The 115343-nt window shown below is 42.6% G+C and carries 97 protein-coding genes (2 of these 97 cut by a window edge); 66 read left to right on the plus strand and 31 right to left on the minus strand.

What is annotated here, in order from left to right; genetic code table 11:
- The 7 genes from guaB to Q4492_RS03320 form a co-directional block, all read left to right on the plus strand.
- A protein-coding gene (guaB, locus tag Q4492_RS03290) for an IMP dehydrogenase (protein ID WP_303415834.1) crosses the window boundary here: on the plus strand, positions 1 to 1426 show its 3' portion. The gene continues 44 nt to the left of window position 1, outside the view; the window shows 1426 of its 1470 coding nt (coding positions 45–1470); the start codon falls outside the window, past its left edge; its stop codon occupies positions 1424 to 1426.
- A gap of 94 nt (positions 1427 to 1520) precedes the next feature.
- Entirely contained in the window at positions 1521 to 3101 is a 1581-nt protein-coding gene (gene guaA, locus Q4492_RS03295) for a glutamine-hydrolyzing GMP synthase (RefSeq protein WP_303415836.1), read from the plus strand.
- Positions 3102 to 3203: 102 nt separating this feature from the next.
- Positions 3204 to 3890: a response regulator transcription factor gene (locus Q4492_RS03300; RefSeq protein WP_303415837.1), complete on the plus strand. Its 687-nt coding sequence runs from the start codon at positions 3204 to 3206 to the stop codon at positions 3888 to 3890.
- A 9-nt stretch (positions 3891 to 3899) separates the two neighbouring features.
- A complete protein-coding gene (locus Q4492_RS03305) occupies positions 3900 to 5303 on the plus strand; it encodes an ATP-binding protein (protein WP_303415838.1) in 1404 nt (467 codons plus the stop codon).
- Positions 5304 to 5390: 87 nt separating this feature from the next.
- Positions 5391 to 6611 (plus strand): efflux RND transporter periplasmic adaptor subunit, encoded by a 1221-nt coding sequence (locus Q4492_RS03310; protein WP_303415839.1) that lies wholly within the window; start codon positions 5391 to 5393, stop codon positions 6609 to 6611.
- Positions 6612 to 6614: 3 nt separating this feature from the next.
- Positions 6615 to 8576, plus strand: coding sequence for a MacB family efflux pump subunit (locus Q4492_RS03315; RefSeq protein ID WP_303415840.1), 1962 nt, complete (start codon positions 6615 to 6617; stop codon positions 8574 to 8576).
- A gap of 9 nt (positions 8577 to 8585) precedes the next feature.
- On the plus strand, positions 8586 to 10004 hold the full coding sequence (locus Q4492_RS03320) for an efflux transporter outer membrane subunit (protein ID WP_303415841.1): 1419 nt from the start codon (positions 8586 to 8588) through the stop codon (positions 10002 to 10004).
- Between the two features lie 211 nt (positions 10005 to 10215).
- Here Q4492_RS03320 and Q4492_RS03325 read toward each other — a convergent pair whose 3' ends face one another.
- Complete coding sequence (locus Q4492_RS03325; protein ID WP_303415842.1) at positions 10216 to 11460, minus strand: FAD-dependent oxidoreductase; 1245 nt, start codon at positions 11458 to 11460, stop codon at positions 10216 to 10218.
- A 57-nt stretch (positions 11461 to 11517) separates the two neighbouring features.
- Positions 11518 to 11964, minus strand: coding sequence for a MarR family winged helix-turn-helix transcriptional regulator (locus Q4492_RS03330; protein WP_303415843.1), 447 nt, complete (start codon positions 11962 to 11964; stop codon positions 11518 to 11520).
- 161 nt (positions 11965 to 12125) lie between these two features.
- Between Q4492_RS03330 and Q4492_RS03335 the strand changes: the two genes are divergently transcribed.
- The 7 genes from Q4492_RS03335 to Q4492_RS03365 all read left to right on the plus strand — a co-directional run bounded on the left by Q4492_RS03335 (position 12126) and on the right by Q4492_RS03365 (position 20636).
- Complete coding sequence (locus Q4492_RS03335) at positions 12126 to 12596, plus strand: hypothetical protein (RefSeq protein ID WP_303415844.1); 471 nt, start codon at positions 12126 to 12128, stop codon at positions 12594 to 12596.
- 101 nt (positions 12597 to 12697) lie between these two features.
- On the plus strand, positions 12698 to 13285 hold the full coding sequence (locus Q4492_RS03340; RefSeq protein ID WP_303415845.1) for a hypothetical protein: 588 nt from the start codon (positions 12698 to 12700) through the stop codon (positions 13283 to 13285).
- Positions 13286 to 13504: 219 nt separating this feature from the next.
- Positions 13505 to 13819, plus strand: a complete 315-nt coding sequence (locus Q4492_RS03345; RefSeq protein WP_303415846.1) for a hypothetical protein — start codon at positions 13505 to 13507, stop codon at positions 13817 to 13819.
- Between the two features lie 367 nt (positions 13820 to 14186).
- Positions 14187 to 15170 carry a TAXI family TRAP transporter solute-binding subunit gene (locus Q4492_RS03350; protein ID WP_303416065.1) on the plus strand — a complete coding sequence of 328 codons (984 nt, stop codon included), beginning with the start codon at positions 14187 to 14189 and terminating at the stop codon, positions 15168 to 15170.
- A 159-nt stretch (positions 15171 to 15329) separates the two neighbouring features.
- Positions 15330 to 17957 carry a TRAP transporter permease gene (locus Q4492_RS03355; protein WP_303415847.1) on the plus strand — a complete coding sequence of 876 codons (2628 nt, stop codon included), beginning with the start codon at positions 15330 to 15332 and terminating at the stop codon, positions 17955 to 17957.
- A gap of 71 nt (positions 17958 to 18028) precedes the next feature.
- On the plus strand, positions 18029 to 18457 hold the full coding sequence (locus tag Q4492_RS03360; protein ID WP_303415848.1) for a universal stress protein: 429 nt from the start codon (positions 18029 to 18031) through the stop codon (positions 18455 to 18457).
- 304 nt (positions 18458 to 18761) lie between these two features.
- Positions 18762 to 20636 (plus strand): diguanylate cyclase, encoded by a 1875-nt coding sequence (locus Q4492_RS03365; protein ID WP_303415849.1) that lies wholly within the window; start codon positions 18762 to 18764, stop codon positions 20634 to 20636.
- A 75-nt stretch (positions 20637 to 20711) separates the two neighbouring features.
- On the opposite strand, the gene Q4492_RS03370 is transcribed toward Q4492_RS03365, so the two are convergent.
- Complete coding sequence (locus tag Q4492_RS03370; protein ID WP_303415850.1) at positions 20712 to 21587, minus strand: MBL fold metallo-hydrolase; 876 nt, start codon at positions 21585 to 21587, stop codon at positions 20712 to 20714.
- 79 nt (positions 21588 to 21666) lie between these two features.
- Positions 21667 to 22119: a MauE/DoxX family redox-associated membrane protein gene (locus tag Q4492_RS03375; protein WP_303415851.1), complete on the minus strand. Its 453-nt coding sequence runs from the start codon at positions 22117 to 22119 to the stop codon at positions 21667 to 21669.
- A 305-nt stretch (positions 22120 to 22424) separates the two neighbouring features.
- Between Q4492_RS03375 and tadA the strand changes: the two genes are divergently transcribed.
- Entirely contained in the window at positions 22425 to 22925 is a 501-nt protein-coding gene (gene tadA / locus Q4492_RS03380) for a tRNA adenosine(34) deaminase TadA (RefSeq protein ID WP_303415852.1), read from the plus strand.
- Positions 22926 to 22927: 2 nt separating this feature from the next.
- Here tadA and mltF read toward each other — a convergent pair whose 3' ends face one another.
- Positions 22928 to 24406 (minus strand): membrane-bound lytic murein transglycosylase MltF, encoded by a 1479-nt coding sequence (gene mltF / locus Q4492_RS03385; RefSeq protein ID WP_303415853.1) that lies wholly within the window; start codon positions 24404 to 24406, stop codon positions 22928 to 22930.
- A gap of 108 nt (positions 24407 to 24514) precedes the next feature.
- Here mltF and purL point away from each other — a divergent pair, with 108 nt between their 5' ends.
- Complete coding sequence (purL, locus tag Q4492_RS03390; RefSeq protein ID WP_303415854.1) at positions 24515 to 28417, plus strand: phosphoribosylformylglycinamidine synthase; 3903 nt, start codon at positions 24515 to 24517, stop codon at positions 28415 to 28417.
- 78 nt (positions 28418 to 28495) lie between these two features.
- Here the strand turns inward: purL and Q4492_RS03395 are convergent, their stop codons facing one another.
- The 4 genes from Q4492_RS03395 to Q4492_RS03410 all read right to left on the minus strand — a co-directional run bounded on the left by Q4492_RS03395 (position 28496) and on the right by Q4492_RS03410 (position 30725).
- A complete protein-coding gene (locus Q4492_RS03395) occupies positions 28496 to 28930 on the minus strand; it encodes a DsrE family protein (protein ID WP_303415855.1) in 435 nt (144 codons plus the stop codon).
- An 85-nt stretch (positions 28931 to 29015) separates the two neighbouring features.
- Complete coding sequence (locus Q4492_RS03400) at positions 29016 to 29615, minus strand: OmpA family protein (protein ID WP_303415856.1); 600 nt, start codon at positions 29613 to 29615, stop codon at positions 29016 to 29018.
- 245 nt (positions 29616 to 29860) lie between these two features.
- Entirely contained in the window at positions 29861 to 30160 is a 300-nt protein-coding gene (locus Q4492_RS03405; protein WP_303415857.1) for a YciI family protein, read from the minus strand.
- Positions 30161 to 30170: 10 nt separating this feature from the next.
- The gene (locus Q4492_RS03410; RefSeq protein ID WP_303415858.1) at positions 30171 to 30725 is read right to left on the minus strand and encodes a septation protein A; all 555 of its coding nucleotides are present in this window, start codon (positions 30723 to 30725) and stop codon (positions 30171 to 30173) included.
- A gap of 71 nt (positions 30726 to 30796) precedes the next feature.
- Between Q4492_RS03410 and Q4492_RS03415 the strand changes: the two genes are divergently transcribed.
- From Q4492_RS03415 to rluB, 4 genes are all read left to right on the plus strand, one after another.
- Positions 30797 to 31633: a PHP domain-containing protein gene (locus tag Q4492_RS03415; protein ID WP_303415859.1), complete on the plus strand. Its 837-nt coding sequence runs from the start codon at positions 30797 to 30799 to the stop codon at positions 31631 to 31633.
- Positions 31634 to 31715: 82 nt separating this feature from the next.
- On the plus strand, positions 31716 to 32336 hold the full coding sequence (locus Q4492_RS03420) for an L-threonylcarbamoyladenylate synthase (RefSeq protein ID WP_303415860.1): 621 nt from the start codon (positions 31716 to 31718) through the stop codon (positions 32334 to 32336).
- An 83-nt stretch (positions 32337 to 32419) separates the two neighbouring features.
- The gene (locus Q4492_RS03425) at positions 32420 to 32812 is read left to right on the plus strand and encodes an H-NS family nucleoid-associated regulatory protein (protein ID WP_067867760.1); all 393 of its coding nucleotides are present in this window, start codon (positions 32420 to 32422) and stop codon (positions 32810 to 32812) included.
- A 163-nt stretch (positions 32813 to 32975) separates the two neighbouring features.
- Positions 32976 to 33806: a 23S rRNA pseudouridine(2605) synthase RluB gene (gene rluB, locus Q4492_RS03430; protein ID WP_303415861.1), complete on the plus strand. Its 831-nt coding sequence runs from the start codon at positions 32976 to 32978 to the stop codon at positions 33804 to 33806.
- 68 nt (positions 33807 to 33874) lie between these two features.
- On the opposite strand, the gene Q4492_RS03435 is transcribed toward rluB, so the two are convergent.
- The 3 genes from Q4492_RS03435 to ubiG are packed head-to-tail and all read right to left on the minus strand — an operon-like array spanning position 33875 to position 36056.
- Positions 33875 to 34615: a YciK family oxidoreductase gene (locus Q4492_RS03435; protein WP_303415862.1), complete on the minus strand. Its 741-nt coding sequence runs from the start codon at positions 34613 to 34615 to the stop codon at positions 33875 to 33877.
- A 16-nt stretch (positions 34616 to 34631) separates the two neighbouring features.
- Entirely contained in the window at positions 34632 to 35315 is a 684-nt protein-coding gene (locus tag Q4492_RS03440) for an HAD-IA family hydrolase (RefSeq protein WP_303415863.1), read from the minus strand.
- A 15-nt stretch (positions 35316 to 35330) separates the two neighbouring features.
- Positions 35331 to 36056, minus strand: a complete 726-nt coding sequence (gene ubiG, locus Q4492_RS03445) for a bifunctional 2-polyprenyl-6-hydroxyphenol methylase/3-demethylubiquinol 3-O-methyltransferase UbiG (protein WP_303415864.1) — start codon at positions 36054 to 36056, stop codon at positions 35331 to 35333.
- Positions 36057 to 36261: 205 nt separating this feature from the next.
- On the opposite strand from ubiG, the gene gyrA reads away from it, so the two are divergent.
- From gyrA to Q4492_RS03505, 12 genes are all read left to right on the plus strand, one after another.
- The gene (gene gyrA, locus Q4492_RS03450; RefSeq protein ID WP_303415865.1) at positions 36262 to 38889 is read left to right on the plus strand and encodes a DNA gyrase subunit A; all 2628 of its coding nucleotides are present in this window, start codon (positions 36262 to 36264) and stop codon (positions 38887 to 38889) included.
- Between the two features lie 103 nt (positions 38890 to 38992).
- Positions 38993 to 40075, plus strand: coding sequence for a 3-phosphoserine/phosphohydroxythreonine transaminase (gene serC, locus Q4492_RS03455; protein WP_303415867.1), 1083 nt, complete (start codon positions 38993 to 38995; stop codon positions 40073 to 40075).
- A 26-nt stretch (positions 40076 to 40101) separates the two neighbouring features.
- A complete protein-coding gene (gene pheA, locus Q4492_RS03460) occupies positions 40102 to 41193 on the plus strand; it encodes a prephenate dehydratase (protein WP_303415868.1) in 1092 nt (363 codons plus the stop codon).
- A 44-nt stretch (positions 41194 to 41237) separates the two neighbouring features.
- On the plus strand, positions 41238 to 42341 hold the full coding sequence (gene hisC, locus Q4492_RS03465; protein ID WP_303415869.1) for a histidinol-phosphate transaminase: 1104 nt from the start codon (positions 41238 to 41240) through the stop codon (positions 42339 to 42341).
- Positions 42338 to 44554 (plus strand): bifunctional prephenate dehydrogenase/3-phosphoshikimate 1-carboxyvinyltransferase, encoded by a 2217-nt coding sequence (locus tag Q4492_RS03470; RefSeq protein WP_303415870.1) that lies wholly within the window; start codon positions 42338 to 42340, stop codon positions 44552 to 44554. Before hisC ends, Q4492_RS03470 begins: the two co-directional genes overlap by 4 nt.
- A complete protein-coding gene (gene cmk / locus Q4492_RS03475; RefSeq protein ID WP_303415871.1) occupies positions 44554 to 45240 on the plus strand; it encodes a (d)CMP kinase in 687 nt (228 codons plus the stop codon). Before Q4492_RS03470 ends, cmk begins: the two co-directional genes overlap by 1 nt.
- A 7-nt stretch (positions 45241 to 45247) precedes the next feature.
- The gene (gene rpsA, locus Q4492_RS03480; RefSeq protein ID WP_303415872.1) at positions 45248 to 46960 is read left to right on the plus strand and encodes a 30S ribosomal protein S1; all 1713 of its coding nucleotides are present in this window, start codon (positions 45248 to 45250) and stop codon (positions 46958 to 46960) included.
- A gap of 41 nt (positions 46961 to 47001) precedes the next feature.
- Entirely contained in the window at positions 47002 to 47292 is a 291-nt protein-coding gene (locus tag Q4492_RS03485; protein ID WP_067867838.1) for an integration host factor subunit beta, read from the plus strand.
- 19 nt (positions 47293 to 47311) lie between these two features.
- A complete protein-coding gene (locus Q4492_RS03490; RefSeq protein ID WP_067867792.1) occupies positions 47312 to 47617 on the plus strand; it encodes a LapA family protein in 306 nt (101 codons plus the stop codon).
- Positions 47607 to 48809, plus strand: coding sequence for a lipopolysaccharide assembly protein LapB (gene lapB / locus Q4492_RS03495; protein ID WP_303415873.1), 1203 nt, complete (start codon positions 47607 to 47609; stop codon positions 48807 to 48809). The genes Q4492_RS03490 and lapB overlap by 11 nt, the downstream gene beginning before the upstream one ends.
- Before the next feature lie 18 nt (positions 48810 to 48827).
- Positions 48828 to 49538, plus strand: a complete 711-nt coding sequence (gene pyrF, locus Q4492_RS03500; protein ID WP_303415874.1) for an orotidine-5'-phosphate decarboxylase — start codon at positions 48828 to 48830, stop codon at positions 49536 to 49538.
- Between the two features lie 73 nt (positions 49539 to 49611).
- Entirely contained in the window at positions 49612 to 49926 is a 315-nt protein-coding gene (locus tag Q4492_RS03505) for a helix-hairpin-helix domain-containing protein (protein ID WP_303415875.1), read from the plus strand.
- Between the two features lie 67 nt (positions 49927 to 49993).
- On the opposite strand, the gene Q4492_RS03510 is transcribed toward Q4492_RS03505, so the two are convergent.
- The 7 genes from Q4492_RS03510 to Q4492_RS03540 form a co-directional block, all read right to left on the minus strand.
- The gene (locus tag Q4492_RS03510) at positions 49994 to 50899 is read right to left on the minus strand and encodes an ROK family protein (protein ID WP_303415876.1); all 906 of its coding nucleotides are present in this window, start codon (positions 50897 to 50899) and stop codon (positions 49994 to 49996) included.
- A gap of 38 nt (positions 50900 to 50937) precedes the next feature.
- Positions 50938 to 51828, minus strand: coding sequence for an AEC family transporter (locus Q4492_RS03515; protein ID WP_303415877.1), 891 nt, complete (start codon positions 51826 to 51828; stop codon positions 50938 to 50940).
- A 54-nt stretch (positions 51829 to 51882) separates the two neighbouring features.
- Positions 51883 to 52371 (minus strand): universal stress protein, encoded by a 489-nt coding sequence (locus Q4492_RS03520; protein WP_303415878.1) that lies wholly within the window; start codon positions 52369 to 52371, stop codon positions 51883 to 51885.
- Between the two features lie 26 nt (positions 52372 to 52397).
- On the minus strand, positions 52398 to 55271 hold the full coding sequence (locus Q4492_RS03525; RefSeq protein ID WP_303415879.1) for an FAD-binding and (Fe-S)-binding domain-containing protein: 2874 nt from the start codon (positions 55269 to 55271) through the stop codon (positions 52398 to 52400).
- Positions 55272 to 55364: 93 nt separating this feature from the next.
- Entirely contained in the window at positions 55365 to 56747 is a 1383-nt protein-coding gene (locus Q4492_RS03530) for a TRAP transporter large permease subunit (protein ID WP_303415880.1), read from the minus strand.
- Positions 56747 to 57274 carry a TRAP transporter small permease subunit gene (locus Q4492_RS03535; RefSeq protein WP_303415881.1) on the minus strand — a complete coding sequence of 176 codons (528 nt, stop codon included), beginning with the start codon at positions 57272 to 57274 and terminating at the stop codon, positions 56747 to 56749. The genes Q4492_RS03530 and Q4492_RS03535 overlap by 1 nt, the downstream gene beginning before the upstream one ends.
- A 204-nt stretch (positions 57275 to 57478) precedes the next feature.
- On the minus strand, positions 57479 to 58549 hold the full coding sequence (locus Q4492_RS03540) for a TRAP transporter substrate-binding protein (protein WP_067867813.1): 1071 nt from the start codon (positions 58547 to 58549) through the stop codon (positions 57479 to 57481).
- Positions 58550 to 58907: 358 nt separating this feature from the next.
- Between Q4492_RS03540 and pdhR the strand changes: the two genes are divergently transcribed.
- From pdhR to Q4492_RS03565, 5 genes are all read left to right on the plus strand, one after another.
- Entirely contained in the window at positions 58908 to 59675 is a 768-nt protein-coding gene (pdhR, locus tag Q4492_RS03545; protein WP_303415882.1) for a pyruvate dehydrogenase complex transcriptional repressor PdhR, read from the plus strand.
- A gap of 251 nt (positions 59676 to 59926) precedes the next feature.
- Positions 59927 to 62584 (plus strand): pyruvate dehydrogenase (acetyl-transferring), homodimeric type, encoded by a 2658-nt coding sequence (gene aceE, locus Q4492_RS03550; protein WP_303415883.1) that lies wholly within the window; start codon positions 59927 to 59929, stop codon positions 62582 to 62584.
- A 43-nt stretch (positions 62585 to 62627) separates the two neighbouring features.
- A complete protein-coding gene (gene aceF / locus Q4492_RS03555) occupies positions 62628 to 64580 on the plus strand; it encodes a dihydrolipoyllysine-residue acetyltransferase (RefSeq protein WP_303415884.1) in 1953 nt (650 codons plus the stop codon).
- A gap of 396 nt (positions 64581 to 64976) precedes the next feature.
- Positions 64977 to 65408, plus strand: a complete 432-nt coding sequence (locus tag Q4492_RS03560) for a transposase (protein WP_303415885.1) — start codon at positions 64977 to 64979, stop codon at positions 65406 to 65408.
- Between the two features lie 357 nt (positions 65409 to 65765).
- Positions 65766 to 67106, plus strand: coding sequence for a UDP-glucose/GDP-mannose dehydrogenase family protein (locus tag Q4492_RS03565; protein WP_303415887.1), 1341 nt, complete (start codon positions 65766 to 65768; stop codon positions 67104 to 67106).
- A gap of 108 nt (positions 67107 to 67214) precedes the next feature.
- Here Q4492_RS03565 and Q4492_RS03570 read toward each other — a convergent pair whose 3' ends face one another.
- The 3 genes from Q4492_RS03570 to Q4492_RS03580 all read right to left on the minus strand — a co-directional run bounded on the left by Q4492_RS03570 (position 67215) and on the right by Q4492_RS03580 (position 69701).
- Positions 67215 to 67628, minus strand: a complete 414-nt coding sequence (locus Q4492_RS03570; protein ID WP_303415888.1) for a 3-phosphoshikimate 1-carboxyvinyltransferase — start codon at positions 67626 to 67628, stop codon at positions 67215 to 67217.
- A 128-nt stretch (positions 67629 to 67756) separates the two neighbouring features.
- A complete protein-coding gene (locus Q4492_RS03575; protein ID WP_303415889.1) occupies positions 67757 to 69076 on the minus strand; it encodes an O-antigen ligase in 1320 nt (439 codons plus the stop codon).
- A 133-nt stretch (positions 69077 to 69209) separates the two neighbouring features.
- The gene (locus Q4492_RS03580; RefSeq protein WP_303415891.1) at positions 69210 to 69701 is read right to left on the minus strand and encodes a hypothetical protein; all 492 of its coding nucleotides are present in this window, start codon (positions 69699 to 69701) and stop codon (positions 69210 to 69212) included.
- Positions 69702 to 70001: 300 nt separating this feature from the next.
- On the opposite strand from Q4492_RS03580, the gene Q4492_RS03585 reads away from it, so the two are divergent.
- The 14 genes from Q4492_RS03585 (at position 70002) to Q4492_RS03650 (ending at position 85904) form a co-directional block, all read left to right on the plus strand.
- Positions 70002 to 71444 carry an undecaprenyl-phosphate glucose phosphotransferase gene (locus Q4492_RS03585; RefSeq protein ID WP_303415892.1) on the plus strand — a complete coding sequence of 481 codons (1443 nt, stop codon included), beginning with the start codon at positions 70002 to 70004 and terminating at the stop codon, positions 71442 to 71444.
- Between the two features lies 1 nt (position 71445).
- On the plus strand, positions 71446 to 72405 hold the full coding sequence (locus Q4492_RS03590) for an NAD(P)-dependent oxidoreductase (protein WP_303415893.1): 960 nt from the start codon (positions 71446 to 71448) through the stop codon (positions 72403 to 72405).
- 14 nt (positions 72406 to 72419) lie between these two features.
- Positions 72420 to 74309 carry an acyltransferase family protein gene (locus Q4492_RS03595; protein ID WP_303415894.1) on the plus strand — a complete coding sequence of 630 codons (1890 nt, stop codon included), beginning with the start codon at positions 72420 to 72422 and terminating at the stop codon, positions 74307 to 74309.
- A gap of 9 nt (positions 74310 to 74318) precedes the next feature.
- Complete coding sequence (locus Q4492_RS03600) at positions 74319 to 75575, plus strand: O-antigen ligase (RefSeq protein ID WP_303415895.1); 1257 nt, start codon at positions 74319 to 74321, stop codon at positions 75573 to 75575.
- Positions 75576 to 75581: 6 nt separating this feature from the next.
- Positions 75582 to 76757: a glycosyl transferase family 1 gene (locus Q4492_RS03605; RefSeq protein WP_303415896.1), complete on the plus strand. Its 1176-nt coding sequence runs from the start codon at positions 75582 to 75584 to the stop codon at positions 76755 to 76757.
- Between the two features lie 11 nt (positions 76758 to 76768).
- Positions 76769 to 78256 (plus strand): oligosaccharide flippase family protein, encoded by a 1488-nt coding sequence (locus tag Q4492_RS03610; RefSeq protein WP_303415897.1) that lies wholly within the window; start codon positions 76769 to 76771, stop codon positions 78254 to 78256.
- Between the two features lie 31 nt (positions 78257 to 78287).
- Entirely contained in the window at positions 78288 to 79223 is a 936-nt protein-coding gene (locus Q4492_RS03615; RefSeq protein ID WP_303415898.1) for a sulfotransferase, read from the plus strand.
- A gap of 30 nt (positions 79224 to 79253) precedes the next feature.
- Positions 79254 to 80255, plus strand: coding sequence for a glycosyltransferase family 2 protein (locus tag Q4492_RS03620; RefSeq protein ID WP_303415899.1), 1002 nt, complete (start codon positions 79254 to 79256; stop codon positions 80253 to 80255).
- Positions 80255 to 81205: a glycosyltransferase family 2 protein gene (locus Q4492_RS03625; protein ID WP_303415900.1), complete on the plus strand. Its 951-nt coding sequence runs from the start codon at positions 80255 to 80257 to the stop codon at positions 81203 to 81205. The genes Q4492_RS03620 and Q4492_RS03625 overlap by 1 nt, the downstream gene beginning before the upstream one ends.
- Positions 81198 to 82250, plus strand: a complete 1053-nt coding sequence (locus tag Q4492_RS03630; protein WP_303415901.1) for a glycosyltransferase family A protein — start codon at positions 81198 to 81200, stop codon at positions 82248 to 82250. Before Q4492_RS03625 ends, Q4492_RS03630 begins: the two co-directional genes overlap by 8 nt.
- 2 nt (positions 82251 to 82252) lie before the next feature.
- Positions 82253 to 82990 carry a hypothetical protein gene (locus tag Q4492_RS03635; RefSeq protein WP_303415902.1) on the plus strand — a complete coding sequence of 246 codons (738 nt, stop codon included), beginning with the start codon at positions 82253 to 82255 and terminating at the stop codon, positions 82988 to 82990.
- Positions 82975 to 83793: a glycoside hydrolase family 16 protein gene (locus tag Q4492_RS03640; protein WP_303415903.1), complete on the plus strand. Its 819-nt coding sequence runs from the start codon at positions 82975 to 82977 to the stop codon at positions 83791 to 83793. The genes Q4492_RS03635 and Q4492_RS03640 overlap by 16 nt, the downstream gene beginning before the upstream one ends.
- Before the next feature lie 11 nt (positions 83794 to 83804).
- The gene (locus tag Q4492_RS03645) at positions 83805 to 84767 is read left to right on the plus strand and encodes a DUF6625 family protein (RefSeq protein WP_303415904.1); all 963 of its coding nucleotides are present in this window, start codon (positions 83805 to 83807) and stop codon (positions 84765 to 84767) included.
- Positions 84768 to 84869: 102 nt separating this feature from the next.
- Positions 84870 to 85904, plus strand: coding sequence for an acyltransferase (locus tag Q4492_RS03650; RefSeq protein ID WP_303415905.1), 1035 nt, complete (start codon positions 84870 to 84872; stop codon positions 85902 to 85904).
- Here the strand turns inward: Q4492_RS03650 and Q4492_RS03655 are convergent.
- The 5 genes from Q4492_RS03655 to Q4492_RS03675 form a co-directional block, all read right to left on the minus strand.
- Positions 85888 to 87171 (minus strand): HlyD family type I secretion periplasmic adaptor subunit, encoded by a 1284-nt coding sequence (locus Q4492_RS03655; protein WP_303415906.1) that lies wholly within the window; start codon positions 87169 to 87171, stop codon positions 85888 to 85890. The genes Q4492_RS03650 and Q4492_RS03655 overlap by 17 nt on opposite strands.
- Positions 87168 to 88871, minus strand: coding sequence for an ATP-binding cassette domain-containing protein (locus Q4492_RS03660; RefSeq protein ID WP_303415907.1), 1704 nt, complete (start codon positions 88869 to 88871; stop codon positions 87168 to 87170). The genes Q4492_RS03655 and Q4492_RS03660 overlap by 4 nt, the downstream gene beginning before the upstream one ends.
- Before the next feature lie 116 nt (positions 88872 to 88987).
- The gene (locus Q4492_RS03665) at positions 88988 to 89821 is read right to left on the minus strand and encodes a calcium-binding protein (protein ID WP_303415908.1); all 834 of its coding nucleotides are present in this window, start codon (positions 89819 to 89821) and stop codon (positions 88988 to 88990) included.
- 752 nt (positions 89822 to 90573) lie between these two features.
- Positions 90574 to 91371: a 3'(2'),5'-bisphosphate nucleotidase CysQ gene (gene cysQ, locus Q4492_RS03670; protein ID WP_303415909.1), complete on the minus strand. Its 798-nt coding sequence runs from the start codon at positions 91369 to 91371 to the stop codon at positions 90574 to 90576.
- A gap of 12 nt (positions 91372 to 91383) precedes the next feature.
- A complete protein-coding gene (locus Q4492_RS03675) occupies positions 91384 to 93150 on the minus strand; it encodes an SLC13 family permease (protein ID WP_303415910.1) in 1767 nt (588 codons plus the stop codon).
- 837 nt (positions 93151 to 93987) lie between these two features.
- On the opposite strand from Q4492_RS03675, the gene cysD reads away from it, so the two are divergent.
- The 6 genes from cysD to Q4492_RS03705 all read left to right on the plus strand — a co-directional run bounded on the left by cysD (position 93988) and on the right by Q4492_RS03705 (position 102166).
- Positions 93988 to 95001, plus strand: a complete 1014-nt coding sequence (gene cysD, locus Q4492_RS03680) for a sulfate adenylyltransferase subunit CysD (RefSeq protein WP_303416066.1) — start codon at positions 93988 to 93990, stop codon at positions 94999 to 95001.
- The gene (gene cysN, locus Q4492_RS03685) at positions 95001 to 96905 is read left to right on the plus strand and encodes a sulfate adenylyltransferase subunit CysN (protein ID WP_303415911.1); all 1905 of its coding nucleotides are present in this window, start codon (positions 95001 to 95003) and stop codon (positions 96903 to 96905) included. Before cysD ends, cysN begins: the two co-directional genes overlap by 1 nt.
- A gap of 148 nt (positions 96906 to 97053) precedes the next feature.
- Entirely contained in the window at positions 97054 to 98073 is a 1020-nt protein-coding gene (gene galE / locus Q4492_RS03690; protein WP_303415912.1) for a UDP-glucose 4-epimerase GalE, read from the plus strand.
- Between the two features lie 195 nt (positions 98074 to 98268).
- A complete protein-coding gene (locus Q4492_RS03695; protein ID WP_303415913.1) occupies positions 98269 to 99669 on the plus strand; it encodes a mannose-1-phosphate guanylyltransferase/mannose-6-phosphate isomerase in 1401 nt (466 codons plus the stop codon).
- A gap of 106 nt (positions 99670 to 99775) precedes the next feature.
- On the plus strand, positions 99776 to 101134 hold the full coding sequence (locus tag Q4492_RS03700) for an MBL fold metallo-hydrolase (protein WP_303415914.1): 1359 nt from the start codon (positions 99776 to 99778) through the stop codon (positions 101132 to 101134).
- Positions 101135 to 101545: 411 nt separating this feature from the next.
- On the plus strand, positions 101546 to 102166 hold the full coding sequence (locus Q4492_RS03705; protein WP_303415915.1) for an SH3 domain-containing protein: 621 nt from the start codon (positions 101546 to 101548) through the stop codon (positions 102164 to 102166).
- A 51-nt stretch (positions 102167 to 102217) separates the two neighbouring features.
- Here the strand turns inward: Q4492_RS03705 and Q4492_RS03710 are convergent, their stop codons facing one another.
- From Q4492_RS03710 to galU, 4 genes are all read right to left on the minus strand, one after another.
- Positions 102218 to 102592: a hypothetical protein gene (locus Q4492_RS03710; RefSeq protein ID WP_303415916.1), complete on the minus strand. Its 375-nt coding sequence runs from the start codon at positions 102590 to 102592 to the stop codon at positions 102218 to 102220.
- 95 nt (positions 102593 to 102687) lie between these two features.
- On the minus strand, positions 102688 to 103956 hold the full coding sequence (locus Q4492_RS03715) for a nucleotide sugar dehydrogenase (RefSeq protein ID WP_303415917.1): 1269 nt from the start codon (positions 103954 to 103956) through the stop codon (positions 102688 to 102690).
- 1 nt (position 103957) lies between these two features.
- Positions 103958 to 105592 carry a glucose-6-phosphate isomerase gene (gene pgi, locus Q4492_RS03720; protein WP_303415918.1) on the minus strand — a complete coding sequence of 545 codons (1635 nt, stop codon included), beginning with the start codon at positions 105590 to 105592 and terminating at the stop codon, positions 103958 to 103960.
- Positions 105593 to 105766: 174 nt separating this feature from the next.
- Entirely contained in the window at positions 105767 to 106657 is an 891-nt protein-coding gene (gene galU, locus Q4492_RS03725; protein WP_303415919.1) for a UTP--glucose-1-phosphate uridylyltransferase GalU, read from the minus strand.
- Between the two features lie 209 nt (positions 106658 to 106866).
- Here galU and Q4492_RS03730 point away from each other — a divergent pair, with 209 nt between their 5' ends.
- From Q4492_RS03730 to zapE, 9 genes are all read left to right on the plus strand, one after another.
- Entirely contained in the window at positions 106867 to 108063 is a 1197-nt protein-coding gene (locus tag Q4492_RS03730) for an outer membrane beta-barrel protein (RefSeq protein WP_303415920.1), read from the plus strand.
- Positions 108064 to 108137: 74 nt separating this feature from the next.
- Complete coding sequence (locus Q4492_RS03735; protein ID WP_303415921.1) at positions 108138 to 108695, plus strand: polysaccharide biosynthesis/export family protein; 558 nt, start codon at positions 108138 to 108140, stop codon at positions 108693 to 108695.
- Between the two features lie 27 nt (positions 108696 to 108722).
- The gene (locus Q4492_RS03740; protein WP_303415922.1) at positions 108723 to 110942 is read left to right on the plus strand and encodes a polysaccharide biosynthesis tyrosine autokinase; all 2220 of its coding nucleotides are present in this window, start codon (positions 108723 to 108725) and stop codon (positions 110940 to 110942) included.
- Entirely contained in the window at positions 110939 to 111658 is a 720-nt protein-coding gene (locus Q4492_RS03745; RefSeq protein ID WP_303415923.1) for a tyrosine-protein phosphatase, read from the plus strand. The genes Q4492_RS03740 and Q4492_RS03745 overlap by 4 nt, the downstream gene beginning before the upstream one ends.
- Entirely contained in the window at positions 111658 to 112386 is a 729-nt protein-coding gene (locus tag Q4492_RS03750; RefSeq protein WP_303415924.1) for a hypothetical protein, read from the plus strand. Before Q4492_RS03745 ends, Q4492_RS03750 begins: the two co-directional genes overlap by 1 nt.
- A gap of 57 nt (positions 112387 to 112443) precedes the next feature.
- Positions 112444 to 113019 (plus strand): TMEM165/GDT1 family protein, encoded by a 576-nt coding sequence (locus Q4492_RS03755; protein ID WP_303415925.1) that lies wholly within the window; start codon positions 112444 to 112446, stop codon positions 113017 to 113019.
- A gap of 11 nt (positions 113020 to 113030) precedes the next feature.
- A complete protein-coding gene (locus Q4492_RS03760; RefSeq protein ID WP_303415926.1) occupies positions 113031 to 113384 on the plus strand; it encodes a CidA/LrgA family protein in 354 nt (117 codons plus the stop codon).
- Positions 113384 to 114091: an LrgB family protein gene (locus tag Q4492_RS03765; protein WP_303415927.1), complete on the plus strand. Its 708-nt coding sequence runs from the start codon at positions 113384 to 113386 to the stop codon at positions 114089 to 114091. Before Q4492_RS03760 ends, Q4492_RS03765 begins: the two co-directional genes overlap by 1 nt.
- A gap of 147 nt (positions 114092 to 114238) precedes the next feature.
- Positions 114239 to 115343 carry the 5' portion of a cell division protein ZapE gene (gene zapE, locus Q4492_RS03770; protein ID WP_303415929.1) on the plus strand. The gene runs 11 nt beyond the window's last position, so only the first 1105 of its 1116 coding nucleotides appear in the window; it begins with the start codon at positions 114239 to 114241; its stop codon lies off the right edge, out of view.

Here is a 115343-nt window from a genome sequence, read left to right on the forward strand (position 1 = left end):
GCTGGTTCCGGGCTACTCTGAAGTACTGCCTAAGGATGTTTCACTGAAAACTCGCCTCACAAAGGAAATTACACTTAATATTCCTTTGGTATCTGCGGCAATGGACACAGTGACTGAATCAGGTCTTGCTATCGCTATGGCGCAGGAAGGTGGTATCGGAATCATCCATAAGAACCTGACGATTGAGCAACAGGCTGCAGAAGTGCTGCGTGTTAAAAAGTACGAGGCAGGGGTTGTAAGTGACCCTGTTACTTGTCGTTCTGATATGACGGTAGGTGATCTACGTCAGTTATCTGCATCTGTAGGCTTCTCGGGTTTTCCTGTTGTTGATGACGGTAATCTAGTCGGTATCGTAACTGATCGTGATTTCCGTTTTGAGCATAAACTTGATGCTTTAGTTGCGACGATCATGACACCTAAAGATCGTTTAGTAACGGTTGAAGAGGGTGTTGATCCAGATAACGTAAGAAATCTGCTTCGGAAACACCGTATTGAAAAAATATTGGTTGTAGATAAAAGCTTTAAACTTTGCGGCATGATGACCGTCAAAGATATGAATAAAGCTCAGTCACATCCTAATGCTGCTAAAGATGCTAAAGGCCGCTTAATAGTGGGCGCTGCGGTCGGTACAGGTCCAGAAACGCCTGATCGTGTAGCTGCGTTAGTCGCTGCAGGTGTTGATGTGATTATTGTCGATACAGCTCATGGCCACTCTAAAGGTGTTATCGACCGTGTAGCTTGGGTGAAGAAAACATTCCCTCAGGTTCAGGTTATTGGCGGTAATATTGCCACTGCAGCAGCAGCGATCGCGCTTGCTGATGCGGGTGCGGATGGTGTTAAAGTGGGTATAGGCCCAGGCTCTATCTGTACGACACGTATAGTGGCGGGTGTTGGTGTTCCGCAAATTAGTGCGGTTGCTAATGTTGCTGAAGCTATGGCTGAGCGCGGTGTACCTGTTGTAGCAGATGGCGGTGTACGTTTCTCTGGCGATCTTGCTAAAGCTATTGTTGCTGGTGCATCAGCTATTATGGTTGGATCTATGCTTGCGGGTACGGATGAGGCGCCAGGTGAAGTAGAGTTGTTTCAAGGGCGTGCGTTTAAATCATACCGTGGTATGGGATCGCTAGGTGCTATGGGTCAGTCTACAGGTTCATCTGATCGTTATTTCCAAGATGCATCTAAAGGTGTTGAGAAGCTCGTTCCTGAAGGTATTGAAGGTCGAGTGCCTTGTAAAGGACCAATGGGTGGTGTTGTACACCAGCTAGTCGGTGGTTTACGAGCATCTATGGGTTATACCGGTAGTGCAAATATCGAGACAATGCGTACAGAACCACAGTTTGTGCGTATTACAAACGCAGGTATGAACGAAAGTCATGTTCATGATGTAAGCATTACCAAAGAAGCACCTAACTACCGCGTTAGTTAATTTAATAAACTCTAGAAAATGGGCGGAGTTCATGACTTTGCCCATTTTTTTTTTGCAGACATATAAACTCTGTAAAGCATTGAGATCAAATGTTATGACCAAAGATATTCACGCTCAACGGATTTTGATTCTAGATTTTGGATCGCAGTACACACAGTTAATTGCACGACGTGTTCGTGAAATTGGCGTTTATTGTGAGATTCGTGCATGGGACATGACTGAAGAAGAGATTCGAGAGTTCGCACCAAAAGGTGTGATCTTAGCGGGTGGACCTGAATCAGTTACTGAAGGTGATTCGCCTCGTGCGCCGGACATTATTTTTGATCTTGATGTGCCTGTCTTAGGTATCTGCTACGGTATGCAGACCATGGCTGAGCAGCTAGGTGGTAAAGTTTCCGCTTCAGATAAACGTGAGTTTGGTTATGCGCAAGTTCGTTTAGAGGACAGCCCTAGCCGCTTACTAGAAGGTATTGAAGATCATTTAGCCAACAATGGTTCGTTGTTGCTGGATGTATGGATGAGTCACGGTGATAAAGTGACGGAACTTCCAGAAGGCTTCTCTATTATAGCGGCGACAGAATCTGCACCTATTGCGGCTATGTGTAACCCTACTAAAAACTTCTATGGTGTGCAGTTCCACCCTGAAGTAACCCATACAAAACAAGGCGGTCGTATTCTTGAACGCTTTGTTGTCGATATCTGTGGTACTGAGGCGCTTTGGACATCAGCGAATATCATTGCTGACCAGATTGAAAAAGTACGCGCTCAAGTTGGCAGCAACAAAGTGCTACTTGGTTTGTCGGGCGGTGTTGATTCCTCTGTTGTTGCTGCTTTGTTGCATAAAGCGATCGGCGATCAGCTTACTTGTGTCTTTGTTGATAACGGCCTATTGCGTAAGCAAGAAGGCGATCAAGTTATGGACATGTTTGCCAAGAATATGGGTGTTAAGGTCATCCGTGTTGATGCGGAAGATCTGTTCCTTGGCCGCTTGAAAGGCGAAAATGATCCAGAAGCTAAACGTAAAATTATCGGTAATACCTTTATCGAAGTCTTTGATGAAGAAGCTACCAAGCTGACTGAGGTTAACTTCCTTGCGCAGGGTACTATCTACCCTGATGTGATCGAATCCGCTGCAGCAAAAACCGGTAAAGCGCATGTAATTAAATCTCATCATAACGTTGGCGGCCTGCCAGACGATATGAAAATGGATCTTGTTGAGCCACTACGTGAGCTGTTTAAGGATGAGGTTCGCAAGCTTGGCCTAGAGTTAGGTTTACCTTACGATATGGTTTACCGTCATCCTTTCCCAGGTCCTGGTTTAGGTGTTCGTATCCTTGGTGAAGTGAAGAAAGAGTATGCTGATATTCTACGTGAAGCAGACGCGATCTTCCTTGAAGAGTTACATAAAGCCGATTGGTATCATAAAACTAGCCAAGCGTTTGCTGTGTTCCTACCCGTCAAATCGGTTGGCGTAGTTGGTGATGGTCGCCGCTATGAATATGTTATCGCGCTGCGCGCCGTTGAAACTGTAGATTTTATGACTGCACGTTGGGCGCACCTGCCTTATGAGCTGCTGGAAACTGTATCGGGTCGTATCATCAATGAAATCGCGCACGTGTCTCGTGTAACTTATGATGTAAGCTCTAAACCGCCTGCTACGATTGAGTGGGAGTAAGCGGTACTTTTGATGAATTGGGGTGTGAAAATAAAAATACTTCAATTCATCATATAATCTGTAGCATGATAGGTATCTTCATGGGATTTCAGATTAAACTTAATGAATATATTGCTTGTTGAAGATGAACAGAAAATTGCAGATTTTGTCTGCGAAGGCTTACGTGCTAAAAGCTTTAATGTAACCCATTGCGCTGATGGTCATTTAGGGTATGAGGTTGCGAGTGAAAACGTTTTCGACGTTATCATTCTTGATATTATGCTTCCTGGCCGTGATGGGTTAGATATTCTGCGCTCTCTTCGTCAAACGGGTATAAATACTCCTGTTATCCTTCTCACTGCCCGTAATGAGCTAGGTGATCGCGTTCATGGCTTAGAGCTGGGAGCCGATGATTATTTAGCCAAACCTTTCTATGTAGAAGAGCTAAATGCCCGTATCCAAGCGGTGTTAAGGCGGCATGGCGGCGGCACACCACAACACCTACTTGAAGTTGGTTCGTTGCAGCTAGATTGCATCAATCGAACAATTAATTATCAAGATCACTCCGTTGAGCTTACCAGCCGAGAATTTAGTCTACTTGAGTACCTGATGCGTTCCCCTAATCAAGTCTTAACACGGGGGCAGTTGTTGGAGCATGTATGGGGTTATGATTTTGATACTTGTACCAACGTTGTTGATGTTTGCATTAAACGGATCCGTCGTAAGATTGCTTCATTGCAGGGGGCGGGAGAAATGGTGAGTGCCATTGAATCAGTACGAGGTACTGGGTACCGCTTGAATCCTCGCTGAGGTTGTAATATGCATTTCCGTACTCGTATTTTCGTTATCTCTATCTTGACTGTAAGCGCAGTGCTGGCGATTGTGATCACCCTAAGTTGGTCACGCATTATGCAGGTGGAGCTTGATCATCTTGATGATCGTTTGTGTATGGAAGCAAGGCGTACGATTCCCCGTTTTGATGAAAATGGTTCTCTTCGTAATCTTGCAGTTCCTCGGGGAGCGCAACTAACTATGGGCCCGCTTTTGGCGGATCTTGCTGATAAACTACGGATTGATTCGTCCCAGCATTTGATGCTTTTGATTGAATCTAGTGAACATGACTTGTTAATAAAAGCAGCGGAAATTAATTTAAAAACCTTAATCGGTACGATGGATTGGGTGGACGCGGGCCCGCTCGTGGGGCGCTGTCAGGTGGCCTCTTTTGAGTATGAAGAGCAGCAGTGGCGAGCCGCTCTCTTTTCGGTTGAAGGTAGAAGAAGTTTTATCGCGGTCGAGGTTGCTGCCACCAGTAACGACCTGAAAAGTACTCTGCGTGAGACCCTGATCGCTGTTGTCCCTATTTCGTTGTTACTTAGTATTCTTGGTTCATGGCTCATCGCAAGCCACACTATTAGGCCGATAAATCACTTGCATCGGGCTATGGATTTAGTAACTCAAAAAGATCTCAGTCACCGACTCTCTGGGCATAAAGAAGACAAAGAGTTCCAAATGTTGATCGAAGCATATAACACTATGTTGGATCGGCTTGAAGACAGTTTTCAGCAGATTTCCCGTTTTACCGCCGATGCGGCTCATGAGCTGAAAACACCGCTTACTGTGTTAAGAGGGAAGTTGGAACAGGCGGTGCTCTCTGAAGATTCATCGCAGCTAGATCTAAACGCTATTCTGGACGAAGTGGGGCAGTTGTCGACGATTACTCGAAAACTGTTGTTACTTTCACAGGCGGATGCGGGTTCTATGGCTTTGCATCTCGAACCCGTCAATATTACTGAATTATTAGATGAATTGATTGCCGATATGGAGCTACTCTCGGAAGAGCAGATTCTGGATTGCTCGATTGAGCGAGCGCTTGTAACGCGTGGTGATCTTGTCTTGCTAAGGCAGTTGCTGAATAACTTACTGGCTAACGTAATACGCTACAGCCTTCTTGAAAAAGGGGTGAGAATTCAAGCGCGCAAAGACGAAACCGGCATAGAGATATTGATCAGTAATTATTGCCGCCCTATCTCTAGTGAAGTTAGGAGCCAACTGTTTGATCGCTTTTATCGTGGAGAGCCTGAGCATACCCAAGGCATATCTGGTAGTGGTCTCGGGTTGAGTTTGTCACGGGAGATTGCTCGTGCCCATGGGGGAAATCTTACCCTTGAACCTAGTTCGCAAGATGTTGTTTTGATGAGGCTATTGATTCCAATCCTTAAATGACAACATTGTCACTCATGCTCATAACTTAATTGATAGACTTAAGCTGACTTATTGAATAGTTACCTTAACTGCTCTGGATATTGGGCCATGAATTCAAAAATCATATCTCCTTTAGTAATTATACTGCTCATTGCTGGCCTCGCCGTAGGTGTTGGCTATAAATATTTTATGACGCAGCAGGTGAAACCTACATTTATTACAGATGCCGTTAAACGGGGCAATATAGAGAGTGTCGTACTGACCAATGGTGTTCTCTATCCATCGAAATTGGTTAGTGTTGGTGCTCAGGTATCAGGTCTAATTGAGAAAATGGATGTAGAGGTGGGTGACTACATTCACAAAGGTGATTTAATAGCCCAAATCGATAACCTTACCCAGAAAAATGCTCTGAAAGAAGCGGAAGCGTCACTGAAAAGTATTAATGCTCAGTATGCGGCAAAACTGGCGCAGATCAAAACGGCTAAAGCTGAATTTACCCGTAAGAAAAACATGTTGCGAGATGGGGCTACTTCGCAAGCTGAATACGATGTAGCTGAATCCACACTGGCTGTTTATCGAGCAGAGCTAGATCAACTTAGCGCAGAGAAAGAGAAGGCAATTATCAGTGTTGATGATGCCAAGTTGGATCTTGGCTATACCACCATATCTTCACCTATGGATGGCACTGTTATTTACGTGTCTGTTGAAGAGGGGCAAACGGTTAATACCAATCAGAGTACACCTAGTATTATTGAGTTGGCTCAGCTGGATGTTATGACTGTTAAGGCTCAAGTGTCTGAAGCGGACATTATTAATGTGCGAGCGGAGCAGGAGGTGTATTTCACCATTTTGGGTTCAACTGGGAAAAGGTATCCCGGTGTTCTACGCTCGATTGAGCCCGGTCCAACGTTGCTGACGGGTGACGATAGCACTCTGATTATTGGTGATGATGAAGCGATCTACTACAACGCTTTATTTGATGTAAAAAACCCAGATAATTTGCTGCGTTTCGGTATGACAGCACAAGTCTCTATTGTGCTGGAAAGTGCAGAAGATTCGTTGCTTGTTCCCTCTCAAGTCTTGATGAAAAAGCCCGGCCCTGATCCTGCCTATCAGGTTCTGGTGAAACAGGGTGAGCAAGTTGAGCCTCGCGATGTGAAAGTAGGCATCAATAATAAAATTTACGCTCAGATTTTGTCCGGACTAGAGGAGGGTGATGAGATTGTTATCGGTCAGTCTTCCGGCAACGGTGAAGCGGGTTCAGGCATGCCTAAGGGTGGTCGGTTTGGACAAAGTGGTCCGGGTTTAGGTTCGGGGATGAGGTTATAACCTATGGCTGAAGCACTGTTAAAGGTTGTTGATGTAGGCCGTAGCTTTTCTGCCGGTGAGCAAGAGCTCACTGTGCTGAACAATGTTAATTTGGAAATTCATCGTGGCGAGATGATCGCCATTATTGGTGCGTCTGGGTCAGGAAAATCGACACTGATGAATATCTTAGGTTGTCTGGATAAGCCAACTAAAGGTAGTTACTTCATCAATGGCCAGGATACCTCCAAAATGGAGGATGATGAGTTAGCCGCATTACGGCGTGAATATTTTGGCTTTATTTTTCAGCGTTATCATCTACTAAGTGATCTCTCAGCATTGGGAAATGTGGAAGTTCCTGCTCTCTATGCGAATGAAGGCCCACATACACGTGCGGAGAAAGCGACAAAGCTGCTTACGCGATTGGGTTTAGAAGATCGCTTAGATCATAAGCCGAATCAGCTTAGTGGTGGTCAACAGCAGCGTGTTAGTGTCGCCAGAGCTCTAGTGAATGGCGGGGATGTGATTTTGGCGGATGAGCCCACTGGTGCGTTAGATAGTAGTAGTGGCGAAGAGATGATGAAGCTGCTGCGAGAGCTACATCTTGATGGTCATACTATTATTCTTGTTACTCACGATCCGAGTATTGCTGAATTTGCTGATCGTGTTATTGAAATTAAAGATGGGGAGATTATCAGTGATCATCTAAACCCCAGCGCGTCGGAAGAACGTCCGTTGACTCCTGAACGCAGCGATGTTGAAGATAAAAAACAGCAAGCAACGTCTAGACTTAATTTTTCTCGCTATCTTGAAGCGTTTAAAATGGCAACGATTGCCATGTCCCATAATCGTCTGCGTACCTTTTTGACGATGTTAGGCATTATTATCGGGATTGCCTCTGTGGTCTCGGTGGTTGCGTTGGGCGCCGGATCGCAGCAGTCGATTATGGACCAGATCGCTTCAATGGGGACTAATACGATAGAAATTAAACCGGGTACTGGGCGAGGAGATCGCCGCTCAGGACGAGTGCGTACACTAACCGCCGGTGATGCTAATGCCCTTAAAACATTGTCCTTTATTGACAGTGTTACCCCAACAGTTAGAGCTAATGTTGCGATTCGCTATTCCAGTGAGACGGTAACCGGTTCGGTTCAGGGGGTTGGTACGGAGTATTTCCGTGTGCGGGGGTATACTTTAGCGCAGGGGCAATATTTTGATGAAGCGAGTGTTGAGGCGTTGGAACAGGTCGCGATTATCGATGAAAATACTGAACAGGAGCTTTTCTCAGATGGTAATGCTGTCGGTAGCGTCATTTTTCTCGGTCGTCTGCCTGTTCGGGTGATCGGTGTTACTGATCCTATAGAAAGTGTGGCTGATAACAGTGATGAACTCAATGTTTGGCTGCCTTATACCACGGTTTCTGGGCGGATATTTAGGCAAAATTATGTCAGTGATATTACCGTTAGGGTTGATGAAAATGTCTCCAGTGAGGTGGCGGAACAGGGCATTATTAGCCTGTTAACTATGCGGCACGGTGTGGTGGACTTTTTCACTATCAATACAGATACGATACGTAAAAGTATAGAAAAAACCTCTGAAACTATGACGCTTCTGATTTCTGCCATAGCGTTTATCTCCCTGCTGGTCGGCGGAATTGGTGTGATGAACATCATGCTGGTGTCGGTTACGGAGCGAACTGGCGAGATCGGTATACGTGTAGCGGTGGGTGCTAGACAGGCGGATATCATGCGCCAGTTTCTGATTGAAGCGGTGTTGGTTTGTTTTTGTGGTGGTATTTTGGGGATCGCGCTCGCCTACCTTGTGGGTGTTGTTATCACTTATACCGGCAGTGATTACCAGATGATCTATTCGACTGCATCTATAGTTGCTGCGTTTGTTTGCTCGACCTTAATTGGCATTATCTTTGGCTATTTTCCTGCCCGTAATGCTGCACGACTCAACCCTATTGAAGCGCTTTCCAGAGATTAGGGGAATAAGATGAAGATTATGATAAAGGCTTCTATTGCGGTGCTCTGTGCTATTTCGTTGTTTGGTTGCAGTTCGATGCGCAGTGAATATCAACAGCCGGAGTTAGATATACCTCAAGGCTGGTCTCAGACATCGTTGCCGAGTGCAGTACAAAACTCGAGTGACAATGCAGTGGCGCTTGCTCAACCTGAGCAGTGGTGGACCCTATTTAATGATCCCGCACTCAACCGTCTTATAGATAAAGTCTTGGTATCAAACAGTGATATAGAAAAAGCGACTTTGACTTTAAGAAAAGCTTTATTGGAAGCCGGTGTTAGTGAAAACAACAAAGTTCCTAAGCTGGGTTTCTCACAGAGTTCCTCTTACGAATATGACTTTGATTCCGGTTCATCGGACTCTAGCTATAGCACAGGTTTATCTTTGAGTTATGAGCTGGACCTTTGGAACCGTGTTGCGGCCTTAGCTGACGCGAGTGAACTGGCTGCCAGAGCAAGCTATGAAGACAGAGAAAATATAGCCCAAGATCTAGTTGTAACAACAGCTACGCTCTATTGGAAAGTGGCCTATCTTCACCAGAGACTTGCACTGATAAAAGATAACATAATGGACAGTGAGCGCATTGCTAAGCTTACCAAGTTAAAGTACAAAAATGGTTCTAATACATCATTAGAGGTGATTGAATCAGAGCAAGCTCTGTTTAATCAACAAGTGCAGCTGAGTCAGCTGCAGCAAGAGCTATCAGAAGCCAAAAACTCCCTTTCCATCCTACTTAACCAGCCCTTGCAAGAGACGGGAATAAGCCTTGAACAGTTATCGGTACAGCCTATACCTGATATTGAGGCAGGGATACCGGCGCAGCTTCTGCTACGTCGACCTGATGTAAGAGCTAGTTTATATGAGCTGAGATCTACCCTTGCCTCAAAAGATGCAGTGGCAGCGGGTTATCTTCCGACTATTACGCTAACTGGGGCATTAAATTCCTCATCTTCTAGTTTGTTGAACTTGTTGAAAAATCCAGTAGCAACCCTCGGAAGTGGTATCGTTCTGCCTTTTCTTGAGTGGCGTGAGATGGAGTTAAATAAAGGTATTTCTGAAATCGACTATCAAATGGCGGTTGTGAATTATAGAGATACCCTTTATCAGGCATTTGAAGAGGTGGATAACCTACTTACCGCTAAAAAACACTACGACTATCAAGCCGGTGTCTATCAAGAGCAATACACTAATGCCAAAGAGATAGAGCGCATTTACGAGAGTAAATATACTTATGGAGAGAGTGAAATTATTGATTGGCTTAATGCAATGGAGTCGAGACGTAGTATTGAATCATCGTTGCTGGAAAGCCGCTATAACCAGTTTGTAGTTCAGGCAATGCTTTATCAGTCGTTAGGTGGTGGAGATATAGTTGGCCCTGTTGTAGCTCAGTAAGTTGGTCTATTGGGTTAGTTATATAATACCCATAAGAGCAAATCGAATAGCTAAGATCAGGTTATCGACAATAACCTATGGAGAGAGCAGGGAAGTTTTTAATCGTAGGTTAGTGTCAAGCCCACTATAAAGTGGGCTTTTTTGTATGTTTTACAGTTATTTATAAGAGCTTTCTTGATGTTAAAAAGCTCTGTAGAACTGTGGTCATAGATTATCCTTGGCAGGCTAATGGGGTAGGCGTGGTCGATGCTTGTGCTGCAGTAGCTATGCAATCAGTACCGAGGGCTGAAACCACAGAGAGCACTTGTTTGTAGCCGGTTCTCAGCAGAAAGGTAGGAGCACGGCCATAACTCTTTATACCTAATATAAATAGGCCCAATTCAGGGTGAGATAATTCAGCTAAGCCATGTTCAGGTACTGAGCCGCAGCTATGTTGATTCGGATCGATAAGTGGCGCAAGTCGTGTTGGGCTTTGGGTCGCCGGATCGAGGGATGTGCGTAATTCAGCCAAGAGGTTAAGGTTGGGGCGAAAGCCTGTGGCGGCGATGATACGATCCACAGGTGGCAATGTTTTGGATCCACTTTGTATTATTAACTTGCCATTTTCCTGTTGAATTGCTTCAATCTCAAGTTCAGTAAATACCTCAATTTTCCCCTGCTCAAGTAGCTCTTGGATTCGAACTTCAAGACGGCGGCGCTCTTGCAGTTCATCATTTTCTGGTGAGCGAACGACGTTGTTGACTGAGCTATTTCTCACTCCCCAAAGGACACGCATATCTTTATGTTCATCGGCGAGCTGAACTAAATCTTGTAGAGCATTAAAAGCAGAATGACCGCCGCCCACAACTAACACCGTTCTGTTTTTATATTGCTCCCGTTCAGAACCGAGAATATTGGGAACACCGTAGGCGATAGCCTCTTTTGCTTCGGTTTCACCTAATGCTGGAATACCATGGGTGCCCAGCCAATTAGGTGTTTGATAGGTGCCTGATGCATCGATAACCGCTTGGACGATCATATCTTGCTCACCGTCAGGGTTTGATACTCGCAGCACAAAGGGGGCTTTATCGCGACCTTCAGTACGTAAAAGGTCATGGTTAAGCCGGCTAACAGATTTGACCCGCGTATTTAGATGCAGGTGGGGGCTGATCTCTGGGTGAGAGGCTAATGGAGTTATATATTGCTCTAGTAGTTCATTGCCGGTGGGGAAATCCGTTGCCGTAGGTTCGTTCCAACCATTTGGTTTTAGTAGTTCAGCAGCGGCAGGATCCACGTTGTATGCCCAAGGGGAAAACATACGCACATGTCCCCAACGAGCGATATTAGCGCCTGCTTGGTTGCTGGCTTCAAACAGGACGGGAGTGAAGCCTCGCTTGAGTAGTTGAACCGCTGCACTCAAGCCTATAGGGCCCGCGCCAATAACGGCCACAGGTAGATTGGTTAATTCTTTGTGCATGAGAATTTCCTCCATGATTAATGTTGTTACTAACAACTAATAAGTTAAAAAAATGGCCTATGAGCCTAAGCGTGCACGTGCGGCCTTTGTAAGCTGCTGAATAAGGGTTAATGTGCCATCAATCACTTCTGGTGAAAGATCTTTAATCAGTGAAGCCTCTTCCATGATTAGGTCTTGATGAATGGTATGGTAGAGCGCTTCGCCCGCGGGAGTAAGAGACAGCTGGATCGCTCGCTGGTCTGCCGGATCCAAAAGCTTGAGTACGTACTCTTTGCGCAATAAAGAATCTACCACGCGGCTGGTGGTGCTCTTATCTAGATACATCTCATCAGCGAGTGCCTGCAATCTCAAAGGGCCACGTTTTACTAAGGTTTCAAGCGCATAACACTGTGCTACCGATACATCGTGGGAGCAGATGTAATCTCGGTCACGGAACTGGTGAACACGGATTAGTTGGTTGACAGCTTCGTATAGCGCTTCAGCACGCTCTAAATTAGCGGGCATAGAATTAACCTTGATAATTTATGTTGTTAGTAACAACTATAATAGGACTGCTTCTATCTTGCAAGCTTGAAGGGGGGCTGTGTTCTTGAACTGTGAATTTGTTATGGATGACTATCCAGTAGTACTATGACTGATATTGTTAAGTGTCAGGACAAGTAAAAATGATCAATAGAGTCGTTTTAGCCAGCGTATTAGTTATGGTATCTGTAGTCGTTAGTGCGGAGGATAGTGTTGGTGAAAAGATCCTTGCAGTAGACCAGTTATTTAAGGAGGTGCGTTACAGGGATGAACATATCAATCTAGAGGGCGGGGTAACAATAGAGCAGTATTTTCAAACGCAGTTGTCGATGTGTAAAGATGGGGTTGAACTCGTTAAGCACGAAATTGGTCCGAAGGTGATAGGGAAATATTACAAAAACCTTGAAAGTGCGGATAAAAAGCAGCAGCGGAATGAGTTTATTGACAATTATGATTTTTGTTATGAAATGGTTAGAAATAATGATCCAGAGAATAAGCGGGTGATAACAGCTGCCGATATCGCAAAAAGGAAAAAACGGATGGAAGAAGCTGTGGAACTCTATCGTAGTGGTAAAAAGGTAAAGATCACGTTTGTGAAAAAAGAGTCACCTTGAATTGTAAGATAATAGAAGGATTATTATTTTCTATTTGATCAAGAAGGATAAGTGATGAACATGAATACGCTTTATAAATGTTGGTTAGCAGGAGTGCATAGGTGAAATATCTTTTTGCAATTTTAATTATCTGTTTACCCAGTTTTGCTTATGCGCTTGATAAAATTACGTTAATACCATCTGGAAAAATCTCCTTTCAGAAGCCCATAAACTATAGTGCCCCGTTCAAAAAAGAGTATTTCGCCACGCTTGAAATAGGCGATACGCTGTCTAAAGCTATGGTCATCCTAGAAGGTAAAAATAATCAAAGCTACCGAGTGGCGTTTCAACTTGAAACCAGTTTGTCGGTCAATGCTGAAGGTCCACACTTCGATTTAACCGAATGGAAACACTGCACGACGGAATGGCATCAACTTAACATTACTGATGGTAATGGGGTCGTGCTGCCAAACTTTGACGAGGTAAATGTGGACTGCTTTCCTGAGGTAAACCATGACGAAATAAAAGCCGCTGTGCTCGCCAAAGGGGGAGAGGAGTGGGTCAGAATATTTGAGGGAGAAGGCTGGCCCGACGGTTATAGCCCAGTTGAAATTTCGCTTAGCAGGGTACGTATTAAAATCGAAAAGTTAATCAACACTCAGTGGCGTGTATTGACGGTTATAAATGTCGCTATTCCTATGGGGTGCTAAATTAACGTGTGGACTATTAGATTGTTTTTTCCAGAGGGTGTGGGGGTTCCTGTGCCAGTTATGGACCCCTAATTGGAACGAGAGGTGGTAACTCGGCTATTTATTTGTCCGTCGGCGAAAAAAGAAGTTCTTAATTAAATATCTTATTTACCTTGATCGGATGGGCGTGAGCTCTCTCGTGTATGGAGCATCAAACACTTTAGCGAGGATGTAGAAAACATGAATAGTATTTGCCGTATGGTATGTGTGGTTTTATTGAGTGGATCCACGTATACGCAAGCCGCATTGGCCCCTTCAGCCGCTAATTTGAAAGACTTAAATACAATGGTTCAATTTATATCTCAGCACCCGTTGGTGGCTCAAAGATTAAAACAGATTGATTTAAGATCGCTGACTATATTTTTTGATCATGATTGCGAAGCTTATTTTGAGCGGCAACAATCGAGTTTTTTGACAGAAAATATGCCGGGGCCCCAGCCAGGAATAAAGTTCAAAAGCAGTAACTGTTCACTGGTTGAAAATAATGGTGAATAATAACTATTATAATCGCGCAAAAAATAGAGTTAACTAATATTAGCTTTATAGTCTCGGAAATAGCCTTTCTTTTTTACAAAAGCCAAAATATCTTGCTAGTTGTGTTTGTTATTTCCGATCAAGTGTCGTTAATTTCGTGCACTCGTCGCACCGAGTGCTATATTAATATTAATAGATTAATTTTGTGTGTATGTGCGGTTCGCGGGTTGTATGACGGTCGTCGTCGATAACCCTGTGGATATGGTATTTGTGCTGAATGTTGGAATCAATGACAGAAAAATAACGACAAGGTTTTTATCTTGTCTGACATAAGGTAGAAAATAGTCGGTTACACCGACCTTGAATATAACTATAAAGGATGCAAATGATGAAGTTGAAGAAGTTATTTACTAACACCGTGGTTGCTGCCGGCATCGCGATTGGGGCTCAAAGTGGCGCAGCCGTTGCCGCTCCTCAATCATCCTATGTGACTATTGGTACTGGTGGTCAGACCGGTGTCTATTATGTAGTAGGTCAGTCCATTTGTCGTTTGGTTAATCGTGGTAACAGCGATCACGGTATCAAGTGTACTGCGCCATCTACAGGTGGTTCGATTGCGAACCTGAATGCTATTCGTGCGGGTAACCAAGATATGGGTGTGGCCCAGTCTGACTGGCAGTACCACGCTTACAATGGCTCTAGTAAATTTTCTGAACAGGGTGCTAACACAGAGCTCCGCGCAGTATTCTCTGTACATCCTGAACCATTTACTGTGATTGCTCGCGCCGATGCTGGTATTAAGAGTTTTGACGATTTGAAAGGTAAACGGGTCAATATAGGTAATCCCGGTTCTGGCCAGCGCGGCACTATGGAAGTGGTCATGAAACGTAAAGGTTGGACCATGGATGACTTCAAACTTGCTTCAGAGTTGAAGGCGTCTGAGCAATCTCAAGCGTTGTGTGATAACAAGGTCGATGCGATTATCTACGCCGTTGGCCATCCTAATGGTTCGATTAAAGAAGCAACGACTTCATGTGACGCAGTATTGGTACCGGTAACAGGTCCTGAAATCACGAAGTTGATCGATGATAACGCTTTTTACGCTGAGGCGATTATCCCTGGCGGCATGTATAACGGTAATGATGCCGATACCACTACCTTTGGCGTAGGTGCGACCTTCGTTTCTTCCACTAAGGCGGATCCGGAAGTGATCTATCAAGTGGTTAAGGCTGTGTTTGATAACTTTGACCGTTTCAAGCGTTTACACCCTGCCTTTGCCAATCTTGATCCCGCTAAAATGATCAAAAATGGTCTGTCTGCTCCATTACATGAAGGCGCTGTACGTTATTACAAAGAACGTGGCTGGATGTAAGTAATACACCCCTGACTGGCGGCTCCGCCGTCTATTTCGACTATCCTAGGATGTTCCTGGGATAGTCTTTTCTCAGTTCTGGCGTGACCTTTGGGCTTTGCTGGAGCGCACTAATATTTACCGGCGGTAAACGCTGGGGGTGTTGGATCGGAGAGTATTATGACTGAACTGAATTCAAAAGAACCTACTAAACTCAGCGAAGCCGAGCTCCAAGATTTAGTGGCGTCGACGGATAGTGGTGCCCGAGACCCAGAAGGCATTCAACGATTTTTGCTGTTGGCTGCTGCACTGTTTTGGTCGCTATTTCAATTGTGGATCGCCTCGCCGTTACCCTTTTATGATTGGCCGTTGGTCGGCAGTTTTGGTGTTTTCAATGATACTGAAGCGCGTTCGATTCATCTTGCGTTTGCCGTATTTCTTGCTTTTATGGCCTACCCCGCCTTAGGTGGCTCTCCCCGTGAGCGGGTGCCTTTACCGGATATGGTGATGGCGATAGCGGGTGCTTTTTGCGCGGGCTATCTGTTTATCTTCTATGTCCAAATATCGGATCGTCCGGGCTTGCCGACGACACTGGATATTGTCGTGGCCATTGCCGGCGTGATTCTCTTGCTGGAAGCCACTCGACGTGCACTTGGACCACCACTCGTCGTCGTCGCATCACTGTTTTTGTTTTATACCTTTGCCGGCCCCTATATGCCGGAAATCATCGCCCACAAAGGCGCGAGTTTGAAGGAAGTCGTTAATCACCAGTGGATCACCACCGAAGGTGTGTTTGGTATTGCACTGGGCGTGTCGACCAGTTTCGTTTTTCTATTTGTTTTATTTGGTGCTTTGTTGGACAAGGCCGGTGCCGGTAACTATTTCATCAAGGTCGCCTTTTCCCTGCTAGGGCATCTACGTGGTGGCCCTGCCAAAGCCGCGGTTGTGGCTTCAGGTATGACGGGACTGATTTCAGGTTCCTCCATTGCTAATGTGGTTACCACGGGTACGTTTACTATTCCAATGATGCGCCGCGTGGGTTTCAGCGCGGAGAAAGCAGGTGCGGTCGAAGTGGCCTCATCGGTTAATGGTCAGATTATGCCGCCAGTTATGGGCGCCGCTGCGTTTTTGATGGTTGAGTATGTGGGCATCTCTTATGTGGAGGTGATCAAGCATGCTTTTCTACCCGCATTGATCTCTTATATCGCACTGGTGTATATCGTTCACCTTGAAGCGCTTAAACAGAATATGTACGGCCTGCCTCGGCGCAGCGCTGCCAAGCCTTGGATGGCGCGCTTGATGGGGGTGTTGATTGGCTTTTTTGCCACCGCCGCCGTGTCGATGGTGGTCTATTATGGTATTGGTTGGATTAAACCATTGTTTGGCCAATACGCCAGTCTGGTGATTGGTGTCTTGTTGTTGATTATCTATGTCTTGTCGGTGCGTTTCTCTGCTGGCTACCCTGATCTAGAGCTGGATGACCCTAATTCTGATGTGGTGGAACTACCAGAAGTTGGGCCAACCGTTAAGTCCGGATTGCATTTTATTCTGCCTGTTATCGTACTGGTATGGTGTTTGATGGTTGAACGCTTGTCTCCTGGACTTTCGGCGTTCTGGGCGACTATGTTGATGGTCTTTATCCTGTTGACGCAAAAATCCTTGTTTGCGTTCTTCCGTAATGAGGGGGGGCTTGGTCGACAGTTTAGGAAGGGCTTTAATCAGCTGATCGATGGCTTAATTGTTGGTGCGCGCAACATGATAGGCATCGGCATTGCAACGGCGACTGCCGGTATTATCGTGGGTGTGGTATCGCAGACCGGTGTGGGTTCTGTATTAGCGGATCTAGTTGAAGTATTGTCGATGGGTAACCTGCTGTTGATGCTAGCCTTGACGGCCGTACTTAGTTTGATTTTGGGCATGGGCTTGCCGACCACGGCCAACTATATTGTGGTGTCATCTTTATTGGCACCAGTAATAGTGACTTTAGGTCAAGAGTCAGGCTTGATTGTGCCGCTGATTGCTGTGCATCTATTCGTGTTTTACTTCGGCATCATGGCCGATGTAACACCTCCGGTAGGACTCGCTTCTTTTGCCGCGGCGGCGGTGTCCGGTGGTGATCCGATCCGTACGGGGTTTGTCGCATTCTTCTATAGTTTGCGAACAGCCATTTTACCGTTCCTATTTATATTCAACACCGATCTCTTATTAATCGATGTGAGCTGGTGGCAGGGCATTATTGTCTTCGTGGTTTCTACTGCGGCGATCTTGCTGTTTACTGCTGCAACTCAAGGACATTTTTTGGTGCGTAATCGGTTACATGAAACGGCGTTATTGATTCTTATAGCCTTCTCTCTATTCCGTCCAGGTTTTTGGATGGACATGGTGGCACCACCGTTCCAGACGGTAGCCGCTAGCGAATTAATGGGTGATAGCTTGGATCTGCCTAATGGCGCTGAACTGAGGCTGCATTTGATCGGTGAAGATGATGTTGGTAATCCACGGGATTTTGTCGCGCTGTTTGAACTTGCTGAGGGGGCGAATACTCAGGAACGCATGGTGAATGCGGGTCTAGAGTTGGCGAATCTTGATGGCAAGGTGGTCGTCGATATGGTGGGCTTCGGCAGTCATGCAGAGAAAGCGGGTTTGATGTTTGATCAGCAGATAGGGCAGGTGGAAGTACCGAAGGGGCAGCCACCTAAGGAGCTTATGTTTATCCCTGCTTTGTTATTGTTGATACCTGTCGTGCTATTTCAGCGCCGTCGTCGCCGGGCTAACGGTGATCAGGCTTCGACTCTAGCAAATACTTAATCCAGATCCGAGGCGCCTTCTCGTAAGGGCCTCGGTTTAGATAGCCATACTTTTTGGTAAAGGAAGGACTCATGTTTAAGCAAATTATTGTTCCGGTTGATATTGAAGAACCGTCTTTTTCTGATCAGGCGATCGAACTGGCTTTGCGTGAATTAGAGAGTGATGGCTGTATCCATTTGATGACCGTCATTCCTGGATTTAACTCGCCGTTGGTTGCATCTTATTTTAAAAAGTCAGCTGTTGAGAAAGCTCACGAAGCCGTTGAAAAACAGCTACAAATACTGGCTCAGAAAAAGTTACCACCAGAAGTTAATCGAACGCTTTCAGTGCATCAGGGTAATCCGGCTGAGCGCATTATCAAACATGTTAAACGCTGCAATGCTGATCTTATTATTATGACTGCGCATCACCGCAGTAAAGTGGATCATGTGTTACTGGGATCTAACTCTTCGCGAGTGGTGGATCGCGCAGGTTGCTCAGTATTAGTGTTACGCTCTTAACGCTAAGTTACTGCTTAGGATTTTTTGTTTGGTCAGCAATAAATGATCATCCATGTTATGAATGTAATGGTGGGTAGTAGCTAGTGTCGTTGTGTAAAATAACGGCGCTTATCTATTAATGTGACAAGTATTCCATTCTGTTTAATAGGGCAAACTAAACGGACTAACGGGCGTTAATTAGTATAATATCAGTGCTAATTAACCAAGAGTCTCGATAGCTTGCGGGTAATATGATGCTACTGAGTTGTTATTAGTTATCAAATTACCCATCCGAACCACAGGTTTAGGCGTTTAAATTATAATCATGGGCATACCAGATTTTAGTCGTATTAATAGCCGTTGGAAGATCAGTCACCGACTTCGTACAGGTCTTTGTTACGAATATCTAGAGCGCATTTTTGTGCTGCTTTTCTTTCTATTTATTAGTGCAGTTTGTCAGGCTCAGTCGCCGATCAAATTATCATCCACGATGGCGGGTGTTGGCACAGGGATGAATGTCTTTTATCTTGAAGATGCGAGCCAAACCTATACGTGGGAGCAAGTAAAGAGCGCCCCCCTTTCTTCTCACTTTGCGCCGTTGCCTAAGGGTAAGAGTAACTTTGGTATCGGTGGGGCTGATTATTGGCTGCGTATCGACCTGAAAAACAACAGCAAAGCTGCATTATCATGGTTTCTTGAAGTACCCCACCCCAATTGGGATTTTGTTACCTTTTATATGGACGGGGCTGCATCTCAGGTGGGCGGTGATCATGTCCCGTTTGGTGAGCGTGCAATTGCCGCTGAGAGTAATTTATATCCAGTGAATACACCGGCCGGCGCGGTGCAACGAATATGGGTTAAACTCTCCTATGCATTGCCTGGTAAGGCTGAAACGCAGCTATTATTGTGGACCCCAGATGCGTTTTTTCAACACTATGCCAAGCGCTATTTTGTGATTGGTACCTTTCTTGGTATTGGCTTGCTGTTGGTGTTTTCTAATTTCTTGATAGGCTACTCCACACGACTGCCCGAATATAAATGGTATACCTTATATATTATGGCGGCGATGATGGTTCTGTTGACCAATACGGGCCTAGGCTATCGCTATTTATGGCAGGGATATAACTGGTTTGCCGATTTTGCTCCGATTCTTTTTGGTGTGCTGACGCTAGTGTTGGCGACTCAATTTACACGTTGTTTTTTAAACACTCGAGAATCGTTGATCATTGATCGACTGCTGCAAGGCCTTTTGGTTTTGGGTGGGCTTGCTGTGCTCTGCTATTTTTTAGGCGGGCGTGAATATGCGCTAAAACTCGCTCTATTTTATGCACTTTTAACCGTTCTATTTCCACTGCTTGGGATATGGCAATATAAAAAAGGCCGAGAGGATGCGCGGTTTTATGTGTTGGGCTGGAGTATTTGGAGCTTAGCTGTTTTTATTGCCGTGATGCGTAATATCGGTTTTATTCCTGCTGACTTTGTTACCAATTTTTCACCGCCATTGGGGTTATGTATTGAGGGAGTGCTGCTCTCCTTAGCATTAGCTGATCGTATTAACTACCTTACTCAAGAGAAAGATAGGGTAGAGTTGCAACATATACAGCACTTACAGCAGGAGCAGGTAATGCTGGAGCGGCAGGTATCTGAACGTACGGTTGAACTCGAAAAAGCGATGCAGAAGGCTGAGTTGTTGGCACAAACCGATTCGTTGACTGGGGTATTAAATCGTCGTGCATTCTATGAGTTTAGCGAGAAAGAGTTCAGTAGCGCTCGACGTTTTGAAGAACCGGTAGCGGTGGTGATGATAGATCTGGATATGTTTAAACGAGTGAATGATAACTACGGTCATGCGACTGGGGATAGGGTTTTAATTGCTGCCATTAGTACATTGAAAACGATTATTCGAAATATGGATCTGTTCGGGCGTATTGGAGGTGAAGAGTTTGCAGTACTTCTGCCACAGACCAATTTACATGATGCAACCGAGCTAGCTGAGCGTTTGAGGGAGGCGTTGGCGAAGATGGAGGTTAAGGTTGGTGAGTTGATCATTACCGTTACCGCAAGTTTTGGCGTGGCCTTTGTGGATGTGAAAAATGAGTCGCTGGCAGATTCGATGAGTCGAGCTGATGTTGCGCTTTATCGGGCTAAGTTCCGTGGTCGTAACTGTGTTGAACAAGCGGATGGGTCCGATTGTTTATGAGATGTTTACAGCGAAACTATACGCTGATGAGTAAAGGGGATCTGAGCTATATAGGCTGCCCAGATCCCTTTATAACTACTTAATATCAGGTCTCCAGCCCATACCTGATTCTTCCATTAAACGTTCGTAAACGCCTTCTATATTTAGCGGTAGCCATTGATCAAATTGTTTTAAATCGCTGTAATTTTCTAATTTTACGCTTTGTTTTATCTCATCTAGACTTTTGCCTTCATGAATACCGTTAATGACGGCGTCATAAAGATCTTGTAGATAATTAAGGTAGTGTTGAACGTCAGATTTATTACCAATGTCGGCATGTCCGCCAACAAAAGTATCAAAATCAAGATCCAGTACTTGTTGAGTAGAGTTAATCATACCTTGAATATCGTAACTCCAGAGTTTCTGCCAAGGCATTCGGCCTATGACAATCCAATCGACAACAAACAGTAGCTTTTCGGGTTGGAAAAGCATGCTTATAGAGCCGCGGCCATCGTTGGGTCCATGATATCTCAGCTCAATTGTATGGCCTCCTAAAGAGATCAACATATCCTCTTTAAAAGTAACATCAGGGATAACAGTATCGGCTTTTGTTATTTGAATATCTTGTGCTGCGAGTTCATGAGCAATGAAAATAGTGTCAGGATCATCAAAAACTTTTGCACCGTAGATATGGTCACTGTGGTTGTGACTGTAAATAACATATTTGATAGGTACGTTAAAAAGCCTTTTTATCTCGGCTTTTAGCCAGGTAGCGGCTTTTGGATTCAAGGGATCTGTCAGGACTATTCCTTCGTTTGTTACTAAAAATACAGAGCGGTGCCTATCGTCGATAAAACGATAAATATCACCTTGTATATGTTCGATTTTATACTCATCTGCTACTGCCATTGAGCTGATGAAGGAAAAGCTCAATATTAATAGAAAGGTGATTAACGGGTTTTGTGTTTTCATCATAAAACCTATTTCAAGTCTATGTTAACTAGCGTATTGCCATGGAATGTTAATTATTCCTATGGCAATACATTGAGTATTAATTTTGCGAGGTAACTGTTGTTTTGGTTTTTTGAGGGATTGTGCACAATGTGTCCCACTCTCTTAACCAATATAGGGCTAGGCAAGCCGCAAGCATGGGCCAAGCGGTAAAAAATAGTAGGTGATCAAAAGGTGCCATATATTGTTTGTAAGGGGAGAAAGTTGAAAAGGCGTGAATGATTAAGACGATAGCGTAGGTCCAACGGCGCCAAAGGCCAACAACAAATGCCAAAATAAGTAATAGCTCTAATGAGCCAACGATATAAGAAAGGTTATGGGTGAGCCAATCGATACCGTAAAAGTTGTTAAGTACTTTGCTGGCGTGGGCTGGATTAACGAACTTGTCGAGTGTCCACATTAGTAACACTACAAAGATGCCTAAGCGTAACAGCAGCAATGAACGTGATAAGGGTTTTTGCAGTGAGTCGGGTATAGGGGGCTGGGAGGTCATTGAGAGTTTGCCTATATAAAATAATGTATCTGTTACTCGTTTAATCCATATAGCTATATGGGGCGATCAAGCGGTTAGTGCTAAATTTCTCTAGTTAGGCATAGACTACGAAGCCTTAGATAAAGTTCCATTGCTGCTTAATTTACTAGCTAGGCGAGCTGATAAATAAAAAAGAGGTTTGTGAGAGATTGACTTGGCTGATGACTGGCTGAGTCAGTCGGTTTGTTTCTATAATGAAAAGATAGCCTTAGCTTATTTAGAATAAGTTAGGTTTTTACGTAGATAAGGTTAAGGTGGTCATAGGAATGAGTGAGCGTGCAGAGCAAGATCAGTTATGGATGCATGAGGCATTAGCATTAGCTGATCATGCCGAAAATGCGGGTGAAGTTCCGGTGGGGGCAGTAGTCGTCTTAAATGGTGAGGTTATAGGAGAGGGTTGGAATCACCCCATTAGTGGTCATGATCCTACGGCTCATGCTGAAATTATGGCGTTGCGGGATGCGGCTGCACGGGTAGGTAATTATCGTTTAGTGGGGGCAGAGCTCTATGTGACAATTGAACCTTGTACTATGTGTGCGGGTGCTATTGTGCATGCACGGATAAGTCGTGTGATATATGGGGCTAGTGAAGATAAAGCGGGTGTTGTTGATAGTAACTGCCAATTATTTCGGCAGCCTTGGATTAATCATAATGTAGAGGTGACGTCTGGTGTATTAGCGGATACGTGCCGTCAAAAAATAAGTGCCTTTTTTCAGCGCCGCCGCGAAGAGAAAAAAGCTGAAAAATTAAGTAGAAACACGGGTTAGCGCTATAGTGAGGGTAAAATATCTTCCACGACAGTCGCTTCATCCCAGCTTGGATGGTCTGGATCCATATCCGCTTCTTCGCTTTGACGTTTAGCTTGGCGAACTTGGATCTCCCAGCGTAAGAGCTTCATATATTTTCTAATATTACTGACGTAATGAACGGGCTCATAGCCACGTGCGTAACCATAACGCACAGTGTTGAAGTATTTTTCTTTTGTTAAGAGTGGTAGGTGTTGTTTCACATCGTCCCATTTATCTGGATTTAGGCCTGCCCGGCTGGTGAGTACACGCGCGTCTTCTAAGTGGCCATAACCAATGTTGTAGCCGGCTAGAGCAAACCAAGTATGGTCCGGCTGTTTGATTCGGTCAGGGATTTTATTCATCACGCTGACGAGATAGTGAGCGCCACCAATAATGCTTTGTTGAGGATCGGTTCGATCGGTTACATCGACTTCTGATGCGGCGTCATTGGTGAGCATCATGATCCCTTTAACTCCTGTAGGGGATACTGCCTCTGGATTCCAATGGGATTCTTGATAGGCAATAGCGGCGAGTAGCTGCCAATCAATATCAGTTTCTTGCTCAGCCATATAGAAATATTGTTCAATTTTGGGGAAACGCTCTTCCATATCCTCTTTAAAGGAGGCTGTATCGTAGAAGTTAAGAGGGTTGAAACGATTAAAATATTTCTTTTTGAGTTTTTTGATCAATTGCTGTGTGGAATCAAGAGCCATAAAGCGATTAACTGAACTTTTAAGGCTTTGGTCATTGTGAGGATTGAGTATCCACGCAAGGTCTTGCGGGTCATTTAGATCAAATGCTTTGTTAAGTCCGGGAAAAAATGATTTCTGAGCATCAAATGTGATGCTGTCTACAACGGTATAGTCGATCTCTTTATTGTGTAATTTCTCAAGTAACTCCACGGCAGAGTGTTCGCTGCTCTCTTTCCATTTGAGTGTAGGGTGCGTTGTTTGTAATCGTGCGAGAAGTTCGGCGTGGCTGCTGTTTGCCAGCACTAAGATTGTTTTATCTCTAGCAACTAAGTCGTTTAAATCTTTGGGTGCTTTGATCCCTTTTGTTGTGCGGTAAACGACGGCAGCCGTGGTCGTGAGAAAGGGCGCTGAAAATTCGAAGGCTTTTTCTCTATCATCAGTGACTGTTAGCATCGCACCGGCAATATGACCGTTGCGTGCTTTCATGGTTGAAAAAATAGCGCTAAAACTCTCAGGTAAAATGAGTTCTAATTTTATACCTAGATGTTCAGCATAAGCTTTAGCTAAGTCATATTCAAAGCCAGCGGGTTCCCCTTTTTCAATGAAATAGGTACTAGGGGAGTTCCGGGTTACTAGTTTTAGACTACCCGATTCTATGATGGCACCTAGTTGAGTTTTGCTATTCCAGCTCAAAAGTACCGGAATACAGAACATTAAAAAAATAACCAGTGCCTGTACTGCATCTTTTTTACGACTAATATCAAACATACTGCTGCTTTTCTGGTATCCAACGAACTGTTTCGGTAAAATTCACAACCTATCTTTCTCCTGTAACTACTGCCCACAATCGGCAGCTATCAAGAGGCTCTATTAGAGATGCTGGCACTGCGCGGAGCACCTGCTCTTTCTGCTTTTCGTCATGAAAAGTTACTATCTGGTATTCAGTCAAAGGTTCCTGCCGTTACTGGCTTGTATGCTGAATTTATGCATTTTTCCGATCAGTCACAAGCATTATCGGAAAATCAGCAGCAAGTACTTGAACGTATTTTGCGTTATGGACCTAAAGCGGAGGCTCAAGATCCTTCCGGTAAACTGTTTCTGGTAGTGCCTCGTCCAGGCACAATATCGCCTTGGTCATCTAAAGCAACTGACATTGCGCATAACTGTGGTTTAACCTCAGTTAAACGTTTAGAGCGCGGTATTGCTTATTATGTCAGTACATCTTCAGACCTTTCGGACACTGATTTTGATTTAGTAAAATCAGAACTATTTGACCGAATGGTTGAAGCTGTTCTACCTAGTATAGATGATGCGGCCTCGTTATTTATAGAGGAGTCACCTAAGCCTTTAACGGTTGTCGATATTTTGTCGGGTGGTCGTGACGCTTTAGTTACAGCAAACGCTGAACTTGGCTTAGCATTGGCAGATGATGAAATTGATTATTTAGTTGATAGCTTTATAGAGCTCAAACGTAATCCAACCGATGTTGAACTAATGATGTTTGCGCAAGCAAACTCAGAGCATTGCCGTCATAAAATTTTCAATGCCTCTTGGGATATCGATGGCGAAGCTCAAGATAAATCGTTGTTTGCGATGATTCGTAATACCAATGAGTTGGGCGGTGAAAATGTATTGTCAGCTTATAAAGACAATGCAGCCGTTATGGCAGGTAGTAAAGCTGGGCGTTTTTTCCCAACGCCAGAGGGTAAAGAATACGCATATAATCAGGAAGATATTCAGATCCTGATGAAAGTAGAAACACATAACCACCCGACAGCGATTGCTCCTCACTCCGGTGCTGCAACAGGTTCTGGCGGTGAGATTCGTGATGAAGGTGCGACAGGTAAAGGCTCTAAACCTAAAGCGGGTCTGACAGGGTTTACAGTTTCCGATCTTAATATCCCAGGTTTTGAGCAGCCGTGGGAATCGAAGTACGGCAAGCCTGATCGTATTGTTACACCACTCGATATTATGCTGGAAGGCCCTATAGGCGGAGCGGCATTTAATAACGAATTTGGTCGTCCAGCCTTAACTGGTTACTTCCGTACGTTTGAACAGAAAGTTAATGGAGCAGCGGGTGAAGAGGTCCGTGGTTACCATAAGCCAATTATGATTGCCGGTGGTTTAGGTAATATTCGTGATAGCCATGTTGAAAAAGGCGAGATTCCTGTTGGTGCCAAGCTTATCTGCTTAGGCGGCCCCGCTATGCAGATTGGTTTAGGTGGCGGTGCTGCCTCATCTATGTCGTCTGGTACCTCTTCCGCTGATTTAGATTTTGCATCGGTTCAGCGTGATAACCCAGAATTAGAGCGCCGTTGTCAGGAAGTGATAGATCAATGCTGGCAGCAGGGTGATGAAAACCCGATCGCATTTATTCATGATGTAGGAGCCGGCGGTTTATCAAATGCATTTCCTGAACTGGTAAAAGACGGCAATCGTGGCGGTAAGTTTGGGTTACGTAATATCAACAATGATGAGCCAGGCATGTCGCCATTGGCTATCTGGTGTAACGAAGCGCAAGAGCGTTATGTGATGGCCGTTGCGCCAACAGATTTAGCTCGTTTTGAGGCGATCTGTCAGCGTGAGCGTTGTCCGTATGCGATTGTAGGTGAAGCGACAGAAGAGATGCACCTGACGTTAGGTGATACTCATTTTGAGAATAACCCAGTAGACCTACCAATGAATGTTCTTTTTGGTAAGCCGCCAAAAATGCACCGTTCGGTTGAGCGTGTTGAGTATCAGGTGCCTGATTTTGATACCAGCGCGATTGATCTTAAAGAGGCTGCAGAACGGGTGATGAAACTGCCTTCAGTCGCTTCTAAGTCATTCTTGATCACCATTGGAGATCGCTCGATTACGGGTCAAGTTGCCCGTGATCAAATGGTAGGCCCATGGCAAGTTCCCGTTGCTGATTGTGCGGTTACTACAGCATCGTTTGATACTTATGCGGGTGAAGCTATGGCAATGGGTGAGCGTACACCGCTTGCGCTAGTAGATTCTCCTGCGTCAGGCCGTATGTCGATTGGTGAAACGGTTACTAACATGGCCGCGGCTAGAATTGGTGAGCTTAAAGATATTAAGTTATCTGCAAACTGGATGTGTGCTGCGGGCCATCCTGGTGAAGATGAAAAGCTTTACGATACGGTGAAAGCTGTAGGTATGGAGTTATGCCCAGCCTTGGGGATGACTATTCCTGTTGGTAAAGACTCTATGTCTATGCGTACGGTATGGAATGATGAGGGCGAAGATAAATCAGTGACAGCGCCTATGTCATTAGTGATAACTGGTTTTGCGCCGGTGCTTGATGCGCGCAAAACGTTGACACCTCAATTGCGTACCGATCAAGGTGAGACAGACCTTATTTTGCTCGATTTGGGCGAAGGTCAAAACCGTATTGGTTTGTCTGCCTTAGCGCAAGTTTATAATGAAGTAGGCCAAAAGGTGCCTGATGTAGATCAGCCTGAACTGCTAGTTGCATTTTTTGCAGCGATTCAAGAGTTGAATGAACAGGGCTTACTACTGGCTTACCATGACCGCTCTGATGGTGGTTTATTTGCTACAGTGACAGAGATGGCGTTTGCAGGTCGAACAGGTCTCGATATTAACCTTGATATGTTAGCTGCTGAGAAGAGTGAGCTGGCAGCCGCGCTATTCTCTGAAGAGTTGGGTGCAGTTGTTCAGGTTAAACGTGATGATCTTGATGTTGTATTGACTGAATTGAATGCGGCGGGTCTAGGTGATGTTACCCAAGTGATCGGTTCTCTTAACTTAGATGATGAATTGCGCTTCCATTTTGATGAGGAAGAGATTTATTCTGAACGTCGTATCCAGTTACAGCGCTGGTGGGCAGAGACCTCTTATCAGATTCAGTCATTACGTGATAACTCTGAATGTGCGCAACAAGAGTTTGACAGCATTAATGATAAAGAAAACCCAGGTTTGCATGCCTCGTTAACATTTGATCAAAATGAAGATGTAGCCGCACCCTTTATTAATACAGGCACTCGTCCACAGATGGCTATTATCCGTGAGCAAGGGGTGAATGGTCAGATAGAGATGGCTGCTGCATTTGATAAAGCAGGTTTTGCTGCGATAGATGTGCATATGAGCGATATTCTGTCGGGCCGCGTTGCATTGGATCAGTTTAAGGGTTTAGTGGCTTGTGGTGGCTTCTCTTATGGGGATGTATTAGGTGCAGGCGAAGGTTGGGCAAAATCGATTTTGTTCAATGAGCGAGCCCGTGAGCAGTTCCAGACGTTCTTTACCAGAGAAGATACCTTCTCGTTAGGTATCTGTAATGGTTGTCAGATGCTTTCTAACTTACATGAATTAATCCCAGGTTCAGATCTTTGGCCGCATTTTGTACGTAATGTGTCTGAGCAGTTTGAAGCGCGTGTTGCTATGGTTGAAGTTCAAGAATCGGATTCTATCTTCCTACAGGGAATGGCTGGTTCTCGTATGCCGATTGCTATCGCTCATGGGGAAGGTCGTGCTGAGTTTAAAGATGCTAATCATTTAGCTGGTTTGCAGGATTCGAATGCTGTTGCGCTACGTTATGTGGATAACTATGGTCAGCAAACAGAAGCTTATCCAGCGAATCCAAATGGTTCTCCAGCAGGTATTACTGGTGTAACGACGACTGATGGCCGTGTAACTATTATGATGCCACATCCTGAGCGTGTGTTCCGTACGGTGACTAATAGTTGGGCGCCTGATGAGTGGGCTGAAGATGGTGCGTGGATGCGTATGTTCCGAAATGCACGAGTGTGGGTCGGATAGGCTTTAACTGTATTATTAAAAAGGTGGCCATATGCCACCTTTTTTTGTGGCCGTAATAAATTGGAAATTGGTTGTCCCCTAAGGACGAACGTAAAAATAGCCCTGTTGCTGTAAGTGTACGATTTCAGGCAAGCCTGCTTGCACAACATCTTCAGCTTCAACTTCATACAGATCTTCTCGGGTAACATTGAAACCGTCTAGACTGTTGCGACAAATAATGAACTGAACATTACTTAAACGTAAAGAATCTAGAGCTATCTGTTTGGCGTCATCGTGGCTGGCTTCAATAAAATATTTAATAGCTGGGCCGTGAATAACTGCTTTAATGGTGATGTGCTCTTCGCCTAGCTGGTTTATATGATTGGCGATATTAGAAAAGGTCGCAGAGATCCGTTTCGGATCATCGTAATTGATATGATAAACGACTTTTTGATCTGCATATTCTTCAGCAGAAAAAGAAGAGCAGCTGATAAGTAAAAAGAGGAAAGGAATAAGGTTTGTTAGTATTCTCATGATCAGCCTTATATTTATTGTTATAAAAAAAAGGCACCTTTTAAAAAGGTGCCTCTTTAGCAACAAAGTACGCTGACTTTACTGCTTATTTTTTACCAGAAATCTCAACTTCTACACGACGGTTAGCACGTAGGCAGTCTACAACGTTAGTGCCACGTAGGCCTTCACATGATTTAGCTGGAGCATTTTCGCCCATGTAACCAGTGCTGATAGCAGAAGCGCTTACGCCGCCTGCTTGTAGTGCTTCAGAAACTGCGTTTACACGTTTCTGAGAAAGCGCATCGTTATATGCACTTGCACCGATACGGTCAGCATGACCAACAAGTTTCACGCTAGTTACTTCTTTAAGAGAGTTAACATAGCTAGAAATATCGCTTACATCACCAGGGTTAGAGCTATCAAAGTCAAAATACACAATGTGTTTTTCAACAGTGCTCATTAACTGAGGTGCTGGTGCTGGAGCTGGTGCTGGAGCTTCTGCCATTGGGGCTTTGTAGCCTTCACAACCTTCGATTGCATCAGACTCTTCCCAGAAACCATGACGCCAGCATCCGCCAGTACCTGTTTTCCATACTGTAGATGTTTTTGATTCATCCCAGTAGCCTGCGTTCTCTGGGTGAGCTTGAGCACCAGTTGCTAGGCCCATAGCGAGTACTAAGCCAGAAGCGATTGCGAATTTTTTCATTTTAGCTGTCCTTGAAATACGATTTGGATTCTGTAGTTAGGAATAATAATAAGAAATAATCTAGTTATTACAACTCTTCCTACCTTAACCTAGGATAAATAGCAGAAAAATAGTCATATCTTTGGACTAATTGCTTACTTATACACTCATAAGGCAACACTTAACTAAGTCTACTTTTTCTACTTGTAGATACACTCTTAGTCTTTAGTTCATAGTTGTAACTAAGATTATAGCGCTCTTATGTACTAGGGTAGTACTTTTTTATACGGCTTAACAGTAACTTTTTTGTAAACACCTGCTGTAATGTAAGGATCTGCGTCTGCCCATTGCTGTGCATCAGCTAATGATGGGAACTCAGCAACGACTAAACTGCCTGTAAAGCCCGCAGAACCTGGGTCTTCGCTATCTATAGCTGGATGAGGGCCAGCAATAAGTAATCGGCCCTCTTCGTTTAAATCTTTTAGTCGTAGTATATGCTCAGGGCGTGCTGCTAGACGGTCTTCTAAGCTGTTTTCTTTGTCTTCTGAAATAATGGCGTAATACACAAGTACTTCCTTAGTTATTTGAATCGTTGCTTTCTGTGTTATCAATATGGCGAGAAAGGTAAACACCTTGAGCAATGATAAAAATCACAGTGAGACCTAGCATGCCAAATAGTTTAAAATTGACCCAAGTCTCCTCGCTGAAAGAGTAGGCGACAAAAAGGTTGAGTGCACCCATTGCTAGGAAAAAAACAACCCAAGCAATATTAAGTGTTCGCCAAGCAAAATGTGGCAAGGACAGGTTACTTCCCATTAGACGCTCTATAATCGTTTTGCTTCCGATAAATTGGCTACCTAGAAATGCTAGGCCAAACAACCAATTTACGACGGTTGGTTTCCATTGAATAAAAGTTTTATCTTGAAAAATAACGGTGGCACCGCCGAGGATAATGACCAAGGCTAAAGTTACCAGCTGCATTTTTTCAATCTTATGTGTGCGAATCCATGTATATAGCATCTGTAAAAGCGTTGCCGGTATCAGGACCGCTGTTGCTAAAATTATGTCATTAGTCGTTTTATATACGATAAAAAAGATAATGATTGGTAAAAAATCTAATAAAAGCTTCATAGCAGCCTTGATCTAGTTAGTTAAAGTAGGATTATAAGGTTGCTGGAGCTTTATATAAACAGTGAATGAATATGGAATTGCCTAAATACGATTTACATTGCCATACAACCGCGTCCGATGGGTCTCTTGAGCCACTGGTTTTGTTGGAGCGGGCTAAGCAAAAGCAGATACAGATTTTAGCGATTACTGATCATGATACGCTGGCGGGGATTCGTCAGTTTACCGATCAAGATCTGGAAGGTATTCAATTGATTCCAGGTGTTGAGTTTACTTGCACTTGGAATCATAGAGTTTTGCATATTGTCGGTTTAGGGTTAAACGTCGACTCTGAAGAGCTTCAGGGCTATCTGTCCAATCTTGCTGAGCTTAGATTAGCACGCGCAAGAAAGGTGGCAGATCAACTAATCTCAATGGGTCTTCCCGATCTTTATCAGGCGGCTAAAGAGAAAGGTGGCGATGGTGTTATTGGTCGTCCGCATTTTGCTCAAGTCATGTTTGAACAAGGTCTAGTGAGTTCTGAGCAGCAAGCTTTTAAAAAATATTTGGGTATAGGTAAAAAAGGCGATGTTAAAATGGAGTGGCCTTCGCTTACGGAAGCTTTAGCCGTTATTAAAAATGCGGGAGGTGTTTCAATCTTAGCTCACCCAACTAAATATAAAATGACATTTACAAAACTGCGTGGTGCGATTAATGATTTCACTGATGCGGGGGGAGATGGAATTGAGGTCTCATATCCCGGTATGACACCAGATCATCATTTTCAGTTACTTCGAATCGCTAAAGAAAAAAATATGATGATTTCTGCCGGTAGTGATTTTCACTCTCCTGGTCATACTTGGACCGACTTAGGGAAATACCCACCCTTAAAAAGTGACGAGAATCATGTATTGAATTATTTGTTAAATTAACTAGGCTCGCTAGGTGCGTAAGTTTATATAGATAAGTTATAATATAAATAATATTATTATTGAATGATTAGCTAGGTAAATTGTGAGTCAGTTTTTTCAAATCCATCCTGAAAATCCTCAATCGCGTTTGATAAATCAGGCCGTTGAAATTATCAAAAAAGGTGGGGTTGTTATTTACCCTACAGATTGTGCTTATGCTTTAGGTTGTCATCTCGGTGATAAAAAAGCATTAGAGCGCATTAAAAGAATACGTCAGTTGGATGATAAACATAATTTTACATTGGTATGTCGTGATTTAAGTGAAATTAGTACCTATGCAAAAGTAGAAAATACTAATTATCGATTATTAAAATCTCATACGCCGGGTGCTTTTACTTTTATTCTAAAAGCAACATCGGAAGTACCAAGACGTCTTTTACATCCAAAAAGAAGAACTATTGGTATTCGAGTACCGGATCATCCTATTACTTTGGCGCTGACTGAAGCTTTAGGTGAGCCTATTATGAGTACATCGTTAATTATGCCAGGCGATGAAATGCCGTTAATGGATCCTTATGAAATGCGCCAACTGCTTCAAAACCAAGTGGACCTTATTATAGATGGTGGTTATTGTGGTCTTGAAGCGACAAGTGTTGTTAATTTAGTTGAAGAGGTTCCAGAGGTTATTCGACAAGGAGCAGGTGATACGATTAACTTCTCATAAATAAAATATTATTCTTAATACTTGATTAATTATTATCTATAAAGATAATTACTCTGTGTTATTTAATTCGATGAGTAGTAGAGATGTCTGATTTTTTAAAAATATTAACGCGTAAAAATTCTCTTCGTAAGCAGTGTCAGGAATTAAGTGTTGCTGAACTAGAAAAAGTAATTTCGGATTTAACCGTTATTGCGGATGATCGTCGTGAAGAAGAAGCAGCGATTCAGGCAGCAGAGCAGGAAAAACTTGAGAAGATTGAAGCGATTCGCCAAAGCATGTTAGATGCGGGTGTGGATATGAATGATCTTATGGGTATGATTGGTGACGTTGCAGCACCGAAAAAGAAGGTTCAGCCTAAGTATCGTGTTGTAGATGATGCAGGTGTTGAGCATGAATGGTCTGGTCGAGGTCGTACACCATTGGCTTTTCAGGCTTATTTTGAAAAAGGATTTACTAAAGACGATTGCCTGATTTAATTATCTTGCGGTGGTTTTTATAATTAAGAGCCCTTTCCTCTGTTGAAAGGGCTTTTTTGTTGGTTATTCTTTCTGTTTTTTATTATAAATAATTACTTTTATTTTAAAGTGTATATTTGTGGTTTTGTTTGTAAGTATTTAGATAAATTTTTAGGTGCGTCATATGTCAGATGAAAAAATACATAAAGTTTTGGCGCGCTCCGGTATAGGCTCACGTCGTGAGATGGAGCGTTGGATTAAAGATGGGCGAATTTCCGTTAATAATCAAGTTGCTACTTTGGGAGACCGCATTGCAGAAGGTGATGTAGTCTCTGTAGATGGAACAATTGTAAATCTTATTTTTGATAAACAGGCTGAGCGTAGGGTGTTGGTATACAACAAACCTGTGGGCGAGATCTGTACGCGGCATGACCCTGAAGGTCGTCCGACAGTATTTGATCACCTTCCTCCTCTTAAGGAAGGGCGTTGGATCGCTATTGGTCGTTTAGATATTAATACTTCCGGTCTTCTGCTGTTTACTACCGATGGTGAGTTAGCGAATGCGCTAATGCATCCGTCAGCTCAAATTGATCGTGAGTATGCTGTACGTGTTTTGGGAAGTGTTGATGATGCTCTTTTAAAACGCTTAACGGATGGCGTTTTGCTGGAAGATGGTATGGCGCGTTTTACTGATGTGCAGTTCTTTGATGGTGAAGGGGCTAACAAGTGGTATCACTGCGTGGTTATGGAAGGCAAAAACCGCGAAGTGCGTCGACTTTGGGAATCGCAAGAGGTTCAGGTTAGTCGCTTGAAGCGTGTGCGTTTTGGGCCGGTCTTTCTGCCGAGTGATGTTAGAGCTGGAACATGGAAAATGATGGAAGATAAAGAGGTTAAGTCTTTATCTCAGATGTTGGAATTGAAACCAAGACGTGGCGCGAAGATGTCCGTAGTGGAAAAACAGAAATTTGATCGGCGTTATAAGAAGCAGCGTGCAAGAAGACAAGAGGGAGATTAAGTTTAATTAGTTTATTCTTATGTCATAAAAAAAAGCAGCCTAAGCTGCTTTTTTTATGGCTACTGTAATCATTGTGCATCGAGTGACTGGCCATTTACTTCAATACTATCTGCACCCATTAGGTATAGATATAAAGGCATAATCTCTTCGGCGGATTTAACAGTGGAGGGATTTTCTGCAGGGTAGGCATCTGCGCGCATTTGAGTGCGTGTTGCTCCAGGGTTTATGCAGTTTGTCCGGATTTTGCTTACCGCCTCTAATTCATCGGCCAATGTTTGCATTAAGCCTTCAGTGGCAAACTTTGATACACCATAAGCACCCCAGTAAGCCTTGGCTTTTCTGCCAACGCTAGATGATGTGAAGACAATGGATGCATTGTCCGATTGCTCTAAGAGAGGCATCAATATTTGCGTCATCATGAAAGGTGCATTGAGATTGACTTGCATCACTTGTTGCCAAATAACGGGGTCATAGCTTTCGATAGGCGTGCGAACACCTAATAAGCTTGCGTTGTGGAGTATGCCATCAAGGCGGCCAAACTCCTGTTCTAGCGTGTTGGTAAGTTCAATGTAGTCGTGTTCTTGTGCACTTTCTAGATTGAGGGGTACTAAAGCGGGTTGAGGGTGTCCTGCGGCTTCGATCTCATCATACACCTGCTCAAGCTTTTCCAGTGTGCGGCCCAGTAGAATCACTGTTGCGCCATGCGCTGCAAATGTTTTTGCTGCAACACGGCCGATGCCTGCACCGGCGCCTGTTACCAAAATAATACGGTCTTGTAGGAGGTTATCCAGTGCTTGGTACTCAAACATAGTTTTGATCCTAATATTAGCTGTCTAAATCAATATAGATTGATTGTAGCAGGGGCTTGAGTTTAGTTGCACAGGAAATGTAGTGATCAGCTTGCCATTTATAAGGATCTTCGTCCGCATTAAGGTAGCCATAAGTGGCGCCAATCGTTGTCATCCCTGCACGATTTCCCGCTTCAATATCGCGTATATGATCGCCAACGTAAATACTGCTCTCTGCGGGACAGTTGATTTCACTGCAGGCGAGGAATAGCGCTTCTGGGTCAGGTTTCTTGTTTTTTACATGATCGGGGCAGATTACAGTGCTTGCCCGTTTTGATAACCCAAGTCCCTGCATAAGGGGGGTGGTATAGAGCTCAGGTTTGTTGGTGACAACGCCCCAGGGAATGTTTTTTTCCTCTAACCATGTCAGACATTCATCAAGGCCGTCGAATAACTGGCTATCTGTATCTAAGTGGTTTAGATAAATTTCCAGCATTCGTTGGTGTAGATGATCAAATGCGTGGTCATCTTGATCTAAATTAAATGCCGCCCCAACCATCGCTCGTGCGCCGTTAGAGACGTAATGCCTTATATAGTCATAGCTGACGGGATCTTTGTTCTCTTCGCGTAGGAGTTGATTGATTACCCAATGAAAGTCCGGGGCTGTATCAATTAAAGTGCCATCAAGATCGAATAGAACGGATGCCGGTCGTGTGCTCATATATGTAGAAGGCTCTTAGGCTGGTTTAGTGGTTGCAATCATATAGTTTACATCCACATCGGTTGGATGAAGGCTGTATGTTTTTGTTAGAGGGTTGTAGGTCATGCCGCACATCTCTGTGCTTTGCAGGCCGCTTTCTCTAATCCATGAGCCTAATTCTGATGGGCGAATAAACTTCTTGAAGTCATGGGTTCCATCAGGCACTAGTTTTAATAGTTTTTCAGCCCCTAAAATCGCAAATAGATAACTTTTTGGGTTGCGGTTGAGTGTAGAAAAGAAAAGTGTGCCGCCTGGTTTGCAGAGTTTTGCGCAGGCGTTGACGATGGAAGAGGGGTCTGGCACATGTTCGAGCATCTCCATGCAGGTTACTACGTCAAAAGATTCAGGCTGCTCTTCAGCAAGTTCTTCAACGGTTATCTGCTTGTAGCTAACATCTACGCCGCTCTCTAAACCATGCAGTTTAGCGATTTTTAAGGGCGCGGCTCCCATATCTATGCCTGTGACATGGGCACCTCGTTGTGCCATTGATTCGGATAATATGCCGCCGCCGCAGCCTACGTCTAAAACTTTCTTTTCAGCAAGGTGAGCAATACGGTCGATAAAACCAACACGGAGTGGGTTGATATCATGTAGAGGTTTGAATTCGCTGTTACGATCCCACCACTTATTTGCGAGTTCTTCGAACTTGGCAATCTCTTCCGGGTCAATATTTTGTTGAGGCGTTGTATTTGGCTGAATCATGGCGTTCTTTCGTTCGTGAATTTTATCTTATTCTAGCACTCCTCGAGGCTTCAGAAATAGTCATAGCAATAAATGCTCAGGTTCTAATATTTAATTATATAACCCCTTATTATTTCAGGATTCATTTGTGGAAAATATGATATACTCCTGCGGTTAAAAATATCCGCGGAAACCTTCCGTTGCGAGAGTGATTCAAGGATAGGGAATGGGCGATCAAGTCAAAGAAATTCTGCCAGTTAACATCGAAGATGAACTGAAGCAGTCATACCTAGATTACGCAATGAGCGTAATCGTAGGCCGTGCGTTACCTGACGCAAGAGACGGTCTTAAACCAGTACACCGTCGTGTTTTATTTGCTATGAACGAACTCGGCAATGACTGGAATAAAGCATATAAAAAGTCAGCGCGTGTGGTAGGCGATGTAATCGGTAAATATCACCCACATGGCGATAGTGCTGTTTACGATACTATTGTACGTATGGCACAGAGCTTTTCGATGCGCTATCCCCTCGTGGATGGACAGGGTAACTTCGGTTCGATTGATGGCGACTCCGCTGCGGCGATGCGTTATACCGAAATCCGCATGGATAAGATAGCTCATGAGCTGTTAGCTGACCTTGAAAAAGAAACCGTCGACTTTGTTGATAACTATGACGGTACCGAAAAGATTCCAGTAGTTGTGCCTACACGTATCCCGAACCTGCTTGTTAATGGTTCATCGGGTATTGCTGTTGGTATGGCGACCAATATTCCACCGCATAACTTGTCGGAAGTTGTTCGTGGTTGTATCGCATTAATAGAAAATGGCGATTTAACGACCGATGAGCTAATGGAATATATTCCTGGCCCCGATTTTCCGACGGGTGGCATCATTAATGGTCGTGCGGGCATTTTGCAAGCTTATCGCACAGGGCGTGGACGTATCTATGTCCGTGCTAAGTATCATGTCGAAGAAGATGCAAAGAACGGTAAACCGTCTCTTATTATCACCGAGATCCCTTATCAGCTAAACAAAGCACGTTTGATCGAAAAAATAGCTGAGTTAGTAAAAGAGAAAAAGATCGAAGGGATTACTGAGCTGCGTGACGAGTCTGATAAAGATGGTATGCGCATTGTTATTGAATTACGACGTAATGAAGTTCCTGAAGTCGTTATCAATAACTTGTTTGCTCAGACTCAAATGGAGTCGGTATTCGGTATCAATATGGTGGCCTTGGTTGATGGTCAACCGCGTATATTGGATCTTAAAACCGCCCTTGAGTGCTTTGTGCGTCACCGTCGTGAGGTGGTTACTCGTCGTACAGTGTACCTATTAAGAAAAGCCCGTGAACGTGGCCATCTTCTTGAAGGCCTAGCGGTTGCGTTGGCTAATATCGATCCGGTTATTGAGCTGATTAAGAAATCACCTACGCCAGCGGAAGCGAAAGAAGCGTTAATCGAAATGGCTTGGGCGCCGGGTGATGTTATTCAGATGCTTGAACGCGCAGGCGAAGATGCTTGCCGCCCAGATGACTTGGAAGAGCAGTATGGCTTGCGTGATGGGCATTATCATTTGTCACCAGCTCAAGCACAGGCAATTCTAGAGCTACGTCTACACCGTTTGACCGGTTTAGAACACGATAAGCTGATTGCTGAATATAAAGAGTTATTAGATAAAATTGCTGAGTTGCTACTTATCTTAGGCTCCCATGAGCGTTTGATGGAAGTGATTCGCGAAGAGCTTGAAGCCGTGCTTGAAGAGTATGGTGATGAGCGTCGTACTGAGATTACCGCTTCACGTAAAGATCTAACTATTGCTGATCTAATCACTGAAGAAGATATGGTTGTGACTATATCCCATGGTGGTTATGCGAAAACTCAGCCATTGACTGATTACCAGTCACAGCGCCGTGGTGGTAAAGGTAAATCAGCTGCAGCTATTAAAGATGAAGATTTTATCGAACATCTATTGATAGCAAACACTCATGACACCATTCTTTGCTTTACCGACCGTGGCAAAGTGTATTGGTTGCGTGTTTTTGAGATTCCAGTTGCTAGTCGTACCGCTCGTGGCCGCCCAATTGTGAATATATTGCCATTGGATGAAGGTGAACGTGTAAGTACGATCTTGCCGGTAGGCGCTTATGAAGAAGATAAATTTATCTTTATGGCGACAGCCTCTGGCACGGTTAAGAAAACAGCACTGACCAATTTTGCACGTCCTCGTTCAAGCGGTCTAATCGCTTTAGATCTATTAGATGACGATCATCTAATCGGTGCCGCGATCACCGATGGTTCCAATGACATCATGTTAATGACAAGTGCGGGCAAGAGTATGCGCTTTAATGAAGATGATGTTCGTCCTATGGGCCGTACAGCGCGTGGTGTACGTGGTGTAAGAATGGGCGATGGCGTTGAAGTTATCTCGTTAATTATTCCACAGGAAGGTGGCAAAATACTGACGGCTTCAGAAAACGGCTTTGGTAAGAAGACAGCGATAGATGACTTCCCAGTGAAAGGTCGTGGTGGTCAAGGCGTGATTGCGCAGCAGTGTTCTGATCGTAACGGTCAGTTGGCAGGTGCAGTTCAAGTCTTTGATGGTGACGATGTTATGTTGATCAGTGACCGCGGTACTTTGGTACGTACCGGTGGTGATGGCATATCTGAGCTAGGACGAAACACTCAAGGGGTTACATTGATCCGTGTAAATACGGATGAGCGACTTGTGAGTGTTGCACGTATAGAAGAACCGGATGAGGAAGAGCTCAGCGAAGGGGAGGTTTCTGACGAATCGCCAGATAGCCCAGCTGATCTACAGCCGGATGCGGAAAATCACTCAGATGATAGTGAGTAATTTATCCAATCAAGTGCGGCTTTAAGTCGCACTTTTTATATAGCACCCTTTTTGTTGCGCCTATTAATAGCAGCAAGAAATATTGGTATAAGAGAAACGATCGATGACGCGCAAGTTTAATTTCAGTGCAGGACCTGCAGGTTTACCCGAAGAAGTGCTAGCACAAGCACAGCAAGAGTTGTTGGATTGGCACGGCAAGGGACTCTCTATTATGGAGATGAGTCACCGCAGCGACGAGTTTGTATCTGTGGCGGAACAAGCGGAGCAAGATCTGCGTGATCTTATGGGCATTAGTTCTGCATACAAAGTGTTATTTCTGCAAGGTGGCGCGACGTCACAATTCTCAATGATTCCGATGAATTTATTGAGAGGCAAAAGCAGCGCAGATTATATCAATACCGGCATCTGGTCGAAAAAAGCGATTAAAGAAGCGGCGCGTTACTGTGATGTTACTATCGCAGCTAGCAGTGAAGGAAACGGTAATATTGCCGTACCGACCCAAGCCGAACTTAAGCTTAATCCTGATGCGGCTTACCTTCACTACACGCCAAATGAAACCATTGGTGGATTGGAGTATGACTATATTCCAGAATCGGGTGATGTACCTCTTGTGGCTGATCTTTCTTCTACTATATTGTCCCGTCAGCTGGATGTGAATAAATTTGGATTGATCTATGCGGGTGCACAGAAAAATATAGGTCCTGCCGGTTTGACCGTTGTTATTGTTCGAGAAGATCTTCTTGGCAGTGTGGTGGCCGGAACTCCAACAATGTTTGACTATAAAGTACATGCGGATGCTGATTCCATGTGCAATACACCGCCAACTTTTGGCTGGTATCTTGCTGGTTTGGTCTTCAAATGGCTTAAAGAGCAAGGTGGTGTTGCTGCTATGGAAAAAGCAAACCAGCGTAAGCAAGCTAAATTATATGCGGCTATTGATGGAAGCGATTTTTATGCGAACCCTATGGCTGTGGCAAACCGGTCGTGGATGAATGTGCCGTTTACTTTAGCTGATAATGCATTGGATGCGTTGTTCTTAGAGCAAGCAGAAGAGGCGGGATTATTGAATTTGCAAGGTCATCGTTCTGTGGGTGGTATGCGCGCAAGTATTTATAACGCAGTGCCTGAAGCAGCCGTCGATGCACTTATTAGCTTTATGCAGCAGTTTGAAAAACAACACGCCTAAGATCATCACAGAATAAGTAGAAGAGTATGAGCGAACAGGAAAAAGAGCTACGTATCCTCCGTGACCAGATTGACAGCATTGATGGGCAACTCCATGAGTTGCTTAATCGTCGCGCTCGTTGTGCGCAAAATGTGGCGGAAGTGAAACAGAAATATCAGGGGGATGTGAGTCCTGTTTTCTATCGCCCTGAACGTGAAGCCCAAGTCTTGCGCGCGGTGATGGAGCGTAATGAAGGCCCTTTGGCTGATAAAGAGGTTGCACGACTATTTCGTGAAATTATGTCTGTTTGTCTTGCATTGGAAGAACCGATGCGGGTCGCATTTCTCGGACCTGAAGGTACATTTACGCAGCTTGCGGCTATGAAACACTTTGGCCATTCTGCACGTAACCTTCCTATGCAGTCACTGAAAGATGTTTTCCGTGAAGTTCAGTCAGGTGCTGCCCACTATGGTGTCGTTCCTATTGAAAATTCGACAGAAGGTGTTGTTAGCCATACTTTAGATCTTTTTAAGCAGTTTGATCTTAAAATCTGCGGTGAAGTTGAAGTGCCCGTGCATCTTCACCTGTTATTGAATCGAGGCGACAGTCTTGATGGAATCAAAAAGATTTATTCCCATCAGCAATCTTTAGCTCAGAGCCGCTGTTGGCTAGATGTACGCTACCCAGATATTGAAAAAATTGCGGTGAGCTCTAATGCTGAAGCGGCGCGTCTAGCTGCTAAAGAGGGGGCTGGATCTGCTGCTATTGCCGGTGATATGGCTGCTGATTTGTATGATCTAGAAGCGGCGGTCAAAAATATTGAAGACCAAATAGATAACTCCACTCGCTTCCTTATTATTGGCGATCAATATGTAGGGCCGAGTGGTGATGATAAAACTTCCATCTTAATCTCAGTACTTGACTCACCCGGTGCATTGTATCAATTACTAGAGCCTTTTCAGCGTCATGGCTTGAGTCTAACTCGCGTAGAAACACGTTCCTCATCTAAAAACTCTTTGTTTTATATAGATTTTATTGGGCATAGCTCGGATCCAGTGGTACAGAATGCTTTACAGGATCTGATAAAAACGAGTATAGAACTTAAAGTGTTAGGGTCTTACCCCAGTGCTGTGCTTTAGCCAGTTATGATGAGTCAATATATGATGTTTTGGGTCGGTATCTTATGAGCTGCGATTTTATATCCTTGGCCTGCCCAGGTGTTCAGAATCTTGTACCTTATCAACCAGGTAAGCCAGCTGAAGAGCTTGAACGTGAGCTGGGTTTGACTGATGTTATTAAGCTGGCCAGTAATGAAAATCCGATGGGGCCCTCACCGCGAGTACTTGATGCGATTAAGCAACGCCTATCAGATATTTCTCTCTACCCTGATGGCGGGGGTTATAGGTTAAAACAAGCGCTTTCTGATAAATTCTCTGTCCCAGTAGAAAAGCTGACTTTAGGTAATGGTTCTAATGACGTTATCGAGCTAATTGGTCGTGCTTACCTTAATGTAGGCGATGAAGTTATCTATTCTGAATTTAGTTTTGTTGCTTATTCTATTGTAGCGCAAGCCGTTGGAGCGACTGCGGTCATAACGCCAGCTAAAGATTGGGGTCATGATCTAGACGCTATGCTGGCAGCTATTAGTGATCGAACGCGGATGATTTTTATTGCGAATCCTAATAACCCTACAGGGACATGGGTGACGCGTGCGCAGTTGAGCGCATTTTTAGATCAAGTGCCAGAACATGTTTTAGTTGTACTGGATGAAGCTTATACAGAATATGTTGATCAAGCCGAGTTCCCTAATGGCTTATTGTTAATTGATACTTATCCAAATTTAATTGTAACCCGTACCTTCTCTAAAGCTTATGGTTTAGCGGGATTACGTGTGGGCTTTGCGGTTTCTAACGGCTCGGTCGCTAATGTTTTAAGTCGAGTTCGCCAACCTTTTAATGTAAATAGTTTGGCGCTGGCTGCGGCCGAAGCTGCTTTAATGGATGATGCTTATATCGAACAAGGTGTGGCCCTAAATAAACAGGGAATGGCCTTGTATGAAAAAGAATTAACAGCCATGGGGCTTAGCTATATTCCCTCTGTAGGCAATTTTATCACTGTGGATTTTACGGTTGATGCTCAGCCTATCTATCAGGCTATGTTAGCGGAGGGTGTCATCGTTAGGCCGATTGCCAGTTATGCCATGCCTCAGCATCTACGTATCAGTATAGGTTTGCAGGAAGAAAATGAGCGCTGTTTAAATGTGCTAAATCGAGTAATGAACCCTTGAGTATAAGTATTAATAAAACCTTAGTGATCGGTTTAGGTTTGATCGGCGGATCTTTAGCAAAAGCGCTGAAAGCAAACCGTCAATGTGGCCAGGTAATTGGTTACGATCGTGACGATGCTGAAGTAAAAATAGGCATAGAGACCGGCGTAATTGATGTGGCAGCGGAAAGTTTAGCTGATGCAGCATCGCAAGCTGATTTAATTGTATTGGCCGTCCCAGTTAAAGCGATGGAAAAAGTGCTGGTGGATATAGCACCTTTTATCGCAGAAGATACATTAATAACGGATGTCGGTAGCACTAAAGGGAATGTGGTTGCTGCTGCAAAACGAGTATTCACGAAAATGCCAGCAGGCTTTGTGCCTGGACATCCGATCGCAGGGTCTGAGAAAAGCGGCGTGAAAGCAGCCGATGAAACGCTTTTTATCAATCACAAAGTTATTCTTACACCTTTAGCAGAATCTTCATCTAAGGCTGTTACCCTGCTGACTCAAATGTGGGAATCCACAGGAGCTGAGGTGTTGGTGATGGATGTTGATAAACATGATGAAGTGTTAGCGGCAACAAGTCATCTTCCGCATATGTTAGCGTTTTCATTAGTGGACACGTTGGCGCAAGAACAAGATAACAATACAGATATATTTCGTTACGCCGCGGGCGGGTTTCGCGATTTTACCCGTATAGCGGGTAGCGACCCAACTATGTGGCACGATATCTGTTTGGCAAATAAACATGCTTTGCTTGCTCAGTTAGACCGGTATACGGTGGGTTTAGCAAAGTTGAGGGCTGCAATAGAGTGCGGTGACAGTGAATCAATGCTGGGCACCTTTACTCGAGCAAAAGCAGCGAGAGAACATTTTTCTAAAATCCTTTCGGGTACAGCATATTCACAGCATATGAGTAATCTACAAGTAACCTTTCGCGCCCAGCCTGGCGGTAGCGTAAATGGAAAAATTAGAGTTCCAGGTGACAAGTCCATCTCCCACCGATCTATTATGTTGGGTTCTTTAGCTGATGGTGTAACGAAAGTCAGTGGTTTCTTAGAGGGTGAGGATAGTCTTGCGACCCTTCAAGCCTTCCGCGACATGGGGGTTGTTATTGAAGGCCCTGATGAAGGTAATGTAACCATTTACGGGGTCGGGATTAATGGCCTACAGGCACCTCCAGGGCCTTTGTATGTAGGTAACTCCGGTACCTCTATGCGATTGTTGTCCGGCCTGTTAGCTGCCCAAGCCTTTGATACGGAACTTAGCGGTGATGAATCATTGACTAAGCGTCCTATGGGACGTGTGGCTGATCCTCTGCGTTTAATGGGGGCTGAGATTGAAACGGCAGAAAATGGCCGTCCACCGCTTAAAATTAAAGGCGGTAAAGCACTCAAAGGTATTCATTATGATATGCCAATGGCGAGTGCTCAGGTTAAGTCTTGTCTGTTGTTGGCGGGTATCTATGCTGAAGGTGAAACTTCAGTTACTGAGCCTGCGCCTACGCGCGATCATACTGAGCGTATGTTGACTGGTTTTGGTTATTCCGTCGAGCAGGGCGGTGCAACGGTTAAAGTTAAACCCGGCGGGCATTTACAAGCCACTCATATTGACGTGCCTGCGGATATCTCTTCAGCCACCTTTTTCTTAGTTGCTGCGGCGATCTGTCCGGATTCGGATCTGACTATAGCGCATGTAGGTATCAACCCAACTCGTATCGGCATCATTAATATATTACGTTTGATGGGCGCTGATTTAACATTGTTGAATGAACGAGAAGTGGGCGGAGAGCCTGTCGCTGATATTAGGGTACGTTACGCACCTCTTAAGGGGATTCATGTGCCTGAAGATCAAGTTCCACTGGCAATTGATGAGTTTCCAGCGATCTTTATTGCTGCGGCTTGTGCGGAAGGTACAACGACAGTGACCGGTGCAGAAGAGCTTAGAGTGAAAGAGAGCGATCGTATTCAGGCCATGGTTGATGGTTTGAAAACCTTAGGTGCTGATATTGAAGGCACGCCTGATGGTGCCATTATTCAGGGTAGCAGCCTATCCGGTGGTGTGGTTGAAAGTCATGACGATCATCGTATAGCTATGGCCTTTGCTGTGGCATCACTTAGAGCAACCGGTGAGATAAGGATTAATGATTGCGCCAATGTAGCGACTTCATTCCCAGGGTTTGTGGAGTTAGCGCAATCTGTGGGAATTAAGGTTGAAAAGGAGGAGGGGTGATGTCTCATCGACAAGTCCCTGTCATTACCGTTGATGGTCCAAGCGGATCAGGTAAAGGAACTATCTGCCAGCTATTGGCGCGAGAATTAGGTTGGGAGCTGCTGGATAGTGGTGCTCTTTACCGTTTGGTTGGTTTAGCGGCTCGTCATCATGGCGTTGAGGTTGATAATGAAGAGGCGTTAGTTGTATTAGCTGCGCATCTGGATGTTCAATTTATCGCACGAGATGATAATAGTGTGCAGATTGTTTTAGAGGGTGAAGAGGTTACTGATGCGATTCGTACTGAAGTGGTAGGTAAAGACGCTTCTATAGTCGCAGCAATACCAGCAGTACGTGATGCTTTATTGGAGCGTCAACGTGCTTTTGCTGAATTACCAGGCTTGATTGCTGATGGTCGAGATATGGGGACGGTTGTTTTCCCTGATGCTGCTTTGAAAATATATCTGGATGCCAGTGCTGAAGAGCGCGCGTCACGCCGGTATAACCAGTTGATAAACAAAGGGCTCGATGCTAGTCTTCAAGCTATATTAGAGGATATTCAAGCACGAGATGATCGTGATATGAATCGTGCTGTTGCTCCTCTTAAGCCTGCGGCAGATGCTGTAATTCTGGATACGACGACAATGTCGATCGAGGAAGTGCTGGCCGCTGTAATGGATGATGCGAGGCATAAAGGGCTTCGCTAACGATCGAATGCGGGATGAAATAGATATGAGCGAGAGCTTTGCTGAGCTATTTGAAGAGAGTCTTCAAGAGTTAGAAATGGCGCCTGGGGCTATAGTCACAGGTACCGTAATTGCTATTGAGGATGACTTTGTCATTGTCAACGCAGGGCTCAAATCTGAAGGCGTCATCCCGCGTAATCAGTTTTTGGATGACAGTGGCAAGCTGAGTGTTGAGATAGGGTCTGAAGTCAAAGTCGCATTAGAGTCGATGGAAGATGGATTTGGCGCTACTCAGCTTTCGCGTGAAAAAGCGAAACGCGCTGAAATCTGGCTTGAGCTTGAAAAGTCTTTCGAAAATGATGAGATCGTCCGTGGCCGTATTACAGGCAAAGTTCGGGGTGGTTTCACTGTAGATGTCAACACGATCCATGCTTTTCTGCCCGGTTCGTTGGTGGATGTTCGTCCTGTAAGAGATACCACTCATCTTGAATCCCAAGAATTAGAATTTAAGCTTGTTAAGCTTGATGTAAAGCGCAACAACATAGTTGTGTCTCGCCGTGCTGTACTGGAAGCGGCGTACAATATCGAACGGGATCAGCTGCTTGCCAACATGGAAGAGGGGCAAGTGATCAACGGTATTGTTAAAAATATTACTGACTATGGTGCCTTTATTGATTTAGGCGGAATCGACGGTCTGTTACATATTACCGATATCGCTTGGAAGCGGGTTAGACATCCAAGTGAAACATTAACGGTTGGCCAAGAGCTTGATGTTAAAGTGCTTCGCTTTGATAAAGAGAAAAGCCGTGTATCCCTTGGTTTAAAACAGCTGACAGACGATCCGTGGACACAGTTGATTTCCAATTATACGGTTGGAACTCAAGTAAAAGCGCGCGTTACCAATCTGACCGATTACGGTTGTTTTGCTGAAATTGAAAATGGTATCGAAGGGCTTATTCACGTTTCCGAGATGGATTGGACAAATAAAAATGTTCATCCATCAAAAATGGTTCAGGTTGGAGACGAAGTCGATGTGATGTTATTAGACATCGATAAAGAGAAGCGCCGTATATCACTGGGCATGAAGCAGTGTAAGAAGAACCCTTGGTTAGCCTTCTCTGAAACTTACGCTAAAGGTGATCGTCTTAGCGGAAAAATCCGTTCTATTACAGATTTTGGTATATTTATCGGCCTTGATGGTGGTATTGATGGTCTTGTCCATCTTTCTGACATTACATGGGACGAAAACGATAAAGATGCAGTTAAGAGATACAAAAAAGGGGATGAGGTTGAGGCCGTGGTGCTTTCGGTCGATTCAGAAAGAGAGCGGATTGCTTTGGGGATTAAACAGTTAGATTCCGATCCTTTTAGAGATTTTACTGCAGATAAAGCAAAAGGCGCCGTTATTAAGGGCAAGGTTTCAGAAATAACAGATAAAGCGTTAATTGTTACTTTAGCTGATGGTATCAATGCCGCAGTGAAAATTGCTGAAGTCTCCCGAGACCGAATTGAAAACCTAAATGATCACTATAAAGTGGGCGATGAGGTTGAAGCATTAATTACTAATATCGATAGTCGAAACCGTGTTATAGCGCTTTCGATTAAGCAGTTAGAAATAAAGCAAGAGAAGAAAGCGCTAGATAACGTTAGTCAGCAAGCTGAAACTCGGATATCTGGTCCGACTACAATTGGTGACTTGATCAAAGCACAGATGAATAAAGTCGACTCAGACCCAGAGTAAATTCCGGTTTACGAGAAGATCAAAAGATCGAGGAACATGATATGACTAAATCTGAACTGATAGAAATCCTTGTGGATCGCCATGATCAATTGTCAGTAAAAGATATTGAGCTGTCTGTAAAAACAATGCTTGATCATATGACAGAGTCTTTGTCTCAGGGTGATCGTATTGAAATAAGAGGCTTTGGAAGTTTTTCACTGCATTACCGTGCGCCAAGAACAGGGCGTAACCCTAAAACGGGTGAATCTGTATCACTGGACGCAAAGTATGTCCCGCACTTTAAGCCAGGTAAGGAGCTTAGAGAGCAAGTAAATGATTCAATTCAAAAATAGTTACTGAGGTTGTTTGACCGTGCGTTTTTTAAAAACCATAGTTTTTGTATTGCTCTGTTTGGCTGTTCTGCTTATTGGGATTATGTTTACTATCCACAATACGGAAAAGGTTGTAATTGATTTGGTCTTTTTCCAGCTGCCAGAAGCCAGCTTGTCGTTGTGGTTAATCGCGACATTTTTGATGGGTGGTTTTATAGGCATAATGTTAAGCGTAATGACTGTTTGGATGTTAAAAACCCGATTAGGTTCCGCTCGCCGTAAGATTGCAACGACTCAGAAAGAGCTAGATCAGCTGAGAGTTTCTAACCTAAAAGATGTCGTTTAATTTAGATACTCTATTTAGCAACTACCTTTTTATAATCCCGTTAGTTGTTGCCATCGCTATTGGTTGGTTTCTTGGTAGAAGAGATCGCCGAAGTAAAGTCTCATGTCCGCAAACCAGCCTAAGTAGCGAATATTTTACTGGGCTGGATTACCTACTGAATGAAAAAGTGGATGAAGCGATTGAGAGCTTTATCCGTGCCCTTGAAATCAATTCAGATACAATTCCTGCGCATCTCTCCCTTGCTAAGTTATTTCGTCGTAAAGGTGATGTGGATCGTGCTATTCAGATCCATCAGAAGCTATTGGCGCGTCCAGATTTAACACGATCAGATTTTATGCGTATTCAGATGGCACTAGCGCGTGATTATTATGCGGTAGGGTTGTTAGATAGGGCAGAAAACTTATTGGAAGAGATCATAAAATCGGGCTCATCTAAAAGTATTCAGCATAAAGCCCTACGTTTATTGATAAAGCTCTATGAGAAAGAGGGCGAATGGGAGCAAGCGCTGAAAGCGGCGCAAAAGCTTGATCCAGAAGAAAGGCGAAGTATTGCTACCGAGTTAGCCCATTATTGCTGTGAATTAGCAGAGCAAGCTATTACAGAGAAAAAACAGACCTTATCGATCAATTATTTAAAACGGGCAGAGCAGTTTGAAGCGGATAATGTTCGGGTCTGTTTTATGCAAGCTCGTGTCGCAATGGCCGTAGGTCAGTGGAAAGTAGCTATCAAGCAACTGAAAGCAATCTCCAAGCTAGATAAACTTTTTGTTTCTGAGGCTATTCCGCTTTTAGGTGAGTGTTACAGCCACGTAAATGGGCAGCGAGAATATACCGAATACTTACGCACCTGTTTAGCTCAAGCCCCTTCTACGACGGCTATTATAGCTTTAGCTGAACAGATACGATCAGATAGGGGTATCTATGCAGCAGGAAGTTTTATAACTGAAGAATTAAAACGTCGCCCTTCTATAAAAGGGTTTAATAGTTTGATCGATCTTCATATAGAATATGGTTCTGAAAGTGCAAGGGATAGTCTAACTGTTCTGCGCGGTTTAACCGGTCAACTGGAACTCTCCAAGCCTGTGTACCGATGTAACAGTTGTGGTTTTTCAGGACGCTCACTGCTGTGGCAGTGTCCATCTTGTAAGAGTTGGGGGACAACCAAGCCGATTCAAGGGCTTGAAGGCGAATAACAAATTTAGAGAATGAATATGTCAGTAGATAAAAAACGCGTGATCGTTGCGTTAGATTACCCCAATCAAGAACAAGCTCTATCCATGGCTAAGCAGCTTGATCCACAGCGTTGTCGCGTTAAAGTGGGTAAAGAGCTGTTTACCTGTTGTGGTCCAAGGATTGTTGAAGCGCTTCAGCAGCAAGGCTTTGATGTGTTTTTAGATCTTAAATTTCATGATATTCCAAACACTACAGCAAAAGCGGTGAGAGCTGCTGCTGAATTGGGCGTATGGATGGTCAATGTACATGCTTCTGGTGGTCGTAAGATGATGGAAGCTGCGCGTAATGAGCTTGAACAGGTGAATGGTACTAACACCCTGTTAATTGCAGTAACTATTTTGACTAGTATGGAACGCTCGGATCTGCAAGAAATTGGATTAGATATAGATCCATTAGAGCAGGTGAAGCGACTAGCCGCTTTAACAGAAAAGAGTGGTTTGCATGGAGTTGTTTGCTCTGCACAAGAAGTGAAGCCATTACGCCAAATTATAAGCTCAGATTTTAAATTAGTGACCCCAGGCATTAGACCCGCGGATGCGGATATAGGCGATCAAAAGCGTATCATGACGCCCTCAGGCGCTATTCAAGCAGGAAGTGATTATCTAGTAATAGGACGGCCTATCACTAAAGCGGAATCCCCTATAGAGTCTTTGGCGCGTATAGATGCGGAATTAACACCGTTGATTTAAGCCGTTAAGCAAGCTATAAATAAGGTCTGACTAAGGATAGTCAGACTAATATCGAACTAAAAAGGATTTTACAATGAAATACTCTATTCTGAAGAGCTCAGTTTTGGGTTCTATTCGTGCGTTGTTTATAGCAGCCATCTGTACTTTCTCTTTTTCAGCTTTTGCTGCCCCCGTTGATATTAATACCGCTTCGGCAGAGCAAATATCTGAGTCGCTGATAGGTGTAGGCCCAGCAAAAGCTCAAGCGATTATTGCTTACCGCACAGCCAATGGGCCATTTTCGACAGCGGACCAGCTAAGCGAAGTGAAAGGGATCGGACCGGCGACAGTAGAGAAAAATCGTGCTTCGATTCTGATTTCTAAGCCTGAAAATAAAGCGAAGAAATAGTTTCTGTGCCTGCGAATAAGTTCAGTATGGTGCTGCATACGCTCTATAGTGCATTTGTTCGCAGGCCTTATAGCCAAGCCGCGCCGCGCACACCGCTAGAGTCGCCATATTTAGCTTTCACTATTGGCGTTAAAGCTTTGGTTGGGATTGTACTAGCCGAGAATATATATTTTGTTAGTCGCTGTGGAACTTGTGCATAGATCTCATCGATATTCGAAAGCCCCCCACCGAGCACAATCACTTCGGGATCAAGGATATTTATAATGGAGGCTAAGGCTTTACTTAGCTGCTCTAAATATAGATTGCAGTAGTTTTGGCTCTCTATATCCCCATGCCTTGCTTGTTCCCATATTTGGGTAGTACTGAGTTTTGTATTAGCTGGGAAATGAGATGAAAACCCAGGTCCAGATAGAAAAGTTTCAATGCAATCTTGTTTGCCGCAGTAACAGTGCCGTTCTAAGTAATCAGAGGTGTTTGGCCAAGGAAGAGGGTTGTGTCCCCATTCACCACAGATAGCATTAGGTCCACTAAGTAAGGCTTTGTTAATAACAATACCCGCTCCCACTCCAGTGCCTAAGATAATACCAAAAGCACTTTTATAGCCTGCGGCACTGCCATCAATAGCTTCAGAAAGTGCAAAGCAATCGGCATCGTTGGCGATATGAATTGGGCGATTCAGTAGTTTTTCTAGATCAGCATCCAATCTTTTATCAATAAGACAGGTTGAGTTGGCGTTTTTGATTAGCCCCGTTGTAGGTGAGAGAGTACCAGGTATACCAATACCTATATGCTCAGCTCTTTTTTTACAGGTCTGCTCTGCAGTGTTAACTAACATAGCGATGCTATTTAAGGTCGCGTGGTAATCACCTTGAGGTGTTTGAGTGCGCTGGCGGAATAAGGTTTCCCCCTGTTCGCTAATAGCGATGACCTCTATTTTCGTCCCGCCTAGATCAATCCCAATTTTTATACTCATAACACGTTTTTTATCGGATGCTGTTCATCAGATAGATCTTATAGCACAAAGGCCAGCGTTAATGGTAGAAAGAGCAAACTGCCGATATTGCCTATGAGTACAATGGATGCGACCTGTTCAGGCTCCTGATTGTAGCGTTCGGCGATCATGTAGTTGAGTACCGCCGGAGGAAGCGCGCCAAATACAACTAAATAAGCAAACTGCTCACTGTTAAGTTGCATAAAATATTGGCAGGCTAAGGCTAATAAAATGCCGCTGGCGGGACATAAAATGGCGCTATAAGTACCTATTTTCCAGTTTTTTAGGTCGACGCTTGTCATGCGAACACCTAATGCAAATAGCATCAATGGGATCGCAATCTGACCTAACATCTCGATAAAAGTTGCAGCCGCTTGAGGAACAGATAAGTCAAAACCACTCCAGACTAAGCCAAGAATCGTGGCTGCAATCATTGGCATCTTTAGTAAGCTGATTAGGCGAGTTTTGTGATCTAAGATGTAGATGCCCACCGTGAAATGCAGCAGGTTTTCCACTAGGAAAAGGACTACAGCGGCGGAGAGAGCGTCTTCCCCAAACGCTAGTACCATCAGTGGTATACCTAAGTTACCACTATTGCTAAACATATTTGGCGGGATAAAGGTTTTGGGGTGAACCCCTAATAACTTACAGAAAGGGAATAGCAAAATGCCGGAGCCGATAACAATGATTGCGGCGCATATAGCGAGGTCTTGGAACTGAACTAAATCAAAGGATTCTGCAGAGAGTACTGAGAAAATTAGCGCTGGTACAAATACATCGATATTGACCTGGTTGGCTGTGGTCATATCAATTTTATAGCGTCGAGCATAGTAAAATCCCACGGTGACAATCGCCACCAGTGGGAAAACGGTTAGAAATATCCGCTCAAGTAAAAGACTTTGTGTATCCACTGTACCGCTTCCTTCTTAAATATCACTAAGCCTTTTGCAGAGCTTTGATGTGCCTTACTCGAAATTTTTACCCGTCGGTACAACCATTACAGGTACTTTAGCGTTACGAATAACTTGCTGGCTGGTATTACTATGATGGCCAAAGCGGTTTTCAGCCCCTAAGATAATCATGTCAGCGTTAACGGTCGTAGCTGCTTTGACAATTGCATCAGCTTGATTGCCTTCTGCAACTTTGTGCTCGACATCTAATACAATCGGTTCTTCTAGGCTCTGTAGCTCGTCAACAAAGAATTTTTCTACGCGGGCTTTCATGGTTTCATGGATTGCTTCGATCCCTTCATCATGCATTTTCTTAATAACGTCTTCAGTTACATAATGTTGAATCAGAGCGTGGCCCATTTCACCCATAGGCTCAACGACGTGTAGCATAATGATCTTTGCATTGTTGAGGTTTGCTTGTTTAACCGCCTGGCGAAAAATTGGACGAGTGTGTTTGCCTAAAGAGGTCGCGTAAAGAATCGTATCAATTTGTGGGAGTGCCATCTTCTATATCCTCTATTAAAAGCAGATTATAACGGTTGAACCGAGATCTGTGAGTTTTCGGGATTACTATTATCGTTTACCTGTTTTGGTTGGCTGCAACGATCAAGTAAATAAACAATAGATTTGTAATCAATTCCACTGTGATGGGTTAAGCCAATTTCACAGGTACGGCTAGTTGAATAGCCAGTCGTGCATGTTTTTACTTGGTCTTTTAACGTCCGTAAAGACGAGGCGTTTAATTCTGGTGTACTAAAGCCCTTATCACCAGCAAAGCCACAACAAGTGATCTGATCAGGAATCACTACGTTGCTTGAGCACTTATTAATAATGCGTTTAATCTTGTCAGCTTGTCCCATACGTGTAGCACTACAGGTGATATGCAAAGCAATCTGTTCTGCTGTTGGGGTGACGACTAAGCGATCCAATACAAACTGATCGATAAAGTCGATGCTATCATAGAGCTTGATTTTAGCATCCATATTTTCCTGTAAACGAAGGCTGCAAGGACTTGTGTCAGAATACACAGGAATTCTACCTTGATCAGTACATTCCAATAAAAAGCGTTCGGTCTCATTAGCTTTGTAATCTGCTGCTTCGAACATGCCTTTTGATTGGAAGGGCATACCACAGCATAGATTATCAAGACCTTCAGGGATAATGACTTGGAATCCTGCTTTCCTTAAAAGTTGAAGCGTTTTATCTGCTAGCGGGGTTTGATCTTCTTCACCGCGGGATGGCGCCATAGTACGACTTGCACAGCTCGGTAAATAGACAACCTCAGGACCTGTTTCACTAGCTTTAGGTTGGTATGCCTTCACTTTAGGTGCTGCTTTGGGCATGGAGGGTGTCCACTGCTGAACAAGGCCGCCTGTTATTTTACGTGCGCTATTGGTAATTGCACTCATTGCCTTAGTGCCTATTACGCCGTGCGTTATATCGGCGACTTTAAAAGTGGCACGTGTAGCTGTTGTTAATCCACCGTAGTGTTTAGCTAGCCATTGGGCAAGTTTGGTATGGTTCTCATTCTTACGGCTGCGAATAGAGCGAGTAAGATCGCCTGTATTAATACCAACAGGGCAGGTTGTGGAGCACAAACCGCAAGCTGCACAGGTGTCAGTTCCTTGATATTGATACTCTTTTCTTAATGTTGCCAGCCGTTCAGGATCATCCCCGCTTTTCTCTAAACGAGCAATTTCGCGCCACAGTACTATACGTTGCCGTGGACTTAAGGTTAATGCGCGGGATGGACAGGTAGGTTCACAAAAACCACACTCTATACACTTATCCACAAGTTCATCGGCAGCGGGTAAAGATTTTAAGTTCTCTAAATGAACATGATTGTTTTTATTAAGAATAACGCCAGGGTTTAAGATACTACGAGGATCGAAGAGTTCTTTTAACTCCCACATAAGTCGGTAAGCATCTGCGCCCCATTCCATCTCTACATAAGGGGCCATATTACGGCCTGTACCATGCTCAGCTTTAAGGGATCCGTTGTATTTATGTACAACTAGTTTGCACACTTCGTCCATTAACCCGTCATAGCGATCGATTTCATCTTGCGTATCAAAAGACTGAGTGAAAACAAAATGTAAATTGCCTTCTAAGGCATGGCCAAAGATCAGTGCTTCGCTATAGTTCCACTTAATAAACAGTTGGTGTAGATCATAGACTGCATCTGCAAGCTGCTCAACGGGGAAGGCCACATCCTCAATAATAACGGTTGTGCCTGTAAGTCTAACGGCACCCACCGCTGGGAATAAGCCTTTACGTATTGCCCAAAACTGCGCATTAACCGCAGGGTCTGTTGAAAACTCAATAGGCTTAGTTGTTTCTAAACTAGAGATTGATTCAGTAATTTCAGTTACTTGCTGTTGAAGTGTGTCAGCATCTGCTGCGCGGGTTTCAACTAAAAGGGCCGCTGCGTCATTAGGAAGCTCTTTGATAAAAGGCGGCATTCCTGCTTTATTTTCTATAGAACGAAGGCCGGCACGATCCATTAGCTCTACAGCTGAAACGGGTGTTTTCTTGAGTATAGCGACAGCTTCGCAAGTAGTACGTACGGTATTGAAGAAGATTAGCGCAGTGGCTTTATTTTCATGCTCATCCACTGTGTTGTAAGTGATGTTTGAGATGAAGCCTAATGTGCCCTCTGAACCTATCATCAGGTGTTGCAATATATCAATGGGATCTTCGTAATCAACCAATGAATTTAAGGCATAACCTGTCGTATTTTTTAAACGATACTTATGCTCAATACGCTCGCGCAATTCATCATTAGTACGTGTTTGCTGGGCTAAACAATCCAGAGAATCTAGTAGCACATGATGGGAGCGGCGAAAGTTTTTGATGCTGTCTGGGTCAGCAGTATCGAGAACAGAACCATCAGCCAGAACTAAACGCATACTGTTTAGAGTACGATAACTGTTTTGTGCCGTGCCGCAGCACATACCGCTGGCATTGTTCGCCGCGATACCACCTATTTTAGCGGTGTTAATTGAGGCGGGATCGGGACCTATTTTTTTATTTAGAGGCGCCAAGTATTTATTGGCATTGCCACCAATAACACCCGGTTGAAGTTTGATGGTGCTACCATCATCGCTGATCTCATAGTTATCCCAGCCATCGCCTAGTTGAACTAGTACGGAGTCAGTAATTGCTTGGCCGGATAGACTTGTTCCAGCTGCGCGGAAGGTGACTGGGGTATTGTGCCGATCTGCTAGTTTTACAATTTTAATGATCTCTTCTTCATTGCTAGCACGCACGACAATCTGCGGAATTAAACGATAGAAACTAGCATCCGTACCATAGGCTAGGGTGCGAAGAGGGTCTGTAATCAGGCGCGTATCGGGGATAAACTCCCGAAGTGCATTATAGAAATCCTGATGGCCCTGTTGCATTGTTCATACCTCACTTACTTATGAAGAAAAAATAGTGTTATTTAAAAAAGGGGCTCGTTATTTCGTTTAAATATAGAGCCCCAGCGTTACTCGTTAGTTATAGGCGATGGTTGGTAACCACAGCACCAGTTGAGGCCAGAAAACCAGCACTAATAGGGCAACTAACTGAATACAGATAAACGGAATGACACCTTTATAAATATCAGTAATTTTTACATTCGGAGGGCAAACGCCTTTTAAATAGAAGAGGGCGAACCCAACGGGTGGGGTTAAGAAAGATGTTTGCAAGGCCATGGCAACGAGCATGACAAACCAAACCAGTTCTGGGTTATCTATACCAGGTGCTGATATATCGAGCCCGAGAGCTGATATTACAGGGGCTAATAAGGGCAGGATGATAAGCGTGATCTCAATCCAGTCCAAAAAGAAGCCAAGCAAAAAGATAACACCAAGAATAAAGAAGATAATCCCATAAGGACCAAAAGGCAGGCCTGTTAGGAAGGATTCGATCATCTCGTCGCCGCCTAACTCACGAAGTACAAGAGCGAAACAGGTTGCACCGATAAAAATGGCAAAGATATATGCCGTTGTATTCATTGTGCCGCCAATCACCTCTTTAAGCACAGGAATGCTAAAACGTCGGTTGTATATAGCGAGTAATGTAGCGCCAAATGCACCCACACCGGAGGCTTCTGTAGGGGTTGCAATACCTGCAAAGATTGAGCCGAGTACTACGACAATTAAAGCTACTGTAGGTAATACATCTTTTAATACATTAAAAATAATTGCGGGGGTAACGGGCTTAGCATCATCTGGGACAGGCAGGTCTTCAGGTCTTAACTTACCGCGAATTAAAATGTAGAGGATATAGAACATACCTAGCATCAGGCCGGGAAACACCGCACCCATAAATAGGTCGCCGACCGACAAACCTAATTGATCAGCCATAATTACCAGCATGATACTTGGTGGAATCAAAATACCTAACGTGCCTGCTGATGCAATTGTGCCTAAAGCGAGCGGCATGTTATAGCCTTGCTTTGTCATAGCGGGTAATGACATTACAGCGAGAAGTACTACTGAGGCCCCAATAATACCGGTAGAGGCGGCTAGAATAATACCGATCGCGGTCACTGTTATAGCTAAACCACCATGTACACGTCCAAATAGCTCCTGCATGGACTTCATCAGACGTTCTGCGACACCAGATTTATCCAGCATGATCCCCATAAATATAAACATGGGGAGTGCGACCAATATCCAGTTTTCCATAATGGTCCATAAGCGATTCACCACCAGTCCAAGGGTGGTGTAATCTAGACCGGTCATAGTATCTAGATTGTTATCTGCAAATTGGCCTAAAAAAGCGAAAGCAATACCTATACCGCCTAAAACCCAAGCAACAGGTATGCCTGTGAAGAGTAGAGCGATGAAAGATAGGAACATCGCGATAACGAGAATCTCATTCGCATCCATCAGTCGTCACCTTTAATTAATAAAGTAATATCTCGAATAAAACGCGAGATAACTGCTAGCCCAAGTAGTCCGAAGCTTAATGGGATGACGCTTTTTATTAACCAACGCCAGGGTAAGCCTGAAGAAGCTTCTGAGGATTCATTAACACGCCATGCTTCGGCAACAAAATCTAGGCTATGTAGGAAAATGACAATAATGAATGGCATCACAAGCGTAACAATGCTAACGACTTCGATAATACGTTTTGTGCGAGCACGTAGGCGTGCATAAAAAAGGTCTACGCGAATATGGGAATTTGTTGTTTGGGCATAAGATAATCCAAACATTACGCCAATAGAATAGAGATGCCATTGCAGCTCTTCTAAAGCGATTAAGCCGCTAGAAAAACCTTTGCGTAAAGTAACTTGGAGTATGATGACCAATACTAGAAGGACATAAGTCCAAGCAATGGTTTGACCTATTCGCTGAATGAATTTATCAATTGCATCCGCGAGTGGTACTCGGGGCAGTGTATCGTTTTCAGTCACTGAAACGTACCTTTTTTGTTCATCATCAAGTCTATGTCGTATCGTGCACATACAACAGAATTGATTTATTTATAGTTATAAAAATATTCTATGGATAGATTAAAGCGCCACACTAGATAGGTTCTTTTCTCTCCAAAGAATAAACAGGGTAGCCCTCGCTACCCTGTGCTTCAGAAATCTAGACGCTTCCGAAGTTATGTTGCATTACTTAGTTGCACGAGGCAGGAATGCATTCGCTTCCCAAAGGTCATAACCTTTACGGAATGTGCTTAGGTCATCCCAAACTTTCTTGAAGAATGGATCTTCAGCCGATTTTTCAGCAGCTACTTCATCCCATGTGGTTTTGAAGGTGCTTAGCATAGTTTCATTCCAGTAACGGATATGAACGCCATTTTCTTTCGCTTTTTCCATTACAGGGAACTGCATCGCTTCACCTTCAGCGATAGAGTTAGTGATTGAAGCTTTACAAGTTGTATCCAGCAGCGCCTGTTGACCTTTGCTCATGCCGTTCCAAGTGTCTTTGTTAATTAACAGCTCGAAAATAGTGGCTTGTTGGTGCCAGCCTGGGAAGTAGTTGTACTTAACAATTTTGTGGAAGCCTAAACGCTGATCAATAGCCGGTTGAGAGAACTCAGATGCATCGATTGCACCTTTCTCTAATGCGCCAAAAATCTCACCGCCAGGCAGCTGAACTGTACCTACCCCTAATTTCTCCATAACGGACGCGCCTAGGCCGAAGAAACGCATATTCAGACCTTTAAGGTCTTCTGGTTTCTCAATAGGTTTCGCAAACCAGCCTGATGTTTCAGGAGAGATAATTGCACATGGCATTACTTTTACGTTATAGCCTGCAGTGTCATACATCTCTTGGTACAAGGTCATGCCGTTACCGTAGTACAACCATGCCATATATTCGCCAGCTTCTGGGCCGAAAGGAACTGCGGAGAAAAGTGCAGCGGCTGGAATTTTACCCTGCCAATAACCTGCTGTTGCGTAACCTGAGTTCACTTTACCTGAAGATACTGCATCTAAAATCTCTTTAGGACTAACGAGTTTGCTTGGCTCGTAGATTTTCATTCTCATGTTGCCATCGCTTACAAGCTTTAGCTGATTAGCAACCCAAACGATGGGTGTTCCCAAAGCAGGTAGGTGAGAGCCGAAAGCGATAGGAGTCTTAAGAAGTAGTTTATCGGCGGCCTGTACTGGGGCTGATACGCTTGCCACAGCAGCTGTAAGCACAGCAGCGGAGATTAAAGACTTGGCGAACTTTTTCATGTCACATCCTCTAGAGATTTATTTTTTTATAGTTAGAGTGTTGTTACCGGCAGTGGTGATTTCCATAGATAGAAATATATGCTGCACTGCACTAATCTCAATTGGTATTACCAATTTACCATAAGAGACTTCCTACTGTATTTTTTTTGAGCAGCGTCTGTCAATCTATTTTTTGGTTTTAGTAACCATAGTCTAGATTTAATAAAGAGTATTAATTGTTTGCAACTATTGTAATCCGGTGCATATTTATACTACTTTGGAATGGATTTAAGAATAAAAAAACAACAGGACTTGTTTTGCTCCATTGGAATAATCTAGTATTGGTATTGGTCATACCAATATTATTTGAGTGAAAAATATGAGTTACAGTCGGGTTAAACAGCCTAAGATTTCAGATGTGATAATGGGGCAAATGGAGACTATGATTCTGGAAGGGATTCTGAAACCTGGACAGAAATTACCTCCTGAAAGAGAGCTGGCAAAGCAGTTTGAAGTATCACGTCCTTCTCTGCGGGAAGCGGTGCAAAAATTAGCAGCTAAGGGGCTTTTGATTAGTCGTCAGGGGGGAGGGACCTATGTATCTGAAGATTTAGGTGGATCTTTTTCCGATCCTCTACTAGAACTATTTAGGACCCATCCCGAAGCTCAGTATGATCTTTTAGAGTTTCGTCATGCATTGGAAGGGGTTGCTGCTTACTATGCTGCGCTTAGGAGTACGCCAGCAGATAAAGAGGCTATTTTGAAGGCCTATGCTGATCTGCAGCATTATCACGACAGTAAAGAGATACAGAAAGAGGTGTATGCAGATGTCGACTTTCACTTAGTTATAGCGGCCTCGACGCACAATATGGTTTTGCTGCACATGATGCGAGCTCTCTTTAGTCTGCTTCGTGAGCATATTTGGGATAACTTAAAGAATATTTATCCGCGCTCAGAATATAGAGAAAAGATACATGATCAGCATAAGGTTCTCATGGATGCTATTTTGGATGGTGATCCAGAGAAAGCACGCCAAGCAGCTCATCATCATTTAGCTTATGTTGAAGACGCCTTGCTTGAAGGGGAACGTGAAAATACACGTTTAGAGAGAGCGTTGCGGCGAGCGAATATTAGCACAGGCTTATAATTGTACTAAAATTACAAAGTCTTTTGACTTGGGTCGTCTTTTTTACTACTTAAGCAGTAAAAGTTCTCGATAACTAGATTCTCTATTAATATTTATGTAGTATTACTACAAGATAATTACTATAAGGCTTGTCCTGTGGTCTTTTTGTGCTTTCAAAGGTAAGCGAGGCAGCAGGCAAAAAGCTATAACAACAAAAGGGATCACTTAGATCCCTTGTGTACGTTGCGTTAACTTAGAGTGGAGAGGTCAAAGTGCAAGACATTATTGATGACGTTGATCCAATTGAAACACAAGAATGGTTGGATGCGCTTGAATCTGTTGCCAAGAATGATGGTGATGATCGCGCAAAATATATTTTAAGAAAGTTAGGTGAAAAAGCGAATGACATAGGTGTTGATTCCTCCTGTGTGTTGACAACGCCTTACCGCAATACAATTTCGGTGAAAGATGAGGCACGTATGCCTGGCGATCTATTTATGGAACGCCGCATCCGCTCATTTATCCGTTGGAACGCAATGGCAATGGTTATGCGTGCTAACGATAATGATGATGGCCTAGGTGGTCATATCTCCTCTTTCTCCTCCTCTGCAACACTTTACGATATCGGTTTTAACTATTTTTTCCGTGGAAATGAAGGTCAGGAATCTGACATGGTCTTTTTCCAGGGACATATCTCTCCCGGTATCTACTCACGTGCTTATTTAGAAGGGCGCCTATCTGAAGAGCAGATGGATAACTACCGTCGTGAAGTTGATGGTCATGGTCTTCCTTCTTACCCTCATCCGTGGTTAATGCCTGATTTTTGGCAGTTCCCAACGGTATCTATGGGTCTAGGTCCAATTCAAGCAATCTATCAAGCACATGTTATGCGCTACCTATCGGCACGTGATCTAATTGATCGCGGCGATCGAAAAGTATGGGCGTTCTTGGGTGATGGCGAGTGTGACGAGCCAGAATCTCTTGGTGCTATCTCTCTTGCAGGTCGTGAAGGCTTAGAAAATCTTATTTTTGTTGTGAACTGTAACTTGCAGCGCCTTGATGGGCCTGTACGTGGTAACGGTAAGATTGTTCAAGAGCTTGAAGGTATCTTCCACGGCGCAGGCTGGAATGTTATTAAGTGTCTTTGGGGTCGTCATTGGGACGCTCTTTTTGAGAAAGATACAAAAGGCTTATTACAGAAACGTTTTGATGAAGTATGCGACGGTGAGTTGCAAAACTACAAAGCGAACGGCGGTGCTTACACACGTGAACACTTCTTTGGTAAATACCCAGAGCTTCTTGAGTTAGTCGCAGATCTTTCTGATGACGATATCATGAACCTGAACCGTGGTGGTCATGACCCTTATAAAGTTTTCGCTGCTTACAATGAAGCGGTCAATCACAAAGGTCAGCCAACGGTTATTCTTGCGCAGACTGTAAAAGGTTACGGCACAGGTAAATCAGGCGAAGCGAAAAACGATACCCACTCCATGAAGAAAGTGGCTATCGATGATCTAAAAGATTTCCGAGATCGTTTTAATATTCCTTTGTCAGATGAGCAGTTGAAGGACGTACCTTATTACCGTCCAGCACCTGATTCACCTGAAATGAAATACATGTTCGAGCGTCGTGAAAGCTTAGGTGGTTTCTATCCTGTACGTCGTACTGAATTTGAAAAACTAGAAACGCCGCCACTATCTGACTTTGAAGGTCAGCTAAAAGATAGCGGTAAGCGTACAGCTTCCACCCAAATGGTTCTTAACCGTGTAATGAGTACACTGGTTAAAGACAAAAAAATGGGTGAGCGTGTTGTACCTATTGTGCCTGATGAAGCGCGTACATTTGGTATGGAAGGTATGTTCCGTCAGTTAGGTATCTATACCTCTGCTGGACAACGTTATGTGCCACATGACTCTGATCAGATCATGTTTTATAAAGAATCTAAAACAGGTCAGATCTTAGAAGAAGGTATCAATGAGGCGGGTGCTATGTCTGCGTGGATGGCTGCGGCTACCTCTTACGCAAACAATAACTGCACAATGGTTCCGTTCTATATCTACTACTCTATGTTTGGTTTCCAGCGTGTTATGGACTTAGCATGGGCAGCGGGCGATATGCAGGCACGTGGCTTCTTGATCGGTGCTACTTCTGGCCGTACAACGCTAAATGGTGAAGGTCTACAGCATCAGGATGGTCACAGCCACCTAATGGCACAGATGATTCCAAACTGTAAATCTTACGATCCTACATACGGCTATGAACTGGCTGTTATTGTTCAGGATGGTATGCGTCGCATGTATCAGGAACAGGAAAACCGTTTCTACTACATCACGACTATGAACGAAAACTACCACCACCCAGCGATGCCACAAGGTGCTGAAGAAGGCATTATCAAAGGTATGTATCTTCTTAAAGAAGGTAAAGACGCAGATAAGCGCGTTCAGCTAATGGGTTGTGGCACGATCTTACGTGAAGTTGAAGCTGCGGCGGATATTCTGCGTGATGAATATGGTATCGAATCTGATGTCTGGAGCACTACGTCCATTAATGAGTTGCGTCGCGAAGCGATGTCAGTCGCTCGTTGGAATATGCTAAATCCAGAATCTGAGCCTCAGAAAGCTTATGTAACTCAGTGTATTGAAAGCCGTGGTGAAGGTCCGGTTATCGCATCGACTGACTACATGCGTACTTATGCTGATCAGTTGCGTGAATATATTCCTCGTAACTTTAAAGTTCTAGGTACGGATGGTTTCGGCCGCTCTGATACGCGTACTAAACTACGTGAATTCTTTGAAGTTAACCGCTACTACGTTGTTGTTGCGGCGCTGAAAGCGCTTCAAGAAGAGGGCAAGGTTGAAGGCGCTGAAGTCGCTAAAGCCATGCAGAAGTTCAACATTAACCCGGCTAAACCGGCACCGTGGACTGTTTAAGTCTACGTTGAACTTCTAACGGCTTAGAACTGGAGGATTTATCGTGAGTATTATCACAATTACAGTTCCTGACTTATCAGGCTCAACTGATGTTGATGTAGTCGAAGTGCTAGTTAGCGCTGGTGACACTATTAGCGAAGGCGACAGCTTGATTGTTCTGGAAACAGACAAAGCGTCAATGGAAGTACCCTCTACCCATAGTGGTACCGTGGTTTCCGTAAAAATTAATGTTGATGATCAGGTTAATGAAGGTGATGTCCTTCTTGATCTGGATACAGGTGCATCTGCGGAAGCAGCGCCTGTTGAAGTTGCTGAAGCGCCAGCGCCTGTTGAGTCAGCTCCGGCACCTGTCAGTCAGCCTGCGGCTGCAACAGCGAGTGTGGTTGAAGGGATCTTAATCCCTGACCTATCAGGTGCAACGGATGTAGATGTTGTCGAAGTCTTAGTTAAAGATGGAGACAGTGTTGAAGAAGGCGATAGCCTGCTCGTACTAGAAACCGATAAAGCATCTATGGAAGTGCCAGCCCCTAAAGCCGGTGTTGTTGTTTCCATGAAGATCAAAGAAGGTGATACGGTTAACGAAGGCGATCTTTTGGCTGATCTAAGTGTAGGAGGCCAGCCTCAAGCTGAGGCGCCTCAGGCAGAAACGTCTCAGGCCGCAGTTGCGCCTGCTCCGCAAGCAGCCCTTGCTCCTGTAGCAGGTGGCAAAGAGAATGTACTGGTTCCTGATCTATCCGGCGCTACTGATGTAGATGTTGTTGAAGTCCTTGTTAAGGATGGTGACACCGTCGCAGAAGGTGACAGCCTTATCGTATTAGAAACCGATAAAGCATCAATGGAAGTACCTGCACCTAAAGGCGGTGTTGTTATCTCCATGAAGATCAAAGATGGCGATACGGTTAATGAAGGCGATTTGCTACTTGAATTAGAAGTTGCAGGTTCTGCTGCTCCGGCACCCGCCGCTGCATCAGCACCAACGGCTTCTGCGTCAGCGCCAGCGGCCTCTGCTCCAGCAAAAGCGGCTCCGGCTCCAGCATCGACGACTAATCTAAATACCGCTGAATTAGAGAAGAAAAACAAATCTGTACATGCAGGTCCATCGGTGCGTGCAATCGCCCGTGAATTTGGTGTAGAGCTGTCTTTAGTTTCAGGTACAGGACGTCGCGGTCGTGTCTTAAAAGAAGATGTCCAAGCTTATGTTAAGAGCGCGCTGAAACAGTTAGCTGAAAAACCGAAAGGTGGTGCAGTTACAGGTGGTTCAGGTATTCCTGCAATCCCTGAAATTGATTTCAGTAAGTTTGGTGAAGTTGAAGTAGAGAAGCTTAGCAAAATAGCTAAGATCACTCGCGACAACATGAGCCGCTGCTGGTTGAATATCCCGCATGTTACACAGTTCGACAAAGCGGATATCACTGACCTAGAAGCGTTCCGTAAAGAGATGAAGGATGAAGCGGCTAAATCAGGTGTGCGTTTAACGCCACTGCCGTTCATGCTAAAAGCGATCGCTATGGCGCTTAAAGCCCATCCTAAGTTCAACGCATCACTACATGCTGACGGCGAACATATTGTTTATAAAAAATATGTAAACATCGGTATGGCAGTGGATACACCAAATGGTTTGATGGTTCCAGTGATTAAAGATGCAGATAAGAAGAGCATCTACGAACTATCAACTGAAGCGATTGAGCTAGCAGGTAAAGCTAAAGATCGTAAGCTAAAACCCGCAGAGATGCAGGGTGCATGCTTCACTATCTCAAGCTTAGGTGGCATTGGTGGTACAGGCTTTACACCAATTGTTAACGCGCCTGAAGTAGCGATATTGGGTGTTTCTAAAGCGGATATCGAACCCCGTTGGAACGGTAAAGAGTTTGAACCACGTAAGATGCTGCCATTGTGCTTATCTTACGATCACCGTGCAATCAACGGCGGCGATGCAGGTAAATTCCTTACTTACCTAAACAGCTTACTTAGCGACATTCGTCGACTGGTTTTATAATCAGCGACTAAATCAATTTACCAATCCCTTGGCTCAACGCCTCTTCGGAGGCGCTTTTTTTCAAGGGGGTAGATACCGAACGGCGATTCTGTGCAGGAAGTCGCCGTTTTTTTTATGCCTATAAAGCACCCCCCCCTCCCTGTAGGAGCTCACCCCGTGAGCGAAGAATTACGCGCGGAACCCAGAGCGAATGAATTTACGCTCCGATCCCCAATTCAAACCCAAATCCCAACCCCTTCGGCCAGAGGCTGGCCTCCTACATGGCCTTTGGGTCCATGAATTACGCGCCATACCCGGGCGATAAAATTACGGACCATGCCCAATTCAAACCACAAATCTTATGCTACACTTTCAAAAAAACTGATATATAACGCATAAATTCACAAGGATGTGGAGATGCAAAAAGCCAATGCTCAATCATTGCGGGTCGGGCGCTATTCGCAACCAAATCAGATCTACCACCTCACATTAACTTGCGCTAATCGGCGTCCAGTTTTCTCTGACCCCTATCTCGCAAAGCACGCGGTACACTCCATTAAACGTTTAACGCAAGAGGCAACCACCATCGCCTTCGTCATAATGCCAGACCATATTCATTGGCTAATGCAATTAAACGACCGGAAAAAGTTATCTGACACCGTGCGCCTTTTAAAAGTTTTTATAACCCATAAAGCGGGTAAAATTTGGCAAAAAGGCTTTTATGATCATGCGCTGCGAAAGGAAGAAGATATAAAAGATATCGCTAGATACATTGTCCTCAATCCCGTGAGGGCCGGTATTGTAAGGAGCATAAGAGAATACCCGTGGTGGGATTGCATCTACCTGTAGGCACTCACTCCAACCTAACCTGTAGGAGCCCGGGTCCCGAGCGAAAGAATCACGCGCCTAATCCAATCAAAACATCAACCTCACCTGTAGGAGCTCACCCCGTGAGCGAATGAATTACGCTAGGATTGCCACCCTTCGGCCAGATACCCTTTCGGGCATAAAGGCTGGCCCCTTACACTGGCCCCTAGCGAATGCATTACGCTCAGATCCCCATAAAAACACCAAACGCTTCAATCAGAGGTTTATCTCCTATATGAGCGCTTATCGTCGTCATATAAATGCAATGCTTCTGAAATAATTGTTTCACTCATTATAGGTATACATATGGGTTAATTGATGATGACGGAAGAGTGATAGATGAAGGTTACAGTTTTTGGTGTAGGTTATGTTGGTTTGGTTCAGGCCGCGGTTTTAGCTGATTTTGGCCATGATGTGGTATGTGTAGATGTTGATCAGCATAAAATAGATAATCTAAAAAGTGGGATTATTCCAATCTATGAACCGGGCTTAACAGCTATTGTTGAAAGGAATTATGGTGAAGGCCGGTTGTGTTTTACGACGGATGCGGCGGAAGGGATTAATCACGCTGAGATTCAATTTATTGCTGTAGGAACTCCGCCGGATGAAGATGGGGCAGCCGACCTCCAATATGTTTTATCTGTTGCTGAAACTATAGCAACGTATATGACTTCGAAAAAAATTATTGTAGATAAGTCCACTGTACCTGTTGGAACGGCAGACAAGGTATCTGCTCAAGTAGCCGAGGTATTGGCTGCGCGTGGAGAGATGATAGAACATCATGTTGTATCAAACCCTGAGTTCTTAAAAGAGGGAGCTGCGGTTAATGACTGTATGCGTCCTGATCGTATAATTATTGGTACTGCCAGTGAATATGTGAAAGCTGAAATGAGAGAGCTATACGCTCCCTGTAATCGTAATCATGATCGCATAATTTTTATGGACGTTCGCAGCGCAGAGTTAACCAAATATGCGGCTAATTGTATGCTAGCAACCAAAATTAGCTTTATGAACGAGATATCCCGCCTTGCTGAATACCTTGGTGCTGATATAGAAAATGTGCGTCGAGGCATTGGGTCGGATGAGCGAATTGGCTATCACTTTATCTATGCTGGGTGTGGATATGGAGGCTCATGTTTCCCGAAAGATGTACAAGCGTTAGTGCATACTGCTGATAGCATTAATTACGATGCTCAACTTCTAAAATCAGTCGAGGCGGTAAACTATCGTCAAAAAGAGGTCTTATTTGATCGAATTAATCGTTATTTCGATGGCGATTTATCAGGTAAAACAATAGCGCTGTGGGGATTGTCTTTTAAGCCTAAGACCGATGATATGCGAGAAGCAACCAGCCGTGTTCTTATGCAATCGCTGTGGGATAAAGGGGTAAAAGTTCGTGCGTATGATCCGGAAGCAATGGAGGAAGCTCAGAGGATTTATGGGTGCAGAGAAGATCTGGAATTAGTGGGAACTAAAGAAAGTGCACTACAAGGCGCGGATGTTCTTGTTATTTGTACTGAATGGAAGGCTTTTTGGGCTCCAGATTTTGAGCTAATTAAGGGGACTTTGCGTCAGCCAGTTATTTTCGATGGCAGAAATCTTTATGATCCACAGCAAGTGGAGCGTTACGGACTAGCTTATTACGGTATTGGTCGTGGGCGTAGCGTTATCGCAAAGTAAGAATGTTTCGATTTTGGCGGGAGTTAGCCTTTTATATTTTAAAGGACGTTGGAGCGAAAAATATCACTTTGATCAACGTCCTTTGGTCTGGGGCTGGTCTCCCAGATTTTACAAAAAGGTTTCTTTGAACCAACCCCAGACGCCGAATGAAAAGCCTGGAATAAGATCTATTCCTGCTGCGGACTTTGCTAAATAAAGCACTAGTAGTCCTAGTAAGGTTGAAAAGATTAAGAATAGAAATATAAAAAGGGTTTTTATAATTAAAGAAACTCGTCTTTCCCTACGGCTGAGCGAGCGTTGGTTGCGGCCCATTAAGAACACAAAATAATAGCGCCATGACCAGAGATTGACAGTGCCACGTAGGTCTATTGGATGTTTTCCCCATTTACGTGCACCAAAAGCAACTTTTAAGGCTGCGATCTGTTCAGCCGTAAAGCTATCGTGCATATCGCTAGGTAAGCGTTGCATAAGGCCATTTTCAAACCAATCTTTTTGTTTAGGTTCTTCTGCTATGCGATTCATAACTATGTCCTTAATAACCTATATATTCGGTGTGGAAGAGCACCTTTATGCCCAGAACGGTTGTGAGAGCGAAGAATTACGCGCCGAACCCGATAAAACCTAAACATCTTCGGCCAGAGGCTGGCCTCCTACATTTTTCGTTTATTCTCTTTAAATACGGATATCCATGTAAAAGCTAATATCACCATAAAGGTTAAAGCGTTAGCTGGCATCTGGAGATTGAAATCAACGGTAGCGTGAATCAGCATGGCAATAATCGACATAGATGAGCCAAAAGCGATCCCTCTGAGCAACTTATTCCGTCGTTTATATTGCGCGTAGAGTCCCGCGCCTAAGCTAATTAATAGTACAAAACCTAAGGGAAGCGTACCTAATAAACCAAACTCAGAACTAAACTCTAGGTAATCATTATGTGTATTTACATAAAACCCGCGTCCAACGTCTTCTGTTCTGTATTCGGGAAAGGCTGTATAGAAGGTTCCCGCTCCTGTGCCAGTTAATAGCTGGGGTTGCATAAGGTCAATTGTGGCTTTAGCGACTTCATCACGTGATTCTTTCTCTATATTTGTATTTTGAAGTCTATCAGCGACTTCTTGTACACCAAAGAACGTACCTACAACAAAGATATCTAAGATAAGTAAACTGCTTAGTAAAATAACCATGCTTCGAGTAGCTTTGCGGCTCAAAACTAAACCTAGCACTCCCATAATCATTAAACTGGCAAAAAATGACGTGTTTCCCATTCGAGAATGAGTCATTACTAACCCGGAAACTATTATTAATAAGGCGATTCTCAGAATTATTTTCTTACTTAACAGCGCTGTAAGCCAGCGGCGGCTGCGCTCTCTCCAGTTATATGAAGCTTCATCTTTTAAGGTAGATATCATCAAGCCTATGCCTATAGATACACACATGACTAAGTAACCGGCTTGGCTGTTGCGGTTGATAAAGGTACCTGTTGAAACCCCTTGGTAACTCTCTTTAGGAATGAGAAATGAAAACTCAAAACCAGTAAAGGTCATCAGGCTGCCATACACCGCTTGGAATAGGGCTGATCCTACTAATACATAGCCCGTCAGCATTATCCGAGAGTTATTTCGTACGAGTTGTAAGGTCAAGCAGAACATGGCTAATAGGCACCAACCCCAAACAGCATCATGCAGACTATCGGTTGGAGAGATAGATAGATTTAATGCTGGAATTGCCTGCAGACTTACCCAGAACGTCCCTATAGAGAAGAGTCCAATAATTGGTAATGATCTTTTTAATGGGGTTGAGAGCGTTAAATTATTCTTTAACTGCTGATAAAGGACAGAGGTAGATAATAGCAGTATCAACGCGCATAAAAGAGATAGAGACCAAAGCCGGTTACTGGCTAAAGGTAAAGGTGCCCAAATTAAAATGCCTAAAAAGAAATAAAACAACGTGCGATCAGATGATCTATCCATAAATCAAAAGCCAACATATAAATTTCTATTAATAAGAAGTGAATATACTAAATAGATATTTCAGTAAAATATCAAAAGTTAAATCTGAATTAATAAAAAAGCGCCTTTAGGCGCTTTTTTATTAATTAAATACTTAAGTTGGGCTTGGGTTTCCGCCGCCGCCACTACCCGCATTATTGCCAAATGGGGGAGGAGATAGAGTTGTGCCTGTCTGGCCTGGAATAGCGTTCGGGCCTGTAGCTGCTGGTCCGCCAGCGGCTGTTGCAGCTGCAACGTCTGTAGGGTCTGCACCAGCTAAAATGGCTGCCTGAGCAACAGCTTCAGGATTGGCACCGGCTTTAATGGCTGCTTCGACTACAGTTATAGCATCTAAGCCACTTTCTATCCCTGCTGTGACGAAGTTATCTAATAACTCTACATCGACTGCTGCGACATCAAACATTAATGTTTCTATATCTACTACTGTGCAGTTACTCTCGTTTGGCGTCATGCAATGGCTGAGAGCGTTCGATAGGATATCTACTGTAGATAAATTTGAAGATAAATCTTCGGATATATTTGCATGCGCGTTGGTAAAAGCGAACATCCCAGCGCATGTTAATGCTAATAGTGTGCGGCGCATCATAACACTCCGTGTTTGTTTGATGAATAGAGCATAATTATATCATCGGGCCTGAATATAGACAAACTATGAAATACGGCTTATTACACGCACTAAATTTGTGCTTTTTCTAGGGGTGTAGACTTAAAATATATTTGAAAAACAGTTAATTAAAACGAATAATTCAAAAAAACATCATAATCTAACATTAGAATATAAATTTATTTTGCGCTGCAGCAAAATTGCATTGCTGAATGGATAGCGAATACATAGAATGGTAGTTTGCTGTGGGTGTGGGTAATGGCAGATGATAAGGAATATTAGATGACCGTTAATAATTTAAATACAGGTACGCAGACGGCGATTCGTAGGAACAAAAGGCTTTTAAAAAATCACGAATCACTGACGTCCTTATTTCAGCTTGCTGCCGATGTCTTTGTTGCGGCTACGTTTTTATTTCTGCTTACCTGGGTCAAACTAGAAAGTTTTCCCCCTGCTTATCGAGTATTAACGGTAATAGCCGCATTTAGTTTGTGGTTTATTTATAGCTCTAGAGGTGTATATCGCCAGTCATCAAGTTGTCTGCGTGGCTGTATTCGATTATCTGGAGCATGGGGTATATTGATGCTCCTATTATTATTAATTGGCTTTGTCACAAAAACCTCAGAGGTTTTTTCTCGTGAAATTCTTTTAATATGGGCATTTGCTGTTTTAGTATTTCAGAATATATCTTTCTGTTTAGTTAGTTATTTATCAAAGAAATATAAAGAAGGCATAGGTCATCACCTTCCTGTAATGATTATTGGTACAGGTTCTGTCGCTCAACATCTTGTCGAAAGCTTAAATAAAAACAGGTGGCTACCAGATAAAGTTATAGGCTGTGTTAAAAGTTTAGATAAAGATCAAACTACAACGGTTGGTAATGTAAACGTGTTGGGTGGTCTAGAGAATATACGCGAATTAATTAAAGAGCATGATGTTCGGCGTATTTATATTGCTCTACCGATGAAAGCCTCAGAACAAATCGAAGGAGTGAATATCGATCTGCTCGATGAGAATGTCGATGTGATCTGGGCTCCCGATATTTTTGCGCTCAATCTCTTAAATCATTCTGTTAGAGAAGTCGCCGGTGTGCCGCTGATCTCTCTGAATGAAAGTCCTCTAACCTCTTCAAAAGCATCAATGGTTTTGAAAGATGTAATGGACCGTACAATTGCAGCTGTTGCGCTGTGCATGCTGGCCCCACTAATGGTATGGGTTGCTTACAAAGTTAAGCGTTCTTCCCCAGGGCCTGTGTTTTTCAAGCAGGATCGTCATGGTTGGGATGGAAAGGTGATACAGGTCTGGAAGTTTCGTAGTATGAAACTGCATGATGAGGCTAATGGCGAAGTTCAGCAAGCAACCAAAGAAGATCCTCGAATCACAGATATTGGTCGTTTCATTCGTCGAACTTCTATTGATGAGCTGCCGCAATTAATTAATGTACTGCAAGGTTCCATGTCTCTAGTAGGGCCTCGTCCCCATGCGGTTGCTCATAATAATTATTATTCAGACAAAATAAATGCTTATTTAGCACGCCATCGAATTAAGCCGGGTATGACAGGGCTAGCGCAGATCAATGGGTACAGAGGCGAGACAGAAACTATTGATAAAATGGAAAGACGTGTCGAGTATGATCTGTCGTACATTAATAACTGGTCACTATTTTTAGATGTAAAAATATTGATTAAAACCCCTATCTCTCTATTTTCTAAAGAAATTTATTAAAATGAAAAATATTAATAGCGTTATTGTCTTTGGTGGATCTGGTTTTATAGGTACCCATCTAATTAGGGAGTTGGTCCGACATAACATTAATGTTTTGTCTATAGATCTTAAGGAACCTAGAGAAAGGTTGGAAAATGTTGAGTATCGAATAGGTGATGTTCGGAATCTTAAAGAGCTTAATGTGACGGCTAGTTATGATGTTATATATAACTTTGCGGCTATTCATACAACTCCGGGCCATGAAGATATTGAATATTTTGATACCAATGTATTTGGTGCACTTGAAATCACGAATTTAGCTAGGCGTCTTAATTGTCAGGAGATCGTTTTTACAAGTTCAATCTCGCCTTATGGTCCAGGCGAAGATGAAAAGTCAGAAGAGACACTTCCTGCGCCAACTTCCGCTTATGGTTATTCTAAGCTGCAAGCTGAAGAGGTTCATCGTCAATGGTATCAAGAAAACCCAGAACGTAAGCTAACAATTGTGAGGCCTGCTGTTGTATTTGGTCCAGGAGAAGGGGGTAACTTTACTCGGTTAGCAACGATGTTGCGAAAAGGCTTTTTTGTATATCCAGGCCGAAAGGACACTATTAAAGGGGCTATTTACGTAAAAGAGCTGCTTAATGCGATAGAGTTTGCCCGTAATCATGATAGCCATTATGTATTATTTAATGGTTGTTTTTCAGAAAAATACACAATTGAAAATATAGTAAATATTTTTATTGAGGGTCACTTTCCACAAGCTAAAGTTTTTATGGTGCCAAGATGGTGCCTAATGTCCATTGCAAAGCTATGCCGTATTTTTAACTTCTTAAATATAGGTATTGATCCTCAGCGTGTGTTGAAACTAGTACAATCTACGAATATCAAGCCCGCATGGCTTGAAGAGAATAGATATCAATATAAATATGACTTAAAAAAAGCACTTGCTGATTGGGCTTCTGAGTCAGATTTTAGATAAAGATTAGGGTTTATATGAGTAACGGAATATCATATCGCCCTGATATAGACGGGCTAAGGGCAGTCTCTGTACTTGCAGTTATCTTTTATCACTTAGGTTTCGGCTTTGTCGCCGGAGGCTATCTTGGTGTAGATGTCTTTTTTGTTATATCGGGCTACGTTATAACCCTAAGCGTCATGAGTATGCTGGAAAAGGATCAGTTTTCGATCTTAGAGTTTTATAACAGAAGGATTAAAAGGATTTTTCCTGCGTTAGCCTTTATGTTGTTACTAACGTGGGTCGGTGCTTATTTTATATTGCTGCCAGACTCTTTTGTTGATTACTCAAAAAGTTTAGCTTCAGCCTCAGCTTTTGCATCTAATATCTACTTCTGGCAATCAATAAATTACTTTAATGCCGCTTCGGATATGAAGCCTCTTCTGCATACATGGTCATTATCAGTAGAAGAACAGTATTATATTTTTATGCCTGTATTTCTGTTGATTATGTATCGTTTTTTTAGCAGTAAATTCTTGCCGGTTTTAGCTGTTCTTATCACGCTGAGTTTTGTGCTGAGTTGTATATCCTTAACAAAGGCTCCTACAGCAAATTTTTATCTACTGCCAACAAGAGCTTGGGAGCTTTTATTAGGTGCATTTGTAGCTTTTATACCTCAAAAACAGTTTTTAAAATCCTTTGTGCTTAAGTTGCTTGGCATAGTAGGTGCGATACTGATCGTTGTACCTATCCTGTTTTATAACCATAACTTAGCATTTCCGGCTTATGGTGCATTAGCGCCTTGTGTAGGAGCTGCGCTAATTATCTGGGTAGGCAGTCAGCATAATTTAGGGGTTGCAAGAGGGATTAATCATCTTCTCGGTGCCAAACCGTTGGTGTTTATTGGCTTAATATCCTTTTCGCTGTACTTGATTCATTGGCCATTGATTGTGTTTTTTAAATACTATCGGCTTGATGTTCTGACGACGACAGATGTAGCAATTATTTTAATATCTACATTCATATTATCGCTTTTCTCTTGGCAGTTTATCGAAAAACCATTTCGTTATAGTAAAAAGATCACACGTACGGGGATGATTAGTGGAGGTGTTCTTTGCTTTGTCTTTGTTGGGGCTATTGGTCTCTTTGGGGTTTATAACAAAGGGTTTGAACAAAGGTTTCCAGATTATACTGTCGAAACAAAATTTACTGAGAAATCATCCCGTATAGGTAACTGCTTTTTCCTTAATGCTAAAAATTATACAAAGTGGAATGCTGATACTTGTAAAGTGGCAGGGGGAAGTGGGGATAATAAGAACAAAGTTTTGCTTTGGGGTGACTCATTTGCTAATCATTACGTCCCAGGCTTTATTGAACATAAAGAGGCATTGATGTTCGATCTGTATCAGTACACATCTGCGGGTTGTCCTCCTATACTCTCTTTCACTTCTATGGCGTTGCCTGAATGTAATAATTTCAATAAGCATGCTATTGAAGTTATTAAAAAACTAGATATCAATTTTGTGATTATTTCTGCGAAATGGACTGACTATAAAAGTAGAGGGTTATCTGGAATATTAAGCACGACCAAAGCATTAGGTGAGCTTAATGTTTCTTACCTAGTTATTGGGCAATCCCCCCAATATGTTATCGATGTTAATTCGTTGAGTTACTTTAAACATCGTGGGGAGGCTGAAGGGCGTTGGCCTATAGCTTTTGACCGAATAATCAATGATGAGCTAGGTTCCTATATTCCTGAAAAACGTTTTATTGATCCACTGAATCAACTTTGTGTTGAAGGTAGATGCTTATATAAAAATAATAGTCAGCTTATGCATTCGGATTATGGGCATTTTTCTAGGTATGGTTCCATCTTTATTGTTCAGTCATTGATAGAACAATTAAATTCTTTTATGTCTGTTAAATAAGGTGCTGGTATGATGGATAAGGCTACTTTAAGGCAACAGAAACAGACAGAAAAAATGGATTATTTTTTTGTCTTTACTATCTTTATTTTTTTAACTGGAGCTGGAATATTTGGTTTTTTTTCTACCTTGATGTTTCTTGTTGTAGGTGGGTTTTATGTGATTTTAAATTTTAAATATGCATTAGCGGCTTATAAAAATAATTGGTTTATATTTTTGTTTGGTTTAGTCGGTGTGCTATCGGTTTTTTGGGCAGCGTATCCTTTAGCTGCGTTACGTAATGGTGTGCAAGCGGTACTGACGATAAGTATATTTCTAACAATAATTTATTGTGTGAAATTGGATGTTCTCTTCAAAGCGATGAGTACGGCAATGTTAGCTATTATGTTCTTTAATGTGTTTTCACCACAAACCGTAGAAATAGCGTTTACTGGCGAGATTGTAAAAGTAGGCTATTTTGGCAGTAAAAATAATATGGCAATGGTTGCTGGATTTGCAGTGTTATCTGGGGTTGGTGTTTTTGTATGTGGTAAAGCTTCATTTCTTACCCGTATTTTAGCTGCAATTTGTATAGTATTGTCTTTAGTTACTTTCCTTCAAGCAAGATCCTTAGGTAGCACTCTTTCATTAGCTTTTGTTGTTGGTGTTTCTAGTTTTCTTTTTATATATTCACGAGCAAAATTGTTAAATTCGCTTAAATTGAATATAAATATTATCATTTTTCTTTCTTTTGTCTTCTTGATTTTGTTGCTTGTTGTTCTGTTTGATTATTCTGTATATGAATCTTTTATGTATAGACTTGGTAAAGACCCTACAATAACTGGGCGAACAGATATATGGGGAATTGGATTTGAGTCGATTAAGGAAAATCCAATTTTAGGTGTGGGGCAGTCTTCTTATTGGAATTTAAATAATGTTGGGGCACTGGAAATATGGGAAATAGCTAATAAAGAAGCGGGCTCCCCTTTTGGATTTCATAATTTATATATTCATACCTATGTTGAACTTGGTTTGTTTGGTTTTTTAGCTGTATCTTTAATTTTTGTAAAAATATTTATCGGTATTAATGGATTGGTTCTAAAGGGTATGAAACCTATTGATGTGGTGATTATAAGTGTCTTTTTGATTGTTTTTTCAAAGACTTTTTTTGAAACAGTTGGTTTTGCGCCGTTTTCTATTCCTAGCTTTTTCCTCTGCTTATCTTGGGTGCATATAAGGCGAGCCTCTTTCTATGATAAACCTGCTAGCATTAAATTACGGTTAAATTAGGTTGATATGAAAGTTTTGTATTTTGTACATGATTTATATGATGCAGCAGTTAAGAAGCGAGTATTAATGCTTCAAACTGGCGGTGCCGATGTTGTGCTGGTCGGGTTTTATCGTAGTTCAGTTGCGCCTACTCATATAGGTTCAGCTAAAGTAATACCTCTTGCAAGAACGTACGACGCATCGTTTTTACACCGGTTAAAAAGTGTTTTCTATTCTCTATTATTCTCGTCTCACTATATGCCTTATACCTATGATGCCGATGTAATTATTTGCCGTAATTTAGAGATGTTGTTATTAGGGAGAAAGGTTAAAAGAAAGTTAAAGACTATCCCTTTAGTTTATGAATCATTAGATATTCATCGCCTATTATTAGGTGCAGGACGGCTCAGCAATATATTACGTTTTGTTGAGCGCTGGGCAGTGAAAAAAAGCAATTTGTTAATAACGAGCTCTCCTGGGTTTGTTGACAATTATTTCAAAAAAATTAATAAGCTCAATAAGCCTATTTTGCTATTAGAGAATAAATTCTTTGATACTGAAATGAGTGTGGCTACAACAAAGTCCATGAAGAAGCGCCAACAAGATAAAGATTCTTATGTGATCGGTTGGTTTGGTGCGATTAGATGTCGTAAGTCATTGGCTCTGTTGAGTGAAATTACCCGTAAGCTGAAAGGCAAAGTACGTGTTGTGATAAGGGGTAGACCTGCATATACGGAGTTCGAAGATTTTTTAGGCTCAGTTGAGCGTGAACCTTATATAGAATTTCAAGGTGAATATGAATTCCCTAATGATTTAGCTGAAATCTATAGTGAAGTTGATTTTTGTTGGGCTATAGATTTTTTTGAGGAAGGTGGGAATTCGGAGTGGTTACTACCCAATCGAATCTATGAGGGGGGTGTGTTCAATTCGGTCCCTATTTTTATTAAAGGTACTGAAGTTGCCAATAAGTTAGAAAGATTAAATATAGGTGTTGGTTGTCACAGAGATAGTCCTAACTTGGGGTTAGATCTCTTTTTTGATACGTTCGATGATACTCAATATGAGAGTCTAGCCAAAAAATCCCAGCAAGTTCCCACCGGATGCTGGAGGGTAGATAAGCCTCAATGCGAAAAGCTCGTTCGTTTTCTGGATCAGTTAAATATAGATGATAGTGATCTATTGGACGGTGTTTATGAATTATAGGTTTTCCAACTGTGGATAAAAAGCAGGTAGCAAAAGGTGTGGCATGGGGAGGGGTAGGTTCTCTTGCTTCACTTGGATTGAAATTTCTTACGATTCCTGTTCTCGCACGTCTTTTATCACCTGAAGATTTTGGTGTTGTTGCTATTGCATTAGCGATTATGGGATTTATTGTTATGGCGATAGGAAAAGGGGGGATGGGAGCGGCGATTATCTATTATGAAAACCGTGATCCCGGGAAATATATTCATACCGCTTTCTGGTCCAATTTTTTTGTAGGTGTAGTTTTAGCTATCGCCTGTTATTACAGTGCTGATATGTTATCTATTTTTTTTGGAGTGCCAGGGGCAAAGCCTTTTATTGAAGCCGTCAGTTTTTTAATTCCTCTCTTATTGGTAGAGCAGGTGGGGCGCTCTTTATTATTGCTGAAAATGCAGTATAAGAAATTAGCAGGCGTTATGTTCTTTGCATCAATGCTAGGCGGTATAGTCGCTTTAATAATGGCCTTTTTAGGGAAAGGGGCTTGGAGTTTAATTTGGCAGCAAGTGCTCTATAGTGCTTTTTTGATGGGCGGATGTCTCTATTTAGCAAACTACACTCCAAAGCTTGAGTTTAAAAAGGAGCGATTTGTTGAAATTATGCCCTATGCACTAAGAAATACTGCTTCTGATATTTTAGTGTGGCTTTCCACTCAAGGCGTTACTCTATTTATAGGTCGTTTTTTTGGTGCTTCGACGGTGGGTGGTTATCAGGTAAATAATCGACTATCTAAACTGCCACGAGAGATAGTGGGTAATGCCTTAGATCAAGCTGTTTTTTCAGGTATAGCCAGTGCGCAGAGTGGTTTAGATAAAAATAGACCGTTCAAGGATAAGTTAGAACATGTTTGGGACGATCTGATCTTAGTTACTAAGCTTAATGTTTTTTTTCTGGGTGGCTGTTACCTTTTTTTAGCTATATATGCAGAGTCCGTTGTTCTTTTAGTGTTGGGCGAAGCTTTTATAGAGTTTTGGCCTCTTTTCAGAGCCCTGTCTTTAGTGTGTTTGTTGGGCGCAGCACTTAGTGTTTTATATCCCTTTTTAAAAGGTGTAGGCGAAGATAAGTTAGTTCTTCATCTGTCTTGCCTTCGTACTGTTTTAACTGCAACTTTTTTATCTCTATCAATTATTTTTAGTCAAGATGTTATTTATATTGCTTACTCTTTAGTGCTAGTCCAGATTATTATGCTAGTAGTTGTTTTAGTGGGTGTGTTTAATAAAACTGACTATTCCTTCAGGTTGATTGTTAATCAGTTTAAAGGGATTGTTTTTGTCTTTTTATGTGTTTTTTTACTTAGTTGGCCGGTTAATTTTATTGTAGAAATGCAGTTCGATTCTATTATTTTAAAAGGGGTGATTTCAGGTAGTGTTTTGTTAATAGTTGCAGCGCTATTTACGCCGTTTTTGGCACGAAAGGACTGGTTGCAGGCTAGACATTGGTTAGAAGTTAAATTGAAGAAGTAATGGTTGTTACTTTCTTTTATGAGGGGGCTAAATGGATTTAAGTAATAAAAATTTACAATGTAAATTATGGTTTCTTCTCGATCTTATGTTGCAGTCTCGAGTATCTAAGTCGCCAATTATCTTGTCAGGGTTCTGGAGGAGTGGAACCACTTGGGTACAGCAGGTTGTTGCTGAATCGATTTGTGCAAAAACTCAGTTTGAACCACTTGAACCTAATGCATTATTTCCTCTACATGGAGGAGTGGGTTTTGATCCAATACAAGGTGCGTATGTTCCTTTTACAGCGAATGTTTTTTCTGACAAGGACTGGCGTTATCTTGACTTAGCATTTAAAGGGATAAGCCCTAAACGGTCCAAGTTTAATTATCTTGCACGAGAGTCGTGGCAAGAATGTTTATCTGATCGAGTGGTTGTTAAGTTTGTGAGAGCTCAGTTTATATTGCCAGCGTTAATGCAACGTTATAGTGCTCAAGGTGTAGTTCATATTAGCCGCCACCCTATGGCTGTTATACAGAGTTTAATGAATGCTAAATGGGAGTGGGATTTTGCTGATATAGATTTATCAGACTTGTATTGGCGAGAAAATGAATTGTCGATATGCCCATTGTGGGAAGAATTGAAGATTTATAAAAATGCTTCAAAAGAAGAAAAAATTGCGGCCCTTTGGGCGCTTTCTGAAAGAGAAGTGCGGCAATCTGAAAATATTGTTTTTGTGAAATATGAGGAATTATTAAAAGAACCTGATGTAGGGTTTTCTAATGTACTAAAAATGCTAGGGCTACAGGTTAAAAAGAGGGTAGATTATTCAAAAGATAGTCCAGTGACTGCATCGAATAGAGTCGGGGCTAGTTTAGAAGAGCGTTTGAATTCATGGCGTACAAATATGCCACGTGATTCTCAAATAAAGGTTCGAGCTGTATTACGAAGCCTTTGGCCTGAAGTGGATAAGGAATGGGAATTAGGTTGAAAAAATCCTTATTGTACATGGAGTGTGATTTTGTCTGATTATATTATTGTTGTGCCTTGTTTAAATGAGCAGCCTTACATTGCTAATTTGTTAGATTATCTAGTAGATGATTTAAAGGTTACGTCCACTACTCATCAACCTCTAATCATTGTTGCGGATGGGGGAAGTACTGACGGGACTAAAGAGATAATTCAGACCTATGCTAATCAGTACCGTTGTATAAAGTACTTATATAATGAGCGCCGTTTACAATGTAGTGCGGTCAATAGGGCAGTTGAAGAATATGGAGATGACGCTAAATACCTTATTCGGTTAGATGTTCATGCAGACTATCCATCCAACTATGTCTCGCTTTTGCTCAAGGAAGCTGAAGAGTTGGGGGCTGACTCGGTTGTCGTCTCTATGGATACTCAAGCTCAAGAGGGAATGCAGTCTGCTATTGCTGCAGCGCAAAGTTCTGTATTGGGGAATGGAGGTTCAGGCCACCGTAATAGTCTTACAGAAGGTCAATGGATCGATCATGGACATCATGCACTTATTTGCCTTGATGGGTTTAAGCAGGTTAATGGCTACGATGAAAGTTTTAGTCACAATGAAGATGCAGAGTTTGATTATCGGTTTAGGCAAGCAGGGTTTAAGATCTGGCTAACAGCTAAAACAAATATAGTTTATTACCCTCGAGAAACATTAGGCGCACTCTTTCGCCAGTATAAAGGTTATGGCCAAGGGCGGGCGAAAAATGTGATTAAGCATGGTGTTATCCCAAAAATTCGCCAATTAATACCGATGTCTATTTTTCCTCTATTTTTATCTTCCTTATTAGCTCTTGTTTGGTGGCCACTAATGCTTCCATTCCTTATATGGTTTATGGCCTGTTCCTTTGTAGGTGTGATTATTGGTTATAAAACTATGAAGGGGCAGGGCTTTTATCGTTATCTAGTTGGAATAGCGGCTATTGTTATGCACTTTGCTTGGTCGTTAGGTTTTTGCTCTTTTGTTGCTAGAAAGTGTGTCAAGAGAGGTGATAAGTAATGGGGAATGATATTAAAACTATCGATATTGCTATGTGCACCTTTCGTCGAGAATCAGTGGTTGATACTTTGAACTCTTTGCAGCAACTTGAGTTAAATGATCAGTGGAAGGTTAAAATTATTGTTGCGGATAATGATATCGAGCCAAGCGCCAAAGAACGGGTTTTATCAATCAACGCACAGCATATATCCATTGAATATATTCACGCACCTAAACAAAATATTTCTATTGCCCGAAATGCCTGCTTAGATAACGCAACGGCTGATTGGGTAGCATTTATTGATGACGATGAAATAGCTGATAAATATTGGTTAACCAACTTAATATCTAAGGCTGAGGAGACGGGAGCTGATGTTGTTCTCGGGCGAGTTGATGCAAGCTTTATATACCCTCCGTATCCTAACTGGGTTATGAGTGGCGGGTTTTATCATACTAGACCTGTTATTAAGCACGGTGAAATCGTTACTGGCTATACCTGTAATGTCTTATTAAATAATAGAAATGTGCATATAGCTTCAAATCGCTTTGAGCTTTCATTAGGCAAAACAGGCGGTGAAGATACAGAATTTTTCCACCGCCTACATGATTTGGGTGTACAGATCGTTTATGCGGAAGAAGCGTTGGTTGTTGAGCCGGTTCTTCCTCAAAGAGCCAACCTTACTTGGCTAAGGAATAGACGGTTTCGCGCTGGTCAAACCCATGCCTCATTAGTGCTAAAAAATGGGCTAAGTTACCCGAAAAGAGCATCTTTAATGGCCGTAGCTTTTCTGAAAGCTTTTTATTGTATTTTATCTGCCTGTTTCACATTTTTTAAGCCAGATAAGTGGAGAGCTAACTATCTACGGGGAGTTTTGCATATAGGAGTTCTCTATAGGACGTTTGGTGGTGAAGAAATAGTGCTTTACGGTAATTCCGAGCAACCAGAAAAAGGTGATTCTCATAATGGATAGTCATCAACCTAAAATTAGTATCATTATTACATGCTATAACTATGAGAAGTATATTAAGACCTCTATAGAGAGCGTGTTAAACCAAGATTATGCTAATAAAGAGCTTATTGTTGTTGATGATGTTTCTTCTGATTCATCAAGAGAAATTATTAGCAGATATGACGACCGACTTACTACTGTTTTTCATAATGAAAATAAAGGTCATGGTGGCGCCTTTAATAGTGGCTTTGCTGCAAGTTCGGGTGAACTGGTTATTTTTTTAGATGCCGATGACTACCTGCTGCCTGGAGCCCTAGATATAGCGGTAGCTAATTTGAGTACTGACTGCGCTATCTATATGTACCATATGGATTTAGTCGATGCTGAAGGGAGAGTTTATGATGTCTTTCCTAAATATGAAGCACCGTTTGATACAGTAAAAGCAAAAGATAAGTTGTTACACTGCGGAAGGTATCAATCAACTGTCACATCAGGTTTAGTTTTTTCTCGCTCGTTCTTGAATCACGTGATGCCAATGGATGAAAGTGCTTTCAGGCAGGGAGGGGATGGCTATCTTGTAACGCTTGCTCCTTTGTATGGCTCTGCCCATGGTTTTGATGACAAACTATCGGCGTATCGACAGCATGGAGATAATCATTCGGGCTTCAACCAGTTGTTATTAAAACGGGCTGAATGGTGCATTGAACATGACAAGCAGCGATATCTGGCTTTAGTTTCCCATGCAGAGCAAATGGGACATCTTTTATCTATTGATAAGATAGCTCAAAATGATCTATTGCATTTAGAGCAGAGGATGTGCCAATTATTGTTCTCAGATAATACTGATAATAGACCAACGCTACGCACGTTTATTGCGAATAATGCGATTAAGGCTATGAGGTACACTAATTTATCACCGGCTAATGTAGTGCTTATAAAAGCATGGTGGTTTTTGTTAAAGATGCTTCCTAAGCTGTATGCAAAAAAGATATTCGCATGGAGAATGCTTCCTTCATCACGCCCTTTGTTTCTTAAGAAATTAGCTAAATTACTTAGACGGATATAATAATGGTGAATTTTAAAAAACTTTCACAGCTGATAATGCACCCAATGGTGGCCACTAAGAAATATAATAAAATAATCTTGTTAAGCCATATGAGAAGCCGTTCTTCAGTTCTTTCCCATATTTTAGGAAGTAATAGTGAAATTTCAGGTTATTATGAACAGCACCAAAGGCATACAGATCCGTTTTACGAAATTAAAATAAAGGCGAATCTTCTTCAAGATAATAGTTTATCATATCAGCACCGCTATCTTTATGACAAAGTTTTACATGAACGCTTTGATCCGCAAACCTTAGAAGCTTATAAAGTTGTAGTTTTAATACGGAAACCTCCTTCTGCTTTAAAAAGTATTATGTCTATGGGAGGAATTACTAATAGTCTTTGGCAAGAAGATCCTTATCGTGCTTTTGCTTATTATTGTCATCGGTTGCAAGGCATTATTAATATTATTGAGAAAAATAAGATTGATATTTTTTTTGTTGAAGCTGATGATTTAGTTGAAAAAACTGATGATGTTCTTAATGAGCTAAGTGTTTTTTTGGAATTGGATTCCCCTTTAACTAGTAATTACAAATCCTTTGGTAAAACTGGAGAGGCTATCTATGGTGACCCGTCAGATAATATTAAGTCAGGTACCATAGTGAAAACAGAAAATCATACAAAGGTAATGATTCCGGATGAGCTTTTGGCTATAGCGCAACATTATTATGATAGGTGCCAAAAGTTATGTGCGAAAAAATAATAAAATTTCCTTTACTTATTATTTTTGTTTGTTGTTTTATTATTAATAGTTCGCAAGCAGAAATACTTGTTTGGCATGATGAGTTTGATTACCAAGGTTTACCTGATTCCAGTAAATGGGGTTATGAATCTGGTTATTTGAGAAACAAAGAATTGCAATATTATAAAGAGGCGTCGTTAGATAATAGTTTTGTATCAGATGGTTTCTTGACGCTAAGAGCAATCCGTCATGATGATACTCGTAGCATGTGGGATCAGTTATGGGGGGAAGAATTTATTCCTGTTACATCGGCCAGCTTAACAACAAAAGGGCTTAGTTCTTGGACGTATGGTCGAATGGAAATTAGAGCAAAGTTGCCTCTAGGTAAAGGTGTTTGGCCGGCCTTTTGGACTTTAGGTGAAAATATAAGCTCTGTTGGGTGGCCTAAATGTGGCGAAATTGATGTAATGGAATTTGTCGGTTCTACACCAAGGCAGATTCATGGGGGCGTGCATTTTTATGACTATAAGCTAGGAAAAAAAAGTCAACTTACTCCCTTAAAAGAAGAAAATCTTTTTACAAGTTCACCTGACGAGTTTCATGTATATGGAATTGAGTGGGATGAAAAAGAGATTCGTTTTTTATTTGATGGTAAGCAATGGAAGCGCTTTGATATTTCTCTCGCAGGGGATGCTTATAACCCATTTACTAAGCCTCATTTTATAATTATTAATTTAGCAATGGGCGGTACTTGGGCTGGAACTCCAGACGCTGATATCTATCCAGTGGATTACATAATCGACTACGTCCGTATATATCAATAAAAGGTTTCATTATGACTAATATTGCGTTGATAATTCCTTACTATGGAAGTTTTCCTAACTATTTCTCTCTCTATGTTAATAGTTTAGCTAAAAACCCAAATATTCATGTTTATATGTTTACTGACTGCTTTTATGATGGTTTCATTCCTGATAATTTACATATGGTTGAAAGTAATATTGAACACTTTAAATCGTTAGTTAAAAGTAAGCTGGATGTTGATGCGAAAATAAATCGAGGTTATAAGCTTTGTGATTTTAAACCTGCATATGGAGTTATATTTGAAGATTATATAACTGAATATGAATATTGGGCGATGGGTGATATTGATGTTATTTATGGGGATGTGTTAAATAACTTACCTGATGGGTGGGAAACCTATGATGTCATCTCGATGGTGCCAGAATGGATTTCAGGCTCCTTTTGTATTTTTAAAAATACGAATAAAGTTAATTATTTGTTTTCGTTGAGTAATAACTGGGAAAATGTGTTTTCTGCGGAAAATAATTTTGCTTTTGATGAATGTAATTATCTTTATGAAGAGTTGCGTCAAGGTAAAAATATACTTGATATAGATGATCTAGAATCATTTACTTTTATCGTTAAGAGGGAAGCTGAAAAAGGTCTTCTAAAAATCTGGTTTGATGAAAATTTAATTAAAGAAAAGATATTCCGTAATTTAGACCATGTGCGAATGCTGAATGGTTCTTTATATAAAGTAAATGGTCAAGAAATAGTTTACTATCATTTGGTCTCAGAAAAGATAACAGATAGATTTGTTATCCCTAAGTGGGGTGTAATTCCAGATGAGTATTTTATCACTCATCATGGTTTGTTTTTACCTGAAGAGTTTTGGTATAAAAAAATAAGTTTTTTTAGAATATTTATATTTTTGCGTTCATTGTTTTTAGATATTAAGCAATTGTTTAAACGGGTTTTTAACAAATGTAAATCTTGTTGTATTAAAAAGATTTGATTTTTTCTGTATTCAGTTCAGTTCAGTTCAGTTCAGTTCGGTTCGGTTCAGTTTGGTTCGCTTGAGTTTTATTGTAGAGTATTTTGTTTATAGGGGTGTGATTTGAATCAGAGTATAAATAGTCTTCAGTTAATAAGGGCTATAGCTGCTTTAGGTGTGGTTGTTTTTCATGCCCATGTTTATTTTATTGCTATTAAATTATATCCTAATGAGCCTATTTCTAGTTTTTTTAATATGGGGTTTGCCGGAGTAGAGCTTTTCTTTGTTTTAAGTGGTTTTATTATGGTTTTTATCCATTGGAAAGATATGGGTAGGCGAGATAAATTTTTGATATTTTTCTTAAAAAGAATCACTAGAATTATTCCATTGTATTGGTTTTTCCTCGTCTTCTTAATGGCTATCTATTTTTCTATTCCGCAACTATCTCCTGAAAACCTTCAAAATATCGTCTATGTGTTGAAATCATTCTTTTTGATTCCAAATGATAAAGGGTTCATTTTAGAGGTTGCTTGGACACTCACTTATGAATTTGTTTTTTATGCTTTTTTTTCCTTTTTGATTATTCATAAGCGGTGGGGAATGGCGGTTTTTTTGGGGTGGCAGCTTGCTGTGCTTATAAATGTTTTTTTGGGGTTTAGCGAGCTGTTAGTTTTTTCAGCATATAACCTGCTATTTTTCTTTGGAGGGCTATCTGCTCTTACCTACAAGTATGTTTCGTGCTTTGTATCGGTAGTTTTTTTGTTGGTAGGAGGCGTAGGCTTTAGTTTTGTCGGATATCTCGGTGTGGGGGGGTATTGGGAAGGCGTTACTGCTTACCGAACGCTAGCATATGGTGTTTTTGCTGCTTTATTAATGTCGGGTATTGTTAGATTGGAAGACCTTGGTAAGTTGCATATACATACTATATTCAAAGTGTTGGGCGATGCTTCATACTCAATTTATTTATCCCACGGCTTTTCGTTGTCTGTCGCTTCTTTTATTTTTTCTTATTTAGGATTGCTGGCTGTCTTACCTAAAGGCGTTATCTTCTTGTTATTAGTGTCGAGCGGCGTGATCGGCGGGCTCTTTCTTTACTATATTGTAGAAAGGCGGTTAATAGGCTGGTCAAAATACTTTATTACTAGTCGCTATCCCTAAACGCTTTATTCATAGAGCTATAAATTGGGCTTAAAAGGTAATCTAATACGGTTCGTTCACCTAGTAGTATAATGACTTCTGCTGGCATGCCTGGGTAGAGTTCTATCTCGGTATTCTGGGTGATTGAGCTTTCATCTAGATCTACTTTAATAGAATAAGCGGGTGTTTGGTTGTCTGTATCATTTACTCTGTCTGCTGATATATTAGTAATTATTCCATGGACAGGTAAGGTTCTTCTGCGGTTATAGGCGGTGAGAGTGACCTCTACATCAAGCCCTTCCCGTACGACATCAATATCTTCTGTTTTTAGAAGCGCTTCAACTATTAATTTATCATTAATAGGTACGATCTCCATCAGTACTTCGCCGGGAGATATAACGCCGGAGATAGTATGGACACCAAGGCCAACAACTTTACCATTTATTGGGCTATATATAGAGGTGCGCTTTAATGTGTCGTTAGCCTCTTTTAGCTGTTCATTTAGCTCAATCGAGAGTGCTTTAACTTTATCTAGTTCTCTGTTTTTTTCGTGTATATAGGAGAGCTGTATATTGTGGTATTCTTGTTTTGCTTCGGTTATTTCTAAGTCAAATTTACTGATTTTAGCGTTGTAATCACTGAGTCTTCTTTCAATCTCAAGCTTATCTTTCTGTAATTCCAAGTGTTGGTTTTTAGAAGCAAAGCCTTTAGCTAAGAGCTTTGTGGACATGGCTAGTTGTTTATCTATAACGGCGATGGATTTTCGATCTAGTGCGCTGGTTGATATATAAGCATTTTTTGCTTCTTTGATCTGTTGTTGCTTAGTTAAGGCGCTTTCTAGCTCGCCTTTAATTACTTTTTTCTGGTTATCGAACAGCAATATTTGGTTATTTTTTGCTTGTAGATAGATGTCGTCATCATTATTGTTAATTGCTTCGGAAAAATGGATAACATCGTGGTTATTTATTTCTGCGTTAAGTCGGTCTAGGGTGGCTATAGTGTTTACATATTGTGACTTGAGCTGAAGGTAGCGTGTGTAAGGCTTAGTTTTCTTTAGCTCTATTAGTAGCTGATTCTCTTTTACTTCCTGGCCTTCTGTTACATGTATCTTTTCGATCAATCCGCCTTCTAAGTGCTGAATTTTTTTTCTATAGCCTTCTACTGTGATGATACCTGGAGCAATCGCCGCGCTTTGAAGAGGGGCAGTGCAGAGCCATAGGATGGTACCGCCAAAGCCAATGATCAGAATGGTTAAGCCAATTTTTATCCAGTGGTTGTTCTGAGTCATGCTGTTCCTTGAGGAGCTTTTTCGATTTTATTTTTCTTAGCTTTGTCTTGCAGTTGTTTGGGATCGTGTTCTTGAATAATACGGCCTTTTTCCATCACGATTAGCTTGTTGGGAATATTGAGTAATTCAGAGCGATTGGTTGTGAAAATGGTAGTTAGCCCTGAATTTTTTCGTTCTTGTAATAGCAAGGCTAGTTTTTTTAGGCCATTAGGGTCGAGAAAACTATCCACCTCATCTAAGAATAAAAGAGCTGGTTTATTGTATATAGCTCTGGCTAAAAGCAGGCGCTGGATTTCGCTTTGGCTGGGTTGTAGGTCTTTATTTATATCTGTGTCGTAGCCCATTGGCCAGCCTAATATAGTAGAGTGCATATCTACACACTCGCAGGCCTCAATGATGCTGCTATCTTTATTGTCTTTTTGGAACCGAGAAACATTTTCTTTTACGGTGCCTGGATAAAAATGAGCATTCGAGTCGTAGTACCCAGTATTTAATCCTAATGCTTCTGTGTCCCATTGTGAATGGGTGGCGCCGTCTATTCTCACTGTACCTAAATTTGGTGTTTTTAATCCGCATAACAGCTGTAATAGTGTCGTTTTTCCGCTACCGGAACTGCCTATGATAGCTATGCTGGAGCCTTCAGTAATATTTAAATTTATTCCTGAAAGAAAGGGCTTTTGGCTATTCGGGTATAAATACATAATACCGGTAGCCGAGATATTGCCTTTAGGTGTAGGCAGTTTGGTAGATGGTGCAAGGTGTGCAATAAGCTGTTTGCTCTCAGTATTTAGCTGTTTCCAAGATTTAATCGCTTTTAGCCAGCCACTAAAATTGAGGACTAGGTTTTCGTAAGGAGCGAGGGCTCGCCCTGAGATCATGCTGGCTGCGATCATAGCACCTGCTGTTAATTCGCTTTTAAGTACGAGTGATGCCCCTATTCCAATGATAGCAATTTGGGCTAGCAGCTTAGTGCCTTTTGTAAACGCTGAAATATTTGTGTATTTTTCATTTTTTTCATACTGCTTCTCAGTATGAACAGCGTTTACTGTATGAAGTTTATCTGTGATTGTTTTTTCCATCCCCAATGTTGTGATAGCGGGAGCTTGATTTAAAATATTTAAATCGGGGGCTGGGGGCTGTGTTGTGTTTTTGCTTTTGTGGTAATGGATAGCGCCAATTATAATTAGGCTGGATATAGCGCAGAGGCTAATGATGCCATAAATGGGGTGTAATAATGTAAGTATGATTACAAATAATGGTGTCCAAGGTATATCTAATGCTGTAATTAAATTGGAACTTAGTGCACTTTTAATATTTGTGACCAATTGAATTAGGTGGCTATCTCTAGTGGAAACCTCTTTACTGAGGGAGATACTGTTATAAATTATAGATTTTGATATTTTATCCTGCCATAAATTAGCGCTATTGGAGATAAGTCTTGCTCTAGCCCAGTCTAGTGTTAGATATAGAAAAATCAGCCAAAGAATAAGTACTGTTAATAGTACAAGTGTGTCTAGGCTTTGAGATGAAAGCACTCTATCAAAAACTTGTAACGAGTATATGGGAACCGCTAAGAGGAATAGATTAATAAATAGCGAAAATATAAACGCCCAGATCACTGATTTTTTTAATTGTGCGTTGGCAGAGGAGATTAGATCAGAAAGGTTTAAGTTATTTTTTTTCTGTGCATCTTTTTTCATTATAAGATTCTTAATCTTCTACATTATAGGGAATGTTATAATTTATAGGTGCATAAAAGAATATAAAACCCTTAGGGTTTGATCCCTAAGGGTTTATTTATTGATAGTTTAGAAAATTAAACTACATCAATATCTGTGCTTAGGTCTTCGCCATCACGGCTATCAAAGATCTCATCTAGGCCAAGATCTGTGATGATCTCTACAGAATCACCATTAGCTTTAGTGAATGTGTAAGCATAAAGGTCAACCGCTTTAGTAATACCTAGCATTTCTAGATATTGAGCTTCTGCTGTTGCATCTAAATCTACAGTAGTTGTTGTGATTTCACCGGTATCACGCCATAAGCCGTTGGCTTCAAGAGTAATAGAATCAATACCTACTGCAATAAAAGTATTATCCGTATCAGGCGTGGTTTCATCGCCATCATCTTGTGACTGGGCAAGGATATTACCTAGGCTAAGTGTTGCATTAACCTCATCTCCACGGCCTTGGCCATCACCTACAATCGCTTCTATACCGCGAATGCTACCGTCTGTGAAGTCTACATCTACAATGTCATCACCATCAGTATCTTTAACGGTTAGAGTGTCGAAGCCTCTGCCGCCACCAACGAAAACATCATCTTCATCCGCAAGGAATGTGTCGTTACCTTGGCCGCCAACTAAAGTATCAGCGCCGAGACCACCGGTAATGCTATCATCACCAGCGCCGCCTAGCACTGTATCATCACCAGTTCGACCGTTAAGGTCATCATCACCTTCGCCACCAAGAACAGTGTCGTTGCCGCCGCCGCCTTCAATAGTATCGTTGCCCGCGCCGCCAGCAATCATGTCGTCGCCGTTGCCGCCATGAATATAGTCATCGCCAGCTAACCCGATAACTGCTTCATCGATTGTAGAACTTGTGTAAGTATCATTACCAGAAGTTAATACTGTTTGCGCTGTAGTCATGATTTCATCCTAAAATAATTTAATAAGTTATAGCTAAGCTTTAACTGATTACTACAAGTTTGTTTTTTAATACTTTGAAATTTAAGTATTAAGTTTGACATCCTTTTATTCGGTCTCTTCGCTTAACTTCAGTCTGGTCTATTATATAGATAAAATTTTATCTATCTATCTTTTTGTGTGATTTTTATTCAATTAAATATGATTATTTTATCTTTGAATTTAAACGATCGTTTGTTTTTGTTTTTTATTTTTTGAATGAATATTTGTTTAGCTGAGGTTAAGGTTTGTTTTTTAAAGGGTTTCTTTGTTTAGGATGAATTCTTGGCTTATATGTGTAATGCCTTTTATTTTATATGGTTTTTGTTTGAGGGAATGTCTATTTTAAATTCATGTTTATGGGGGGTGATATGCATTATTTATAGGTGAGATGGGGGAAGGTTATTTGTTTATGAAGGATAGAGGTTCGTTTTTAATAGAGCCTTATTTCTGGGTAAATAATCGAAGAATGGGGTTGTTGTTGTGGTTTTGAGGTTGCTTTGTTCTGGCCGCTGTTCCGAGTATTAAAGGTGAGCTTCTGCGGATTTTGTACGTAGGAGGCTGGCTGCTGGTCGAAGGGGTGGGGTGTTGATTGGGTTTAGCTGCGTAATTCGTTTGCTTTGGCACCCGTTCCGAGCATAAAGGCCGAGCTCCTACAGGGGGGTGTAGGAGGCCAGCCTTTATGCCCGGAGCGGGTATCTAGTCGAAGGGGGGAGTTAAGCCCAGAATTCGCTGACTGCTGGGCAGACAATGAAATGTGGGTTTAGTAGTGTATCTTTACGGCTGTTGTAGATAAGTGGTTTCATGTCTTCTGCACTAAGAACTTGGCCGCCAGCAGCTAGAACCACCGCATGAGCGGCTGCTGTATCCCATTCGCTAGTTAAACCAAGGCGTGGATATAGGTCAGCTTTGCCTTCGGCCACTAAGCATAGTTTAAGTGAGCTACCCATTGCGATGATATCCGCTTCGGGTAGCTTTTCCATAAACTGTTTAAACTCTTCGGATTGGTGTGAACGACTGCCCACAACTTTCCAGCCGGTGTTAACGGTTGGAACTTTAGCAACACTGATAGCTGTTGGTTGTTGGTCGCCTTCTTGTTTGAATGCGCCTTCACCTTTTGCACCCCAGTAAAGTACATCTATAGCAGGGGCGTAAACGACACCGAAGACAGGCTCACCATTTTCTATAAGGGCAACATTGATGGTAAATTCGCCATTTTTCTTGATGAACTCTTTAGTGCCATCTAAAGGGTCGATAAGCCAATAAGTTGTCCAGCTGAAGCGATTCTGCTTCTCTTCCTCATTGGATTCTTCTGATAATACTGGAATATTAGGTGTTAGGGCGTTTAGACCTTTAACAAGGAGGGTGTGAGCGGCTAAGTCTGCTTCGGTTAATGGGCTGCTATCGGATTTGTCGTATATAGCAAAATCTTTATCGTAAATATCCATTACCGCTTGGCCCGCTTTGCGGGATAGTTCGTTGATCGGTTTGGAATAAGTCTCTAGGTTGTTCATAGCTCTTCCTTGTTAAAAATGCCAAATAAGAGGGATTAAGCTGATCGAGCAGGCGGCAGTGATCAGGCTCATGGGTAGCCCAATCTTCATATAGTCTCGACTCTGGTATCCGCCTGGACCCATCACCATTAAATTAGTTTGGTAGCCTAAGGGGGTTATAAAGCTGGCGGATGCGGCAAACATCACGGCAATGACAAAAGGCAGGTAATTAACGTCCATTTTATCTGCTACCGCGATGGCTATAGGGAACATTAAAATTGCTGCTGCATTATTAGTGATCATTTCTGTAAATGCGACAGTTAGTAAATAGACGATACCTAGCATAACCCAAGGGGACCAGTCGGAGCTTAAGAATAGCTGGTTAGCTATAGCTTCTGCCGCGCCGGTTTTTGTCATAGCTGTTCCTAGTGAAAAGGATGCTGCGATGACCGTTATTACGGTGAGATCTACATTACGTCGGGCTTTAGCAACCGAGATGCAACGTGTTGCCAGCATTGCGCCTGCCGCTAACAGTGCTGATTCCAGTATGGTTAATAAGCTGGTAGCGCTGAGCATGATCATTAAAAATAAGATAGCCAGTGCTGTAGGCGCTTTATCGAATGCTGGGGGGGTTGAGTCATTGATTGCGCTGACAAGTAAGAAGTCGCGTCGAGATCGATACTGACCGACAAAATCTTGGCTGGTTTCTAAAAGTAAGGTATCACCGACCTGTAAGCGAATATCCCCAATCTTTCCTTCAATGCGCTGGCCGTTCCTAGAAACTGAGATAATGGCTGCTTGGAAGCGTGTTCTGAAGCGGGAGTTTTTGATTGATTGACCAAGGCCTGTAAATTCGGGTCCGATAACGGCTTCGACTAAGCAGCGTTCGTGGTGGGTGATTTGTAGTTTTTCTATGTCTTTACTGGCAGGGGCTAAGCCGCGGATTAGTCTGATCTCTCGGGCAGATTCTGGTGAGCCAACAAATATGAGTCGATCATCGGCGGCGAGTTCTGTATCAGGGGATGCTGCGGTGATCATGCGTGATTGGCGATGGATCTCAATGAGATAACCATGGCTTAAATTACGCAGCCCTGCTTCTTCTATAGTTTTGCCTACCAGAGGGCCATTTTTATCGACGATAACATCGACACTGTATTCTCGTGCTAAATCGAGCTGTTCAACTGCACCTTGGCGATTAGGCAGCAGCTTGTCACCAAAGAAATAGAGAAACATACCGCCAATAATTACTAAAGGTAGGCCTAGCCAGATCAAAGAGAACATGCTCAGGGAGAGACCTTGTGTAGATTGTAGTAGGCCGTCGACAACAAGGTTGGTACTTGTGCCGATTAAGGTGCAGGTGCCACCGAGTATGGCTGCGTAGCTTAGGGGTAAAAGGAGTTTTGATGCAGGTACTTTTGTGCGTTTAGACCATTCTTGAATGGAGGGTATGAACATGGCAACTACGGCGGTATTGTTCATGAAAGCGCTTAAAAAAGATGAAGGCAGAAATACTTTTAAGGTTGCTTGTTGTGTTGTCTTTGGGTTGCCGAGCAAGTGGCCTGCTATCCACTGAATCGCTCCAGTTTCTTTTAGTCCGGCGGAAACAACATAGAGTGTTGCGATTGTCATTACACCCGGATTAGCAAAGCCATATAGCCCTTCTGATGGTGTCAGAATGCCGGAAATTACTAAAAATCCCAATGCTCCCATCAATATGACATCGGAAGCAATTTTTGTCGTTAGTAGTGTTAGCAGTACAGAAACGACGGTGGCAATGGTGAGATAGGCTTCATAATCCATTATGTTACAGCTCAAATATCCTACTGCGGATGTTAAAAAATAAATTAAGACAAATATTATTTAATAGTGTCTTGATAGCGTAACCTTTAAACCGTAGTATTACAACTGATTAAATGTTGAACTATTGCCATGGCTAGTCAAAAATCTAAACAGGAAACTGCTGATCAGCTTCGAACGAAAGCGGTTGTTATGCGGCTGCATAAAAAGACGTTGGAGCAGATTCGTGAAGTGACTGGGTTAAGCCACCCCACCATCATATCGGCTTATAAAAAGTTTATGAAAGGTGGTTGGAAGGCGCTAGTTTCTAAAAGCAGTGGCCGCCCTGCAGGGGCTAAAGGGTTAAAGCTACACAGTGCGGAAGAGGCGTTTACTCGGTTACTAAGTATAGAGTCGCCCCGTGAATTGTTTGAAGATGGTGTGTTTTGGACTCCTGAGCATGTGCAGCGCTGGTTGGAGGCTGAGTTAGGTGAAGTGCTCTCGATTAAATCTGTGCAGCGCTACCTGCAAACATTAGGGCTTATAGATTCTGAGAAGTTTGAGGTGGCCCGTGAAGAGGTGCTTAGTCAGTCGAAACTGTCTAAATTGCCTACGATTTATGTTTCAGGCTTAAGAGATATATCATTTGCTGGGCAAAGGTTTTATCAGTTCTATTTGACGGATTTGAGGAATAGCACTCGTTGGATTCATTATAAAGAAAAGCCAACCATTACAGAGCTGCTTAAATTTCTTGATTTGGTAATTGAAACAAGTTCGAACCCCGTGGTTTTGATATCACGTTATCCGCTGGTGGATCGATATTCAGAGTTTCGAAATTGGTGTGCTTTGCACGCTAAAAAGATGGAATTTATCGCTTATGAGCAAGTCGCTCATCAGGCGAAAGGTAAAGATTTACAAATTACTACTGAGCAGAAGACTTCGTCTTCAAATAGGAAGGTATCTTCGGGAGATAATATGCCATTAACACATTTGCAACGTCTGGAAGCAGAAAGTATCCAGATAATGAGGGAGGTTGTCGCAGAGGCTGAAAACCCTGTGATGTTGTATTCCATCGGGAAGGATAGTGCGGTAATGCTGCATATTGCAATGAAGGCATTTTACCCTTCGTTACCTCCTTTTCCTCTGCTGCATGTTGATACGCGGTGGAAGTTTCAAGAGATGTACGCTTTTAGGGATAAAATGGTTGAAGATCTAGGTCTTAAACTTATTACTCATATTAACCCTGAAGGAATTGAAAAGGGTATTAATCCTTTTACTCATGGTTCTGCGATTCATACAGATATCATGAAAACGGAAGGCTTAAAGCAGGCATTGAATGAATATGGTTTTGATGCTGCTTTTGGTGGTGCCCGCCGAGATGAAGAAAAATCGCGTGCTAAAGAGCGTATTTTCTCTTTCCGTAGTGCTGATCATCGCTGGGATCCTAAAAACCAGCGCCCAGAGCTTTGGAAGCAGTATAACGCTAGGAAGCATAAAGGTGAGTCGATTCGTGTCTTCCCGATCTCTAACTGGACCGAGCTAGATATTTGGCAGTATATCCATTTGGAAGGCATTCCTATTGTGCCGCTATATTACTCCGCAGAGCGCCCTGTCGTTGAACGTGATGGTTCTTTGATTATGGTTGATGATGATCGTATGCCTTTGAAAGAGGGCGAGATTCCAATGATGAAGCATGTTCGTTTTAGAACCTTGGGTTGTTATCCATTGACGGGTGCTGTGGAATCTAAGGCGACTACCTTGCCTGATATTATTCAGGAAATGCTTCTGACTAAAACGTCGGAGCGACAGGGCCGTGTAATCGATCACGATTCAGCCGCATCTATGGAGAAGAAGAAACAGGAGGGGTACTTCTAATGGCTCATGTATCTGATTTAATTGAAAGTGATATCGCTCAGTATCTTAAAGACCATGAGCATAAAAGTTTATTACGCTTTATTACCTGCGGTAGTGTTGATGATGGCAAAAGTACGCTGATTGGACGATTGTTGTTCGAATCAAAAATGCTCTTTGAAGATCAGTTAGCTGCTGTAGAGTCTGATTCTAAGAAGTTTGGTACTCAAGGTGAATCGATCGATTTTGCTTTGCTTGTTGATGGTTTAGCTGCTGAGCGAGAGCAGGGTATTACTATTGATGTGGCTTACCGTTTCTTCTCGACTGACCGTCGTAAATTTATCGTAGCTGATACGCCTGGCCATGAGCAGTACACTCGTAATATGGTGACGGGAGCGTCAACAGCAGATGTTGCCATTTTGATGGTTGATGCGCGTAAAGGTATTTTGACTCAAACGCGTCGCCATAGCTTTTTGGTCTCTCTGATCGGTATTCGTCACATTGTAGTAGCCATCAATAAGATGGATCTGGTTGATTACTCTGAAGGTGTTTTTAATAACATCGTTGAAGAGTATCAGGCATTTGCAGCCGAAGTAGGGATCGAAAAAATCACCTTTATCCCTATGTCTGCTTTTAAAGGTGATAATGTCACTGAATGCAGTGAGAAGATGCCTTGGTACCGCGGTACTACGCTGATGGGCTATCTTGAAACCGTTGAAGTAGATGATGAACGTGCGCAGCGCTTGCCTTTCCGTATGGCTGTGCAGTGGGTTAATCGTCCAAACTTAGATTTCCGTGGATTCTCTGGTCTATTGGCTGGAGGTAAGATCCATCCTGGCGATAAAGTGCGAGTTTTGCCTTCAGGTAAAGAAAGCACCGTTGCGCGCATAGTTACTATGGACGGTGATTTAGATGAGGCGGTGGCTGGCCAGTCAGTTACGTTGACGCTGGCTGATGAGATTGATGTGTCCCGTGGCGATCTGTTAGTTGAATCTGCTCAGCCTGCATCGGTTGCGAAACAGTTTGAAACGACTGTTGTGTGGATGCATGAAGAGTCGCTTTTACCGGGCCGTACTTATCTTATGAAAGTGGGTACACAGACGGTTTCTGCAACAATTACTGATATTAAATATCAAGTAAATGTGAATACGCTTGAGCATACAGCTGCTAAAAGTTTAGAGCTTAATGGTATTGGTATCTGCTCGTTGAGTCTTGACCGCGATATTGCTTTTGATCCTTATAAAGAGAATCAGGACACAGGTAATTTCATTTTAATCGACAGGCTAACAAATAGTACTGTGGGTGCGGGCATGATCAACTTTGCGCTACGTCGTAGCCACAATATTACTATCCAGCATGTGGATGTTAATAAAGAAGGTCGTGGCAGTGCTAAGAATCAGAAGCCTTGTATTATTTGGTTAACTGGGTTGTCAGGTGCTGGTAAGTCAACTATTGCAAACTTAGTTGAGCAGAAACTGTTTGCTATGGGGCGCCATACTTACCTACTAGATGGTGATAATGTTCGCCATGGTTTAAACAAGGACTTAGGCTTCACTGATGGTGATCGTGTAGAAAATATTCGCCGTATTGCTGAGGTTGGAAAACTGATGCTGGATGCGGGTTTGATTGTTATCTCTGCGTTTATCTCGCCATTCCGTTCAGAGCGCCGTATGGCACGTGAGCTAGTGGAAGAGGGTGAATTTGTCGAAGTTTTTGTCAATACACCCTTGGATGTTGCGGAAGATAGGGACGTGAAAGGTCTTTATAAGAAAGCTAGACGGGGTGAATTGAAGAACTTTACAGGTGTTGATTCGCCTTATGAAGCACCAGAAAATCCAGAGTGTGACCTGCGTACAGCCGGTTATAGTGCTGATGAGTGTGCAGAGCAAGTTGTAGAGTACCTTCAGAAAAATGGCTACTTAGGTTAAGCCACCTCTGTTGTGTTTTACCTCTCTCTTTAATGCGCGATGCTTATTGAGAGAGGTTTTAAGGCTTGGTTTGAGGAAGGGGATTTTTATAATGTATTGTAATAAGGCTATTTTTTAGTCTTATTTGGTTGATTAAAGGGATGTTTAAGTGCTTTCTAAAACGATATTAGTGACAGGTGGTGCTGGTTATATAGGTTCGCATGCCACTGTCCAGCTTCTGTCAGTAGGTTCAAACGTTGTGGTTTTGGACAACCTTTGTAACAGTAGTGATGAAGTGTTTAATCGTATCGAAACTATTACAGGTGTGCGCCCTGAGTTTGTTGAGGGTGATATTAGAGATAGATCTTGTCTAGATAGGATTTTCTCAGAGTATTCAATTAGTGCCGTTATTCACTTTGCTGGCTTGAAAGCTGTAGGTGAAAGCACTCAAATCCCATTGGATTATTACCAGAATAATGTTTGCGGCACCTTGGTTCTTTGTGAGGCAATGGCCGCAGCGGGTGTTAAACAGCTTGTTTTTAGCTCATCGGCTACGGTTTATGGTGAAGATGCGCCTATCCCCTATGTTGAAACTATGCCTAGAGGTAAGACATCCAACCCTTATGGTACATCTAAGGCGATGGTTGAGCAGATACTAACTGATCTGTGCAAATCAGATGACGACTGGTCTGTTGCTTTGCTGCGTTACTTTAACCCTATTGGTGCTCATCCTTCTGGATTGATTGGTGAAGATCCTAAAGGTATTCCTAATAATCTAATGCCATTTATTAGTCAGGTTGCTGTTGGTAAGCGAAAAGAGCTTTCCATCTTTGGCAGTGACTATCCTACGAATGATGGAACCTGTGAAAGGGATTATCTGCATGTGATGGATCTTGCTGATGGGCATTTAGCTGCCTTGAGCTGCTTAGATTCAACGGGCGTACATATTTTTAATCTAGGTACAGGTAAAGGTTTGTCTGTATTGGATATGGTTAATTCATTTGTGGATGTGACCGGTGTTGAAATTCCTTATGTTTTTGCTGATAGGCGTGAAGGTGATCTACCTGCCTTTTGGGCGGATGCCAGTAAAGCAGAATACGAACTGGGTTGGAAGGCTAGCCGTACATTAGATCAGATGATGGAAGATACCTGGCGTTGGCAGTCCAATAACCCGAATGGATATATGTGATATTCGCTCTGGTACCGGTTCCGAGCATATAAGGGTGAGCTCCTACAGACATGTATTTAGGAGATTAGCCTCTGCTTGGAAGGGTTTATATCTATATGATCGTTTGATCCTCGTATCTTACGTGCTGTCTTTTTATCTGTTAATGTCCCTGCAATTTACGACAAATCAAGCATAAGTAATCAATAGGGATACAGCATGATTCCTGTAATTCTGTCGGGTGGTTCAGGTTCGCGTTTATGGCCCCTTTCTCGCACTCAATATCCTAAGCAATTTTTACCTCTCAATAGTGATTTAACCATGTTGCAAGAAACGGTTGCGCGCTTGGGTATAGTTGAGCATGTGAGTTTAGTTTGTAATGAAGAGCATCGATTTTTAGCAGCTGAACAGATGCGAGTGATAAACCAGCCTTGTTCGATATTTTTAGAGCCTGTAGGTCGAAATACAGCCCCAGCTATTGCGTTGGCTGCCTTAGATGCTGTGAATAAAGGGAAAGGGTCAGAATGCTTGTTAATTCTGGCGGCGGATCATGTGATTGAGGATGAGGCGGCATTTCAAGCTGTCGTTAGAAAAGCTGAGCCGCTGGCTAGTGAAGGTATGCTAGTGACTTTTGGTATAGTGCCTCAGCATCCAGAAACGGGTTATGGCTATATTCAGGTAAGTAGCGAGTATGCAGCATCATCCGCTTTTAATATAAAGAAGTTTGTAGAAAAACCTGATCTAGATACGGCTAAAAGTTATCTGGAATCAGGTGATTTTTATTGGAATAGCGGCATGTTTATGTTTAGAGCCGATCGTTATCTTGAAGAGTTAGGTAAATATCGTCCTGATATTTTACAGGCATGTGAAAAAGCGATCTCTACTACAGCGCAAGATATGGATTTTATCAGGGTTAATGCTGAGGCGTTTAGTTTATGTCCTGATGAATCAGTCGATTATGCTGTTATGGAGAAGACTGAATCGGCTGTTGTAATCCCTCTTGATGTTGGCTGGAGTGATCTGGGGTGTTGGTCAGCTTTGTGGAATCTTAAAGATAAAGATTCTAAGGGTAATATTTGCGAAGGTGATGTTATCGCTTTAGAGACCAAAGATTCTCTTATTATGTCTAAAGATCGTCTAGTAACTACCTTAGGTGTCAGTGATCTTATTGTTATCGATACCCCTGATGCGTTGTTGGTGGCTGATAAAAAGTGTATTCAGGATGTAAAGAAAGTTGTTGCTCAACTCAAAGGTGCTGATCGAGATGAAGCATTCCAGCATCGTGAGGTTTATCGCCCATGGGGTAAGTATGATTCCATCGATATGGGGGATCGCTATCAAGTTAAACGTATTACCGTAAAACCAGGGGCTAAACTTTCATTGCAAAAGCATCAACATAGAGCTGAGCACTGGATTGTTATTCAAGGTACGGCACGTGTTACGCGCGGCGATGAGGTTTTAGTTGTGACTGAAAATCAGTCTACTTATATTCCTTTAGGTGAAGTGCATTGTTTGGAAAATCCGGGCAAGGCTGATTTAGAATTAATAGAGATCCAATCGGGGTCTTATCTTGGGGAGGATGATATTGTCCGCCTTGAAGATCGCTACGGAAGGGTTTAGGCGAGGTTTATCGTGTATTCATTCGCTCAGGCATTCGCTCAGGCATTCGTTCTGAGCATAAAGGTGAGCGCCTACAAAGGTAAATAACATAGAACAAGGAGGTTTTATGGCGAAGATTATTCATCATGGTGCAGTGTCGGGTGTGACTGGCTCCTGCCATCAGCTTTTTATTGATGACGCGCATTCGGTGCTTGTCGATTGCGGTATGTTTCAAGGCGCGGAAGCGTCTCAGCTTGAGCAAGGTTCTCTTGCGATTGATTTTCCTCTTAATACTGTTGAAGCGTTGGTTGTGACCCATTGTCATATTGATCATGTGGGGCGTATCCCTTATTTGCTGGCTGCGGGCTTTGATAAACCTATTTATGCAACGGAAGCGACTGCTCAGTTGTTGCCTTTAGTTATTGAGGATGCAATTAAAGTGGGTATTAGTCGTGATCAAAATCTGATTGGTAAAGTGTTGGATCGTCTTCGCGTGTTGTTAAAGCCGTTTCCTTATGATCTATGGTTTAAATTAACTGAGTCCTCTGTGGCTAGCTGTCGTTTTCGTATGGCGGGGCATATTCTTGGTTCGGCTTATCTGGAGTTTGGATTAGGCTCTGAGCGTGTTGTTTTTTCTGGCGATCTGGGAGCGCCATACTCTCCTTTATTATCTGCACCTAAAGCGCCTTATAAAGCGGACTGTTTGGTTATTGAGAGTACTTATGGTGATAAAAACCATGAGGGTAGAAAGGCTAGGCGCTCTGAGTTGAAACGTGTTTTAGAGCGATGTTTGTCTGATGCGGGGACGGTGTTGATTCCTGCATTTAGTATCGGCCGTACTCAGGAGCTGCTGTATGAAATTGAAGAGATTATTCATCGGTCCGGCGGTGATTGGGTAGGGTTGGATGTTATTGTTGATTCGCCGTTAGCGGCGGAGTTTACTGAGCACTATAGGTCGTTGCGGAAGCTTTGGGATAAAGAGGCGCGGCGAAAGGTACAAAATGGACGACATCCGTTAGCGTTTGAGCAGTTGATTACGATTGATAGTCACGGGGATCACCAACGCCTGGTTAATCACCTCAAGCAGACAGGAAGGCCTGCCGTTGTGATTGCTGCCAGTGGTATGTGTGCGGGTGGCCGAATAGTGAACTACCTTAAGGCGTTATTATCCGATGAAAAAACAGATATTTTGTTTGTCGGTTATCAGGCTCAAGGCACCCCAGGGAGAGATATTCAGGTGTACGGACCACGGGGTGGTTATGTTTATTTGGATGATGAAAAAATCGATATCCGTGCAGGCGTGTACACTATTAGTGGATATTCTGCGCATGCGGATCAAAAGGATTTAGTTAATTTTGTTAAAAGGATGCGTCATAAGCCTTCTGAGATACGGATTGTTCATGGAGATGATGAAGCGAAGCAAGCATTGCGGATTAAATTAAACGAGATTGTGCCAAACGCCAAGGTTTGGATTCCTCATAGGTAGGAGGTGAGCTCCTACAAGGGCTATATGTAGGCGGTTAGCCTTTGTGGAAATTGTGCTTTGCTGGAGAGTGTAGTCTTGGAAGCTACATCGGCATCCTTGCCGACTCTGCATCATCCTAATGTTTAGGTACAGAGGCCCTCGTCCTGAGGGCTAAACATCATCCTTGATGTACTCTGTGGTGCTAGAATAATTTTATTTTCCATTTTGGTATATAAGAAAAATTCCTAATTTTTAGTCGTGTTTTTACGTTAGGTTTTTAGCTGTTAAACGGTTAGTGTTTATTTTTATTAGGAGCTGGGCGTTAGTTGTGTTTTGATAAAAAGTATTTGCTGTTTTCTTTTAATTTGCTTGCATCCAAAGTAAAAAACTTACTACCATCCTAGCTTTACTGATGCTCAATAAGGTGTTGTTGTGAATAAAATTATTACTGCCTTTCTGTTGTTTATTTCCTGTCAGGCATTGGCTGTTGATTATTATGTTGTGACTAATGACTTTGTGCGTGTTCGTGAAGAGCCGAGTCTACAGGGCCGCAGTTTGGTTATGCTAAATAAGGGACATCTTGTTATTAAATTGGATGAAAAGGAAGGTTGGAGCAAAATCTACTTTATTGGGCGCGAAGAGGTTAATGGTCGAACTGATGGGTGGATGAGCAGTCAGTTTTTGGTACCAGAAAGTAGTGTTGTAAATAGCACTTTAAAGGAGGAGCTGGTACTTGCGGATAAAGGCGCCGCGTTGAGTTGTGAAAAAGTTATTGGCAATGAGTTTATTCAGGGATGTGATCTCCATCTTGAGTATGCTTTAGTGAAAGGGATTGGGTTAAAAAATATTAAAGTTAACTGTAGTGCTGAGTTAGTAGCGAAAACATTGAAGGGAGATTTAATTCCTGTGCCTGTTAGTCAGACCTTGGAATACGTTGTCAGTTCGCCAGATGAGCGTTTTTCGATGAATATTTTAATGAAGGCTGATCTTTCTTACCAGTTAATAGAAGTTAACTTGGAAGGGCATCGTTGTCGAGTTGTTGAGTCTTTGTAGTACTTAGTCTGGTGTGTTTTTTAGTGTATACGCAGGCGTTAAAATAAGGTTTTATTGCTGATTTTTTAAGGTTTTGTGGAGAATATAGGTAAGGATTAGTGCTATAAAAACGCCAATAGCATTTGCGTAAGCATCTTCTACAGAAAAGTGTCTCAAAGGTCTCCATTCTCCTTGAAGGTATTCTAATAGAGCTGCTAACAAAAACCAGCTTCCCCAATAAGCTAGCGCTGAACTTTTATGAAGTGCTAGCCGGCCTAAAAATGAGACGCCGCAGAAAGCTGCAAAGTGACCGACTTTGTCTGAGTTTTCGAATAGATCGTCTGGTGGTGTTGTTCGAAAAAGGCCATAGGCCAAGCCTGCTAATGCGCAGAGAAACATAATCCAGATGGCGGTGTTGTATTTGTTTAATAAGGTTGGGTTTGTCATTTTCACTCGATTATCATAAATCCAAAACGATTGAAGTGTTTTGATCTAGGTTTCATGAAGACGCAGCTGGTTAGCACGCATCTTCATGAAGTTGTTTATCGCCCTACGCCGTAGTAGGTGAAGCCAAGGCTATGTAATATCTCTTTGTCAAAAATGTTCCGCCCATCAATAATTAACGGGTGACGCATTCGATTTAGCATCTCATCGTATTCAGGTGACCAGTATTCAGACCATTCTGTTAATAAGAGTAGGCCGTCACTGTTTTGGAGTGCTTGGTAACAGCAATCGACTATCTCTAGTCGTTCGTGATTATTAAAGTACTGGGCGATATTGCTACCCGCTTCTGGATCGTGAACCTGAATCTTGCAACCTTGGGCTAATAACGTCTCGATCACTTTTAGGCTTGGTGCATTATCAATACTGGCAGTGCCTGGTTTAAATGATAGCCCCCAAATGGTCACAGTTTTATCTTTTAAATCACATTCGTAATGGCGCCAAAGCTTACGGAAAGGCTGCTCTTTTTGCTTCTCATTTTCTGCGAGTACAGTATCGAGCAGTTTAGAGTTGCGGTTGACTTCCATTAATTCAGAAAGGCCTTCGATATACTGCTGGAAGTGGAGGCCGCCAAAACCACAGCCTGGATGTAAGTAGTGTGGGCCTATGCGAGGGTCGCTTATCATTCCTTCGCGAATGACTTCAATATCCACTTCAAGGTGATCTGCTAAGTTGGCTAGTTCATTAATGTAACTTAGTCGTAATGCGAGCATCCCTGTGTTGGCGAATTTAGTGAATTCAGCCTCTTTAGGGGTCATTAGCATCCATTGTTTTAGCGATTGGCTAAAGGGGCGCATAAGGGCTTTTATATTGAGCAAGGCCCAATCATTACTACAGCCGACAATAATGGTTTCGGGGTTTTTGAAATTGTTAAGGGCTGAACCTTCAGCGAGCATGTCGGGTAGGTAAGCGAGCGCTTGATTATAAGGCTCATAGAGCAGCTCTTGTAGTTTGTCAGTGCTGCCGACACCAAAGTGGGATTGGTTGATGATTAGTAAGTTACTTGGGTGTTTAACGGCGAGATCTTTGGCTAATTGCGCGGCGATCTCATATTCATCAGGATTGAGAGAGATGATATGTGTTGCCGGTATTAGGCCATCTTCAGCTGTTACTGATTGTAAGCGTCCAGAGCGAATGGCTTCATCAATACAATGTTGTAGGCCGGGTTCGTTACTGATTTTAAAGGCGATCTCGTTTTTGTTGCCTGCTTGGTCTAATCCGGTAACTATTTTTACATGGTTTCCGCTTTCTGCTAAGGCTGCCGCAGATGTCCATGCTGGCAGTTCATTACCCCATATCGTGATTTTCATATTACTTATTCCTCATCGAGATATGTTGTAAGAGGCCTTGTGTCGATGCGTCGAAATCCTCGGTTGATGCGTTTGGTGATAAAGCATCCAATAAGGTTGTGGCCACTTTTTTCCCTAGTTCTACGCCCCACTGATCAAAAGGGTTTATATCCCATATTACTGATTGGACAAAAACTTTATGCTCATACATAGCAATGATTTGTCCGAAAGTGTGGGGGGTGAGTTCATCAAGTAATAACGTTGTGCAGGGTTGATTGCCTTTGTAGCGTTTGTAGGCCGGTGCATTTTCAGCGCCCTTGATAACGGTGTCGCCTAAGGCAAGTATGCGTGATTGTGCTAAGCAGTTGGCAAGGTTTAGCTGGTGTTGATGCATTAATTCTGAATTGTCGGTGTCGTGATAGCGTTTGGCTGCGACAATAAAATCACACATTACTGATTCTGTGCCTTGATGCAGTAGTTGGTAGAATGCATGTTGTGCATTTGTGCCTACTTCGCCCCATAAAATTGGGCAGGTATTATAGTCAGTGGCTTTGCCTTTTCGAGTAACTGATTTACCGTTACTTTCCATCTCTAACTGCTCTAAATAGGCAGGAAGGTGATTTAATCGGCCGTCATAAGGGAGTATCGCGTGGGCATTAATGTTCAAAAAATTAATGTTCCAAATACCAACCATAGCAATAAGTACAGGGAGGTTTTGTTCTAAAGGTGTCTCTCTGAAATGGGTATCCATATTGTGAGCACCTGCAAGTACCTCTCTGAACCCTTTCATGCCTAGCTTTAATGCAATCGGTAGCCCGATAGTGGACCACATGGAGTAACGGCCTCCGGTCCAGTCCCAAAATGCAAGCTGGTTTGATTTAGGAATTCCCCAGCTGAGCGCTTTGTCAGGACTAGCAGATACGCCAATAAAGTGCCGAGAGACTAAAACTTCTTCGCTGGCTGTATTGCCTGCTTGCTTAAGCCACTCTTTTGCTGTGTTCGCATTTGCTAATGTGTCGATTGTTGTAAATGACTTCGAGGAGATAACAAAGAGTGTTCTGGCTGGATTTAAGTGGCTCAGTAGGTCGGCAAGTTGGCTACCATCCATAGATGATACAAAGTGAACCGTTAGATTTTGAGCTTCTTCTGGCTGATACTCAGCTAGAGCTTTGCAGGCCATAAGGGGGCCTAAATCCGAACCGCCAACACCTATATTAACGACAGTGTTTATGGAGTGTCCTGTAAACCCTCGCCATTGGCCTGAATGGATTTTTTTGACAATGGCTTCCATTCGTTCAAGGTTTTGATGGACTTCTTCAATTATTTCGACGCCATCAACCTCTAAGGTTGTGCCTTTAGGTGTGCGTAGGGCTGTATGTAAGGCTGGACGATCTTCAGAATCATTAATGTGATCACCCTTAAAGAGCGATTCGATCCAGTTGGGTAGATTGCGCTCTTTTGCGAGTTCAATTAATAGATTGAGTGTCTCGTCGGTGATTCGTTGTTTTGAAAGGTCCAGAAGAAGATTGTCTTGTGTGAAGCCAAATTGAGCAAAACGATTCGGCGACTCACTAAATAAGGTACTGATATGCGACTGTGACATATAGTAAGCGTGGGACTGTAGGTCCACCCAAGCTGTTGTCTCTTTTGGTGACATGTAGATTCCTTTTTATGCTTGGTACTTATTCAAAACTTTATCTGTAGATTATACCCTACAGATAAAGCGTTCCTGAATAATGCAGCTCACCCTATATTTGTCGGAAGGAGTGACTATTAATCATTATCCTTTAAGGGTGCTGTCTATGCTCAAATTCTGAGTTGAACTAATACGTTAAAGTGCTAAGCCTTTGATAAAGCTTTTTAAACTATCCGCTGTTTCTGCATGTTGTAATCCATAGATTACATTGGCTTGTAGATAGCCAGCTTTATTGCCGCAGTCATAGGTTTTTCCCTGCATGTGGAAAGCCTGTAGTGTGCCCTCTTGTAAGAAGTCGGCCATCGCATCAGTTAACTGTATCTCTCCGCCTGCGCCAGGTTTTGTGTCTTTCAATATTTCCATGATTCTTGCGGGTAAGATATAGCGGCCGTTAATCGTGAGGTTTGATGGGGCTTCTGCTCTGGGCGGTTTTTCTACCATTTTGGCGATATCTGCTGCTTCCCCTGGTAGCACAGTAACGCCTGAGCAATCGACGACGCCGTAACGCTCTACATGCTCCATTGGAACAGGTTCAACCATGATTTGGCCATGCTGGCTTTTTTCATAGGCTTCAACCATTGTTTGGAGATCGGTTTTGTCCTGCCCGTAACAATTAATAAGCATATCGGGTAGTAGTACGGCAAAGTCGGAATTACCAATAATTGGGGCAGCACATAGTACGGCATGACCTAGCCCTAGGGCTTTGTTTTGTCGCACTGCAGTAATGGATACGCCTGCGGGGATTATGTCGCGGACTGAGGCTAGAATAGTGTCTTTGCCTTTTCTTTCTAATTCAGCTTCTAGTTCATAATGGCAGTCAAAGTGATCTTCAATAGATGACTTCCCTGAGCGGGTAACCAATACAATGTCAGTAATGCCGGCTGCAATGGCTTCTTCTATAACATATTGGATGACGGGCTTATCAACAACCGGCATCATCTCTTTTGGAATTGCTTTGCTGGCGGGTAGAACTCGCGTACCTAATCCTGCTACGGGTATTACTGCTTTAGTTACTGTAATTGTCATCCTTTAAATCCCTATGTATAAAGCTCACTGTAAGCAGATAGTAGCATGCTTGTGTTACAGTATTTAAGTCGTAAAAAGGGAAAGTTTTCTAAATTATATTGCACTTGCGTAAAGGGTATTTATAGAAAATTATTGTGGTAGAATGGATGGAATTATCCTTTGTTGGATAGGAATTGTCGCGCTAATTTGATATTAGGGATGAAAAAATCATGGCTTTTATGGAAAAAAATAACCTGTTTTATGCTTTAGTGCTTGTTCCTGCATCCTTTTTTACCGTTGCAGCTAATGCGATAGAGCCGATGTCATACACTGATGGCCCTTTGCAGGTGATTCCTCAGGTGTCTACTCGTGTTGGGTATGATGACAATATCTTTGCATCTGAATCTAATGAGAAAAGTTCTACTAAAGTGATTATTAGTCCTTCTGTTCAGTTAAAAGCTGAGCAAGGACTTAATGAATATAGTGTTAATTACGTGTTAACACAGGGTAATTATCAAGATAGTAGCGCGGATAATTACACTGATCATCAGCTTAGTGGCCGTGCATTTTTTGATTTTAATATTCGTAATCGCCTTGAGTTGCTTGCAGGTTATCTTGATACCCATGAGGATCGTGGTAGTGGGTTGAATCAAGGGTTGAATGCAACGATTAATGATGTGCCTATTGAGTATCATGTTAATAGCATGCAGGGTGCTTATGAGTTTGGCGGTAAAGACGCCAAAGGGCGAATTAGGTTCGTTGCGGGTGTCCAAGATCGTGAATATGACAACTTCCGTACGCAGACTGAAGTTAAAGACCGCCAGACCGTCAATACAAGTGTGACTTTCTATTATCGAGTGATGCCGAAAACGTCTCTTTTATTTGAAGTGCGTAATAAAGATATAGATTATGACCTTTCGACGGTTTCTTTGGATAGTAGCGAGCGAAAATACCTTTTAGGTGCCACATGGGACGCAACAGCGAAGACATCAGGTACTGTTAAGTTTGGCTACGCTGAAAAAGATTTCGATAGTGCTCTTCGTGAAGATGACGACGGCGTTAGCTGGGAGTTGTCTATGCGTTGGTCGCCTAAGAGCTATTCTGTATTAGATATCTCCACAGATAAGAAAGCTGAAGAAACCGATGGCACGGGTAACTACATTGATATGACAAGCCTCGATCTTCAGTGGACTCATGCGTGGACTGATTTATGGCGTTCACGAGTGTATTACGGTGCGTCTAATAGTGACTATGTCTCCTCTACGAGAGAGGATGATATGATCTCTTATGGTCTTGGTGTTGACTATGATGTTCGCCGTTGGCTGAATTTTGGGCTTGATTATGTTTACTCTGAACGTGATTCGAATCAGGCTAATTTGGATTATGAAAGAAATACAATTTTTCTAACAGTTCAAGGCTCCCTGTAGCATGTAAATTATGTAACAAATACTTAAAGGTGTTTGTTATATAAAGGTAATTCTTTGAGTAGTGGATACATGCAATGATTAAACGAAAATTATTATCGATTTTAAAGATATTAAGTCTGATGCTTTGTTTGCTGGGCTCTACTGTTTCATCGGCTGAGTCTGTAACTGGTCTATCTGATTATCCTTTAGGATCGGGTGATTTGTTGAGTATTCAGGTTTTTGGTGAAGAGGAGCTGAGTGTTGAGCTTCGATTGAGTGATGCAGGCACTATCTCTTATCCGTTTTTAGGTGAGCTGAGAGTTAAAGGGCTAACAACTGGCGAGCTTGGTGAAGTTATTCGAGAGCGGCTGTCAGATGGGTATCTTGTGAACCCCAATGTTAATATTACTGTTTTAGAATATCGCCAGTTTTTTATCCATGGACAGGTAGTAAAGCCCGGCGGTTACCCTTATCAGCCAGGCTTGACGTTGCAAAAAGCTGTTGCCTTAGCTGAAGGTTTTACTGAAAGGGCATCTTCAAGCAAGTTTTTTATTGTTCGAGATGGAGCTAGTCAGCGTGAAAGCGAAGCTGCTAATTTGCAGACGACGATTTATCCTGGCGACATTATTAATATCGAAGAAAGTTTCTTTTAACCTTATGATTTCAAATGGATTTGCTGCATGACGAATGATAATCAACCTTTTCCAGTGGAACGTTTGATGAACGAAGAGGTTATAGATCTTCGGCAGTATTGGCGAACCTTGATGCGCTATAAGTGGGGCATTTTAGGTTTTGCTGTAATTATTACAGTCTTGACAGTGTTGCTTGTTTTTTCCATGAAGCCAGTCTACCGGGCTACGGCGACCTTGCTGATTGAAAGTCAGCAGGCAAATGTAGTATCCATTGAAGAAGTCTATGGGTTGGACAAAGGTAATAGCGAGTATTTGCTAACTCAATTTGAAATTATTAAGTCGAGACGCTTATCGGAGAAAGTGGTTAATAAGCTATCTCTGCAAACGCATCCTGAATTTAATCAAGAGCCTCTATTTACTTTCAATTGGCGTGACATGTTGCCTTTTGAGCTTCCTAGTGCAGGTGGTGATGTTGTAGTTTCTGAAGAAGCTGCTAAACGTGCTGCATTGAATAAATTTATTAATGGCTTTAGTTCACGTTTGACTATTACGCCTATTCGTAAAACTCAGTTAGTGATGATTACCTTTGAGGCGAGTGACCCTCAGCTAGCAGCACAAGTGGCTAATGCTATAGGCCAGGCCTATATAGAGGGTAACTTAGAAGCGAAGTTGGAAGTTACCATGCAGGCCTCATCTTGGTTGAGTGAGCGCTTGGGTGGACTTAAAGCTGATGTTAATGCAGCAGAAAAGAAACTTCAGGATTTTTTGGATGCTGAAAATTTAGTTGGTGAAAAGGGCGGAACAACGATTGCCAACAAAGAGCTTGAGCTTATCTCATCTAAACATATTGAAGCTAAACGCGATCGGTTAAATTTAGAGAGTCGCTATAAGCAAATTCAGGCAGCCAATGGGTCTATAAGGAAATATGAGCTGATACCGGGTGTTTTGCAGGATAGGACTGTTCAAGAGTTTAAGCGTAAGTTATTGGATGTTGAGCTGAAACGCTCTGAATTGGCAAAACGTTATGGTGCTAAACATCCGAGCATGCAAGCTGTGCAGTCCGAAGTGGCTAATGCTCGTAACTCATTGAACAGCCAGATTAAAAGTGTAATCAATGGGATTAAAAGTGATTATAGCGCTGCCTTGGCGAGTGAGAAATCCCTTGAGGATGCGTTAGCTAAAACGCGTGTTGGTTTACAGGATTTAGGGCGTAAAGAGTATAAGCGTAAAGAATTAGAAAATGAGGCTGAATCTAAACGAGCGGTCTACGATACTTTTTTACAGCGCTTTAATGAAACCAATGCAACGGGTGATTTGAACTCGGCTAATGCTCGTGTTATTGATCCAGCCGTGATTCCTGCTCAGCCAGCTAAACCTAAAAAGAAGCTAATTATTATCGCGGTATTTGTCGCAAGTTTAATGTTTGGTGTCGTTTTTGCCTTTTTACTTGAAGCATTAAATAACACTATACAGACTGCTAGGGATGTGGAAAGTAAGTTATCGGCTACATTGTTGGGTATTTTGCCTTTATTGAAGCAAGATAAAAATAACCCTAATCTCTCTTATAGGGAGTTTGTGGAGAGTAATCACTCGTCATTTGCTGAATCTGTTCGAACGATTCGTACTGGGATTGTGCTCTCTGCTTTAGATAATCCCCATAAGGTATTGGCTGTAACATCAACAATGCCAGATGAAGGTAAAACCTCGGTTGCGGTTAATATAGCTTTTGCGCTTGGTCAGATGGAGAAGGTTTTATTAATTGGGGCTGATATGCGCCGCCCAGCGTTTAATAAGGCGTTGGGGATTGATCGGCATGCTATTGGCTTGTCTAATTTTGTGGCGGGCACCGCTAAGCTAGAAGAGTGTATACAGCATTTCGAAAAAGGTGGGATAGATGTATTGCCAGCGGGGACTATTCCTCCAAATCCACTAGAGTTGCTCTCCTCTAAGCGCTTTGCTAAAGCATTAGAATTACTTGAAAAAGGTTATGATCGTATTGTTATTGATACGGCTCCTTCCCAATCGGTGAGTGATGCTATGGTGATCTCCCCATTGGTGGGTGGAATGATCTATGTTGTTAAAGCAGATTCAACGACTTATCAGCAAGCTAAGGCGGGTATTAAGCGTCTTAAGGATGTAAATGCGCCTTTGATTGGTGTTGTGCTGAATCAGGTGAATACTAAAAAAGCATCTAAGTATGATGGTGGCGATTACGGTGGCTACTATGATACTTATGGTTATACCGAGGATAGTAAGAATCTTGCATGATTGATCTGCATTGCCACTTATTGCCAGGCATTGATGACGGAGCCTCTTCTATGGAAGAGGCTCTTTCGCTTGCGCGCATAGCTGCTGATGATGGGATTACTCATATGGTGCTCACGCCGCACGTTCACCCTGGACGTTATAACAATAACGTACAGTCGATTAAGCCAATCTTTGAGCAGTTTCAAACGGCGCTTGTTGAGAATGATATAAATCTGAGTGTGAAAGCGGCGGGTGAGGTTCGGTTGTCTGCTGAAGTATTGGCTATGTTTGCAAATAACCAGCTCCCTTTTTTGGGGGTGTGGGAAGATAAAAAAGTTATGCTGCTTGAACTTCCTCACAGTCATGTGCCGCCAGGAAGTGAAAAGTTAGTCAAATGGCTACTGGATCGTGGTGTATTGCCAATGATTGCTCATCCTGAGCGGAACAAAGGTATTATGTCTGATGTTACAAAACTGACTCCGTTTATTGAGTTGGGGTGTTTGTTTCAATTAACCGCTATGTCTGTTTCTGGTGGGTTTGGTGTTGAAGCTAAGCGCTTGTCTGATCAGATGTTGATGAATGGTTGGGTGACGATTATTGCCTCTGATGGTCATAATTCTGATCACCGCCCGCCGGTGCTTTCTAAGGCGGTTAGTGCTGCGGCTGAGTTGATTGGTGATGTTGAGGCTAGGCGCTTAGTCTGGGGTAATCCTGCGAGAATAATAGGGGTTTATTAGTGACGGATAATTCAGTAGATCAATCTGAAGAGAAAGTTAAGGTGGGTGGTTTTATTGCTCCACCTATCGTTATTAAGTTGCTCCTCTTCTCTTTGATTTGTATGTGTTTGCTTGGTGTTTATGCTGTTTTTTCGTGGGGTATGGGTGACCTATACGGCTATAAGGTTCGCTACGCATTAGAGCAATGGCAGGAAAGGCCGCAGCTTCCTCAACCGGAAGAGATTTCAGAGGCCTTGGCTGATTCCAATTCTGCATTGAATTGGGAGGAGAGTAACCCTGAATATGTGGAGTTGAAGGGGCGTGTTCTCTATTATCGGGCACTTGTTTCAGAATTGGATGCTCAGGGCCTTGATGATATTGCTAATGCTAAGGTGCTCCATCAGCAGGCTATAAAGCTAAGGCCTCGCTGGCCATATAGTTGGGCTAATTTAGTGTTGATGAAATCTTATTTGAAAGAGTTTGATGAGGAGTATCATCAGGCGTTGATTAATTCTCTTAAATTGGGTCCTTGGGAAAAGTCGGTTCATTTGACTTTATCCCACGCAGCGGCGCTGTCTTGGGATTCTCTGTCTTTAGAGCAAAAGCGCTTATTTGCACAAAATATTGAGCGAGGCATTGTCCGTAATATGCCAGAAGTTCGCACGATTCTTTCTGCATATACCAAAACTGCATCAATCTGCGCCTACTTAAAGCGTGATGCTATGCAGAATAAACTTTGCCTATCTTAAATCTTTGTTTGGTTTTTCTGTTAGCCTTCCTTTTTTATTTTTAAAGAGTTGTATTGCATGGAGTTTGTAGAACCTTTTATTAAGGTCTTTTTGCTGGTTTTTCTAGCGGAATTTGGGGATAAAAGTCAGCTGGTATGTATGACGTTGTCTGCTAGGTATAGAGCAGCACCCGTTTTAATTGGTAGTGTGTTGGCTTTCTCTGTTTTGAATGCATTGGCAGCTATTTTTGGAGCTGCTTTAAGTATTTATGTACCGCAAACATTGATCTTTTTTGTTGTGGGTGTTTTGTTTTTTGTCTTTGCTATTCAATCATTTAAGAATGATGAAGAGGAAAGTGAAGAAAGTATAAAAATAGGTAAACATCTTATTAGCTCCGTATTTATACTGATTTTTTTAGCTGAACTTGGTGATAAAACACAGCTGGCGATCGCGGGTTTAGCAGCGGTTGAGCAGGCTTGGATTGTTTGGGTGGCGGGTACCGTAGCTTTAATGCTTACGACGCTGCTTGGGGTGTGGTTTGGTCGTGTGCTGCTTAAAAGGTTGCCTATAGCATTGATACATCGAGGTGCAGGTGTGTTGTTTATGTTGTTTGCAGGGATTGCATTTTTTCAGTTGTATCAGTTAGTAAGGTAGCGGTGGTTTATATGGTTCAAGGGTTTCTTATTTTGCTGTTTTGTCAGCTTTTAGGCGAGTGCTTAGTAACGCTTTTGAGTGTATCAATCCCAGGTTCAGTTGTAGGTATGATGCTGTTGCTTGTCGGTTTAATTGTGATTAAAAAAGTCCCTGATGGCCTTCGGAGTACAAGTGAAGGGTTGTTGAAGATATTGCCTCTTCTGTTGGTGCCTGCTGGTGTTGGGTTGATGAGGTATTTCGGTGTGCTGTCGGCGTATTGGTATCAGCTTTTGATTATTCTGTTCGTAAGTACGTTGGTTACTATGTTTGTGGTCGCTGCTTTGCTTCGACTCATGTCTAAAGAAAAGCACGAGGAAGGGCATTAATGGTGTTGTGGTCTCATTTTCAGACACTGCCGGTGCTTTGGCTGGTGGTTACCTTAGCGGTGTTTTTAGTTGCATCTTGGTTTAATGTTCGGATGGGGAAAACGCCATTCCTGCATCCGGTGTTGGTATCCCTAGCCATTATTATCCTCGTCCTTTTAGCTACAAATACTGACTATGATACTTATATGTTAGGTGGGCAGTATATTCATCTGCTATTAGGCCCTGCAGTCGTGGCGTTAGCAATTCCTTTGTATGACAATTTGGCAACCGTAAAGCGGTTGTTAGTTCCGTTGTTGGTGGGGTGTGTATCGGGAGCAATTGTGGCGTCGGTTTCTGCAATAATGCTAGGTATGTGGTTTGGCTTAAGTGATCAATTATTGCTGACACTGGCGCCTAAATCGGTGACCTCTCCCATCGCTATCGCAATTGCGGAAAAAGTTGGTGGTTTTCCCTCTCTTGCAGCAGGTTTGGTACTTATTACGGGGGCGATGGGGTGTGTAATTGCTCCGGTTGTTTATAAGCTGCTTAAAATTGAAGATGAGTCGGTGAAAGGGTTTGTTTTAGGTGTCGGTGCTCATGCGATGGGAACTGCATTTGCCTTTGAATATGGCATGGTTGCTGGAGCTTTTGGCGGATTGGCGATGGGAATGACTGGTGCTTTTACCGCATTCTTTCTGCCAGTTCTGATTCCCATTATTGGTTTGTAATTTATCTGTTAGGCTTTGATTCTTCAATTTAATTGATGTTTTTGTGCCTTTGTCTCCTAGGTGTGCATCTTATGTTGCATTTGCTAAATAGGGCATTCCTCGGTAAAGTTCGCGCAAGTTAGAACCCATTCAGATTGGCAGCTAGATATGACTCCATTAGAACGATACAAACTTGACCTTAAACGTGATGATTTCTCGTATGATCCTGCACAGGAGCTGGCGGTAGAAAATCTGCAGCGCTTGTATGATGATCTGTTGGCGACGAAAGAAACCCCTAAAGTCGGTTTGATGGGGCGTTTGAAGGGTAAGTTTTCCAAGCCTGAAGTTGAAGAGCCGATAAAAGGGCTTTATTTCTGGGGTGGTGTTGGTCGTGGTAAGACTTATCTTATGGATACGTTTTACGACAGTTTGCCGTTTGAAGAGAAGATGCGTACGCATTTTCACCGTTTTATGCAGCGAGTTCATAAAGAGCTTAAAGAGTTAGATGGTACTGCGAATCCTCTAGTCGCCATTGGTAAAAAATATGCGAAAGAAGCGCGTATTATCTGTTTTGATGAGTTTTTTGTTACAGATATAACTGATGCCATGATTTTAAGTAGTCTGCTTCAGGAGCTGTTTAATAATGGTGTGGCTTTGGTTGCGACCTCTAATATAGTGCCGGATGGTTTATATAAAGACGGTTTGCAGCGTGCGCGCTTTTTGCCAGCGATTGATATGTTAAATCGTTTTACCGATGTTATTAACGTTGATGGTGGTGTGGATTATCGTCTGCGAGCGTTAGAGCAGGCGGAACTTTATCACTGTCCATTAGATGAAAGAGCCGATGCGAGTTTAAATCGAAGCTTTGAGAGTTTAGTGCCTGACCTTGATGAGGTTGTTGAGGGTGAGGTCATTGAGATTAATGGTCGTGAAATGAAAGCCCGTCGGTGTTGTGAAGATGTCATTTGGTTTGATTTTCCTGATATTTGTGAGGGGCCTCGCTCACAAAATGACTATATAGAGCTGGCTAAGTTATTCCACGCGGTAATGGTAGGCAATGTGCCTCAGTTAGGTCGTAGTAATGATGATGCGGCTCGTCGTTTTATTAATATGGTCGATGAGTTTTATGATAGCGGCGTTAAATTGATTTTGAGTGCGGAAAAACCTATTCATGAGATCTATTCTGAGGGGCGTCTGGAGTTTGAGATTCAGCGTACTCAAAGCCGTCTATTAGAGATGCAGTCTCATGAATATTTAGCGCGTGCCCATAGGA

Source organism: Neptuniibacter sp. 1_MG-2023, assembly GCF_030547185.1.
Lineage (GTDB): Bacteria > Pseudomonadota > Gammaproteobacteria > Pseudomonadales > Balneatricaceae > Neptuniibacter.

What these genes read in the sequence shown, in the direction of transcription:
- Q4492_RS03565 (WP_303415887.1), top strand. Translation starts at nt 65,766, where the DNA reads ATGAAGGTTACAGTTTTTGGTGTAGGTTATGTTGGTTTGGTTCAGGCC.
- rpsA (WP_303415872.1), top strand. Translation starts at nt 45,248, where the DNA reads ATGCGGGATGAAATAGATATGAGCGAGAGCTTTGCTGAGCTATTTGAA.
- Q4492_RS03745 (WP_303415923.1), top strand. Translation starts at nt 110,939, where the DNA reads ATGATTGATCTGCATTGCCACTTATTGCCAGGCATTGATGACGGAGCC.
- Q4492_RS03485 (WP_067867838.1), top strand. Translation starts at nt 47,002, where the DNA reads ATGACTAAATCTGAACTGATAGAAATCCTTGTGGATCGCCATGATCAA.
- serC (WP_303415867.1), top strand. Translation starts at nt 38,993, where the DNA reads ATGACGCGCAAGTTTAATTTCAGTGCAGGACCTGCAGGTTTACCCGAA.
- galU (WP_303415919.1), bottom strand. Translation starts at nt 106,657, where the DNA reads ATGACAATTACAGTAACTAAAGCAGTAATACCCGTAGCAGGATTAGGT.
- Q4492_RS03695 (WP_303415913.1), top strand. Translation starts at nt 98,269, where the DNA reads ATGATTCCTGTAATTCTGTCGGGTGGTTCAGGTTCGCGTTTATGGCCC.
- lapB (WP_303415873.1), top strand. Translation starts at nt 47,607, where the DNA reads ATGTCGTTTAATTTAGATACTCTATTTAGCAACTACCTTTTTATAATC.
- Q4492_RS03425 (WP_067867760.1), top strand. Translation starts at nt 32,420, where the DNA reads ATGTCTGATTTTTTAAAAATATTAACGCGTAAAAATTCTCTTCGTAAG.
- Q4492_RS03350 (WP_303416065.1), top strand. Translation starts at nt 14,187, where the DNA reads ATGAAGTTGAAGAAGTTATTTACTAACACCGTGGTTGCTGCCGGCATC.
- Q4492_RS03410 (WP_303415858.1), bottom strand. Translation starts at nt 30,725, where the DNA reads ATGAAGCTTTTATTAGATTTTTTACCAATCATTATCTTTTTTATCGTA.
- Q4492_RS03640 (WP_303415903.1), top strand. Translation starts at nt 82,975, where the DNA reads ATGTGCGAAAAAATAATAAAATTTCCTTTACTTATTATTTTTGTTTGT.
- Q4492_RS03505 (WP_303415875.1), top strand. Translation starts at nt 49,612, where the DNA reads ATGAAATACTCTATTCTGAAGAGCTCAGTTTTGGGTTCTATTCGTGCG.
- Q4492_RS03330 (WP_303415843.1), bottom strand. Translation starts at nt 11,964, where the DNA reads ATGCCCGCTAATTTAGAGCGTGCTGAAGCGCTATACGAAGCTGTCAAC.
- Q4492_RS03645 (WP_303415904.1), top strand. Translation starts at nt 83,805, where the DNA reads ATGACTAATATTGCGTTGATAATTCCTTACTATGGAAGTTTTCCTAAC.
- Q4492_RS03635 (WP_303415902.1), top strand. Translation starts at nt 82,253, where the DNA reads ATGGTGAATTTTAAAAAACTTTCACAGCTGATAATGCACCCAATGGTG.
- gyrA (WP_303415865.1), top strand. Translation starts at nt 36,262, where the DNA reads ATGGGCGATCAAGTCAAAGAAATTCTGCCAGTTAACATCGAAGATGAA.
- Q4492_RS03395 (WP_303415855.1), bottom strand. Translation starts at nt 28,930, where the DNA reads ATGAGAATACTAACAAACCTTATTCCTTTCCTCTTTTTACTTATCAGC.
- Q4492_RS03595 (WP_303415894.1), top strand. Translation starts at nt 72,420, where the DNA reads ATGAGTAACGGAATATCATATCGCCCTGATATAGACGGGCTAAGGGCA.
- ubiG (WP_303415864.1), bottom strand. Translation starts at nt 36,056, where the DNA reads ATGATTCAGCCAAATACAACGCCTCAACAAAATATTGACCCGGAAGAG.
- pyrF (WP_303415874.1), top strand. Translation starts at nt 48,828, where the DNA reads ATGTCAGTAGATAAAAAACGCGTGATCGTTGCGTTAGATTACCCCAAT.
- Q4492_RS03435 (WP_303415862.1), bottom strand. Translation starts at nt 34,615, where the DNA reads ATGTTTGAGTACCAAGCACTGGATAACCTCCTACAAGACCGTATTATT.
- Q4492_RS03375 (WP_303415851.1), bottom strand. Translation starts at nt 22,119, where the DNA reads ATGACCTCCCAGCCCCCTATACCCGACTCACTGCAAAAACCCTTATCA.
- Q4492_RS03305 (WP_303415838.1), top strand. Translation starts at nt 3,900, where the DNA reads ATGCATTTCCGTACTCGTATTTTCGTTATCTCTATCTTGACTGTAAGC.
- Q4492_RS03575 (WP_303415889.1), bottom strand. Translation starts at nt 69,076, where the DNA reads ATGGATAGATCATCTGATCGCACGTTGTTTTATTTCTTTTTAGGCATT.
- Q4492_RS03310 (WP_303415839.1), top strand. Translation starts at nt 5,391, where the DNA reads ATGAATTCAAAAATCATATCTCCTTTAGTAATTATACTGCTCATTGCT.
- Q4492_RS03370 (WP_303415850.1), bottom strand. Translation starts at nt 21,587, where the DNA reads ATGAAAACACAAAACCCGTTAATCACCTTTCTATTAATATTGAGCTTT.
- Q4492_RS03415 (WP_303415859.1), top strand. Translation starts at nt 30,797, where the DNA reads ATGGAATTGCCTAAATACGATTTACATTGCCATACAACCGCGTCCGAT.
- rluB (WP_303415861.1), top strand. Translation starts at nt 32,976, where the DNA reads ATGTCAGATGAAAAAATACATAAAGTTTTGGCGCGCTCCGGTATAGGC.
- Q4492_RS03510 (WP_303415876.1), bottom strand. Translation starts at nt 50,899, where the DNA reads ATGAGTATAAAAATTGGGATTGATCTAGGCGGGACGAAAATAGAGGTC.
- Q4492_RS03730 (WP_303415920.1), top strand. Translation starts at nt 106,867, where the DNA reads ATGGCTTTTATGGAAAAAAATAACCTGTTTTATGCTTTAGTGCTTGTT.
- Q4492_RS03600 (WP_303415895.1), top strand. Translation starts at nt 74,319, where the DNA reads ATGATGGATAAGGCTACTTTAAGGCAACAGAAACAGACAGAAAAAATG.
- hisC (WP_303415869.1), top strand. Translation starts at nt 41,238, where the DNA reads ATGAGCTGCGATTTTATATCCTTGGCCTGCCCAGGTGTTCAGAATCTT.
- Q4492_RS03525 (WP_303415879.1), bottom strand. Translation starts at nt 55,271, where the DNA reads ATGCAACAGGGCCATCAGGATTTCTATAATGCACTTCGGGAGTTTATC.
- Q4492_RS03765 (WP_303415927.1), top strand. Translation starts at nt 113,384, where the DNA reads ATGGTGTTGTGGTCTCATTTTCAGACACTGCCGGTGCTTTGGCTGGTG.
- Q4492_RS03530 (WP_303415880.1), bottom strand. Translation starts at nt 56,747, where the DNA reads ATGGATGCGAATGAGATTCTCGTTATCGCGATGTTCCTATCTTTCATC.
- Q4492_RS03325 (WP_303415842.1), bottom strand. Translation starts at nt 11,460, where the DNA reads ATGCACAAAGAATTAACCAATCTACCTGTGGCCGTTATTGGCGCGGGC.
- Q4492_RS03755 (WP_303415925.1), top strand. Translation starts at nt 112,444, where the DNA reads ATGGAGTTTGTAGAACCTTTTATTAAGGTCTTTTTGCTGGTTTTTCTA.
- Q4492_RS03400 (WP_303415856.1), bottom strand. Translation starts at nt 29,615, where the DNA reads ATGAAAAAATTCGCAATCGCTTCTGGCTTAGTACTCGCTATGGGCCTA.
- cysD (WP_303416066.1), top strand. Translation starts at nt 93,988, where the DNA reads ATGGAATTTATCGCTTATGAGCAAGTCGCTCATCAGGCGAAAGGTAAA.
- Q4492_RS03335 (WP_303415844.1), top strand. Translation starts at nt 12,126, where the DNA reads ATGATCAATAGAGTCGTTTTAGCCAGCGTATTAGTTATGGTATCTGTA.
- Q4492_RS03760 (WP_303415926.1), top strand. Translation starts at nt 113,031, where the DNA reads ATGGTTCAAGGGTTTCTTATTTTGCTGTTTTGTCAGCTTTTAGGCGAG.
- guaA (WP_303415836.1), top strand. Translation starts at nt 1,521, where the DNA reads ATGACCAAAGATATTCACGCTCAACGGATTTTGATTCTAGATTTTGGA.
- pgi (WP_303415918.1), bottom strand. Translation starts at nt 105,592, where the DNA reads ATGTCACCAAAAGAGACAACAGCTTGGGTGGACCTACAGTCCCACGCT.
- cmk (WP_303415871.1), top strand. Translation starts at nt 44,554, where the DNA reads ATGTCTCATCGACAAGTCCCTGTCATTACCGTTGATGGTCCAAGCGGA.
- Q4492_RS03440 (WP_303415863.1), bottom strand. Translation starts at nt 35,315, where the DNA reads ATGAGCACACGACCGGCATCCGTTCTATTCGATCTTGATGGCACTTTA.
- Q4492_RS03560 (WP_303415885.1), top strand. Translation starts at nt 64,977, where the DNA reads ATGCAAAAAGCCAATGCTCAATCATTGCGGGTCGGGCGCTATTCGCAA.
- Q4492_RS03735 (WP_303415921.1), top strand. Translation starts at nt 108,138, where the DNA reads ATGATTAAACGAAAATTATTATCGATTTTAAAGATATTAAGTCTGATG.
- Q4492_RS03615 (WP_303415898.1), top strand. Translation starts at nt 78,288, where the DNA reads ATGGATTTAAGTAATAAAAATTTACAATGTAAATTATGGTTTCTTCTC.
- Q4492_RS03715 (WP_303415917.1), bottom strand. Translation starts at nt 103,956, where the DNA reads ATGAAAATCACGATATGGGGTAATGAACTGCCAGCATGGACATCTGCG.
- Q4492_RS03625 (WP_303415900.1), top strand. Translation starts at nt 80,255, where the DNA reads ATGGGGAATGATATTAAAACTATCGATATTGCTATGTGCACCTTTCGT.
- Q4492_RS03520 (WP_303415878.1), bottom strand. Translation starts at nt 52,371, where the DNA reads ATGGCACTCCCACAAATTGATACGATTCTTTACGCGACCTCTTTAGGC.
- Q4492_RS03570 (WP_303415888.1), bottom strand. Translation starts at nt 67,628, where the DNA reads ATGAATCGCATAGCAGAAGAACCTAAACAAAAAGATTGGTTTGAAAAT.
- cysQ (WP_303415909.1), bottom strand. Translation starts at nt 91,371, where the DNA reads ATGAACAACCTAGAGACTTATTCCAAACCGATCAACGAACTATCCCGC.
- purL (WP_303415854.1), top strand. Translation starts at nt 24,515, where the DNA reads ATGCTGGCACTGCGCGGAGCACCTGCTCTTTCTGCTTTTCGTCATGAA.
- Q4492_RS03655 (WP_303415906.1), bottom strand. Translation starts at nt 87,171, where the DNA reads ATGACTCAGAACAACCACTGGATAAAAATTGGCTTAACCATTCTGATC.
- Q4492_RS03345 (WP_303415846.1), top strand. Translation starts at nt 13,505, where the DNA reads ATGAATAGTATTTGCCGTATGGTATGTGTGGTTTTATTGAGTGGATCC.
- pdhR (WP_303415882.1), top strand. Translation starts at nt 58,908, where the DNA reads ATGAGTTACAGTCGGGTTAAACAGCCTAAGATTTCAGATGTGATAATG.
- Q4492_RS03660 (WP_303415907.1), bottom strand. Translation starts at nt 88,871, where the DNA reads ATGAAAAAAGATGCACAGAAAAAAAATAACTTAAACCTTTCTGATCTA.
- Q4492_RS03675 (WP_303415910.1), bottom strand. Translation starts at nt 93,150, where the DNA reads ATGGATTATGAAGCCTATCTCACCATTGCCACCGTCGTTTCTGTACTG.
- Q4492_RS03740 (WP_303415922.1), top strand. Translation starts at nt 108,723, where the DNA reads ATGACGAATGATAATCAACCTTTTCCAGTGGAACGTTTGATGAACGAA.
- Q4492_RS03710 (WP_303415916.1), bottom strand. Translation starts at nt 102,592, where the DNA reads ATGACAAACCCAACCTTATTAAACAAATACAACACCGCCATCTGGATT.
- Q4492_RS03585 (WP_303415892.1), top strand. Translation starts at nt 70,002, where the DNA reads ATGACCGTTAATAATTTAAATACAGGTACGCAGACGGCGATTCGTAGG.
- Q4492_RS03320 (WP_303415841.1), top strand. Translation starts at nt 8,586, where the DNA reads ATGAAGATTATGATAAAGGCTTCTATTGCGGTGCTCTGTGCTATTTCG.
- Q4492_RS03540 (WP_067867813.1), bottom strand. Translation starts at nt 58,549, where the DNA reads ATGAAAAAGTTCGCCAAGTCTTTAATCTCCGCTGCTGTGCTTACAGCT.
- Q4492_RS03355 (WP_303415847.1), top strand. Translation starts at nt 15,330, where the DNA reads ATGACTGAACTGAATTCAAAAGAACCTACTAAACTCAGCGAAGCCGAG.
- Q4492_RS03315 (WP_303415840.1), top strand. Translation starts at nt 6,615, where the DNA reads ATGGCTGAAGCACTGTTAAAGGTTGTTGATGTAGGCCGTAGCTTTTCT.
- Q4492_RS03605 (WP_303415896.1), top strand. Translation starts at nt 75,582, where the DNA reads ATGAAAGTTTTGTATTTTGTACATGATTTATATGATGCAGCAGTTAAG.
- tadA (WP_303415852.1), top strand. Translation starts at nt 22,425, where the DNA reads ATGAGTGAGCGTGCAGAGCAAGATCAGTTATGGATGCATGAGGCATTA.
- Q4492_RS03365 (WP_303415849.1), top strand. Translation starts at nt 18,762, where the DNA reads ATGGGCATACCAGATTTTAGTCGTATTAATAGCCGTTGGAAGATCAGT.
- cysN (WP_303415911.1), top strand. Translation starts at nt 95,001, where the DNA reads ATGGCTCATGTATCTGATTTAATTGAAAGTGATATCGCTCAGTATCTT.
- Q4492_RS03630 (WP_303415901.1), top strand. Translation starts at nt 81,198, where the DNA reads ATGGATAGTCATCAACCTAAAATTAGTATCATTATTACATGCTATAAC.
- Q4492_RS03300 (WP_303415837.1), top strand. Translation starts at nt 3,204, where the DNA reads ATGAATATATTGCTTGTTGAAGATGAACAGAAAATTGCAGATTTTGTC.
- Q4492_RS03580 (WP_303415891.1), bottom strand. Translation starts at nt 69,701, where the DNA reads ATGATGCGCCGCACACTATTAGCATTAACATGCGCTGGGATGTTCGCT.
- Q4492_RS03700 (WP_303415914.1), top strand. Translation starts at nt 99,776, where the DNA reads ATGGCGAAGATTATTCATCATGGTGCAGTGTCGGGTGTGACTGGCTCC.
- mltF (WP_303415853.1), bottom strand. Translation starts at nt 24,406, where the DNA reads ATGTTTGATATTAGTCGTAAAAAAGATGCAGTACAGGCACTGGTTATT.
- Q4492_RS03665 (WP_303415908.1), bottom strand. Translation starts at nt 89,821, where the DNA reads ATGACTACAGCGCAAACAGTATTAACTTCTGGTAATGATACTTACACA.
- Q4492_RS03590 (WP_303415893.1), top strand. Translation starts at nt 71,446, where the DNA reads ATGAAAAATATTAATAGCGTTATTGTCTTTGGTGGATCTGGTTTTATA.
- Q4492_RS03360 (WP_303415848.1), top strand. Translation starts at nt 18,029, where the DNA reads ATGTTTAAGCAAATTATTGTTCCGGTTGATATTGAAGAACCGTCTTTT.
- pheA (WP_303415868.1), top strand. Translation starts at nt 40,102, where the DNA reads ATGAGCGAACAGGAAAAAGAGCTACGTATCCTCCGTGACCAGATTGAC.